The sequence below is a fragment of the Enterococcus raffinosus genome (genome assembly GCF_018917525.1).
Taxonomy (GTDB): domain Bacteria; phylum Bacillota; class Bacilli; order Lactobacillales; family Enterococcaceae; genus Enterococcus_A; species Enterococcus_A raffinosus_A.
Map to the genome: position 1 here is coordinate 57,672 of NZ_JAHLOS010000005.1, position 109,628 is coordinate 167,299.

The following is a 109,628-nucleotide window of genomic DNA, read 5'->3' on the forward strand; positions in this document are numbered from 1 at the left end:
CGATTGAGCTAGTTTCCTCTCGTAACTTGAAAAGAACTCCTCCATCACTTTTACTTGGATCATAGAACTGCAAACTACTATGCGGTCCATTAAAAAGGACTCTGTCACCTACATTAAAGCCTGCTAAATCGTCTCCAATCGCCAGAATTTTCCCAACTGAGCAATATCCTGGACGAACTGGATAAACTGCTCCCTTCTTCAGTCCAAAAACTCGTGACAATTCTGTTCCCGCACTAATCAACGAAACTTCACTTTCGATTAGGCATTCCTTCGCTGAAACAGCCTTCGGATCGACAGTTTCTTCAATTAAACGGACATCCTCCACTCCGTTAATCACAACATTCTTAGTTAAAATGATACTCACCCTTTCAAAGTTGACATGTTGATATACCATATAAAAAGCGTAACACGTTGTTAGAAGACAGTCAATCTGCTATGATAAGCTTAACAATGATATATCAACTTAATAAGTTGACTTATATCTGATACTAAAACGGATGTAGGTGGTTAGATGGAAAAGACACAACCCTTTAAATATGCCTTGATCAAAAATGACATTGTACAAGCCATCAAAACAAAACAACTGAATGCTGATGATAAGATTTTATCTGAGGCTAAATTGTGCAAAAAATACAATGTCAGCCGAATCACTGTAACTAGAGCGATCAATGAATTAGTCGCTGAAGATTATCTCTATCGTATCCAAGGTAAAGGGACCTTCGTCAAAGGAAAGCAGCTATCTGAAGGTGTATCTCAACTTTCAAGCTTTACAAAAAGAATGAAGGAAAAAAAGCTCAAGTTAGAAACTAGGGTACTAGAAACTGCAAGTGTTACTATGCCAGTGAAGATGGCGAGTTTTTTCAATCTGCCTTCAGATAAAAATGTGATTCTGTTGAAGCGATTGCGAATCGTTGATGGCGAATTATTGTGTCTGAGTATCGCCTATTTAATGCCTGAAATTTTTTATTGGACGACGCTTGAGGATATGGAACACGAATCCCTCTATGATCTATTAGAAAACAAATACGATTTCAAATTAGGTAATGCTACTCAAGAGTTTGAGGTTGGTTATTTGAATGAAAAGAATGCCAAGTTTCTAGAAATATCCAGCCAAGATCCGTGTCTTAAGCTGTCATTATACAGCACATTAAGTGACGGACGTCCCGCCCAATTTGAAGAAACCTATTACATCGGAAGCAAGTATGCCTATCAACTTCTACTACCAGCACCCCATTCATTTAATAACGTTATCAACATTGATGAGCTTTAAGTAAGAAAAAAGTGAACGCTCGTAGACTATCAAAGCGATAGGAATACAAGCGTTCACCTTTTCCCTGTTATGAAAATTTTAAAATAGTTTTGCAATCAGATAATCAAACAATATCTGGATAATCTGTTAGAAATGGTTTTCATGTTCAGTTAATTACTAATCTTCTTTACTGCGGCAATAATCAACATAACCAAACGCAAAGGCTTCGATCAATAGGAAAAAGGAAGAAGCGGTTTGAAGCCACCAATCGGTGGGGTTCGGACTACGGCTGCTAGAAGCATATAGCGAATAATCTGCTCTGCCAGACAAAAGATTATTTTGCATATTTGTGATGGAAACGATCGTAGAATGATAGGTAGAAAGGACATTCAGTACATTAAAAAGGTGCTGGTTTTCTCCTGATAGTGATAGGACAAAAATCAGGTCGTTTTCGGTAATGTTTTCCATGATTCGTTTGAACTCATTGGATTGTGAAGAGGCAGGAATCATTTGGGCCGGCTTGCCAATCAACAGCAAGAGTCGTTGTAGCTCAGCTGCTTGGTTTTGTTGCGTGACTCCTGTTCCCAGCAAGTAGACATTACGACTATTCTCCAAAGCCTGATAGATTTTTTCCCAGTTATTCTCTTCAAGATATCGGATTGTTCGTTGGGCATCTGAAAAAATTCTTCTTTTAAAGGCAGCATCTTTTCCAGTATCATTTGGATTGTTTTGCCATTTCAAAAAATTACGCAGCTCGCTAAATCCAGTAAAGCCCAGCTTTTGGGTAAAGCGAATCACGGAGGATTTTGATGAATGACAAACCTTCGCAAAATCATTGGTTCCCATCGTTGTGACTTCCTTGGGATGCGCATGGATGTATTTAACCATTTGGATATCCACTTCATTAAGTGTTTCATAATGTTGATTGACAATATCAGAAAAAAGCATCGCCAGCCCTCCTTTGCTATTATTTTACTCTACAAAAAATTCTAGGGATACTCAAACTGGAAAAAGCATTAATGAACGTCTCATTAATGCTTTCCTGCATAAAAATTAATTTAGCTTAGGCCACCATTTTCCATTGGCTTCGATCATTTCATCTAGGATCTGTTTAGCAACAGAAGCTGATGGAACGGTCTTGGAAAGCGTCATCGCCTGCCATAATTTTTGGTACGATCTTTCCTCAAAGGCATCTACCACTAATTTTTCGACCGCTACCTGCTGCTCGATCATTCCCTTTTGGAAATGCGGGATTTTCCCCATACATAGAGGCTCATAGCCACGTTTGCTGACAATACAAGGGACTTCAACCATCGCATCATCGTCTAAGTTAGCGATCGCCCCTTCATTTTTGACGATTAGAAGCATTCGTTCATAGGTATTGTAGGCCAATGCTCCCGCTAATTGTACGATGAATTCTGCATGCTCTCCCGCTTCGATCGTAGTATCCTCGGCAGTTTGAGCCGCGGCGATACGTTCACATTCTGCAAAAACATTTTTTTCCCGATTGTCCATTACCTCATTGGCTCGGGTGTAATTCGGATCGGCATGAGCCACAACATAATCTGGATATAGATAATATTTCAAATAGGTATTCGGAACCGTGCTTGGATCGACGGCATAAACATCCTTAACCTTTTGGAAAGTATCCATCCAGCTTGATTCTTCTAGCAAGGGATTTCCTTCATCTGTCGCAGCCGCGTAGCCAAATTTGGCCACATGCTCCTTCAATTTCGGCATTAGATCGTTGCCCTGCTTGTCGGTCATTTCCGTCCACCAGCCAAAATGATTCAAGCCGTAATAACGATCAACGATGTCACTTTCGCTGTCTAAGCCAACAATGTCCGCGATTGATTTTTTGATCGCCACTGGCATATCACAAATGTTAATGATCTTCGCGTTTGGACGCATTCTTCGCGTTGCTTCGGCTACGATTGCTGCTGGATTTGAATAATTCAGCATCCAAGCATCAGGCGAATATTTTTCCATATAATCAATCAATTCAACCACTCCAGGAATCGAGCGCATACCATACGCCATCCCACCTGGGCCACAGGTTTCTTGGCCAACGACCCCATATTTTAAGGGGATTTTTTCATCCTGCTCACGCATCTTCAAGCCACCGACTCGAATATGGGCCATCACAAAATCAATATCGCTAAAAGCTTCTTCCGGATCTGTGGTCGCCAAAAATTCAATTTCTGGCGCGCGCTCCTTCACGATCACTTCACAGGCTTTCGCAACAATATTTTGACGCTCCTCATCGTTATCGTAAAACTTTAACTTGCGTAAAGGAAATTTATCCTGATTTTCAATAAGCATCATAACGATTCCGGCGGTATACGTACTTCCTCCGCCTGCAATAACAACTGACTGTTTTTCCAACATCATTTTTCTCTTCCTTTCAAACTAAAAACTTTTAATTTTTATCCTTCGCTCATTCCCAGTTTTTCGCAAATATCATCCTTGAAGCTTTGAACACCCATCCCTATGATGACTTGGACATTTGTTCCATTTAAAACGACACCTTTTTGTTGAGAAATTTTTTCTAATTGAACAGAATCCACTAACTCTTCATCTTTCACGGTCACTCGCAATCTAGTGAAGCAGTTCGAGATGCTTTCGATATTTTCTTTCCCACCTAAACCAGCAACAACTAAATCAAAATCACTATTGCTATCATTAATCAGCTGCTCTCCAATGAGGCCGTTTGCTAAAACTACTTCTTCCGCAGAATCATCTTCTCGACCAGGTGTCTTGAGGTTCAATTTAGTGATCAAGAGAACGAAAACAAAATACCAGATGACTGACATGATGATACCGACAATAATCACTAAATAGAATTTCGTGACAGAAGGACTGAAGACTGAATTAGAGACAAACGTGTCGATTAATCCGTAGAGCATATAAGTTCTAGCGCCAATCCCCCAAAGGATCGTTTCAGAAACAGCCGTCAATAAGCTGTGTATCAGCCATAGCAATGGCGAAGCGAATAAGAAGGAAAAATCCAACGGTTCAGTAATTCCCGCCACCGCAGCGACAAACATTGAAGGTAAAATCATTCCCTTAACCTCTTCTTTTCGGTGCTTTTTTGCACAATGGATCAATGCTAAGGCAACAGCGATCGAGCCAAAAATTTTCACAAAACCAAACGTGGCGAAGCGTAAAGAAGGGTCCAAGCTGGTGATTGATCCAGCATTCGCCATTTCTGCATAGAAAATATTCGCCGCGCCATTATAAACCTGCCCACCGATTTCGGCAGTTCCGCCTAACGCAGTGAAGCAAAACGGCATCCACAGCAGATGATGTAAACCGGTCGGAATCAAGAAACGATTGCCGAACGCATAAATGAAGACTCCTAATAGTCCAGTGGTCAAAATAAATCCAGACAATGACGAGATCCAGCTATTTACCACCGGCCAAATATAGCTCATACCGATTGCTGTTACTAAAATGACTGGGATCAAAATCATGAAGGAAAAACGCGAACCGCCGTAAATACTTAAGAAATCAACAAATTCTTTATCAGAAAAACGATTATGGATAAATGCAACGAGGCAGCCCACCAGCATGCCCAAAAAGACATTCATATCCACGACTTGAAAGCCTAAAACCACTGCTTGACCTGTTCCAAACAGACCCATTTCTCCCGCCTCAGCTAATTGATCGGTCAATGTCAGCCAAGCATTATTGGCAGCCAAAAAGAATAAAAATGCGATCAATGAAATAAGAGCTGCCTCAACCTTTTTCTTTTTCGCTAAGGATGCTGTAATCCCTACACAGAAAATCAATGCCAAATTATTTAACATGCTGTCCATCATCGTTTTGATCAATCCGCCAAAAGTCTGGACGACACTCGGCATGAATTCTAATTGTAAAATAACAGAAACCGCTAAGAATAAACCCATTACCGCCATAAATTTGACTGGAACAATCACTGCTCGAGAAAAGTCCTGCATAGTCTGAGAAAATTTACTTTTCATCATCTCTCTCCATTCACTTTATTGAGTATACGTATCTCTTGTACTTAGATTAACAACTTTTGAAACCAGTTACAATATTTCGTCGGCTCTTTGGACCTAAGTCCACAGATAGAAACCAAAAAAACTAAATGGTTTTTTTAATAACATTTTTTAGACTATTTAAGAATCATCGTGACAGATTCTCCTGCTTTCAGCTTTTTCTGGTTTGATGGAATTTCTACGGATAGACCTTTCACATCTGTAACAATCACTATAACCGTACCCTCTAGCCCCGCTTGTTTAATCAAAGAAGGTTTAAATCTCAGCAGCTCCGTTCCTCGTGTTACCTTGTCACCTGCTTTTACCAAAACAGAAAACCCTTGATTTTTCAGCGCGACAGTATCAATCCCAACATGAATCAATAGCTCGCAACCATTTTTCAAGCGCAATCCTAGCGCGTGACGCATATTATCATTGGCACTGATAATCTCGCCATCAGCTGGAGTCATAATCCTATCCGAGTCTGGTTCAACAGCGAAGCCTTCCCCCATCATTCCGCTTGAAAATACGTCATCCCTCACCTTATTTAGCGCGACGAATTCCCCATCAATTGGTGCATAAAGCTTTAGTTTCTTCTTCCAAAACATCTTTTATTCCTCCCTTTACCTACAACAATAACTGTAAAGGGCGTACTCCCCTTCGTTCAATCCAAATTCATGATTATGGCCCTAAGTCCAAAGCTAGGAACGCTATTTACCAAAAAAACACGAAAGCTCTCTTTTTTGAGAAAGCTTTCGTGCTTTAGATTATTACAATCGATCTAACTTTTAATTCAAATCATCAAATTGATACAACGCGGTTGATAGGTAGCGTTCCCCATTATCTGGAACAATAGCTAAAACTTTTTTACCTGTTCCTAATTCCTTAGCTACTTCAAGAGCCGAATAGATAGCAGCACCTGCTGAGATACCAACTAGGATTCCCTCTTTTGCAGCTACTTCTCTTGCTGTTTCCAAAGCGGCATCACTAGAAACAGAAAGGACCTGATCATAAATTCCTGTGTCTAATATTTCTGGGATGAACCCTGCACCGATGCCTTGGATTTTATGTGGAGAATGTGCGCCGCCTTCTAAAACCGGCGATTCCTCAGGTTCAACCGCATAGATCTTCAATGATGGAAATGTTCGTTTTAATTCTTGTCCTGCCCCCGTGATGGTACCGCCTGTTCCGATCCCAGCAACAAAGGCATCAAGTCCTATGCTGCCAAAAATTTCTTGAATTTCCTTTGCCGTTTTTTCTCGATGAGCCGCTGAATTGGCGGGATTGTTGAATTGCAACGGTAAAAAAAAGCCATCCTGACTCGCTAACTCTTCTGCTTTGGCAATGGCTCCCTTCATCCCTTCAGCTCCTGGAGTTAAGATCAAGGTTGCGCCATACGCTTGAATCAGCTTTCGCCGTTCAATGCTCATTGTATCCGGCATAACAATAACGACCGGATAGCCCTTCGCAGCACCCACCATCGCTAAACCAACCCCGGTATTTCCACTGGTCGGTTCGACAATTGTGTCACCCGGCTTTAAATCACCTGCTTTTTCAGCCGCTTCAATCATGTTCAAGGCAATTCGATCCTTGACACTGCCCCCTGGATTAAAAAATTCAAGCTTCACATAGACCTCTGCACTATTTTCTGGTACTAGTCGGTTCAATTTCACAACCGGTGTCTCTCCAATTGTGTCTAAAATTGATGAGTAAATTTTTGTCATGTTGATTCCTCCTAATCATTCCGTTAAATTCTTTATTAATTGAATCAACTATACCTGTTTTCAGCTTTACTTTGCTAATTGCCATTTCTTATGGGTGGCGATTGGTTTTAGTTATAGCACGCAGAAAGCTATTCTAAACCAATTACTATTAAATAGAAAGAATTCTTCAGCTGTAAAATAGTTGATTTTTATTGTCTGATCTGTGATTAGGCCAAATACTCGTCCATAAAAGAAACACTTATTATCATCGACGTAAGAATGAACTGTTTAAAATCGCTAACCTCCTATTCATCTGAAACGACTATCTTGATTGGCGTACACTCCCCACCATTACAGCTGCTTTCAGAAACACTGCATGCAGCAACAGCTAGTAGTACATCCATTTCAGCTTCTAAAACAATCTTGTCTCCGGCTTTCGAGAGTGGTGGTTCAACAGATATTTTTCCGTTGGGTAAGATTTTGGTGTACATAAAGATATTGAATGGCGTAATTTCATTTTTTCTGAGGTTAAACTTCTCATTTAGTGAATCATTGATATTCGCTAAACAACTCGAATGTCCATCCCCATTATTGTAAAAAAATTCAAACATTTCTGGTCTGCAGCAGGGATGCAATAAATCGTGCTCCTTCACATCGTCCTCAATGATGGTGAACATCTTGTTGTATAAGTTTGTATACAATGAATCTCCGGTGCTTACTTTCAAGCTTTCATTGCAATCAATCGTTACACCAGCAGAAAGCTGCTCAGTAAACGTAGTTTGGTTTGTCGCAAAAAAATCAACCACTTGTTTCCCATGTAAATCAATGATTTCGATTTTCTCACCTTTTTCTACAGCAATAGTTAATCCACTTTTCGCTTCAACGATAAATTCTCTTTTCATTTAACTCCTCCTAGCTAAATCGATTAAAAAGTCGCTCTCTTCTATCAGTAAAGATTCTATTATCCAACTATACAATAAAATTCGTTAGCTCGTCGATTTGATCAAATGGACAAGTTTATCCGTCCCCTCCGCTTTATGAAAATTTCTTCATTATAAAACGATTGACCTCTGTCCAAAAGCCAACTACTCTAAAAGATAAGAGATGTTCCATAATTTTATAATTAGCCAAAGACTAGATCGAAGTTTAATCATTTAAATAGAAGAGGAGAAGAAAATGAAAACACCAGTGATTCTGATTGTTGAAGACGAAGAGAGTTTGATCAGCTTTATCGCTGATGAGCTAAGATATGAAAACTATGAGGTATTGATTGCTGAAGATGGACAAAAGGCATTAGAACTTTTTGGCACCAATGAAGAAAAGATTAGTCTGTTGCTGCTGGATTGGATGCTGCCAAAAGTTGATGGATTGACCGTTGCCCGTAAAATTCGCCGGCGGAGTCAAGTGCCGATCTTGATGATGACCGCCAAGGACCAAGTGGTCGACAAAGTGTCAGGCTTAGATGCTGGGGTGGACGACTATCTTACCAAACCTTTTGACATTGAAGAATTGTTAGCACGGATTCGCGTAATTCTTCGGCGAGAGGAACGAATACAATCATTGCAAAATGAACCGATTATCAACCAGTATCAGGATTTGATCATCGATGTGGTAAAAAGAACTGTCACACGAGATGGGCAAGATATAATCCTTACGCAAAAAGAATTCGACCTCCTTTATGAACTAATGAAAAAACCAGAGGAGGTTTTGACTCGAGATGAACTATTGAATGAGGTCTGGGGCTATGATTATATTGGTCAGACCAACACTGTGGATGTCTTTGTTCGAGCCTTGCGTATTAAATTGGATGACGCGCAGCATCCTCGTTTGATCCAGACGGTCCGAGGAGTCGGCTATGTCTTGAGGGCTGCCGATGAAAACTAAAAACGAGCAAGGGAAAACATTGCAGTATCAGCTTATCACCCGTTTCAGCGTTATTACGTTGGGACTGGTGCTACTAGTAAATATTCTGATTCTCAGTGTCACCGCCCTACAACTGTATGAATCTAGCAAGAGGGAAACTGAAGCCATTGAAGATGCCCTGTCTCAAGTAGAAACACAGACCAATCAGGAGTGGAAAAATACCCTGCATCTGTATATCGCCGCAGATGATCCAAGGTATTATATCCGCGTTTCTCTACAGAAAAATAATACGGTGTATTCAAGCGAAGCCTATCAGCTATATGACAACTTTCAGGCAATGAAACAGCTGCCCTTCTTATCAGATGTTTTATGGTATGGCGATGCGCCCTATTTCTTTAAACAATTCCATGTCAAAAATACTAGCGTGGCGGTGCTTACCAGCATGGAAGATAATTTTGAGATTTTGGCGACCTTGTTCCTATGGTCTCTGGGCATATCAACTTTGATCCTGCTGCTAGGAATCTTTTTCATCGCCAGATTTGCTAAAAAAATTAGTGCGCCATTGGTAAAAATGAATCATGAGGTCCAAAGCCTATCGCAACGACCGCAAGTAAATGAACGACTGTCAGAGCCCAACTCACCAAAAGAAGCGAACAAGCTTGCCGTATCCTTCAATCGACTTCTTCAACAGCAGGAGCAATTGATGCTGCGGGAACGTCAATTTATCTCGGATGCTTCCCATGAGTTGAAAACACCGTTGGCAGCGATTCGAGGACATGTCAATCTTATCAAACGTCGGAACAAAGAGCATCCCGAGGTAGTGGAAAAGTCACTGCCCTTCATTGATAAAGAATCACAACGAATGGAACTGCTCACCAATCAACTGTTGATTCTTGACCGCGAGAACCAGCAAGGGGAGTTGCAAAAGATTTTCTTGGCTCCACTTATCCATTCTACTCTTGAGGAGTATGCCTCACTGATGACCCAGAAGCTGAATCTTCAATTAGATGAAGAAGCGAACCTTATGGGGAATCCTGAGCAATTTTACCAGATCATTCGTAACTTGATTGAAAATGCTGTGAAGTATACACCAAATGATGGACAAATTACGATTTCCCTCACTACCAATGAAAAAAAGATCATTTTAAAGGTAGCAAATACAGGAGAAAACATTCCAGATAGTGAAAAGGAAAAGATTTTTGAACGCTTTTACCGCATCGACCGCTCCCGTTCCAGTAAAATTCCCGGAACCGGTATTGGCCTTGCCATCGTTAAGCAATTAACGGAGCTTTATCATGGTACTATTACTGTCACGGATCACCAACCGAGCGGTGTATGCTTTACTCTAGTCTTTCCTAACTAAGATGAAGACTTCTTCATGAAGACTTCATCTCATCTTATTTTTCTATCTCCTTCAGCCCGCTATACTATAGATATAGAAAGAAGAAACACGAAAGGAAGATGGAAATGAAAAACAAAGGATTACTTTTAGCGATTACTAGCGTGGCGTTACTACTTTTCGCCGGCTGCAGCGACAACACTGCTCAACTAGAGAGCGGCAATCAACAGAAGGAAAGCAGCCAGAGCATGAGCCAAGAAAAGAGTTCCGAACAATCAAGCAGCGTCACTGCCGCCAGCACAAAAAATAGTTCGGACACAGCAAACAAACAGATATCTCTACAAGAGGCAATCACTGTTTATAGAAAAGAAAAGCCAAATACGGATATCACTGGTATTGAAATTAAATCGCGGATGAACAAGCTTACCTATGAAATCGAAGGAATGGATGCTAACAAAGAGTACAAATACTACATCTCTGAAACTGGTGAAGTTCAAACTAAAGATGAAAAAACACTGGATGAGGATGATCGCGGTGAAGACGAACGCAACAAAGAAAAACTCAGCTTTGAGAACCTCCTTCCTTTAGATAAAATCAACGCCATCGCCAAAAAAGAGGTCGATGGCAACATCGTAGAATGGTCACTAGAAAGAGAACTTTCAAAAACCCTCTGGGAAGTGAAAGTCGAGAAGAATGGTAGACAAACAGACATCTCAATCGACGCTCAATCTGGAAATGTTTTAGAAATAGACGAAGATGATTAATACACAAGCGGATCTCCACGCATTGATGATGCAGAGATCCGCTTGTTTTATGATTAAATACTAGGATTTTATTAATGCTCTAAACTTGTCCTGCCTGCTTGATCTCCAGAAATTTGAAAAGCTTGGTCATCATCGTAATCAAAAAACGTATCACTCACCGTCAAATTGCTGATCGCAGCACTGATTTGCCCAATCAAGAAAAACTTGGTTAATCTCCTTTTTCCCTGCATCATTCAACTAAATTAAGAAGGAATTTTATCTCATAACTTAACAATCGTTCAGTCAGCTTCATTTTTTCTTTCCGAACGTAAAGTTTTTTCGTCTTTCGCTTATCAATAAGCTATGGATCGTTTTATAGTTAGTCTTAAAAAAGCTCCATTCCTAAATATGTAAACTCTTCATAACGCCCCAGTATTACTTGATAAACAACAATCATGTATTTTATTCTTGTCAATCACTTCTATTGTTGATAGAAATATGGCTCAAAACCTATCCTGCACTGGTTACCGCCAATTTTTAATACCTATAAAAGTCCAAATATCCCTTTTGCGATATTTTTATTGTTTAATCATGATAGAAAAACACTTGCAGTAAAGTTAAAAAACGAACTTTATCGCAAGTGTTGTATGGCTATATAAATAATCAGAAAAATGGCGTTTCTTCAGTAAGAGTAGCTATTTTCACACTACTGATCATGCTCCGCATGCCATTTATCAATCGCTTCTTTACGCTCCTTGAATCGCTTTTCATTTCCTTGTGTTGTTGGCAAATAGTATTGATGCCCTTCCAACGAAGCCGGCATCGTCTTCATCGAAGTTAATTTGTCTTCAGTATTATGAGCATACTGATAATTCTCCCCATAATGCAGCTCCTTCATCAGATTCGTGGGCGCGTTCCTGATAACCAAAGGAACTGGTTCGTTCATGGTTTCGTAGACATCTTTTTTTGCCAATTGATAAGCAGCATCTACTGCATTTGATTTAGGCGCCAACGATAAATAAATCACTGCTTGTGTCAAATGAACGTTACACTCTGGCAGGCCAATAAATTGGCAGGATTGAAAAACGGTATTCGCTAGCTCCAAGGCTCGAATATCGGCCAGACCAATATCTTCACTGGCAAATCGAACTAATCTTCTAGCGATGAACAATGGATCTTCGCCAGATTCTACCATCCGAGCCAGCCAATAGATCGCTGCATCCACATCACTGTTGCGCATAGATTTGTGTAACGCCGAAATTGTATTGTAGTGTTCTTCCCCTTTTTTGTCATAAAGAAAGGATTTTCGTTCGATCAAATCCAGCAGCTTCTCTTCCGTCAAAGTCACCGTATCGGCTTCTTTATCTCCGTTAAGAACAGCCATTTCCAGCGTATTTAGTGCTACTCTGGCATCGCCATTGGCATATTTTGCAATGGAATCTAACACTCGATCGTCTAGTTCAATTTTTAACTTGGGGAAGCCTCTTGGACTATCAATCGCCTGCTTTAGAAGCTGCAAAATATCCGTGCTCTCTAATTGGTTCAAAACAAATACCTTGCTCCGTGACAGTAAAGCCGAATTGATCTCAAAAGAGGGATTCTCTGTAGTCGCACCAATTAGAATGATACTGCCGTTTTCAACATAAGGTAAAAAAGCATCCTGCTGTGCCTTGTTAAATCGATGGATTTCATCCACAAAGACAATCGTTTTTGTCCCGAACGTTCGATTATGCTCCGCATCCTTCATCACTGTTTTTATTTCTTTAATCCCACTCGTTACCGCACTAAAATTGATAAATTCTGATTTCGTCTGATTGGCAATGATCCGCGCCAGTGTTGTTTTGCCAACTCCTGGTGGTCCCCAGAAAATCATTGACGAGACCCGATCATATTCGATGATTTCCCGCAACAGCTTCCCTTTGCCTAGCAAATGTGTTTGTCCCACAAATTCGTCTAGCGTTTCAGGACGAACTCGTGTTGCTAATGGTTCACTTTCTTCTCTAGATTTTTCAAAAATCGAGCCTTGTCTCATTCGAATCCCTCCTAAAACCAAAACGAACGTTTGTTCTATTTTAACATTTTTCGACACTCATTACAAAATTAAATTCTTGTAGCTAGATATCTCTATAAAGAAACTAAAACTAAGATAGTTTTGAGCGTCAGATTCGATGCTTCATTGAAAAAACCGCACAAATCTAATAAATGATTTGTACGGTTCATTTTTATTAAAAATCAATACGAATAAATCAGCTCCCTGAGCTTTTCTTGTGCCGCTTGGTCCTCTGAAATTTGGAAACTTCTATTTGGCGTATAGCTTCCTAAACTCCCATCATCGGCGTATTCTCCAAAACCTGTGTTGGTGCTCACCGGCTCCCCATTTCCTGTTTTTAATTCATAGACTACTCCATTATCGCCTAATAGATACTTACTAACAGGTTTACTATAGTCCATTTTCACCGAATAATTGGCCGCAAAAGAGCCTGCCATCAGTTCCTGTTTGCCAATGCTTCCATCTTTTGACGTATAAAAAACACACCCACCCAACGCATGGATTGGAAATGCATTTTCTCCAGGTACACCGTTATTTTGCACCTGCACCTGACCATCTGGCGTATTGGCGTACCAATCGCCTCGTCCTGCTGCACCATGATCAAAAAACCAATGACTCACCGCCATGTTCCCTATTGCGGCACGCCCACCTGCCCAGTCAAGAAAGGCCTGATTGATTTGACCCTTTTGTACATCGTTAAATTGAACTTTACGGCTAGATTCCGTCGTACTGCTAGATTCAGTTGTACTGCTGCTTTGTGACTCTGTCGATTTAGAAGACAGACTTGAAGAAGCTTCTGAATTTAAGGACACACTTCTTGACGGCTCAGCCTCCTTGCTTTCCGTTGAATTACAGCCTGTTAACAAAAATAGAATACCAAAACCTAAAATGAAATAACTGATTTTCTTCATCCTGTTCCTCCGAAAATACGCTGTTTTACTTTTTTTATTCAGTAATAAGCGTTTATTATAACCTCAATTTTAGCACTAAATAAACTTAAAATAATGAGAAAAAAGAGAGAACCCTTTTATAATTTAGCGGTACCAGCCTTTTTTAGCGAATTCGTTAACAAGCAGTTCCTTTTGAAATGATAGCGGTTGGCATTATGATAGATGGATACTAAGAAAGAAGGAATTGCTATGGCAGAAAGAATCTCTTTGGAACAATCAGCTTTAGAATTTAGTATCGCTAATGAAAAAGAACCTTATATTTATCAATTACCCGTAGATGAAGCACGCGCACTACTAGAGGAAGTACAGGGCTCTCCAGTAGATAAATTAGATGCCGACATTCAAGATCAAGAATGGGATCTTGGAAAATATGGAATAATCAACGTGCGGATCGTAAAACCAAAAGATCCCACAGACCATCTACCTGTCATTCTCTATATTCATGGTGCCGGTTGGGTGTTGGGCAGTGCGCAAACTCATGACAAATTGGTACGAGAGTTAGCCGTTCGAACCAATTCAGTTGTCTTTGTTCCAGAATATGATCGCTCCCCTGAAGCCAAATATCCAGTAGCAATCGAGCAAAGCTACGCGACGCTTCTAAAACTAGTTGATGATGCAAACGGAGAATATGACATTGATCGAATCACCGTCGCGGGAGACAGTGTCGGCGGAAATATGGCAACTGTTCTAACCATGCTGGCGAAGGATCGCCAAGGGCCAAGAATCAATCAGCAATTGCTTTATTATCCAGTCACGAATCACGCGTTTGATACAGCTTCTTATAATCAATTTGCGACAGATTATTTTTTAGCTAAAGAAGGAATGAAATGGTTTTGGGATAATTATTTACCAGAAGGACAAGATGCAACGATCAAAACGATCTCACCACTTCAGGCGTCTAAAGAAGATTTGACCGGACTTCCGGCGGCCATGATTCTCAATGGCGAAGCCGATGTACTGAGAGATGAAGGCGAAGAATATGCTCGGCAGTTGCGAGATGCCGGAGTGGATGTGACACAAATTCGTTTTCAAGGAATGATCCACGATTTCGTAATGGTTAATTCCATGGATCAAAGTAATGCAGCACGAGCAGCAATGGATGTTTCGACAGATTGGTTGAACAAACGAAATAACTAAATGTAACGCATAAAAAAGGATCGAGCAAATGTTGATTTTGCTTGATCCTTTTTTATTTTAATTCATTTTCGCTTTGTTCAACTTCATTTGATGACTCAGTTGAATGCTTTTGACATGAGCACCAATGAAACCTTCATTAATTACAGTTGCTTATTTCTTCATGCCTTTCTAGCCAATGCTAATCCGCCGATTATTCCAGCATTATCGCCTAATTTGGGCGTAACAATGTAGCTATCAATTGGTGGTATTTAAACATATCCATTTATAAGCTCAACGAATTTATCCTGAACTTTTTTCTTCATGTGTTCTTGTTTCATCACACCACCGCCAAAAATAATTCTATCTGGCAAAAGCATCAGTGTTGTATTGTATGCACATTGGGCAAGGTAAAAGGCTTCAATTTGCCAAAACGAATCGTCAGCCAGTAAATTCTGACCTTTTACACCCAACCGTTTTTCAATCGCCGGTCCCGATGCCATCCCTTCTAAACAATCTTGGTGGAAGGGACAGTTTCCTGAAAAATTGTCCTTCGGATGTCGCTTGATCAACATATGACCCATTTCCGGATGACTGAATCCCTCCACGAAAGTCCCATTGAGCAAGGCACCACCTCCGATACCTGTTCCCACAGTGAAATATGCCACACTTGCTAACCCTTTGCCAGAACCAGCAACATATTCACCATAGCAAGCCGCGTTGACATCTGTTGTCCATTCAATCGGAATATTGAAATATTGCTCTAGCGTTCCTACAAAATTGAAATTTTGCCAAGCAAGTTTTGGTGTTGATGTGATATGACCGAAACTCGTTGATTTGCATTGAATATCAATTGGACCAAAGCAGCCGACCCCGATGCCTGCCAATTGTTCCTTAAAAGGTTTAAAAAAATCAATGACCTGCTTCATTGTTTCAACTGGAGTCGTTGTGGGAAAACTGGCTCTTTCCAAAATCGTTAATTCCTCAGTACCGACTGCACAGACAAATTTAGTCCCTCCAGCTTCAATTGCCCCATATATCATCGTAGGTTCCTCCCTTCGAATATGTGTAAAACACTTCATTAACGCGGCAAGCGTTCTCGATCAGTGAAATGACGTTTAGTATTTCCTGAAGCTTCTGTTGAATACCAGTAAGCGACACTAGCAACATCGTCTTGCCGCTCAAATAAGCGAACATCATCGTTGCCGATTTGTTGTAAAGTGACCGATAAATCTTCGGTAAAACAGATGGGGTCTTGAAGATGCCAACGATAAAGACCATGTCGTGGCATTGCGTCGTCACCAAAGGCATGAACGGCATTCAATTTTCCCGTTTCAAAACGATCTCTTGTGGCATCTCTATTTGATTGGTAGGGATATCCTAAAAAGGCTGTTGAATAGTTTTTCGCATGTGGACGTCCGAACTCATCGTACTCATGAAAGGCCCATGCCCCGCCAAAATAATCTTCTGACCCTGTTGAGGTTACGGTCGGATACTCACTATCCCCATCAATGTAGAATTTAAACTCGCCTTCGCCCCACCAATAACGTTCTAAGCAGGTCAGCGCAAGATAAGTACCCACGTAATAGCCTTGACCCTTTAATCGATCAATTAACTTATAATCCTCCTGTAATTTGGTAATGCGTTCTCGACGCCAATTTGCGTGAAAATATAGGCTATTTTCTTCTAATTCGTCCACCAAAGCGTAATTTATCGTATAAAAGAATGAGGTCATATCCTTCGGGTGTAAATTCTCGATCGTAATTTTAGCAGCAGTTTGGAAAGGCATTTCGAAATAGGAATTAAAGCCCCCGGTAGGATTAACCACTATCGGCAACGAGTTAACATCGCAACGCTCTCCGAACCCGTTACAAAAGAAATCCCCTAAAGGACTTTCAACAGCGGGACTATCCGACCCATCCCAATAGATTCTTAAAATCAAATCACGTAAAACAAAACTGCCAAATTCTGTTCGATCACGAATCGTCATCCACATATGACGGATCATTCCCGTTCCAGTAATATCCGCAATCACAGTTTCTTCACCAGAAGACAGCGGAATTGCACCACGACCTTTGCGGCTTGGACCCAGGTCGCTTGGTAGCATCGCCGCTTTACCTTTCTCGCCCGTTGGATTTTCGGGAGTGATTGCTCGACTCTGAATTTTTTTAAATTGGGTAATATTTTTTAGTATACTCATCTTTTTCTCCTTTGAATGTGAATCGTTTTTCCCTTTTCTACGTGAATAATTTTTTTCGTATCACTTATTTTTAACGGTTTTTCTGACAAATTCGAAATACTCAACTCGGATTGCGTACATTCAATCGAAATGAAGGCTTGACCGAACTTCAAATTCTTCCAAGAAAACGTTAAATTATCAACAGGTTCAATCAGCAATACTCCTTTTTTGAATTTCAATCCGAAATATTGACTGATCATTAGGCTGACAAAAAGACCCGATGCCCAGCCGCATTTGCCGCAGCCAAAGTCTCGCACGACTTCTCCTTGTTGAGCCTCTAAGCGATACGGCCACCACCACCACGAACCGTCTAAATCTGCCAAACAAATTAGTTCTTCTAATCGGGTTACGAAGGCTTGAGGGTTGTGCAGGTCGCTCATTAAGACAGTGATAAAGCCAGGAAAAGTGGCGCCGGATTCTAATCCCCAAGTGATGCCTTTGATTTCCTCGCTATAGGTTGGATTGAAAGAACTAGCAGAAAAGGCCATTGTGTTCTGATATAAATGATCTTTATTATCTAAAAATTGATAAAATGGCATCAACGTAGTGTCTGATTCTTCTCCATCATGCATTAATAAATTGATTTTTCCATCCACAATTACATCACTTAAAAAGATTAACCCTTGCTCAAGAATCGGTTTTTGATAGTGCTTCACTGAATAGGTTATTTTCTCCTCATCACCGATTCCCTCCAAAAATTGCTCACCAAAAGGACCATCGATGGTCATTTGCTTACAAATTGATTCCTTTAGTTTACAGGCGATGTTTTTGTATCGCTCGCTAAGGCTCAGTTGTTCCAGTGCTTCAAAAATTTCAGCAAGTCCACTACAGGCCTTCCAAAGACAAAGATTGCTGCCAGTATGATACTTTCCAAGAGCAAAGGCGTCTGATAACCAAACAGATGGGAAAAGCATCGGTTCCTCTGACTGACGTTGAGCTAATATGTCCTCAATAATTTTTGAAGCATTCCGTAGAACCTGCGGATGCCGCTCAAAGAATTTTGTATCCCCTGTATGTTCAAAATAAAGACTAGCGAGTAACGCACTGGATAACGAATTACTCAGAGAATGATTGATACCTCCGGTAAATTTAGAACCAGGAAACTTAACGCCATATTGATCAAACCATAGAACCGTTTTTTGACATAACTCCGGTTCAAACATGGTGAATGGCAATGATGCGTAATACATATCCTTATTCCAAATTCGATTAGTAGCAGGATAGCTGCCCCAATTGCTGCCGACGATCTGTCCCTGTCGATTCATACCAAAACTAGAAAAGCTTTGATAAAGTGCACGACGATAGAGATGGATAACTCTATCGTCTGGCATTGACAGATGACCAAATAGCTGAGTAAAATAGTTCATTGTTTCCTTCAGCCATTTTTCGATATCAGATTCCTGAAAAGTCATTGCTTCTTCAAAAGCATTTGGGTCCACAAAAGCAATGGCGAAGCCTGCCACTTCCTGTTGTGCGATCGTTTCCTTATTTCCTTTTTGAGAAATCAACACATTTTGCTGATCCGAATACTTCTCTTGATATAAAGGCATATCTTTCACTGAAACTTGAAGGCTTTCGTGTGTTTCATTCACAATGTAAATCTGCTGAACAAGCATACTTAAACGCTTATTAGCCAGTATGGGAGCAAAGGATACTACAATGACCTTAAACGTCGAATAATGATGAACATATCTAGGCAAACAGTCTTGAAGCATATCGACTTCAATACGATGATCCGGTTCTGATAAATGGTAGACAATCCCATTTACTTCAACTTTTAAGGATAACGAATTGGTTTGAGAGAGCTGTTTATTGACCCAAACACCTGGTTTTTCCTCAGTTAACAAATTTTCTCGATAAAAGGTCAATGTTTGAATCGTCCCGCAAACATCAAGGTTTGCTAATGTCTTTTGATTACTTACATCAAAGGTCAATCCCTTTACATCAGGAATATTCCGATAGTAGCTGTATTCGTTTGAAGTAGTCACATTTCCGTCGTTTAACTCGGCATTAAAAAATGGGTGTTTGGGTGAATAAATTACTTCATTAATAGTCATCTTTCCTCTCCTTGATAAAAAAACTGCAGCTTAGTAGCTGCAGCTTCCTACTATGCGATTCCAAGTAATGACAATAAAATTCCCAAGACGACCATTCCGAAAATAATTTTGATGACGCCGACTTTTTTATCTAGTAATTTGAAACAGCCCAATGTTACCAATAACGGTACAATTCCTTTAAAAATACTATCAAGAATTTCTTGGACATTCATTAGTTCTTCACCCTTCATTGAAAAGCTCAAAACGGTATTGAATTTGACCATACTGATCGTCATTGCGCCTACCATGATCAGACCCAAGATACTAGCAGCTTTTGTCAGAATTTCAATTAACCCGTTCGCATACAGCTTTTCAATGTATTTAGAGCCTAATGAATAGCCTAAAACGCCGCCATAGTATCGCATCAAGTAATTAGGTACATTGAACATGACCAAAAAGATAATTGGTGCCAAAATATTTCCGGCATTGGCTAAGTTGATCGCTAGTCCCGCGGTAACGACACGCCAAACTCCCCAGAACAATGAATCGCCAATTCCAGCCAATGGTCCCATCAAACTCGTCTTGATCGCGTTGATACTTTCCACGTCAAAACCAGCTTTTTCAGAATTTTCCTTCTCCATCGATGCCGCAATCCCCATAACAAAGGACGCGCAAGGTATGGTCGTCGAAAAATACTGTGAATGACGTTCCAACGCCGCAGCTCGATCTTCTTCACTTTTGTAGAAATGATTAATGAAAGGCATCATAGAATAGGCGAAACCACCGCCGCCCATCGTCACCGGGTTCACCGAGGCGTACATGGTCATTGAGCGCCAAAACATCTTCCGAACCAATTTTTTCTCATCTTTAGAAATTCCATCAGCTAATTTCATTGAAAGAAATCCTCCTCTTCTTGGTCAATCGTTGCATTTACAGCAGTATCGCTTTGGACTGCATGAACAGACATATTTTTTAGTTGTAGATCTCTTTGGGCTATAACAATTGCAATAATCGTTCCAACTGCGGCAATTGCAATCAATGGTAACTCGAGATAAGCCATAACAACGGCCCCAAAGAAAAACCACACAGCAATATTTTTACTCCAAAGCATCCGTAACAGCATCGCCATCCCAACTGCCGGCAGCAGATTTCCAGCGACCGTTAATCCGTTCATGATGACCTCTGGAATATTATCCAAGACGCTTTTGACAACATCTGCTCCAAATAAAACGGCAAAGAATGGAATAAGGGCATAAAGCGCATAGTGGACAAACCACATAAAGAAGTGCAGATTAATGATTCCTTTTTGATCACCAGATTTAGCAAATTTGAAAAATTTAGCAGCCATCGGTCCACATACAAAAGAAAAAATCATATTCATTAACTGCAATCCTAATACTGCTAGTGGAAAGACGATGGGAATAACCGCATCCACGTTTCCTCCCATTTTGATTGCGAACGCTGTAGCCAGCCCAGCAGCTAAAGAAGGCTCTGCCGTACTAGAAATTCCGATATTGACCACACCCATAAAGATGGCTTCTAGTGACGCCCCGACAATCAACCCCGTCTGCAAATCCCCCATCAAAGCTCCCGCTAACGGAGCAACAACAATCGGACGACTCAGCATGGACATCCCGAACATCTCATGTCCAGCAACTCCAATAAAAACGGCCAAAGCGACTACAAATGCATCATACATAATTTTTCTCCTTCCTTTTTCTAAAAATCACTCAAAATAGAGGTAGCTGAACGTTTTTCCATTGCCGGTGTAGGCTGAAAAACAGTATCTGGATAAAGTTCAACTAATTCTTTTAAGTCTTGAATTTCTGACGTCGTTAACATCACTTCCTTCGATAAGGTTTTCTTATCTTCTGATGGCGGTGTCATTTTCCCAGCATTTCCCACGTTCATTAATTCGATTTCCGTTGGGAAAGCTTTCGCAACTTTTACGGCATCTTTGACATTAGGGACTAAAACCATCAAGCGCATGTCCTTCGCCCGCGGATCTTTTAACAAATGAATCGCGTCATCAACTGTTTTAATAATGACTTTGACATTCGATGGTGCAGCCATCTTCAACGTCATCTTTTGAATATCGTTAGTAGCCGCCTCATCGCTGGCTACTACTAACCCGGTTAAATTTAGACTCTTTGTCCAAGTCATTGCTACTTGTCCGTGAATTAATCGTTCATCAATTCGCACTGCTTTAATCATTTCTCTTCCTCCTAAAAAAAATCTTCCTCTTCATTTACTACATGTACCTCATCAAGAATGGTCATCTTTAATTCCTGTTGGCATTTAGTTACCAGTTCCTGAATATCCTCCTTTGTTAGTTCTTTGGTTGCCAATACTATTTCGAGCAAAATTGGCAGATTAAAGCCAGACAAAATAGTTACAGCAATCTCTTTCTCCAAAAAGGTTTTGGTAATCTTCTGATTGACACTTCCACCAAATAAATCGGTAAAAACAAAAATCTGATCTCGCTCATTCACCTGGTCTACAAATACATTCAACTCCTGTTCAAAATCACACTCATCAACATAAGCATTAATCACCGTTATTCCCTGAACCTGTCCCGTAAGCAACTGGATACTGCTAAGAAAGCCTGAAGCTAAGTGACCGTGGGTCGCTATTAGAATTTTCTTCATGCGGTTAATTCCTTTCTTTCTATTCACTTTTATATAAGCAAGTCTTATGCCAACTTTTATAAACGTTGGTTTAATCACTCTAATTCATACTAAATAAAAGTGTCTAACCTGAAAAAATCAGATTAGACACTTTTTTAGACATTTCATTTTTGAATATAGGGTCCTAATAATTCATAAAGTAGAGAAAGCTCATAGGCATTGACTTTAAAATTATATTTCATCTCCATTGATTGAAAAATACTTCTCGAAACATAATAAAATTCATCTTCATCTGGTTTCAAATCATAATTCGGTTCTTCAGATTTTTCTGTCCGAGCCAAGAATAAACGTTCCATCATCAATGCCGTATGCATATAGAGATTTAGTTTTACACGGCCATTTAGAGTGAAATGATAGTAATTTTCATATTTAGAAATGACTGTCTCCACTTCACTCATCACGATCGTTGGGTTCAAAAAGTTTAAACGGTCCGCAATTCCTTCCAACGAAAAGAATTTTACTAACTCCTGAATCAAGCGGTTAAATTCTGCCGGCTTCATTTCAGGACTCAAAATATGCTCCAAATTGGCTGCTCCATCACCATCTAAGATGTCATAAACATTAATATTAGGAATTGAAAAGGAACGTGGAAGATCCGAAGTCGTGATGACCAATTTTGTCTTGTCAAAATAAGTTTCATCATTTTGGTCGATTAATTCACGTAGCTCTCTGTAGTCCTTCGTGAAAACTTCGATGGATTCATCCGATAAATGATGACGAAAAACATCCTTCAGTTTGTCCGAAATCCCCAATCCCGACATACAGGAAATGATAATGTTGCTACTTTGAGAAAAGCCTTCAAAGTATTGAACATTGATTGAATACTTGTCTGCTGCATCCTCCGCAATCTGTTTAAATGGCGCATTCATCGTCATCTTCAGACCAATATCAAGCGCAATGGAAGTCGTCAAATTATTCAGAAGAAGTAACTCCCCTTTTAAATCGTTCTTGATCTGTGTGTAAATTTGATTTAAGGAGCCCATATCTACGATCAGTACCAGACTATCCGTATTCACTTGCCGTTTCACGAAATTCCTTGTCGATTCGACAATCTCTGACACATTACTTTCCACCGGCATATCCAAGGCTTCAAAAACATAATTGCCGCATAATTGATTCACTACTGCTTGAATACTGCTAGCTGTACTATCTCCGTGAGCAAGCAACAGGCCCTTCAGCTCGATAGACTCATTTACATAATCAGATAAAGTCACGACGATAAGCAGTCTTAGAAAGTTCTCGTCCTTTTCTGAGAGTGGTGGTAAATTCTCCAAGAACTGATTACATAAATAAGTCGTCCGAGGTAGATTTGCAGCTAATGTACGATTTATCCCAGTTAAGTCTGTCTTATAGCTTGGGGAAATGACATAGGATCTGCTGATAATTTCTGCAACAGGTCCACTCGTCGTTAATCCGTACGTTTTTCCTAAAACGGATACCCAAACCTTTCTAAACATCTGAATCATCAATCTTCTACTCATCGATAAAAAAGAATCCTTATCAATGTGATGCACCAAATGCTGTACCTCATTCTTAATCGAAGAAAAATTTTCATTGAAACTGCCTTCATTTATCAGCTGAGCAATTTTTTCCAAAATCGAATCATAATCAAACGGTTTGATTCGATCCGTTTTTATCTTTTGATTTTTCTTTATCAATAAACTAGCAATCGGCAAGCTTTCTACTTCGGATTCCAGCATATCTAACTGAATCAAGATCTCATTTTTCCCAATCGTCAATGGTTCTTCTTGTGTTCGACTGTACACATCCGCACAACTGATTTTAATGATATTCTTCAGCTTACCAATATTCCCACTAAAGGGATGAGATAACATTAAAGACAAGGCTTCTCTTGAAACAATAATATCTTTTTGTAAAATATCCGCTTCATTTTGAAAGAATAATTGAATCAGCTCTAATCGTTCTCGAATGGGGCGATCTTCAAAAGTTGGCAACATAACACTGATTTGAATACGTCGATCAAAGGTATCTAGTAGATAATCTTCACTCTTTTCCGTCGTGGCGAAGATAAAACGAACCTTAGCAGAATGCCAGTTTACATTTTCACCGACTGGACGATAGTTTCCAGTATCAATAAATAGAAAGAGCTTTTCTTGATTTTCTTTCGATAGGCGATGGACCTCATCAAGAAAAAGATAGCCGTTGTTGGCCGTTGCCAATAAACCATCGGTATCCTTTTCAGCCCCCGTAAAGGCCCCCTTCTTGTATCCAAACAGGGTCGCAGAAAGCAGCTCGGGGTTATCTGCATAATCGGCACAATTTAAAATGGCAAACGGTGCATCTTCTTCAATAATTTGCTCATGGATAGCGTATTCAAAAATTTTTGTAGCTAAAAAACTTTTCCCAACACCCGTGGCCCCATTTATTAATACACTAAGTCCGTTAGGCGGGTATTTGACAGCTGCAATACATTTTTGAATGACCTCTCTCAGACTTCCGTCATGACCAACCACAGAATGAAAGGCTTCATTTATTTGCTCCGTATTATCTACAACGGCATATTCATCCAAAGGCTTCCACAAAACAGGCTTTCCCGGCAATTTTTCGACCTTTTTATCTTCCACTAATCTCGTCAAATAATGACTGGCATTTTGACGAGAGATGCCTAGATTCTTCGAAATTGTCTCGGCAGTGACCGAAGATTTATTCCCGGCTAGTCGTATCAGCTCATCAAAAACTCGATCTTTAGCGCTCTTTTTCATTTTCTCCTCCAGTTTAATGTGTCTAAAAGCATAATAAACTATCAATTACAATGTGTCTATTCCATATTTGAATTCCCATTTTTACGTTAAAACACAAATAATCGAGGTTAAACTGGTACTGATTATAAAACTATAGTTAGATTACCCATCTCCCTCTCATACGATTAGCTTCTCTCACCTGCATCCAACCTACTTATATGAAAGAATAACTGCCGATTGTTTGTCTTTTTACAGTTACTTTCGAATATAAAAAAAAACCACCTTCAAATACTAGAAAATCTAATATTTGAAGGTGGTTTAGATCAATTGTCGTTGACTCTGTCTCATTAATAACAATAGCATACTCCAATGGACAAAGCTGGTTGATATCTCAACGCCTTTCACACCTAACAATTTTGTCACACTTATCTTTTCTTAAGTTCTATTCTATATAATTAAAAAAAACAAAAAAGAAGGAGACACCATGAAAAAATACATCGTTCCTTGTATATTTCTTTTTTTGAGTATTCTGTTATTTTCGATTTCTGCATTTGTTGGTTCTTATCTCGATTCAAGCGGTATGCTAGTTGAGCCAGCCTTCTTTTGTATTCCGTTGGGCTACCTAGCGTTAGGACTTGCCTTTTTCACGGCGTTATACAGCATCGTCAAACAAAGAATATTGAAGAAATACTCTGCTTGATTTGCACGTAAACCCTGTTAAAGAAAAGTTAGTTTTTTCAACAATGAACTTTCGAGTATTAAAAAAATGGTGATGTAGACATCGAGCGTCTGCATCGCCATCCATTACCAACAATTATTCCCAATCCCCAAAAGAAACTTCTTTTGGGGCTACTTTTTTTATTTTTTTCACCTGCTGGTCATATTGTTTTTTATAATATCGATAATCCTCTTCAATCGCTCTCAATGAGTCCCTCTGCTTGTTAGTCATAGCGTTTTTCTTTAACCCTTCTATTTGAAACGCTAACGTCAGTACATGAAGCTCTAAATCTTCAAATGTTGTATCCTCCACAATGAACCACTCCCTTGATTTGTTTGTAATTCACGACAACCTTTCGATTGAGTAGATCAATTTCATCCCGAGTAAGCCTCGTTTCTTGGCTAATATCGACTAAACAGCTGTGGGTGTATTTCTTCATCACTATTCCCGATAGATCAAGTTGGCCGTCATTAAATAAAAAATCAATCTTATCTCCTACGAAATACTGTAAATTATAGCTATTTTCGCGAAGCTCCATCACAGAACTCGGCATCGCATGACTACCATTATTCAATTATTTGCACTCTCCTTTGCTCCTTCTTTACCACATAAGAAGGCTCTACTTAGCTTATTTCACATGTAAAACAACCAACTACCTTGCGTTAATGTTGATTGTAATAAAGCTTACTTACTTTCTATTTTAGCTGACTATAGCCTATACACTCGGATATTCTTAATGAAAATTTAATATTTATATTTTATAAACGACTTTGGTCTTTTTATTAATTAGAGAACAAAAAAAGTACCCGAATGCCATTTTCTAATGGAAATCTAGGTACTTTACATTTGATTTTATCTATATTAATCGTGCCTTACTCAAAAGTTCAATCCAACATTTTCTTTCGAACTCATTTGTACACTCTTAAAAAAGCCCTGCTTTTTATGTTCTTTTATTTCTCTAACAAACTCTTCAGAAATTCTTCCCTTAGTAAAAGTAAATGCTCTTCAGAAAAATTCTGGGTCAGCTTATAACCAACAAAGTATGGGGAAACGATAAAGCGTGGGATCAGCTTTACGATGTATTTCCCTTCTTCCTCAAAGAAAAATAGATTATAGCTTTCGCAGCGTCCATGGTGATACGCATTCAAAACATAGTTAACGGTCTTTTGCACGTAATCTGCCAGACAGTGAGTTGGCTCTGGGGTTTGAGAATCAACAATAATATTTATTTCTAAAAATCCCATAACTGGCATGCTAGAAAAATTGATAACAACATTGTTCTCAGACAAAACAGTGATTCCCTCAAAATTCTCCGGTTCGATTTGGGCTTCCCCGTCAATTTCCTTTAATCCAACGATTTGCATATGAGGGTGCTTTAGACTACCACCCGATAACGGACCATGATTCTTATAAAAAAGCACTGATTTGAATTGTGGGTCTTTCTTGGTTTTTGCCCAGCAATCAATGGCGAAAGTAAATAAATTTCGATTTTCCTCGACTGTATAAGTTGAAATATCCTTGTTATGATCCGCATGTTCAATAATAATCGTTTGAAAGGTGTCCTGTAATGTCTGATATTTATTGAGCACCCAAAGCATATCTTCCTCTCTTTTCAAGATATTCTCTTCTTCTGCATATTCACAAAAAGGACACCCCGTCTTTTCTGAACCCAAATGTTGCGGCTTTCCATTGGCAGCCAACGGTAAAAAAATTAAGGCCGCTTCTTTCTTATGTTCCATAGCTCTGTAGCTCCTATCTGAAGTAAACGTGTTTTATTCTAGTAAATGAACGGACAGTATCTCCATTCAATCTCTAAACCATTTTATCCAATAATAGCATGCTTGGGAACTGGAGTTGTCAAGGAACTCTGTATTCAACAATTTTTCTTCAATATAGATTTGGAAACAGCCTTTTTACAAACTTGATTCAATGATAGACTGATTTTGTAGAGAAGTGACAGGATTTTAATATGAAGAAACGAGGAGTAGCATGATGGAAAAAATGATCCGAAAATGGGGAAAGCTCCAATGGTTAGGAATCATTGGGTTTCTAGCTGATATTTTTCACATGGAGCTTCTGCGCTTGTTTTATTTATTCTGGCTTTTCGCCTTACCGGTATTATTTTTAATGCTTTTAACGTTCTTCAGGAACCTCCCGTTCATTGTTCAAAATGCGAACCTGCTTTTAAGTATCCTGATTGTTCCACTCATCCATGGATTCAAGCTACCAGACAAAAATAGCTTCGACCCGCAATGTCCGTATTCCCTCCCTTTTGAAGGTACTTGGATTGTCGCAAATGGCGGTGTTGATAAAGCTACTTCTCATTCTTGGTCGATGCCTTCTCAGAGATATGCGTATGATTTTTTTATCACAGATCACACAGGAAAATCCTACACAGAAAATCGGAAAAATTTAGAAAATTATTATTGCTACAAAGCTAACGTATTGGCTCCGGCTGATGGAATTGTCATCAAAACGGCCAATGATTACGATAACACTCCCATTGGTGAAATCGGTGAGATTGCTTGTACTGCCCCTGATGTGCGAGGAAATTTCATTATTATCCAACACAGTGAGCATGAATACAGTGTGCTTTGCCATTTACTAAAAGGCAGTATCCGAGTCAAAACTGACGATAAGGTCCAACGTGGTGAACAAATCGCTCTATGCGGAAACAGCGGAAATACCAGCGAACCTCATATCCATTTTCAGGTCCAATCTGGTAAAAGTTTTACCTATTCTGCCGGATTACCAATTTCATTTATCGGTATAGCATGTGATGAAAAAAAGATAAGTGCTCCCTACTTTATTACTCGAGATAGTAAAGTTCGGAATATATCGTAGTTTTCTCTAAGATGACTTTAAAATCGAACATGTTTCTCATTTCTGTCTAACGCGTTTACTGACCTCATTTCCACAAGGGTTATTCTAAATTTATATAGTTCAATATTCTCCTGAATAGGATTTTAACTTGAAAGAGAAAAAGGGCTATCGAAAGTGCTAGAAGTCTCGATTTTTCTAGAATACTCAAGGGTTACTCCACGTTCAGACAATACGGCTCGCAGCTTCTTCAGATCTTTTAAAATCGTATTTTTACTGACAAACAGAAAGTCTTGGAAGTAATAGACAGATAGTTCCTCAAATTGTGCAAAAGTCAGTAAGAAAATCATTGCCTGCCGCTCTTCTTCAAGAAAAACAACTTCCTCCCGCTTTTGATTGAAAAAGAGATCGATCCAATTTCGCTTAATTATTTGGGGAATCTCAATTTCTGTCTCTGTTATTAAAATTTCAGTTTCAGATAAGTCGGACGCTACTTCATTTAGCTTTTCAATTGCCAAAAGCAAGTCCGTTTTCCTCATTTTTGTCATTTCTGTCATTTCTGTTGCTTGATCAAGCAAATATTTTTCTTTTGAATCTCCAATAAGATAACTTAACCGATAATCTATCATGTCCCTACCCCCACCTATACTATATATCCAGACCAAAGAAAGCGCTATGATTCTTCGGTACAACCTGTTTTCGCTTTTTCTCAAACAGTGTGCCGATGTTTTTAACATATAAAAAAAGAACACAATTTCACTATTTATTTTTTAAACTCGAAAGCACTTTGATACAGCCTCTATACTCGGCAACTTCAATCATACAGAATTAAAAAAACTAAGTGGACTTTTTATGTAATTGTTTCTTTCGTTATTTATTCTATCGTTTTATAAAAAAACTGCTTTAAAATAATTAAAAAAGACTTGTTGACCCATTTCGTTCATCTTACAAATCATTATAGCAACATTCCATTCTCCACTGACGATTGTTACTAAGCATGACTAAATCGAATCCTCAGAATTTTAAACCCTCGACATAATTACAACTATTTTTTGACTACTGCCATATCAGAACAAAACAATCCTTAATTATTGCTATTCGACAAAAAAAGGATCGAGCATCTAAAAATGCTCGACCCTTCCTTTTTAACTATTACATAATCGTTCCCATTGCTACGTTTTGATCTTCATCATTGATAATCGCCGCAGCAACAGCTGCTTCTAAACCTTTAGCGATTGTTTCAACGGATAAGCTCGGTGTTCCTACAGGTAAATCTATCACTTGCTCAGGCAAGTAAGGCACATGGATGAATCCGCCTTTGAGCTTCTTCCCTTCTTTGTCTGCTAAATACAGCAAACGATACATGATATCATTGCAGACGAATGTTCCAGCGGTGTAAGAAACGCTGGATGGAATTCCCGTTTCTTTTACTTTGCTGACCATCGCTTTGACTGGAAGTGTTGCAAAATAGGCTGTTTCACCATCTTCATAAATGACTTGGTTCAATGGCTGTTGTTCTTCATTATCTGGAATGCGAGCCTCCATCAAATTGATGGCAACTTTTTCAACGGAAATATCTGAGCGGCCGCCCGCTTGTCCGACGCAAATGACGATATCGGGATTTTGTTCCTCAATCGCTTTTGCCAGAACTTCGCCATCCTTTTTAAAGACTGTGGGAATTTCCAGCTTATGGATTTCAGCGCCTTCAATTGTATCAGGTAATAATTTTACTGCTTCGAACGCAGGATTAATTGCTGCGCCGCCAAAGGGATCAAAACCGGTAATTAAAACTTTCATTTACTTCACCATTCCTTTTTCTTCTATTTAAATAAAATCATATAGCAGATTTGGAAAACCAAAAAGATTACTGCTAAGACTGCTTGATTTTTGATCACGCCAAAACGATCCTTCATCTCCAGCATCGCCACTGGAACAATGTTGAAATTGGCAGCCATCGGTGTACACAAGGTTCCACAGTAGCCACAGGTCAATGCGACCATTCCGATTAAGACCGGATCAGCTCCATAAGCCAGAACAAACGGTGCTCCAATTCCGACAGTCATGACTGTGATTGCGGCAAAGGCATTTCCCATGATCATCGTAAACAGCATCATGCCGATCGCAAAGACGATAATTCCCAGATTGACATTTCCTTTTGGAATCACCTTCGCTACCAGATCAGAGATTACTTCTCCAACTCCAGCGGCCGTAAAAATCGCACCTAAACTAGCTAATAGCATCGGCAGCATACTCAACGGACCTACTGTCGACAACATGCGTTCCGCATCATCCAAGAATACTTTTGGTTTGTTTGAATGAGAATAAACCATTAAGACAACAATCGCAACTAATACACCCACGCCAACACCAACTAAGGCGCCTAATTGTGTGAATACCGCAAAAATAATTGCAAAAATCCCCATTGATAACGCTGGGATAAAAATTTTCATCCCAATCTTATCGGCCATTTTATTCGTAACAGCCTCAGTTGGTGCACTTTCTTTGCCTTTGCTGACCTTTTTGAAAATTGGCGGCAATGTCATAATAATAACGATCACACCATTAGCCATCGGTGGAATCCAGCGACCAAACATCATGACTACACCTAGTGCACACCAGAAAACCGCAGTACCGATCGGTGTTGGATTTGCTTTATCTCGGGCGTTTTTAATCCCGGTATAAACAGCAACTGCACCCATAATAATATAAATAATTTCAAGTAGCTTTTCAGATAATAAAACATCTTGACTTAGAAAAAATGACATATGTGTTCCTCCCTATTTATCGTTGCCGTAGTATTTTTTGTATAATTTTCGGTCTTTTAAGAAGTAGTATACGATCGCTACGATGACTGCAAATAACGCCACCGGAATCTCAACCTTCGCTAAATCAAGCAGACTCGTTTCATAACCTAGATCCTTCAATGTCGCTTGAACTAACAGCGCTCCTGGACCTCCTACAAATAATACTTGGAAGAAAAACCAGGCAATATTTTCCATCCCTGAGGACATTCCTTTTAATTCTTCAACATAATCTTCTTCGGGTTCTTTTCCTTTTGCTTCAATTGAACCAATCACCATTGGCATAATGATCGGACGGACAAAACCGGCTACCCCGCCAAAGCTGATATTGAAGGCCGCAAAGATTGAACGCATTACCCCGTACGCGCCAATGACCGCACCAGCGGAAGCATTTTTGATTTTTCCAATTAATTTTGCTGCTGATTCCTTTAAGCCATTTCGCTCCAAGGTTCCAGTAACCAGCATAATTAAGATGAAAATTGCCATCGAACGATTGGAAACAAAGCTTGTTCCCAATGTTGTCAGCAAGCCCTCAACACCTAAACCGCCAGTGATCGCTGTAACGATTGCCGCCACTAAAATGATCAAAATTGAATCTAATTTCAGTGCGAAACCAATAATAACAATCAAAATACCTATTAATTTAACTAATTCCATGTAAAAATTTTCCTCCCTTATTCATTTCAAAATGATGTAACCATTTGAAATGAATTTTCTTATGATCAGTGTTAGCATGCGGTTCTACTAACATATAAAAATGCGAAGTAGAACGCGCAACTGACATCCTTATGATGATGCAATAATCGGACGAAGCCGAGTGTAGCTAATATTTATTTCCTCTGGTGTAAACACCGTAGAGCTCTGGTAAAGCGATTTTGCCTCTAGCAATAAATCAATCGTTGCCAGATCGTGGACAACATGGGCCTCAGCGCACAATCTTAAGTATTCTCCTTGAGCCGTTTCGTCTGCCACTTCACTTGTGTAGGCGACTGATGTCAACCATGGAAAGCGAATCGACGGATAGCGATGTGTTGTATCTGCCGCAAAGCCGATCCAATAATTGATCATTTCCTTATAATACTCTGCTGGAAATAGCTTAGGCAGCCATTTATGGGCATAGGTTTCAAATTGCTGCGCCCACTCTTCATTCCACTTTTTCATTTCTGGTACAGAGCCAATCGCCTCTGCAATCACATCTTCGATTTTTTTATTCAAGACGATGTTCGAACGATATTCTTCATTTGTAGGGAACCAAAAATAGCCATACAATAATGAACGTGGAAGCCAAAAGCCTTTATATGAAGGCGATGTATAACCAGAAAACGGCTGCTCCCATTCATGAGTAGGAACACCATGATTATCCACCATAACATCTGGGACAAATCGCTCATACAGTCGCGTCATTCCTAGCGCTTCGGTATGCTGTGTTTCCAGATTGAAGTATTCATAATAGAACTCTTTTCCTACTCCGTTAAAACGAGCAACATGGAGCTTCCACTCAGGTGTCTTTTTTTGCAGCTCATAATGAATCGCTGCGCCATCGACATTTTCCAAAGGAACGATCACCAAATTCAGGTGCTCTGCAACATCCTGATACTTCGGATCGGTTAGCAATTCCTTCAATAGTAGAAAAGCTCCGTTCGTACCTGACACTTCATTCGCGTGATGCCGCGCATTGATTATTTCTGATGGATAATTGGTCAAACGCTTGGTTCTCGATAAATAACCAGAATCGGCAGCTTTTGGCAATAATTCGATCGCATATATTTCTCGTCCTAAATAGGATGTCGCGATCTTGTAGACTGAAATCTGCGGCACACGTTTTAACTGCTGAATAATAGATAGATATTCCTCATATCCAATGACTTCCTCAGGATGCAAATCAATCTGATCAATCGTTAAGTCCTTAACTGCCTCTGGCGCCTTTTGAGGGACGTCAACTATAAAACGCTGCCCCTCAGCTTGAAAGATTAATTGTTTGTACAAACGAAAATCATAATCTTGACCAACTAATCCTTTACCTAAGAGACTTGCGTAGGCTTCTACAACCTCCGCCTGTACACCCTCAATCTGAATTGTTGCAGCTAAGCCCTGTGATCCATAATGAATGGACTGAAGATAACAATTGATTTCCCTGCGTTCAGGTGGATAGACGGCTTGTTTGCCCTTCACCACAATTTGAGGATCTTTGTTTACTTGTTCAAGAAGTGTGACTTTAAATTGAGGTTTTCCTTCTTTTTTCTGAACAATCGGTAAAATCAACCCCGGCTCTTCAAACATCTCACCATGAACGTCCAAGCCATAATTTTTGAAATAATCTGCTCCTGCAAAATAGAGGTCTTCATGCAACGCGTCCAAACTAGACAAAAGATCATTCCGACTTGTCAAACGTTCATCTGGTTCACTTGCAGTAATCTCTAATTGCAGCTGCGCGAAAAATGGCTGCTGTGCCTTAGTTGGCTTGCCATTCGTCCGCTCTTCAATCCATGAACGGCAACTTGGCAGCACCTCTTCCTGATAGAGTGTCCAAATTTTTTCAATATCTGTTGGGAATCGCTCCTCTAAAACAGGCACGTCATTAATCTTCACTTTCAGTCTTCCGGTTGGCGGATGAACCTTTCCCATCCCTGGATAAGCAGTTAGATACGGTCTTTCAGAATAACTGGCTTGATAAGCCCAGCGTTTCTCTTCCGTCTCTGTTTTCACTATCAGTTCATAGGTCAGCTCTTCTGAGCCGGAATAAGTAGCAAACGCTATCTGATCAGCCGACAGGTTGAAGGCCTTCATCAGATTATCTTGAATCGGATAAAGCTCTTGCAGATAACGAATCGGCAAATCATTCCATTTTTCCGGATCACGACCGTCTACATTATTATAGGTCGGTGTCGCACCAGATTCCTCTGTCCATTCCGTTACTCCCTCTGGCAAAAAGGGCTTAAAAGCTATTGTAACATTCTCAATTTTCTGACTTTTCAGCTTAGGTATAATGATGTCATTGATCCAGGAATACCCTTGCTTATGAGCACAAACCAGTTCAATCTTCCCATCTGCCTGACGAGCGGTCAGTTCCTTGTGAATCCTTTGTTGAAGCGCCTCGCGTACTTGCCAATCCTCACTGAGCACACCTGTAATTTCTACACGATCACCTGCATGAATTTTAGGATAAACAGAAGCTATTTTTTCTAAAAACTCATCAACCTCCCAAGTTAAATCGAAGGCCTTCTCGTAGGCTTCAATCATAGAACGATGATTGACAAAGGTTGAATCAGGAAATGCCACCTCAATCTCTTCCTGTCGTTGTGTAATTTCAGGTGACGCATACACCAGCTTCTCCTCAGCTGGCAAGCTTGCGGCATAAGCCAATTGACCATCGAGGTTTTTCATTGAAAAGCTCTCTACCAACTTTTGAAGATAGCTGCTCCAAGTCTCAAAAGCGGAAAGCTTTGGAAACTGTTCACACAAAATCGCCGAAAATTCCTCCAGCTCTGCTCCAGTTCCTTCTATAATAATTTGTTCGCCCTGTTTAAAAATTCGACAATTTTCTGCTTCTCGGAATAAAATTGCTGGACCACTCTCATAACTCTGGCTAAGCAGCCAATCCGTTATTGCTGTGGTCTCCATGCCAAAACGAAAAGCAATATTGCTGGCCGCAGCCATCATTGAAGCACTGCACTTTTCGGGTACAATCATCTTAACTGCTAGTTTATCTGGTAAAAAATCATGGTTTCGATCTTCTAAAAGCGGACCAGTACTAAATAATTTCTCTAACCCAGTCACTTCTCGCCATTCATAATCAATGACCCCCTCAGCATATTGATTTGTCGCTTGATAATCCTCTGGCGGTCTTTCATGCTTCTGCTTTTGTACAAGCTGTTTCATTAACTCTTGTTCAGTTGGCGTAGCCTCACCCATAGTCGTACTAGCAATTGGAAAAGTTGAATGTTCGCACATAAATCCTGAAATCAAAGCTGCTTGAATGGTCTGGCGTTGTTCAAGAAAAGCTAATTGTCCTTCTACTTTTAGCACATCATTTCCTCCCTACTGCTGTTTTTTAAACAATGTCCCAATCTCACGTCCAGCTAAAATATCATATAAGACATGTGGATCTCTGCCATTTGCTAGAACCATCGAGATATTTGCCGTTAAAGCCCCAGTTGCTGTTTTCAGCTTACTGCGAATCCCGCCGCGGCTTAATTTTCCTAAGCTAGGATCAGAGGCTTCAAATAAGCGTTGATCAATTTTACTTAAATGACGAATCATTTGTGCTTCTTCGTTGACTGACGGATTTTCCGAATACAGGCCGTTCACATCGGTCAGCATGATTAATAAATCAGCATCAACTGCCTCAGCGATCAATAAAGAGAGCTCATCATTGTCTTCAAATTTTGTTCTATGCTCCCCTTCATCCACCGTCACCGCGTCATTTTCATTCACAATTGGTAAAATTCGACGGTCCAAAAGCTCTTGAATCGTTTTGTCGAAAGCCCGCCGATTTTCAGGGACTGTTAAAATATCTCTACTCAATAACAGCTGTCCGATATTCTGATCGCGCTTCTTGAACTCAGCTTCGTATAAGCCGGTTAGAATGCCTTGTCCAACAGCCGCAGCTGCGTATTTGGATACCTCACCTAGTTGGACTGTTCCAGCACCAACAGCCCCTGAAGATACTAAAATAATTTTCTTCCCTGATCTCATTAATTGGGCCAATACGCTGGCTAATTTTGAGATAGCTGATTCAATTATTCCCGTTTCCGGCGATACTAATAAACTTGTTCCAACCTTTATAACTATGATATCTGCCTTTTTTATTTCTTCTCTCATCAAATACACCTTAACTATAAAAAACAGACGATTAAACTATATAAAACAGCAATCGACCATTACAATTCTTTTATTTTGTGCTAATCATATCACAAAGATATCTACATGAAAATATTTTATTTTTAATCGCCCACTTTTATCTCATTCATTTTGGGTTTATAAAAGCGTTTTTCTCTTTGTTTTTAATTGTTTGGAATATCCGCTTACAAAACAGACGTTATATTATAAGCGTGATATAAAATATTTTTTAGAGAAATAGAGCAATTAAATATCATCACAATTCATAATAAATAATCAAATAAAGTGAAATGTTCGAATTTTCCATTTGAAATAATCAAACGTCCAAGATTATTTTCATGTTTTAAAAAAATAACCTCACTAAATTTCTTGAAGGAAAAGATGAAACTTCTTTTAAGGCATCTAAGAAAACTATAAAAAAATAATGGACCAACGAAAAAATTGCTAAGCAAAAATTTCGTTGATCCATTCGATTCATTTATCTTTCAAAAAAAATCTACTCTGTATCGTCTTACATCAAGCTTTGATACAACTCAATAATCTCAGAAACACTAGCATCGCGAGGATTCCCTGGGGTACAGACATCCTTGAAGGCATCTTCCGCAATTTTAGGAAGATCCTCCGATTTCACACCTAATTCAGAAATAGTCGCTGGAATCCCGACATCCTTACTTAACTGATCGATCGCCTCACAAGCCGCGGTTCTAACTTCTTCTATACTCATTGTCTCAATTGCTTCTATTTGTAATACTTCGGCGATTTCCCGGTATTTTTCTCCAGTGAAATCCTTATTGAATTTCATTACTGTCGGTAATAGCGCGGCACAGGCTACGCCATGAGGAATATTATACCAAGCACTCAACGGGTGAGCCATTCCATGAACCAGTCCTAAACCAACATTTGAAAAGCCCATCCCAGCAATGTATTGACCTAACGCCATTTCTTCGCGGGCTAATTGTTTTTCATTCACTGAGTCTCTCAATGAACGACCGATGATCTCGATTGCTTTTAGATGTAGCATATCGGTTAATTCCCATGCACCTTTAGTAATAAAGCCTTCAATGGCATGAGTCATGGCGTCCATCCCCGTCGAAGCAGCTAGCTTTTTCGGCATGCCCATCATCATGTCACTATCAACGAAAGCGACGATTGGAATATCGTTCGGATCCACACAGACAAACTTGCGATGATTCTTTTCATCGGTAATAACATAGTTGATCGTTACTTCTGCGGCAGTCCCTGAAGTTGTAGGTACGGCTAGAATTGGCAATGAAGGATTTTTTGTCGCTGCGGTTCCTTCTAAGCTTAATACATCGGAAAATTCTGGGTTAGTCATAATGATCCCAATCGCTTTGGCCGTATCGATCGGTGAGCCACCACCGATTGCGATAATCGCATCCGCCTTTGAAGCTTCAACGAAGGCTACGCCATCCTTCACGTTTTGAACTGTTGGATTAGGAACGATCCCATCATAAATGTCATAAAAAACATTTGCTTGGTCCAGCAATTCAGTTACTTTGGTTGCCACTTTAAAGTCAATTAATCCTTTGTCTGTAACCACAACGACTTTTTTAAAGCCGCGCTTTTCAATTGCAGGAACGATGTTTTCAATCGCACCTTTGCCAAAATAAGATGTTTCATTCAAGATCATTCTATTTACTGTCATTTGTTTTCCTCCATCTAATGTGTTTATTTTCACAATATTATTTAACAAATTGGAGGGTTGCCCCTCCGATTCATTTAGCTATTTAGATACCCTTCTCTAGGTGTTACACCAAAGCTGTCGGCTAATAAACGTAAGTTTTCATCGCTAATAGTTTGCTTGACGCCGCCTTGAGCGCACACATAAGTGTAAACTTCTGCCGCCTTTTCAGCCGTTTCAATCAGACCAAATACCTCATCCATATCTTTTCCTGCACCATAGATCCCGTGCTGCGGCCATAAAACTAAGCGCGTTTCCTTCATTTTTGCGGCTGTCGCCTCACCTATTTCGGTTGTTCCAGGAACAATCCACGGAAGAATGGAGACGCCCTCTGGAAAGACCACTAAGCATTCCGTACACATTTGCCACAAGGTACGAGTAAAGACTTTTTCATCTAAATCGTGGGTAAAGCTCATCGCCAATAAATGTGTCGCATGGTTATGCATAATGATGCGATTTTCAGGATCAACCTCTAGTCGTGCCATATGACTCATGAAGTGACTCGGCAGTTCGCTAGTAGGAACCGCGCCATTTTCCAATCCCCATAGCAGCTGTAAGGTTTTTCCATCTTCTTTTACGCGGATAACTCCTAAATTTTCCGCTGGATTCGCTTGAACATTTTTAAAGTACTTGCCAGAGCCGGTCACGATAAAATATTTCCCTGCTAATGAAGCAGCATCAAAGATCATCGGAATTTCCCGAATGACTTCAGTCGGGTCTAAAAACGGTAATACTTCATTTTCCTCCAACAAATAGCTGATATTTCCGCCATTGCGTTCATCCCAGCCTAGTCGGTATAAATTAGTCGTTACCTCGATCATTTCTTCTACATAGTTTGCGTTTAATATATTGTTCTTTTTCAACACGTTTTCCCTACTTTCTTAAGCTTAAAACATCTTTTTCATAGTGCTTAACCTCTGTTAACCAATCCAGACCAACCGGTACATTGTTGATTTCGCAGAAGTAATTCCAAACATCCGCAAATGGAAAGTCCTTCAATTCCTCGATCATTGCTAGGCGAGTCGTGTAATCGCCAGACAATTCGATTTCCTTAAGCGTATCAGTTGGTTCAAGCATCGCCTTCAACAGTGCTTTTTGTGTATTGCGAGTACCAATCACCCACGCGGCTACACGATTGATCGTCGCGTCAAAGAAGTCTAAGCCAATGTGTGTTTTCTTAAGCAGATCGTTGCGAACCAATTCACGTCCAATTTCCTGTAATTCATCGTCCATGATTACCACATGATCACTATCCCAACGAACTGGACGGCTAACATGGAGTAAAATCCCATCACTGAACAAGCCTAATGAGGATAATTTATTTGAAATGACCTCTGTAGGATGAAAATGACCTGCGTCTAAACAAATCAACTTATCGCGAGTCAAGCCATAACCCATATAGAACTCATGGGAACCAACAGTATACGCCTCGGCACCAAGTCCAAAGAGCTTACTTTCCACTGCATCTAAGGTGTGGCCAGGATCAAGCTTCTCAGAAAAAATCTCATCCAATGCTGTCATCAAGCGTTCTCTCGGTGTATAGCGATCGATCGGATTGTCTTTGTAGCCATCTGGTACCCAGAAATTATTGACACATACCTGACCAGTTTCTTTCCCGAAATATTCAGCGATCTTACGAGAACGCTTGCCATGTTCGATCCAAAATTCGCGAACCTCAGAATCCGGCGAAGCCAAGGTAAAACCGTCTTTAAACATGGGATGTGAGAAAAAGGTCGGATTAAAATCTAAGCCCAAGCCTTGATTTTTGGCCCAATCAACCCATTTTTCAAAATGCTTCGGCTCAAGTTCATTTAGATCGACTTTTTCATCTGTATCCAAGTAAATCGCATGCAGATTCAATTTATGCTTACCAGGAATTAAGGAATAAGCTTTTTCCAAGTCTGAGCGTAATTCTTCCGGCGTGCGAGCGCCCCCTGGATAATTTCCTGTAACTGAGATTCCGCCAGAAAGCTCATCATCACTCAAAAAGCCTTTAACATCATCTCCCTGCCAAACATGCATCGAGATCTTTACTTCGGCTAATTGCTTTAATACCGCATCTGTATCAACATTCATTTTTTCATAGGCCGCCTTAGCAGCTTGATATTTTTGAGTTACTTCACTCATTTTCCTTGCTCCTTTTTTCGATAAATTTTTTATACTTTTCTAATACTTCGTGATCACAGGCTTGTGGTAAATGCTTGCTAAATGTGAAGGAATCCAAAATACATTGGCGTCCAGTTTCAATCGACTCAAATTCTTTTGTAGCAACCATTTGCATCAGAATATTTCCGATTGCTGTCGCCTCTCCCGGTCCTGCACTGATTTCAATTTGCGCGACATCAGCGGTAAGCTGGTTAAGAAACTTATTGTTAGAACCACCGCCAACGATGTGCAGTTTACTAAGCTTGTCATTGGTTCCGGTCATTTTTTCCAGCTTCTCTAATTCACTGGCATAACAAAGGGCTAAATTGTCATAAATACAGCGGGCAATCGCGCCTGGTGTTTCAGGTATCGTCTGCCCGGTTTTTTTACAATAATCTTGAATAGCGGAAATCATGTTTTTTGGATTTAAAAAGCTCTCATGATTCACATCAATGAATTGTTGAAAAGGGGCTTCCTTTGCGGCCAGTTCTGCTAGATCAGGAAAACTATATTGATAGTCTTGCATTCGAGCGACTTCTTGAATCAACCACATTCCCATAATATTTTTTAAAAAGCGAATCGTGTTATGGGCGCCCCATTCATTCGTGTAATTTTCATTAAAGGCTTCTCGACTAACATTTGCTACCTTCGTTTCGACTCCTAAAAGTGACCAAGTCCCACTTGATATATAGCCCCAATCCCGGCCCTGTCCCGGTGTTCCGAGAATCGCCGAGGCGGTGTCATGACTAGCCACTGAAACAAAGGTCGCCTCAGGCAAATCAAAATCAGGAAATTTCTCCTTCACCAGCGAACCTAGAATGGTTCCAGCATCTACTAACGGCGGCAGCTGATCTTTACGAATTCCGACTAAATCTAACAACTCTTCATCCCAAGTATCATTGGCAGGATTTAGCAGCTGCATGGTCGAAGCATTCGTCTTTTCCGTTACGGCCTGATTGGTAAAGACATACCCAAGGTAATCTGGAATCAATAATAATTTATCGGTTTTCTCTAGCAGTTCTCTTTGTTCAACCAACAGCTGGAAAATTGTATTAAAGGATTGGATTTGTATCCCGGTCTTCTCATACAACGTTTCCAAGCTCATAAGTTTTTGAAACTTCTCGACTGCGTTTTTCGTTCGGCTATCTCGGTAGGCGATCGGATCACCTAAAAGAGTGCCATCCTTGTCCACAAGACAATAATCAACCGCCCAAGTATCAATACCGACGTAGCAATGTTCAATGCCGCTTTGCTTTACTTTTTCTAAGCCAACGACAATCTCCTGAATCAAATAGTTGATATCCCAACGCTGAAAACCATCCAATAGCCGAAAACCATTTTTAAAACGATGAACTTCGGTCAAGGTCAGCTGCCCATCAATCAGTTCACTTTTCATCAAGCGACCGCTAGAGGCACCAATATCAATAGCAATATATATTTTCATTACCTGCTCCTTTCACTTTATTGATAGAATATTAAAAATTGAGATTTGATGACTCAATCTCGTATACTCAACTTATGATGTTATTCTACAACCATATGTAAGCTTTTACATTACACGATTTTGATGTATAATTGCATTATCTTGGTGAAAGGAAGCTCACAATGACTTATTGGGAAAAAGCCAACCATTCATGGACCGCTGATTCAACTAGATTTATTCTTACTCCAAAGCAAAAAAGCCGCGATTTATTTTATTACATTCAAGAAATCGGCTACTTTAAGGCAAACAAGCCGTATTTTACCGAACGAGAGAATCTTCCCTCCTATTTGATGAAATTCACCTTGTCTGGTACTGGGGAGCTGCATTACAAAGACGAGGTCTATACTCTAAAAGCGGGGGATATTTTTTTCATTGATTGTAAGAGCTACCAGTATTATAAAACCATCAGCAGCGAACCCTGGGAGATGGATTGGGTTCACTTTTCTGGTGGAAACACTGAAAACTTCTATCACGAATTCATCAAAAATGGCTCGAATGTTCTACATACGAACTCAGAAAACGCGCGAAATAACCAGATTCACTTACTCATGGAGAAATTATTACAGCTGCAAAAGGAACCAAATGCCAAAACAGACTTTGAATCCTCTGTCCTAGTGCATGAATTATTAAATGAGCTGATTCTGCAAAAATACCAAATGGACTTTGCGGACAGCGAAATTCCTGAATACATTCTGAATGTGAAAAGCTATATCGACGAGAATTACCGTCAGGGCGTTACCCTAGAGGAGTTAGAAAAACATTTCCATCTAAATAAATATCAAATCGTCAAAGACTTTTCGAAATTCATGGGGCAGCCTCCAGTGGATTATCAAATAAGCTGCAAAATTTCCTATGCGAAAGATTTGCTTCGGTATTCCAATCTTTCAATTAAGGAGATCTCATTAGAAGCAGGTCTGGACAATTTTGCTTACTTTAGCCGCCTCTTTAAAAAAAAGACCGGGATTTCTCCTAGTGAATACCGCAGAACAGATCGAGTGATTAAAGAATAAGTTGACAATCAGCTAAAAAGCCCGATCATTCATCCAATGATCGGGCTTTTAACGAATAGAACTATCTTAAAACTCTAGTTCAACATCTTCAATTCCATAGTTCTGCGGTTGATACTCTCCATAATAAGCGGCCAACGGAGACTTGTTTAAATAATTATTCAATGTACTGCCAACAATGATCTCCAGCTCAATCGTTTCAGCACGTGATTGCTTATCCAAAGGGTATTCTCCTGTGAGAGGATTTCCTAATATTTCATGACCATTGATCTTCACCGTTAAGCTGCCTTCCGCATTTTTAATACAAACTTTTTTAGGTGTTTTATCCTCTAATCTAAAATCAGTACGATAAATCCCCACTCCTGAGAGAGGCTCAAAATCTGAAAGCTCATTCCAATAGCTTAATTCGAGTAATTGTCTTTGCTTAGTATTCTTTTTAATTGCTAGTGAATCAATCGAATCCATTTCCCAACTTTCTACAGTCAGTGCCCAAAGCTGGTTCTTAAGTGATAACCTTTGATTTGCATTTTCCTCCAACCCTTCCGTCGTTCCCTTTTCCAGAAGCTCAAACACCCGACATTCTTTCGCCAGCAGTCGGTCATTTCTTACAGCACCTAGTTCACCCGTCCATAAAAACCATTCACGAAGTCGATAGGTTTTAAAAAGCTGTGAAAGTGAGAGACTTTCCTCGCCTTGATTGTAGCAAACCACTAATTTATGCTCTTCACCTGATCGTTGATACGTCAATAAATTACCTGATTCATTCGAGCACTCAGATATCCCAAGAACATCCACTAGCTCTTTTAAATCTTTTGAATCTTGATAAATAACTGCAAGTCCGCGATTTTGCCAATCGGCGATTGCTTCTTTTACTTCTTTTGTTAAATTCTCTCCCTTGGGAATAAGCAAGCTACGATATTCGGCCCCTTTTGTGAACAGCTGATTATTCTCAATTGTTACGGATTCTGAGAACAAGCCCTCAGTCATCACTTGGTACCGGTAGCCTAATCGCGTTAATTGTTTTCCAACCTTGACTTGCTTGTTTTCACTGGCGTTATGTCCTGACTGATAGACTAAAACATCCAAGCAATTTTTTCCGTACCGCAAGAGTTCGTGCAAGCGACCTAAATACGTTGTATAAGAGTATAGCTGATTCCAAACAGGCTGACGTGGCCCCCATGGTTCAGCGAATCCTCGTCCGCCAAGCATCGGATTGAAGGCAGAAAACCCTGGCCACCGCGCTCCTGGTGCGTACTTGAAGGGAAAACCATGCCAATAGGTTTGATTGACTCCAGCCATGTAATTTTTATGAAGCGTTTCAAATAACTGTGATAAGGTCGTTGCATAGCCTTGAAAAAGATAAGCTCCCGCTTCATCGGATAGAATACTGTTACCGCCAAAATCGCGTCCGGCAGCTAATAGTCGAAAAGCATCATTGCCATCCTCACCAAAGCCCAACGATTCTCCCTCTACGATATCTAATTTTGCAGCGGCAGCGGCAGAATCGATCGCCCAGCCATAAGGCTGCGCGCGATAGTTCAAGCCTAATGAATTTGCCCACTCCTTCAATGGAGCTAAATGATACTCCTGATAAAGCTGATTCAGCACGTTAAAATAGTCATGTCGGAGTTCTCGAACCTTCTCTTCCTTTTCCTGTTCCACCTGAAAACTAGAGCTTTCAACCCCTAACCCTTTATCCTGATTGATTCCTAAAACAAAGGACAGGAATGGACGAATATCATACCCAACTCGTTTTTTAAATTCCTGCAAAAGATTCGTAGTCCAATGCCCTACTGATTGCAACTCCAATGAATCTTCAAAAAAGCAATCACCAACATCTTTCAATAGTGCCAAAAACTCCGAATCAAAAAAGAAATTTTTCTCCCAGAGTGATTGGATCAATGCCGCCCCCTTTGGAGAAAAGTGATCCACTACGTATGCATATGGGTCCATTACATCTGGTCGATTGGCACTTCCCATCGAAAACATATTAACTCGTTGACCAGTTCCTCTTTCATAAATCGCAATAATCAGACTCTCTGGATGCAGCGAAGTGACTGCTTCTGTTAGTTTCCCATCTTTTACCTTTGAGGTGATTTCCACTAACGAATCAAATTGAATTTCATCACTGATTACCGTATAGGCTTTCTCCCACGGCACAGCTGGCGGCATCTCTACCTCCTTATGTGCGACATGGGCAGCAAGATAAACAGCAATTAAATTATTCTTTATCTCATCACCGTTGATTTTCTTAGACGTTGTCAGATAGTGAGGAGGACATAGCTCCTCGATCATCGCTCCTTCAGCGATACTATCTGAAAAAGAACACGTCCCATATACTAACTCCTTGGCCGTGCCAAAATCATTTGGATCAGCTTCGTTTGTTGATGCAGGCCAGTGGGGACCGACTGTCAAATCAACCGATAAACCATATTTTTTTGCAGATTTCATTGCCTGCTTCACAGAAATACGCCAATTTTCACTCGTAAAGCCATACTTCTCAGGCGTTAAAACTTGTGCATCCTCTTCGGAGATCGCGTCATAGACATCAGAAATTTCAACTCCGCCAAAACCTGCTTCAGCAATCTCCTTCAGCTCTTGATCTAATTCCTCTAGATGATGCGCCACGTACCCGCCTGGCCACCAGTATCTTAATCTTGGTCGACTTTCCTTTGCCGGCTGCTTAAATTTTTCTCTCATTGACTTCATTCCTTCACACCTTCTTTTCCTCTAAAAAACGCATACTTTTCTTTTGAAAATTCGAGACAATCGCTCCAACTGCTACTATTAAAGAAATGACACAACCAATCAGCATCGCTCCAGAGGCAGTTGAACCAATCAACATTTGATTTAAGAAGTTGATGATGGCTGGGCTTAAAAAACCTCCGATAGAATTTGCGGTAGACAAGACCGCCATTCCCATTGGTATCAATATCGGATGAACTAAGATAGTTATTAAAAAAGGTGCCTGTGAGAAAAACAATGCCTGACCAGCACCTGACAGAAAACTACCAATGATTGCCAATGGTAAATTTCCCGCAAATGCTAAAATAAGTAACGAGACACCTTCAATTACAAAGGCAAACGCGATCATATGTGACTTCACTAGTTTAGAAATCTTGCCGACACAAAGCCCGGTAACTAATCCGCCTAACTGCGCCAACATCGTCACCATTCCTGAAATATCACTTCCACCTAAATTATTCTCACTAATCAAAAGAGAAATATTGTTATTAAAGGCATTATTGACTACCATGAAGCAAAAACCCATCAACGCCACAATCAGAACTCGTTTATTCACACTTTCTCTCAGCGAATGCTTTTCATGTTGTTCTTGCTTTTCTTCATTGCTGGTTTTTGGCAGACAAACCCAGGCAATAACAAAAACCAGTGCTGCAAAAACGTAAGTTAAATACGACTGGTACCAAACTCTAGCTCCTAAATTCCCGGATACGAACATCAAGAACATCGTTCCTATACTGACAAAGGAAACCTGTTTCCCCATTGCTCCTTGACGCTCCTCCACGGGGAAATAATCAGCGATCAATCCCGGAATTACATTCGTGATAAATCCGACGCTTACCCCAATTAATCCTGAGCAAATAATTAGAGTAATCAGTTGATGATGAAAAAAATACGGAATTAGTCCAAAAATACAGGTAGCGGCCGCACCGATTAAAGCAATCGTGCGTTTAGAAATCGAAAGAGCAATCCTCCCTACCGCAAATGCCGCCACGATTCCTGTTAAATTGGCGACAGATAAGATCATTTGAATTTGACTGATTCCGTTATTTGGGAACGCTCCAACAATTGCACCTAAAACTGGGGACATCAGCAAAGTAGCCATTGAAAGCATACTTAAAGAAAAAATCCCTACTTTAATTCTTAAACTCGTTTGCATTTTAAACTCTCCTTTATGTGGTATTTGAACTTGTAAGGTAATCTTAAATGCTAAAGAAAACGGATACAATGCGTGAAACGAGCTATTAACTGTGATAATATGACCTAAAGGAGCGATCTATATGAAAAACGAGCCGTATTTTCGTCACGTCGAACACATTCCGAGAATTGATCAAACGAAGAATTCCTTAAGTCCCTATGTTATTGTTGACCCAGCATTTGATCCCTATCGTGAACTTCATGACAAAAAAGAAATAAGCCTACCGCTAAAAAATATTCTTTCAAACCTTGACCTAGATGACCAATTACACTTTGCCATTGTCTCCCATTACTTGGATCTTCCGTCCAATTTGCATTATCACGATTATATTGAGATTGTCTATTTACCTGAGGGCAAACTACTGAATGTAGTTAATCACACCCCATTCATTATGGAATCCGGTAGTCTTTTTTTGATCAATCAAGAAATCCCTCATCTAGTTGCTTGTTTACCTAATGAAAAGTTGAAGCCGATGGTGGTAAATCTGTTGATTCATCCCCAAATTTTTGATGCCTTCCAAGAGACAACGCGGCAGCCAGCTACGTTGACTAGTCAGCTGTTCAACTTTGGTGATTACCTTATTTATCATCGCTCGGATTTAGAGAATGTTCATTACTATTTACAACGGTTGATCACCGAATATTATCAAGCGAACTATACTTTTTCTTATACTGTGTTAGGGTATCTGATGATTTTTTTAGAAGAACTAGTTAAATTACAGCATCCGTTGAATAAAACGACAGATAGACTTACTCAAGACGTTCTTGACAGAATTAAAAAGGACCCCGCAACTGTTTCGCTAGAACTTTTAACAAAAGAACTTTCTTATAGTAAAGGGTATCTTTCACGACACATAAAAAAACAAACGGGCAAAACTATTTCGCAGCTTATTACCGATGAAAAATTAATACTTGCGGAAAAATATCTCTCAGAAACCTCAAAAACCATCTCTGAGATTTCAGAGATGGTGAATTATCAAAGTGAAAGCCATTTTTACCGCCTGTTTAAAAAAAGATTCCAGCTGACACCTAAACAATATCGGCTTTTGATAAAACAACTTTTCACAATTTTTATTTAAGAAGGGGCTAGAGCTGTTTAATTGAGCTTAAACCCTTTAAATCGATTTTACTTGCGATACCCAGTGCTCCATCGTCTTTCTGTTAGAGCTTGTTAATTCTCTTCCTTGAACCCATTTTGCCTGTTCATTGGTAGCTTCTTTCAGGGCTTGATCACTAGATCCAAATCCACTGCCGCCTGACGTGCAGAAGGGAATGATTGTTTTCCCCTTCCAATCATACTGCCGGAAAAAAGCTTCTACGATTTTAGGCGCCTTGCCCCACCAGATGGGATAACCAACAAAGATTACTTCATAATTGGCTAGATCGAGTGAATTTTCAACAAGTTCTAGCTTATTCGTAGAGCCAGTCATCTCCAGGCTGCTGCGACTATTGGGATTATTCCAATCTAAATCAGCGCTAGTATACGGTTGCTTCGGTTCAATCTCAAGGATATCCGCACCAAGAATTCCAGCCAGCTGAGTGGCTGTCCGTCGCGTTTTTCCACTTGCTGAAAAGAAGGTAACTAACTGTTTTTGTGTCATTTCTCGTTCGCTCCTTTGGTTTAGACTTTATTCGAATTACAATTTTCCGCCAAATACTGGGAAGAAGCCGTGTTCTCCGTAATCATCGATTTTTTCAATGGTCTTCAGCATTTCCATATCTGCATCGCTGATTTCAAAGTTCAACTCTGCATTGTTTTTCATATGATCCGGATTGCTTGTTTTCGGGATCACGACAATTCCTAATTGCAAATCGTATTTCAGGCTAAGCTGTGCCACGCTGACATCGTACTTCGCGGCGATAGCTTTTACGTCTTCGCGATTTAAAACTGCTCCGTGACCAATAGGCGAATAGGCCTCAACTTGGATGCCATTTGTCTGACAAAACTCGATTAGTTCTAGCGGTGTATTTCCAATATGACACAACACTTGATTCACCATTGGCTTGATCTCCGTATTTTCCAACAGATTTTCTAAATCCTCTTGTAAAAAATTAGAAACACCAATGGCTTTTACCTTGCCAGCTTTGTAGGCAGCTTCTAACGCTTTCCATGCTTGAATATTTCCTTCAAAGTAGCGATCCTCTGACTGATTCACTTCCTTCCATGGTTGCGGGCTGTGAATAATCATTAGATCGAAATAATCTAAGCCGGCTTTACGAAGAGAGTCATCAATAGAGGCAGCCGCACCTTCGTAAGTCTTTTCCTCAGCCGCAACCTTGGTTGTGATAAAAAGCTCCTGACGGTCGACTCCACTTTTTCTAACTCCTTCACCAACACCCTTTTCATTCCCATAAGCTTGCGCAGTATCAATATGACGATAGCCTAAAGCAATCGCATCAATCACCGCTTGTTCTGTCTGCTCATCATTCAGTAACCAAGTTCCTAAACCTAAAGCTGGGATTTTTACCCCGTTGTTTAATTCAAACTCATTCGTGTAAGTCATCTAAAAACCTCCAAAATATAGTATCATTTTCATTGCTTACTCTTATCATAACCCTAAAGTCAGCTTTAGGTTCAAGCCCTTATATAAAAAAATTTCAAAACAAAAAAGCTATAGGATAAAGCTCCGGAATCCTTTAACAGCTTGAATAAGCGCGCCAGAATCTTTTAAAAGTTTTTATTGATATCTTTAAAGAGAGTATTTTGTTGCCTTCGGATCAGACTTTTAAAAAACTATACAACGAAGGGAGCTCTCAATTAAGACAGCTCCCTTTGATTTCTTCTATCTATTAAACAACTTTATTGAACGCCTCCACTAAGAAGACTCTTCAGAAATAGTTTCTTGTCTTTTTCGTTCCGCAATTTTTTTCTGCAGCTCTATATCATAATTCCGTGCCTGAGGAATTAAAACATTTACCACGCCGCAAACCAAGGTGCCGATGCCTGCAATCATAAACATTTTTTCAACTCCGATATTATCCGCGATCGGTCCAGCAAAAATCAAGCCCACAGGACCTGTGATACTCATCAATGAATTAATGACACCTAAGACTCGGCCTAAATATTTAGGTTCGTAGCTTTGCTGAATCATGGCCATTAATAAGGTATTGAAATAGGGTGTCGCGAAGCCTGCAATGGCATTTAAAGCTACGAACACCATAAAGCCTTTTTGTGTTCCTGGCAATAATCCACTTAATCCGATGGTTACCCCAATAACCAAATAAGAAAAAAGAATCGGCAGCATGCGATTTTTCCATTTACCAAACAGGCCAATCACTGCGCCGCCAGCCAACATCCCAGTCGCCTAAATCACTTCGATCAAACCTGCTTGCCCCACCGTCCCCTTAAAATAGTCCATCGTCATTAAAGGATATAGACTAGCTGCTGGCATAAAGATCAGCATGAACACCGAGCCAATAAGCGTAATATACCAAAGACCTTTATTTTCAATCAGCCTCTGCAGGCCAAACTTTGAATCCGCTAAAATATGAATCCTTTCCCCTTCGGAAACAACATGAGGAATCGTTACAAAAAGCAGCAGCCCAACACCAAGAATAGCACCAAGTACGTCAAACAGAATCAGCCAATTCATCGGAATAATCGAGAAAAGAAAAGCGCCCATTGCTGGGGCAATAATATAGTTGGCCGATTGAACCATTCCAAGCTGGCCATTCACTTTAGTCAGTTCCTCTTCCGGCACCATCGTCGGCAGAATTGACTGAATGATCGGCATTTGGAACGTTTGAGCGACCGCCCGAACAAACAGCGATACAAAGACAAGCCATAATGGAAATTCAGGGGAAATCGTCCCCGTAATCGAAAGGATCAGCGCAAAGAGCGCGACAACAATATCAGTAATAATTAACAGAAATTTTTTATTGCGTCGGTCCACAACTGGTCCAACAAACGGACTCAGCACGACCATCGGTATCATCCCTAACAATGTAGCAAAGCTTAAAACCGTTGCGGAACCAGTTATCTTGGTCAAATACCAAATGATAGAATACTGAACGATCATACTGGTTATTCCAGATAAAAACTGTCCAGCAAGAAAAAAATACAAGTTTCTCCGCCATTTAGTCGGCAACGATGAATCTATTTTATTATTCATCTATCAAACACTCCTATTAGATAAAAGCAAGGAAACAATCAACAAAAACAAAACGATTGAATGGAAAGCTGCTGTTCTATTGGATAATGCCCAAACAGCTCCAACTTAAAGATTATCTTTGATGATAGCCTAATATAGTAGGTGACACAAGTTGCAAGGCTGACCAAAATGGCACCACGGGAATGGTTGAAGAAAAGTCGGTTTCTAAGCGTAAACAAAACAATCGCTAAACATGCGGTGTTCAGCGATTGTTATCTTAGTAAATTTTTATCCAATGAATGATTGATGTCTTTGAATCTCTGCTTTGCGTCTAGTTTGAAACCATCACAAACATTTAAAGTAAACCTCATATATCCATCTATTTGAAGTTAACCTTTAAATAGTTTGATCACTTTTCTTTGCTGATTCTCTATGTCTTGACTGTGCTCCTCTATCTGCCACTCCTCTTCCATAAGTACCAGTTCGTAGGGAACATTTTTAGGAAGGATTATTTCCCCTAGGACTTCTGAGCCGCGCTGAGTCCATTGGAGCTGGATCATGCCAGTTTACTTCTGAAAAACTCGGATCTTCCAATAGAGCAAATTATTCAACAAGTCGGCTACAAGAATATGAGCTTCTTCTACAAAATGTTTCATGATCGATACCATGTCTCTCCAAATAGCTACCGCCATTCTAATAGTTGAATTTCTTATCCACTATCGATTCTGTAAAAACAATAGCACCTAGTCTGTCATTAAAGACAAACCAAGTGCTATTTTGTTCTTTTATAAGTGAGTAGTTATTGGCGATTAACCACACTTTCAACTTTTCCGCAAAAATTGTACCCCACTTAAACCCATCAAAAGCACACCACAAATAATAACCAACCACTGAATTCTCACCGCATCCGCCAGCGGTCCAAAAATAGCTGTCCCTAACGGCATAAAGCCGCTGTAAATCGTTCCTAAAAGTCCGAAGATCCGTCCCTGTTTTTCAGCAGGCACGTGCTCTTGCAGAATCGTGGTGGTTGAAGATTGCACGACTGGAATAAAAAAGCTCATGAAGAACATACAAAGTGCGAACAGCCAAAAATTATACATAAAACCAAGTGCTAGTGAAATCACTCCGAAGCCCAGCAAGCCGAAAATGAGAGTCATCATTCGATCCTTAAATCCTCCCCAAATACCTAATAAGATACCGCCTAACACCATCCCTGCAAAACCTGTCATTTCATTAACAGTTAGATACATATAGCTGTCTCCGAAAGTTCGCTCAATCAACAGTACCGTTAAAAAACTGGACGGTACACTCAAAAAGATAAACGAACCATAAGTTAAAAGTAGACGCTTCACCTTCTGATCTTTCACGGCGTAGGAAATGCCTGCCTTCATATCTGTAAAAAATGAAGTGGATTGCTTCTGCTGCGCACCTTTCTGTTTGGTGATGGTTATAAAGCAAAGGATGATATTACCGATAATTGCCGTTCCTACATCTAATAACAGAATCCAATAAAACGAACCCACCGCTAAAATGGCGCCCGCCACTGCTGGTGAAGCGAACTGTACGATAGACATCATACTGCCATTGATTCCGTTGTAACGGATCAGCTGGTCTTCCAGAACGATTTGTGGAATAACCGCACTCACGGCTGGCGTCTGAATCCCTGATCCGAATGACCGCAGTGCAGACACCACTAGAAGCAACGGCAGGATACTCGCTGTTTCTCTAAAAAATACCACAATCGCTAAAAGTAATGTCACGGCAGCAATGCTCAAGTCTGCAAATATAATCAGCCGTTTTCTCGGATAGCGATCCGCCCATACTCCGCCAAAAAGGGAAATAACTGTCTGCGGAACCGTCGAACTCAACGTCAGCAGCGTCAGCCATAAGCCAGAGGATGTCTCTAATGCGACTTGCCAAATGATGGCCATTTGAACAATCGATGACCCGAACAAGGTGATGGCTTGGCTAGTGATAAACAGGATCGTTTTTCGACGCCATACCTGCTCTTTTTGTATTTCATTTGTTTCCATACTATCCCCCACTTTCTTGTCACCAGAGTAGTCTACTAGGAAAAAAGCAGGTGGTGGTATGGTGGAGGGTTAATTTTCGCTCAAAGCCTAAAAAAGCTCAATCCTGATTAAAAGGATCGAGCTACAAAAGAGCTATTTAAAAATCTGCACAAAAGCCACATTAGCATTTCTTTTTCTCGCCACATGCTCTTGAGGATGTTATTCACGTTCATTAATTTTTTATTGCTCTTCAATCGGTTGATATGAAGCATCAAGTATGCTACCTCTTCATTTAAAATACATCTAAACTATCCTGCGTTCAGTTAAAATCTGTTATTTAAATGATTTATCAGAATGCTTAATCGGGTTACGTATTTCAGTGCATTAACCTTCTCACTTTGCCTTTTTATTACGGCGCCTGTTCCGAATCATTCACTATCTTTAAATTTCAACCTTCTCTATTGTTTGAGGTTCATTTCGGTAACGATACCTGATATGTCGATTTCATAAATCGCCCTTCTCATACAGATTACCATGATTTCATTACGCTTCTTTTCAAGATAATCTATATTTATTTTTGATGTGAAACCCCTCTCAAAAAGTACGATTACCGATAACTATGAATCAAATCTTATTATTACACGTTTTGACACACGAGAATCGCATGATTACTGACACCTGTACAAGAACGGCTCTTAAACATGAAATCCATCAGCTCTACCCATGCAGCATATTTTTCATCATTCATGTGATTGATATCCGTTGGGTTCAGTGTAAAATCAACGCCAACATTATCAAGCACCTGTAATCCGCAATCAGAAGCTTCTTGTTCTAATTCCTCTGGTGATGTATAAAAAAAGACCTCAGAAAATAAATCATCTCTGCCTTGTCTTAACACCAAATCCCCCGTTTGCTTATTGGGATATTGTTCTTTCAACTGATCATCCAGACAAGCTCGTAAATACGCTCCTGCCTTATTAATATAGGCAAAAAGAAGGATTCCTTTCCTTTTACAGATTCGTTTGGTTTCAAGCAATACTTTTCTCCGTTCTTCAACCGGCAGATGGTATAGCGGCCCAAAAACTAGTACCAAATCATAGGAGTGGGCGTCGATCTTTGTTAGATTGGTCGCATCTCCAACTTCGGCACTTAAATTAGAAAGCGCCTGTTCCTTTATTTTTGTTTCAAAGCATTGGATATGTTTAGGGACTAGATCGATACCATGATACGTCTTACATTTATTTGATAGATAACTACCGTAATAGCCGGTCCCACAGCCAAGCTCGATGACTTTCTGCTCTAAATCCGTATACTTGTCCAACACTTTTTTAGTATATGCAAATTCAATCCGTTCCGACCGAGATCCATATGCTCGTTGATCTTCATCAAAATATTGATAATTTTCCAAAATCGATTCTTTTGACATGAAATATCCCTCCTATCACATTTCTTTTGTACAATTATTTCTTATTACTATTCACGACGATGGACACCAGATTTAGGTAGACGTAAAAAGCAATCATATATTTTTTTAAAATAGCATGCTCGATTAAGAAAAACAACTCACAAAGAATACTTTTGTCATTTAGCGAAGCAGAACTTTCGAGCTTAATAAAAAACTCAGCCATTCTTTTTCAATGACTGAGTTCAACCGTTTTAATGATCGGAATAGTTCGTCTTTATCTCTATCGCCCCTATTTTCTGGCGCCGCAACCCCTTCACTTTCTGTTCTTTTTTCCAGTAGCGAAGCAGATAAATCGCCAATAAGATAATCCAAGAAAATCCTTCCGAGAGCGCGATGATCTTGGTTGCGAATACGTGAACGAATAGATAGGAAGCCGCGATTCTGACAATTAAGGAAGTTATTCCTGCTACACTTGAAAAGACCATATCTCCGCAGCCCTCCACGTAGCCTCGAATCACCATGGAAAAGCCATAAATGAGGTAAAAAGGCGCTAACGTTCGGAAAAAGGTTTTTCCAATCGCCACAGATTCAGCTGAAAGCCCGAATAATGCTAATAGATTCTCACCAAGAAAAAAGATAAAAATCGAGATACAAAGCGAGATCACAGCAATCATTACAAGACCAATTTTCAAGGTCTTTTTGGCTCTTTCTTCATTTTCAGCTCCGATATTTTGAGCCACTACAGTAGCGACACCAGAACCAAAATTTACGATTGGTAAAAAAATAACGGAATCGACCCGATACGCCGTCGTAATTGCCGCAATCGTCTGTTCACCAAAACCGTTCATAAATTTTTGAAGGATGATGTTCCCGATTGAACTGATACTGGCCTGAATCGTTGGCGGCACACCAAATCGTGCTCCTGTTTGCATGTTTAATTTCTCAAATATTTTTTTATCTATTCTGTATTTCAAATAGGGATAGGTCCTCTCAGTATAACCGATGATATAAAGCGTCATCGCGATTTGCGAAATAACCGTAGCGACAGCCGCACCCGCAGCGCCTTGACGAAGCACTGCAACGAAGAGAATGTCTAAAATCACATTAGCAATTGAGGAGATGATGATCGAGACAAATGGTGCTTTACTGTCTCCTGCTCCTCTTAACACACCCGTGTACACATTATAGATCGCCAAAAATGGGACACCCATTAACATAATTTTCAGGTATTGACTGGCTATCATCCTTAATCTCTCAGGGGTATCCAAGACTTCAACAATCGGAGTCGTAAAAGCGATCCCTAATAATGAAACAATCAAGAAGAACGCTCCCAAAATGACCATGAATGAAAATAACGTTTCCCGCATTTTCCAAAACTCTCTTTTGCCATGATTTTGAGCAGATAAAACAGAAAGCCCTGACGTAAATCCAATAATCGCGGTAATACACAAATTATAAATCGCCGTCGTAGCCCCGATCGACGCAAGCGGCAGCTCTCCTTCCACATTTCCAACAATAAATGCATCCACCCAATTAAACAGTTGTTGAAACAATCCACTAAGAACCAATGGTATTGTAAATAACAATAGAACCTTTACGATACTTCCCCGCGTCATATCCTTTCCCATACAAAAACCTCCTTTAGAAACAATCAATTATTCTGATTTTAAAAAAAGGCGTCTAGAGTTACGCATATGCAGGAATCTCCTCCGTACATAAGGGGTAACGTCTAAACGCCTTGTTCATTCAACTAATTGATCCAATTAAAAACTATTCTTTTTCACTAAAATATCAGAAGAAAAATGGAAAGTCAATGGGCGAATATCTTTATAAAACTCAAAAATAGCGCCTTTACATCATCTTGTCTTACATTTCCCGTAATCATCTTTTAACTTATTGAAACGCTTATTCAGTTACTCCGATTCTGCCTTCCATTTTTCCAGCGTATCGATGTCTATGCCGCTTATCTCTGAGATTTCTTTCAATGAAAGGGAGGTTTTCATTAAGTTTAGAATCAGCATTCGTTTTTCTTCCCGATTCCTTTTTCGCTCTTCTTGTCTCCCCATTTCCATACCTTTTTTCATACCCTTTTCCATGCCTTCATCCCTAGCATACTCTAATTCGGCTTCTGCTATTGCTCGGGCTTTATCGATTTTCATGATCATTTCCTTTTCCTCCTCTTCCAATGTTAAGAAGTCTGTTTTCTTTTTCGCTTCTTTAATATAGTCAGGGGCGTCAGCCTTCACTTCTCCTGTTTTGAAATAGTAATACCAATGGTAGACAGCGTGTTGGGAATCGATTAGGTCATTCTTCAGACTAAGAAAGCAAAGAACCAACAGCTCTTTTCCCTCTTTATTTAGAAATGGGCGATTGGTCTCGGTATTCATCAAATGGAATAATTGCAGGGCATTCTCTGTGTCATCGAACAAATGAAAATTCACAATATTAATGCCATAAGCTGGGCGCAGACTTGAAAAATTACTTTTCTTCACCTCATTTTTCGCGATATTGCCAAATGGAGAGCGATAAGCTTCCCCGAGATAGAAAAGACTTCTTTCATGGAAATACTTTTGCGACTGAACCTGACATTCGATCGTCGTATAACTTTCATCTTCAGCGACTGCCAGGATGTCAACCTCGGTAAGCTTTACCTCCATCTTTTCCCGTTCCTCATAGGATTTCTTGTAGCTGTCAATGTGATAGGTCTGTTTTGGTATCAGTCTCTCGAATTCTAAGCCTAATAAATCTTTAACAAACGCTTTTAGAATGTGCTGGGAATCCTCAGAAGTTAGCAACTTTTTGAATAATAGATCGTTGGTGGGTAAGTATACTTGCATCTCTTTTCCTGCCTTTCAGACAGCAGGTTTTCTCGCCTACATTATAGCATGGCAAAATAGCTGCTATCAAAACTCTTTATTATAAAATACGCAAAAAAAGAGAAAGCACTCGCTTCGAATCAATGATCTCCTTTTCAGCAAAACTCTTCTTTATAAGCCCAACAGAGAACGATTTCAAATCGCAATTTGACGCTTCTAAATATTTCAAAATGAAAAAAAACACTCCCAAAGATTCGAAAGTGTTTCCGTGGCAAGCTATTAAATACTACTCCGACACAACAACCATCGATTTAATCGTTTTACGCGCCTGCATGTCTTGATAGGCTTGGTTAATATCATCTAGATTATATGTTTCAGTAAAGACCCGTCCCGGATTAATGTCTCCGTCTAGGACTGCCTTCAGAAGGAGTTGTTTGTCATAGGTTGTGACTGAGGCAGAGCCGCCGGCAACAGAAATGTTTTGGGCGAAGGTTGAGCCTAGTGGTCGATTATTGTAATGGGGCACACCGACATAGCCAACGCGACCACCATTATGCAGAACACCTAGGGCTTGTTCAATCGCCGCTTCTGTTCCTACGCACTCAAGCGCAGCATCTGCGCCACCGCCTAGAATCTCGCGAACTTTGGCAATCCCTTCTTCTCCACGCTCTGCTACAACAGCAGTTGCTCCTGACTGAAGTGCCATCTTCTGACGATCTTCGTGTCGGCTCATTAGCACGATTTGAGAAGCCCCGCGCATTTTGGCAGCGATGACTGCACATTGACCAACCGCGCCATCACCGATTACTACCACTTTATCCCCCTTTTCGACATGGGCGCAGCGCGCTGCATGGTAGCCTGTTGGCATCACGTCTGCTAGAGTCAAAAGCGATTTAATCATGCCTTCTGTATAATCTGATGGTTGTCCAGGAATCTTTATCAATGCCCAATTGCCATAATGGAAGCGAATATATTCTGACTGGAAGCCGTTAGACCAATTGGTAGCGCCTTGATGACGATCACAAGTCCCATCAAAGCCCGCGCGACAAGCATCACATTCACCACAGCCATGTGTAAATGGCACGATCACAAAATCCCCCGGCTTAACCGTAGTGATTGCAGAACCGATTTCTTCGACGATCCCTAGAGCTTCGTGCCCATCGTTGACAGAATGAGCTTCTTTATTATCCCCATGAGCGTAAGACCAAAGATCTGAACCACAAACACAGGCTCGAACAACTTTGATGATTACATCGTCATCGGCTTGTAGAGTTGGTTTAGCTACTTCCTCAACAGTTACCAACCCCGCTTTTTCAAAAATTGCAGATTTCATAATTAAATACCAGGAACGACCGAATAATTTTTCGGCGTTCTTTCCTTTCTTAACTTTTTTTATTTATTGACGTTCTATAACAGAACAGACCATAAAACTAAACGTGATAACTCAATAATACTGCGCCACTTTCAAACTGCTCAACGTTTTTGATTGTTAAATCAATCACCTTATGCTCCTTGGGCAAGCCGTCAAAGACCGTTGGAAAGCCGTTTCGACCATCAATTCCAGCGCCGATTAAAAGACTGATTTCGTCCAAAAGTCCCGCTTCTAAAAATGTCGTATTGATTGCAGGTCCTCCGACAACAGCCATCCGCTGTACATAGAATTCCTTTGCGAGTATTTCGGTCGCTCGTTGAAGGTCGATCTCTTCTTTTCCGCAGGCGATCCAAGAAATATTTCTGGCATCAAGATAGGCAAGATATTCGGTAGCGACCTGCTCACTTGTAATGATTAGATACGGCTTCTCCATCTCAGCTGAGTCTGGCCATAAAAGTACGCCATGGGTATCGACGATTATTTCATAGCCTGTGCTGTTGCTCTTTTTAGAAAACTTTTCCATTCCCAGTGCTCTGTATTTCTTTGCTTCAAATTTTCCTGGAAGAGCAATTTCTAGTTCAGCTGTTACTCTGCCGCTCAAAGTTGTAGGTGTTCCTAAAGCCTTCAAAGTAGCTTTGTAATCCTCCACCCCTTTTAATTGTCCAGTCATCTCGCAATCAATTCTTCCGTCAATAGAAGTCATCATGTGACAGACGATAAATGGTTTCTTCATCTGATATCCCCCCTTTTTTGATCTCTTTATTATTCATGTAAACAGTCGTGAGCGTTCCATTACGAAGGCCCTGAAATCATAATAAACCTAAAGTCAACTTTAGGAGCAAGAGATAAAATGAAAAAATTTTTTAAATCCTGCTCAATTGCTACATATGGCAAAATAGAAGAGCTCTCTGAAGAATCATGCCACAAGCTTAAAACAGAGCGTTCATTCACTAAATCTTTTGGTGATAATCTACCTTACAAAAATGTTCGTCTAAGATCAGACCTTAGTCTGGTTATTTAATGTCGTCTTTTTTATATTCTTTTGTAGAAAGGGCTGATTCATTTGAAGCAACTAATTGGTTTTTTATTTACGATTGCTTTGTTGCTTGGTGGCTATTATTTTTGGTATCACCAAAACTATTCAACACAAGAGTATTACACAAGAATTACAACAGGTGGAAAAAGAATCAACGTAGCTATTAAAAGTGGCAAAGAGTCTTATCCCCGTTATCGCTATCATTTAAGTGCTTACAATCAAAAGAACGAAAAGAAGGAAGTCGTTTTTGATTCAGTAGATAGTACTCCATTAAAGAAAAACGCGTACCTTGTTCTTCACGTGAACAAAAAGAAAGGAGTTATCGGATGGGAAGAAGTGAAATCCAGTAAAGTCCCTTCTAACGTTAGAAGCTCCTTAAATCAGGATGCTTTAAAGTAGTTGCGCTCTACTTCTTTCAACTATAGAAAATTGTTTTGTGTAACAAAAAAAAGAACTCAACACTTTGAAATTGTTCAAACAATTTCGAATGTTGAGTTCCTTTTTTAACAATATCTTGAATCTCAGCTTTGTGGCTGAATCTACTTGTTTAGCTAATAAGAAAAATAAAAGATCACTCGAAAATGAGTGATCTAGCCCTTTTTACGATGCACATTTATCCAATACTGCTTCCCCTTCAGCGGATAAGAAGAAAAATCTGAAAGGATTTCTCAAGGTGCCGTTACCTTTAAAAATACTTCCTTGAATAAATCCGCTTTCCTTCAAGCCCTCAATACTCTCTTCAAAATCCGTCTCAGATGCTTCAAAAAATTGATGTGTTAAATTGTTGAAATTCTTTTTAGCAATCTCGTTTAAAATATCATACTCTAGTTCATTCATTTCCATCGTACTCTTCCCCTCTTAAAACCTATATTTATATTAAAACAAATTATTTGAGTGTTTTTTCACAATTGTATTAAATTTAATCATATTCTAATAATACAGTTATTTTAAATAGCCCATTTTCATTAAACATAAATATTAATTTGATAACAAAAGCTATATAAACAGCTTTCATTCGATAAATTTATCAAATTTTCCAATAAATCATTTTTATAACTATCGTTTTTTAAATAACGATCAGAATTATTGTGGATAGAAATATAAAGCCCACCATTCAGTTATATTTAGTTCTATTTATTTTCTATAGAGAAACCCTTTATATAAGTATGGTAGAACTATTTTAAAAACAAATTTTACTAAGAAAATCGGACAATAATATGGTGAGGAATCTCACATAGCAACGGTTGAATACTAAATAAAGTCCGATCATCAACCTGAGATGATCGGACGTCTTTTTATAGCCTATTATTTGTACCTATTGTTTTCTAGCGGAAACAAAACTATTTTACTTCTACTTCAAAATTCAATACCCCACGAGCCAACACATGCCCGAACATATTGAAGCCTAAAAAGGCAGGCGTAGAATCTTCGGGAATAGCCACTTCCTCTATATCTAATGCCCAAACGGTTAAGAAGTAGTGATGGACGCCATGTCCTTTTGGAGGTGCAGCACCGATATATTTTTTAGTACGCGCGTCGTTGGGAAGTTGAATAGCTCCTGATGGCAATTTGGAATTATCTTTGTTTCCAGCGTCCTGAGGCAATTCATTCACTGCTGCAGGAATATTCGCTACTGCCCAGTGCCAAAAGCCAGAACCAGTTGGTGCATCTGGGTCGTACAAAGTAACGACAAAACTCTTTGTTTCACTTGGTGCGCCAGTCCAGCTAACCTCTGGAGAAATATCTTCTCCACCTTCAATGCCAAAATCACCAGACATAAATTTCACATCTGACAGTCTGCCCTCAACAATATCTTTGCTTGTTACGTCAAAAGACGGTACCTCTTGTAAGCCTAAAAATGGGTTGTTCATCGTACATCCTCCTAGTAATTTTTTTTAACGACATCAGACTAAACCCAGACAATTAAAAAGTAAATTAGGGAATTTTTTTATACCATTACTATTTCGCAAAAGATAAGAAAGAAATCTTCCATCTATTTTCTAAAACTATTTGCTTTTTTTGTTACAGCAAATTGGACGTATAAAAAAATTCCCTAATTTACATGTGTTTCTTTTGGGACTATAGTGCACGAGTAAGCTAATTTATTACCTTTACGATTGTCTCAGGTAATCCTAATAAACAACTTGCAAAAAAAATTTAGGAGCGATTTATTATGAATATGAATGGTGCAGATTTAATCGTAGATACACTTATTAAAAATGGTGTGAAATATGTTTTTCAATTACCTGGTGGTAAATTAGGACCTTTATTGATGGCCTTGAAGAAACGCGAAGAGGAAATCGAAGTTGTTACAGTCAGACACGAACAAAATGCTGGTTTTATGGCTCAAGGAATTGGTCGTGTCACAGGCAAACCCGGTGTTGTCATGACCACCTCTGGTCCTGGCGCGTTAAATTTGGTGACTGCACTGGCTACAGCAACCTCAGACGGCGATCCTGTTTTAGCCATTGCTGGTCAAGTCCCACAGGCTAAGCTATTGACGCCCTACCCTCAAAATCCAAATATTTCTGGAGTAATAAATGATGCGACAATCACTAAATATGCCAAAGAAATTGAACATACTGATGCCTTAGCTGATGAAGTAGCCAATGCCTATGTAGCAAGTGTTAATGGAAATCCTGGTGCTGTATTTATGGATATTCCCGGCAACATTTTACTTGCTGAAACTGCTAAAACGGGATTGGAATTTTCATCCTTGGTTGACCAATTAGAGAATACCGTCAGTGATGACGCAACTATAACTGCCGCTGCTGATAAGATCAAAGCAGCGAAACGTCCCGTTATTATCATTGGTGCTCGTGCTGATGACGAGGCTGCCGCAAAAGAAATCCAAGCCTTTATCAAAAAGACCGGAATTCCAGTAGTTGAAACCTTCCAAGCAACAGGCTTGCTAACGCGTGAATTTAAACAGAACTATGTCGGACGGGTTGGTTTATTCAATAATCTTCCTGGTGATGAATTGGTTTATAACAGTGATTTAGTGATTACTTTAGGTTTGAACTTAGTGGAATACTGGGCTTCAGTTTGGAATGCGGATAACAAAACAATTATCGATATTGACACCGTTGTTGACTACTTGGATGAAACCTACATCCCTGATACATTGGTTTTAGGCAACATTGCAAAAAATTTGAAAAATATTACCGCTGCGATGGCTGAGCAGGATATTGCGAACGATTGGAAAGCAGTCATTCGGACCCTTCAGGAAAAATTAATGACCAAAAAACAAGTTCCTGCAGAAACGGCCGTTGATGCGCTACATCCTTTGGAAATTGTTAATTCTTTACAAAAAACAATCGACGCACATCCTGACACCACTGTAGTAATGGATGGCGGCAGTCATGAAGTTTGGATGGGCTCTTACCTTAATGTATATCAACCAAAACATTTCTTAATGTCTGATGGTGAACAAACCTTAGGTGTCGGTCTTCCGTGGGCGATTTCTGCTGCTTTGCTTCGCCCTGACGAAAAGATTTTATCTTCAGGTGGTGACGGCAGCTTCATGTTCTCTTCTCAGGAATTGGCAACAGTTGCCCACTATCATTTGAATATTGTCCAAGTTATCTGGGTAGATAAGGAATACAACATGGTTGAATTTCAACAGGAACTTGATTATGACGGACAAGAAGAAGGCGTCGACATTGACTACATCGGCTATAAAGAAATGGCCGAAAGCTACGGCATCAAAGCGACTCGCGTTCGTTCAAAAGAAGCACTGGATGCAGCCCTGATGGAAGCTTATGCTTCAACGGAACCTATGGTGATTGAAATGATTGAAGATAACCGTGAAAATATCCATTTGCGTGACAAAGCAGAATTAAAAAAGTATTAAAATGAATTGTCCCTTTATCTCATGAGATTTGTAAAGCTGGGGTTTTACTATAAACCACTAAAAAATCCAGTATTTCGTAGCTCCTAAAATCTATGGAGAAAACGAATTACTGGATTTTTTTATCTTTTTTTTAATCCTCTAGAAGATTCGTGAATATAACAAAGAATAATTGTAATCATTTGGTTGGCTTTTTTCTTAATTTTAGATAAAAATCTGGGTATTCTTTTCGGCTCTATGTTATTTCGTGAGAGTGTTTTCTCCCACAGAATCGCATTCCTCCACTAAAGATTTTTATATTTTAGTTGCAATCAAATTTTTGGTGTGTAAATCTCGTGGAAATAGGCGTATGTTGTTGGTGTAGATATCTCAACAAAGAATCATTCTAAATGAAAGGGGGAAACCATTTGCACGAGTATGGCATCACGAATAAAAAACTGTTTACGCTGTCACGGAAAACAGTCGAAAAACGAATTCGTAAGTTTTATCATGAGACAAAAGATGGCACGGCCACCATCGAAATGTTGATTGCATTACAAGTCCGAGCAGAACTCTGCGAATCAGAATTCAAAAGTGTTCTGAGAGGATTAGCGAACTACATTTTCCTAAAAACTCGCTCGACTGCCGCGATGCGTCGCTATTATATTTATTTTACTGATTATTTCGGAAAGAAAGAATGGCAATTATTATCTGCAAAATTATTCCCAGCGCAAACCTTTGGCGCTGAAGAAACTGAGCAATCATCGAATCAAATTACCGAAGAACCGTTAATAGGATTCGCAGAATCATGAAGGTGATTCTCAGTCCAAGTGAAGAAAAAATGAAAAACGAAAGAAAGGAAACCAAAAATGAAAACGATTACTTTAGATGCGGAATTTGCCGACGGCATTGGCAAATCCCATCATTTCAAATTTAAACATTTTGATCCCACCAAAACGGCGGATCAAGTCAAAAAAGCATTAACCAAATTAACCAAGATCGGTCTGTTTGAAAAAGACGGGGTCGCTCTATTCAAAGAAGTCTTGCGGGCAAAAATGATCGTAAAAGAAGTCCGTACGATCTTTGATGATAAAGAAGAAAGCGAAAAACCAGCCAATGATCCAATGAGTGTCATGATGGAGGAAACTAATACTCAGCCAGTAATGACAGCGACTCCTGTGAAAGAGGATCCACAGCCGAGGTCTGTCAAAAATACAGGAGAAATCCGCTTTCCAGAGGATTTCACCATTACCGAAGAGCAGCCAAAACCGGGCTGGTTGATCAAAACAATCCAGCTGCCAGTGGGTGTGAACCCGCAGGATATCAGTGAAAATCAAGCCATGATGATGATCATGTCTTGTCTACCAGCCGGTGTCACCGTGGAGGATCTTGCAGTAGACGAGCAAGCAACGCCAGTGAAGCTGATTATTACGGCGAAATACGAGGAGGAAGCGGAAGAATCAATAGCCTCCGCAAACAAGGAATCTCCGCCGGAAAAACCTAAGAAGAAACGAAAACGACTGCTCAATCGTATGCGCAAACGAGAATAAGCAGCCGAGTTCCACCTCATCAAAAAAATCCAACGTTGGGATGAGACGGAGTAGTTCGTGATTAAAAAATTGAGCCTAAATTTTAAGCCCGCAAAAGCTGCGGGCTATTTGTCCTGTCTAAAGTCAAAGTAATGACGGTAGGTATAATTAGCCTACTCTTTAAAGATTTCAGAGATACTGTCTTTCCAAATGAACGATAACATTTTCTGACGACTAGCTTTTTAAACGCTTAAAGCACTTTTTTGTTTACCTTCCCTGTCTGATCAATTGTATTAATGGATTCAAGAAAGTTAAGGCATAAAACATTGAGAGAAAGATTCCATAAAGAAGTGTAAATAGAAAGCCATCTCGCCGATTTTTACTAATGCTAAAATGATCCACCAGCTTTTTCACAAACGTTCTTGAATGCAGCAAGTCCCATGTATTGAAGCGAATGTAACGCCCTAAATAAATTCCAAAGCTCAATAATAGGAAGATCAGCCACGTTAGTATCCAAAATAATGGCGTGTTAATCTGATTAATATTGGGCGGGTCAATATAGATGATTACTAAGAATTGAAGCAATAGAATATTCAGTGCTGTATTTAGCACGCCCGAGATGGCTAAGCTTAGTACAGAAATAATGTCATACCAAATCGGCACTTCCACTTTGTCCACTTCTCGATGGGTCAAATTCAATTCTGTGATCAAATAGCCAGAATTCGGCAGAAATAAGAACCAGGCGATCAAACCGATAACTAGTACGGCTAAAGAAATACTGGTAACCAGATTACTCTGAAGAACGGCCCCTAGCCAAGAAATAAACAGTTGAATGAGAATCGTACCCACCAAAATGACCACTGGAATAAGCGAAAGCTTGAAATTATGGACCATTGGTTTAAACAGTTTTGTGTGAAACAAGCGTGGGCGAATCACGATCGTCCCAATCGCAAATAAATTGAATAAAATGGTAACTACTAGTATTACGGACAAAATATCACTCCACATTTTTCTTTTTACTTCTGTAATAATCAAGACTAAAATTTTTGAGTAGTAGCTCTAAAATACGTTGGCATTGAAATACAAACAACCTCGTAAATTCAAGTACAAATATCATATCATAGAGTATCGTCATGGTACTAATTTTTCAATTCGTATAGTTGTTCAAAAAAATCTTCTCTTCCCCTGTAAAAATACGTTCATTCAAGTATGTTGATAGTGTAAATCGACTAGGCAAGCTATTGGGAAACGCTTCTTTCCAATAGCTTGCCTAGTCCAAGGGCTTATTTATTATTTCATTTTAACCACAGCGAGTTCGGTCCTTTTTTGATAAGACAGGATATACTAGACTACAAACCGTACGCCGCATCAAACATACCCGTAGTCTCCCCCTTACTTCAACACATCATTCAATGCTTCACTCATCGTTGGATGGGTGTAGATTTGATCTCTCAGCATAGTATAAGGCAAGTTGCCCTTCATCGCCAAAGTGATTAAGTTAATTACCTCATGTGATTCTTCTGCATAAATGGACGCACCAAGGATTCGGTCGGTGTTGGGATCAACCAGCACCTTGAACATTCCTTTTGGATCTTCTAAGACATTGGCCTTTGGAACTGCTGCCGACATGAATTGAAACAGCTTGTATTCGATTCCTTTAGCTTGTGCAGTTTTTTCTGTTAAACCAACATTTGATAACGGCGGAGTAATAAAAACACTGTATGGGACCAATGTTCGATCCTTCAGTGAACGATTCTTGTCACCATCTAATTGATCCAAAATAATTCGGTAATCATCCAATGAAACATAGGTAAACTGAGGGCCGCCTTTCACATCACCAATCGCCCAAACATTTGGAGCGTCTGTGCGTAAATAGTCATCAACGACTACTTCACTGCGATCGGTGACTTTTACATCTGTATTCTCCAAACCTAAACCAGCAATATTCGGTTTACGTCCAGTTGCGGCTAAAATATTCGCAGCTTTAACTGTTTGTACTCTGCCATTTTCAGTGAAGCTTACTTCTGCATAATCCGCCTGATCCTTCACCTCATTGACTGACACACCTAAATGAAAGTCAATTCCTTGTGCAGTCAGGTCGTTAAAGATCAACTCGGAGATATCATCGTCTTCACGAGGCAAGAATTTTTCTTTCGCATCTAATACAATCACTTTTGAGCCATAATTCGCAAACATCGAAGCAAATTCCAATCCGATATAGCCTGCCCCGATGATTACGAGTGTGTCTGGCAATTTTTCCAAATCCATCGCTTGCGTGGAATCAATCATATAGGCGCTGTCAGCAAGCCCCTTAATCGGTAAAATAATCGGCGTAGCCCCCGTATTAATGAAGATTCGTTCCCCTTCAACTTGTTGCGTTTTGCCATCATTTTCCACTTCCAATACATGATTCGATACAAAACGGGCTGTTCCATCCATTACCGTTCCTGTTGGTTCATCCGCGATCATATGATAATTCTTGTTTCTTAATTTTCCGGTTAGCGTCTCCTTGATGGCGACACCTTTGGTAAACGCGGTCCCCTTTTCTCCATTTAGAATCATGGATTTTGATGGAATACAGCCGATATTAATGCAGGTTCCGCCATACATTCGAGTAGATTTTTCGATCACTAAGACGCTCTCGCCTCGACTAGCCAAGGTTTTGGCTAATGTTTTTCCGCCTTTTCCAAAACCGACGATGATATTTTTATATTGTTCCATCTTCATTCCTCCAAAAAACTTCTGCAGTTTACAACTGAAGCATACTACGTAACATTTTTTAAGTGAAATAACTTGCATAACAATACTATCAAATGAATGATCAGTGAGGATTTCAAACGACTGATTCTCGACAACTGTTGTTAATAAAAAGCCGAACTGAAGGATTTTTACAGCTTATTTACGGTCAAATAAGTAATTTTCTCTTCTAAAAATTTATCGGTATTTTCTAACCTTTTTATTTCATTTTGAATTGTTTTTCGATAGTCAATTAAATAATTTACTCGTTCCTGCATGCTCGTATTTCGAATACCAACTAAGCTTTTGACGGGAATACCAATTTCACGAATTAGAATAATCACTTTGATCCAATCCAAATCATCTTCGGTATAACGACGATAACCATGATCATCTCGCGATATAGGACCGATGATGTCATTTTTTTCATAATAGCGTAAAGCGGCTTTTGAAATACCTGTCCGTTGTGCGGCTTGTTCTGCTGAATAATCGTGCGGTTTCATGAAAATTCCCCTTGCTATAAAGTTTGCTTTATAGTTTACAATCATTTAAACCTAAAAACAAGGAGACTTTCAAATGACAAATAAAAAAATTGCATTAATCATTGGTGGAAACTCAGGTGTGGGTAAAAAAACTGCTCAAGATCTAGCTCAAGAAAACTATCGAATTATGATCGTTGCTCGTAACCGAGAAAAAGGTGAGCAAGTCGTACAGCAATTGCAGCAAACTACGCGAAATTCGGACATTTCTTTTATTCAAGCTGACTTAAGCACCAAAGAAGCCGTTACAAAATTAAGCAGGGTGCTTAGTGAAAACGTAGATCACGTAGACGTACTTGTCAGTTCAATCGGGATTATGCAGCCAACACAGCAATTAACAAAAGATGGATATGATCAAAATTTTGTCTTAAACTATTTAACGCATTTTTGGCTGATAAATGCGCTGCTGCCGCTTGTAAAAAAAGCCGATCAGGGTCGAATTCTCATGGTAGGTGCTCTACCAGTCATCGTTCGCCGTTTGAAAATAAATCCACCTCAGCCTGTTCCCAGTGCAGAAAATTACAGTGGGATGCAAGTTACTGGAGATGCTTTAGGCGGAAGAATTCTACTGACACAGAAATTAGCCCACTTATTAAAAGATACCAATGTTACAGTAAATATTTTTCATCCAGGAAATATTCCTGATTCTAGCTATGGTACAGAAAGTAGCGGTCTTTTACTAAAAATAATCGGTCCTTTATTTGCCCGTCTATCAAAAAAAAATCCACCGATTGGTGCTATGCTGGCAACAGATGTATCATTAACTAATACAAGCGGTCAGTTCTTTAATGAATCGGGAAAGGTTGTGCCCCTTCCTGCCCAATTTTCAGCACAAATGGCTGATCAATGGTGGACTATTAGCGATCAATTGTAGTTTGATCGTAAGAGTAACTCCGCATCTTGAAAAAAGAAAGGATCACACGAATGGCTCAATTTCAATTATTTGATATTCCCAAAAACCAAACAGAATTCTCTACAAAGGAAGTCATGGCGATTACAGGCTTTACCAAAGAAGCCTTACGCTATTATGAAAAACTGGATATTCTAGGTTCCATTAAACGCGATACCAATAATTACCGACGATACTCTGCCAATAATCTCCAACGGATGCAAATAATTAGGATCTTTCAGTACACTGGAATGGAATTAACGCTACTGAAGGATTTTTCGGATCATGATCCAATCGATAAACATCTAAAAGTTTATCAAGACTATCAAGTTTCTCTACAAGAGCATATACAACAGCTACTTGAAATTTCTGAATTCATTGATAAAAAAATTGAGTATCTCAATGAACGAAAATCTTCGAATAAAAATTAAACAAACTGGTTGCTATGTGGTCAAGCCCATAGTTTATGATGTGAGTAAATTTGAAAGAAGGTTTTTTAATGAAAACAATAGCTATTCATCAATTTGGTTCAGCCCAAGAATTACAAGAAACAGAACTAACTCAATTACCATTACAGAAAAACGAGATTTTGATCACCAATCATGCTTTTAGTATTAATCCTATGGATATCGCCGGTCGTTTAGGGATGCTGGATAAACCCTTTAACGAACTTTGGTCTTTTCCGATAGTTCTCGGCTGGGATTTTGCTGGGGTGGTAACACAAGTGGGCAGCGACGTGACTGGTTATCAAGTAGGCGATCCTGTTTTTGGTAATGCTCCCACCGTGCGACCAGGAAATAACGGAACTTACAGCGAATCAATCATTACCACACCAGAATTGATTGCTCCAATTCCTGCTGGATTATCCTTTGATAAAGCGGCCGCTTTACCAATTGCTGGGTTGACCGCTTATTGTGCCATCGTGAAGAATCTGAGCCTACAGGAAAACCAAAAAATATTGATCCAAGGAGGCGCTGGCGGCGTTGGTCTGATCGCTGTACAAATTGCCAAAGCTTTAGGAGCCTATGTAGCCGCCACTGCAAGTCCATCGAATCATGCTTTGCTGAAGGAAATGGGGGTCGATGAACTGATCGACTACAATCAAGTTTCTCCAGGAGATGTTTTGCAGGATTATGATGCCGTTTTTGATACGGCGGGAGATATTGACTCTGGTTTAAAAGTTTTGAAAGCTGATGGAAAACTAGTAACAGTTGCCGCTCAGCCTACTCCTGAACAGCAGCAGGATCAACAAAAGCAAGTCAGTTTTCAATTTACAAATGGAACATCAGAGGACTTAACAGCCCTTGCCAACCTCACACTTGAAGGAAAAATCAACTTGCAGCTAACAATCATGCCGCTCTCAGTTGAGAATGTTCAAAAGGCCCATGAAATGATCGAAGGACGCCATACTAGAGGTAAAATCGTCATTCATGTGAAGGATTAGGAAAACGTATTAGCTGGAAGAGCATCTCTACCCAGTATTCTATTTAGTGATACTTCGTTTTTAAAAGATATTCCTTCAGAAAATAAAGACACACAAACGTGTACATAACCCAAATATGTACACGTTTTTTGTGCCATCTGTGATGTATACAAAGGTACAATAAAGAAAAAAAGACCCTTCTTTTTATCAAGAAAGGGCCTCTATTGACTTCAATTTTTCATTACCACATTTTCTTTAGCAAATAACCCGCTGTTCCAAACAAACTAATACCAAAAATTACCCACAAAAAACTACTTTTCGAATCATTGGTTTTTGGATATTGCTTCTGAGCGTTGCTACTTGGGGTAGTCTTTGTTAAAACGTTACTAGTTGTGCTACTTGAATCACTTGATTGCGATTTTTTCGTCGTACTAGTCGTTCCTGACGTAGAATCTTCGGAACTTTTGACTGATGTACTTGGTTTTGTTTGAAAGATTTCACCTCAAATAGCTTGTCTTATTAGTGATTAAATCAATTTTGTCGTTTTGAAATCCGTTGGGTACTTAAATTCAACTGGTTCGTCTTTCGTTAACAATTCTTCAGTCAATCTCAGTTCAAAAATCTCTTGTGTTTCGTAGGGATTGAAGTAATAAGTACCGTTCGATACATCAAACACAGCTCGGTATTGCGTATAGTCGATCGAGCCATCGTTTTTAATGTTCACACCCTTTGGAATCGTGACATTATCCAAGATTTTAAACATCGCATTCAAAGAATCATCGGCGGTTTCCCCTGATTCAATTAAAGCTCGCAAGTAGACGGTCCTCACAAATCGCTCTGGTGACGTATACCCGCCAGGAAGCCCGTACGTGCCGGAACCTTGACCGAAAGGCTTGATTTCATACTCATTGATTTTTTTATTTGAAAAGTTGTTGGGCTGAATACTCAAATAATTATTCAAATTTTTCAAATGCCAACCGAACTCTGGACTATTTGTCATGACGCCAACTGGATTATCTTTTATTACCAATTCGCCGCTATCTGATTCAAGCACCACAGTTTCTCCAGTTTTATCAGTTACGATGTAATGAAGCGGCGGTACAAAACCTAAAATCGGTACTTCTCTTTCAACAATCTGGACTTCGGTGATTCGCTTCCGCAATTCAGAAATGCTTTCGATTTCACCTAATAGCCAGATAATAAATTCATGAGGAGCCAAATTGACAGACGCTTCTTTTTCTTCAGAGCTGTATTTGGCTTCATTTAAAAAGTAAAGCTCTGCAATTGCAAGCCCCTTTTCATTGATCCCATCTGCTAGAAAATACTCCCCTAGATTTCGACCCGTCCCAAGAAAGCCGTACTTTGTTTGTTGCGAGCCATTAAATTGTTTTTTCCATACATAATTTCTGGGAATCACGACTGGTCTTCCCTCTAATTGAAAGCCGAAATCCATGGTTCTTGCCAAAAAATGCTGCTGCGCTTGATTTGTCAACGTTAAACTAGTACACATAATCGATTACTCCCTCAAAAATAAGTGACCTATACTCTTTTATAACAGGTTATTTAAAACGGTCCTTGACTGAAGAGGACATATCCTTAAACTGTTTTCCAACAGCCTTGCCCTTTTCTGCGTACTCTTCTCCGATGCTTTTCCCTTCTTCACTATATTTTTCGCCTAATTTGGCTCCTTGTTCCTTAGTTTGTTCAAAGCTTTCTTTTAATTTGTTAATTTCATCTTTAAATGACATACTACTCTCTCCTATTCTTCGTTAATTAATTTTTTCCAATCAATGATCAAATACTGACCGTCCGCATCTTTTGGTAAAATCTCTGTTAATAAGTGAGCTTCTAATTGTTTCAGATATGCTTTCTGAGCATCTCTATGGATTTTCTTCACGACCTCTGCTTTTTCGGCGACTAAATCTTGGTCAATAAACATCGCATCGATGGGCTCCAGATTGATATGGGAAAGAAATGGCGTTTCCCCTTCAACAGCTAAGAAAATATCGAGAAAATTGATCTCTTCTTTGGGCTTTTTCAATTTGTACCCGCCTTGCTTCGACGCATAAGATTCAATTAAATCCGCGTGCTTCAATTTCGTCGCGATCTTCTGTAAGTAAGTATGTGAGACATTCATTCGCTTACTGATTTCATTCGATTTTAGCGAGTCATTTTCCGGTAATTCTGCTAACATAACTAAAATTCCAATAGCTTGGACGTAGGACGATGATAATTTCAAGTACTCACCTCTTTCTACAGACATTATATATCCATGGATATTTTTTGTCTACAGTTAAGCTGGAGATTTTTCACCATCTGAAAACAACGGTGACATGGATAACGAAGTGTTTAATAAGAGGGATTTCGTATTATGTTCCCGTAGTGAGCTCTGTTTTTAACAACCGCTGAACTCTGGCTAATTCTTCTGGAGATAAACGCTGATAAGAGATTTCATCTTGCATGAATCCTTCTCCTTTTGCTTGATCTGATTCAATCGTACTAAAGGCGCTGCGGTATTTTCTCGCTACTATCTCTAAATCACTAAAAGGGATATCCGTTTTGATCGTACTGCCAAGACTCGTTAATATTTCTTGATAACGGCTGATCCCTTTGATACTGAGTGCTTGCTTCATAATTCCAGCGATGACTTGACGTTGTCTTGCCTGTCGACCATAGTCTCCTTCAGGATCATCATAGCGCATGCGAACATATTTTAACGCATTGCTTCCGTCTAATCGCTGAGAGCCCTTTGGAAATTCTGTTTCTTCATAGGTAAAGGCAAAAGGATTAGAAACCTCAATATCTCCAACTGCATCAACAAGGGATTCAATCCCCTTCATATTGATCGACATGTAGTAATTAATTGGAATATCCACTAATTTTTCTACCGTAGCGATCGTCATCGCTGTACCTCCGAACGCATACGCATGATTGATTTTATCCATTGTATTATGTCCAACGATTTCAGCGTAAGTATCACGAGGCAAACTGACCAATACAGTTTTTTCTTTTTCAGGGTTGACTGTAGCCACCACGATCGTATCAGAACGCCCTTGTTCTGAGCGCCCCAAGCTGCCGGTATCCACTCCGAGTAATAATACACTGAAAGGTTCCTGCTGTTTTAAGTCTACGGTCTTTAATTTTTGTGTTCTAGCCAGAGGCTCATAGGCTTCTTCAGTAGTTTCTTTTACATCGTAGAGAACTTTTGCCGCAATTGCAGTGAGCAACAGAATCAATACTAGTAACGTAGACACTAGAATCGTTAGGACTTTTTTCATTCGGAGTACTCTATGTGGCCCATTTCTTTTTCGCTTATTTCCCATTCTTGCGCTCCATTACTTTTTCAGATTCTTCAGCCTTCATCGCTTTATCACTAAAAGTCTGTGCGAGGATAGTCACAATACGTTTACTTGCCTGACCATCGCCGTAAGGATTCGCCGCTTGAGCCATCGCTTGATAAGCCGCTTGATCCTCCAGCAATCTTTTGACCTCTTGATAAACAGTCTCTTTTCTAGTCCCCACTAGTTTTAACGTTCCTGCTTTTATTCCTTCAGGTCGTTCTGTCGTATCACGCAGCACCAGCACAGGCACCCCAAGTGAAGGTGCCTCTTCTTGTACACCTCCAGAATCGGTTAAAATCAATGTACTGCGTTGCGAAAAATTATGAAAATCAAAAATATCTAATGGCTCGATCAGCTGAATATTTTTAATTTTACCCAACACATGTTCAGCAAGCTGACGAACTGCCGGATTTTTGTGCATGGGAAAAATAATCTCGATATCTTTTTTCTCTTCTGCTAATTGAGCCAATGCTTGAAAAACTTCCGTCATCGGCTTGCCTAAATTTTCTCTACGATGCATTGTGACTAATAAGCGGCGTTTGCCGTTATCAATAAGATTAGGATGAGAATAGTCTTTACGAACGGTGTACCTCATCGCATCGATGGCGGTATTTCCTGTAATAAAAATCTGTTCTTTAGAACAATTTTCCTTCATTAAATTAGCAGCACTATCTGCAGTTGGCGCAAAACACAGGTCAGATAATGAATCAACAAGCTGACGATTGATTTCTTCTGGAAATGGGGAATACTTTTTCCAGGTTCGCAGTCCCGCCTCGACATGACCTATAGTAATCTGCTGGTAATAAGCGGATAACGCCGCTGCCAATGTGGTTGTAGTATCTCCGTGAACTAAGACCACGTCTGGAGCTTCCGCCTCCAAGATAGGGGTCAAACCTTCAATAATTCTCACCGTCACATCGCTCAAACTCTGTTTTTCCTTCATGATTTTCAAATCATAATCTGGCATAATTTGAAAGAAGTCCAAGACCTGATCCAACATATCTCTATGCTGTCCAGAGACAACAACACTAGATTGAAAGCGCGAATCCTTCTCCAAATGCTTAATCACAGGCGCCATCTTTATAGCCTCCGGTCGAGTACCAAAGATCGACATTACTTTTATCGGCATATGTATCTCCCTTTATTTAATAATTTGTCTCATACAACAAAGAATCTTGAAGGAGAGTGTCATCAGCTCCTTCAAGATTCTCTAGATTTTAAACATAAAACAAGCGGATTGAAGATCTAAATAATAAAAAGATTGATTGTTCTCGCCAAATATTGATCAATGAAAAAATCTATTATTGTAGATTCCATGTTTTAAGGGCTTTGTCAGCTGGAGCATAGGCCAATTTTGTTGGTTTTTCTCCTGGTTCGATCAAATAAAACAATTTGCCCTTCGAAGTTTTTTCAGGCCCTAAGACTCCTCCAAAAGCTTCCATTTCCTCAGTTACGTTGTATGTTTTATCTTTTTTGTTCTTTTTATCTTTTTTATCTGTCACCAATTGAAAATCAATCGCCCCTACCCCTTTGTCTTGAGTACCGATATTTTTGCATTCAACTGTAAAGGTAACGAGCTGCTTTGGCTTATCTGCTTGATCGACAGACTCACTGGTGGTTACGTCAGTGATTTTCATTTCGACCCCATCCGCTGTAAAAGGTGTGTCTAATCCGTCTTTCATGGTAACTTCGGATACTTTAGCAGAAGTATCCTTACTGCCGTCAGTTTCTTTATTACTCGACGTATCACATCCCGTTAAGAAAAAACAAACTGCAACAATACTTAATAATATTTTTTTCATTCAAAATCTCCGTTCGTTAGTTAACTTGAACTGTTTTTCTATCTAATTCCTTACCATCTGGACCATAAGCTACTAGGTAAGCAGTATCGCCCTTTTTAATTGCGTTGCCTACATAATAGTTGAAGGTACCATTTTTGAAGGTTCCGCCAATTGAAATCAAACCACCATTTACATAAAGACGAGCTTGCTTCACATCTCCTACGTAGATACCTGTAATTTCAACTGCACCAACAGTATACGCATTTGGAGAAATGCTGCCTTTATATGAAGAGCTGGTAAAGTTGACCTTCACATTTTCCTGAAGCAATACATCGTTTGCCCCATAGGCATTCATTGTGACAACATCGCCTTCTTTAATGCTATTACCCACGTAATAAGTGAATTGACCATTCTTGAAGGTTCCGCCCCACGAAATAACATTTCCATTTACAGATAGACGAGCTTTACGCACGTCTCCAGTATAGGTTCCGGTAATTTCTCCGTTACCAACTGTATATTGACTAGGTGTAATCGTTCCTACTTGAGCAGGTGTTTGCTTCACAGTTACTCGATTGTTTTGAGTCAATACCGCATTGTTTTGGTCATATCCGTTGATCAAGACATTGTCACCGGCTTTGATTCTAGATGGTCCTACCCAATAAGTGAAGCGGCCATTACTGAAGGTTCCACCTAATGAAAGAACTGTTCCGTTAACAATTACTTTCGCTTTTTTCACATCGCCACTGTAACTACCAGTGATGTATTCATCGCCAACTGTATAGCTGTCCGCTACCATTGTGCCAGATGTGTTTGATTCTACTTGTACATTTTTAGTGTCAAGCTCTTTATCGTCTGAAGTAAGAGCAACTAAACGGACATTTGAACCTTTTGAAATAACATTTTGGCCCACATAATAAGTGAAGCTTCCGTTTTTAAAGGTTCCGCCTTGTGAAATTAATTTGTCATTCACATACAATTTCGCTTTCTTCACATCGCCAGTGTACGTTCCGGTAATTTCAACAGCGCCAACGGTAAATTTATTAGGTGTAATTGTTCCTTTTGCTTCTGGAGCAGCTAGGATGTTTACTTTGTTATTTTGAGTTAACACATCGCCGTCGACATCATACCCATTAACAAAAACACTATCGCCTTTTTGAATGGCATTTTTACCGACCCAATAGCTGAACTCTCCATCCTTGAAGGTTCCACCTAAAGAAAGAACTTTTCCGTTAACGATTACTTTGGCTTTCTTCACGTCACCACTATAGGTTCCGCGAATATATTCATCGCCAACTGTATAATCGTAAGCAGAAAGTGTGCCGCTGTAATTAGACAATACTTTTACTGCTTTTTCATCTAATTTCTTTTTATCTTTGTCATAAGCCATTAACACGACTTTAGAATTTTTCTTAATCAAGCCAGTGCTTACTTCATAAGCGAATTTTCCATCCTTAAATGTTCCACCTGTAGACACTAAATGACCATCAACGTAAAATTCTAAATATGAAACGTTTCCTTCATACGTTCCTGTGATTAATCCATTGCCGACTGTATAGTCACTTGGAGTAATCCCATGAACGGTTGCTTTTACTTCAACTTCGATATCCTTGGTAGTAATGCCTTTATGGCTATCTTCCACCGAATAAGTGATGAAATATTTGCCAGGTACGTTTGTATTGACGGTATTTGACTTAATAATGATTTTTGATGTCAAATCGCCATCTTCTTCATCGTGGGCAGTAATTCCTGCTAATGGATTAAAGGGCTCACCCTGTTCGATTACTTTGTTTTCAGCATTAATTACTGGTAATGTGTTTTGAGCCACGGTTACTTCGATTGTCTTAGTAGCTGACAAACCATGACTATCGACAATTTTGTAGGTTACAGGATAGACACCAGGAACATTCGGTTTCACCTGATTATCTGTAATAACGATGTTTTTAGTGATATCGCCGTCTTCCTTGTCAATTGCGGAAACGCCCTTCATTGCAAATGACCCAGTAAAGTCGTCACCTAAAACAATTTTGCGATTTTCAGCTGTTAATACAGGTTTTTCAGTTCCATAAGCTGGGTCAAGCTTCGCATACTCTAAGTAACCGCTTGACTCTTTACCACCACCGACTGTCCAATCAATAACATTGTTATCCTGTGTTAAAGCGGTATTGAAATGATATTTCCCGTCTAATGAACTTGGCACACGAATTTCTGTATCCGTTACAAATCCACCTAAATCAATACTTACTGAAGTGTAAACATGTGGGAAAAGACCAATAACTGTTGTAATACTTGGATTTTGAATAATCAGTGAACAGTTATCTGGATCAACCTTGATGTCTGTTGATTTATACGTATAAGATTTGATTGGAATACCAACATTGTAAGCCTTCATTTCACCAGATAAATAGTTAATAAAGCGCGGGTCTTCTAGCAATGGCTTAAATTCATTTGGTAATTTCACTTGATAATACGTTTTGTCTGCAATCCCCAAGTTCGCTACTTGTGTAATATTTAGATCAACGGTTAAAATACCTTCTGTTTTTTGGTTGTTGATCACTAATTCTTTATCCGTCGATGTTTTTAAACCAATTTTCCCCCAAGCAATCAAGCCCAAATCCATCGGTCTGATCGACGTAGTCTTTGATTCCTGTTCTTCGTTATCTTTAGAAGTATCCTCCTTTTCTGTAGTTGGAACTTCTGAGGTAGGTACTTCTTTTGATTCGGTTGTTTCCTGTACAGGTTCAGCACTCGACTCAGGAAGAGCCTCCGATAAGCTGTCAGTTGTTAACCCCTTTGTCTCTGGCGCTACCTCCTCAGTTCCTGCAGTTTTTTCTTCTGCCAATGCTGTGGCTGGTAGTAATCCTGAGTTTAGCAACATTAAACTGCTAGCCCCAATTGTTAATAATTTCTTTTTCTTCACTAATTTTACCCCTTTCTTTTTTTTATCATTGATTTAAAACACCGCTTATCCATCGATCACCCCCTAATATTTGTAATATTTATAGTTTCCAGCACTCACAGATTTAGCTCCGTTATAAACAAAGCCGATTAAACGGGCGTTTGATCGTTTAAGCAAGGTTTTGCACTTTACTAAATTATTTCGTTTCGTGCGATTTTCTCGGACTACTAAAATGACGCCATCGACTTTTGAAGAGAAAATCTGAGCATCTGTAACTACTAATAATGGTGGTGAATCAACAATGATATAGTCATACTGTTCTTCAAGCTGCCGAAAAATTTCATTTAAGCGATTAGAATTTAACAGTTCGGATGGATTAGGCGGGATCGGACCCGCTGGTAAAAAATCCAAGTTTTTTACTTGTGTACTTTGAATCGCTTCACTTGGCTCACTCCGTAGATTACTCAGCAAGGTGCTTAGACCTGCTGCTCGATTCGAATAAGTACTGAAAAATTTACCTGCTGTTGCGCGACGTAAATCTCCGTCAATCAGTAATATCTTTTTATTTGCTTCAGCCATAACGACTGCCAGGTTCGCAGCAACCGTAGTTTTCCCTTCCTCTTGTTCCGTAGAGGTGACCAAAAGCAGCTTTAACGGCTGACCTGAGGAGGCGGCAAACTGAATACTCGTTCGAACATTGCGATACTGTTCAGTGATAGGTGAAAATCGATTCTCAATCGAAATTAAGCGTGTTTCTCTTTCCTTCATGTAGTAACGCTCCTAAAATTAGACTCTTTTTCTTTGTCTTCTGGATACATGTAAAGATTCCTCCGACAAGTTTCTCTTCAAAAGATCCTTATCCTTGGCGGACATTTTCATATCCACACTCGTTGTATAAGGAATGATTCCTAATGCATTGGTTTCAAAAATCTCATAAACGGCTTGCTCCGATTTAATCGTCTGATCCACACTTGCTCGCAGCAGAACGAATAGAAAGCCAACGAGTCCGCCGATAAATACGCTAAGAACTAAATTCAATTTATGATTAGGCGATATCGGAGAACGGCTAGCTGTCGCCTCTGAAGTAATTGAGATTTCTCCAGGAATTTGGCTTTCTGCTAAGGCCTCTTGAAAAATCTGCGAAGTAGTGTTTGCCAAATGAGCCGACAATCTTGGCCGGTCACTTACAGCTCGGATCGAAAAAAAAAGCGACTCCTGCTGTTGTTCTAGTGTAATGGCCTCCCTTAATTCACTCATTGTCATCTGCTGATTCTCTTCAGACCTTAGCTTTTCCTGTACCTGACCTAAGACTAAATCACTTAATACCAATTCCTTGTAGGTTTTCACCAATTGTAGATTGGCCGTAATTTCATTCGAAAGGTTCTCTTCACTTGTTTTCGTCGCAGCAATCATTTGCGTTTGCGAACTATATTGCGGTGTGATCCAAAAAAAAGAAATATACCCGCCCAGTAGCAATCCGACGAGACTAAAAAGAATAATAGTTGGTAGCTTTTCTTTTATCGTTCGTGCAAAAAAAGAAAAATTTAAATTCTCATCCATAGTGGTTTGTTGCCTCCGATAGTTAATGTGTTAAGCTAATAAGCCCCGTCACGGGTAATGATTACCAGCAAAGTTTTTAACATAATTTGTACGTCTAAAAGAAAACTGCCTTTTGTCAAATAGCTCAGATCTAACTGAATCATTTCTTCAAAATGGAGTCTGTTGCGCCCACTCACCTGCCAAAGGCCTGTACATCCAGGCTTCACCCGTAATCTAAGACGATGATAATCTGAGTATTGCTCCACCTCTCGCGGCAATGCGGGTCTTGGTCCTACAATGGACATTTCTCCTTTTAAGACATTGACGAGCTGTGGAAATTCATCAATACTAAATTTCCGCAAAAATTGACCCACTTTTGTCACACGTGGATCGCATTTCATTTTGAACATCGCACCTTTGATCTCATTTTTCTCTATCAATTCTGCTAGTTCGTTTTCAGCTCCTACATGCATCGTTCGAAACTTATACAACAGAAAATAGTCTCCGTTTAAACCGACGCGTGTCTGACTAAAAAAAACTGGACCTTTAGGATCTTCTAATTTTATAAGCAATGCGACAAAAGCAAAGGGAATCGCGAGCACAAGTAACCCTACAGCACTCACGACTATATCGACTACTCGTTTTGTCCTCCCTGCAAAAAAACTGGAGGTTGTTAAATTATTCTGTTCTGTTAATTCGACAATATTAACGGACGAGTTATTTCCATAGACATTATTCATCATTTCACTTCCAAAAAATCGAAAAAATCCGATGTATTTTTCTTCATTACTTCATCTGTTTTTTTAGAATAATTACAACTAACAAATTAATAATAGAACAGAAGAGACAACTTGAACCATCAAAGATGTGACGGTTTTTTTAGTTTTTCGCCTTAAAATCATATTATTTTTAATAAAAAAGATGAAATACGATTTATTCCCTTCTGTTTTTGTCTATTTACTGACTTTTTTTGCTACTTTTAAAGAAAAATATTCTCAGGTACGTTTAGAATTTGATGAGCATCACTTTTTTTCAGCTTAGCTTCTGTTTGTATCAATTGATAAAACTCATCTGACATTTGATACCCTCTTCCCCAAGCTGTGTCGATCGGGTTGAAATCCACTCCGCTCTTTCCGACTTTTTCCTTGATATTACGAACACAGCTAGATAATGCGGACATTTTCGAATCCGAAGCACTTTCTTCATTCCAAATTTTTTGGCACATTTCTTGACGTGAAAGATACCGACCTCTATTTTCGTATAAGCACATCAGCATCCGGCTTTCGCGTTTAGAAAAACCGAAATTATAAAAATGATAATTAATTTCCGGTGTTTTCTTTTTGCTATAGACAAAGCTGCTTTCTTTCCATATTTCTGAACTTTTTGGGCGAATCGCCTGACAAAGCTCCCGAATTTCTTCTAGAGATGCATCACTTTTTATACGCTGATCGATAACATATTCAGTCTGCTCTTCTTCAAAGCCTTTGGTAAATTCACTTTCATATTTTCTAACGATAGCAGGGACATAATCACGAATATTGGAGATTAAATCGACAATCTCCTGATAGGAAATCGTTTCGCTTAATATAACTGCGTCAAAGCAAGACAGCAGATGACTCATCTCTTGATCCATTGAATGACAGGCATCTAATAAGCATGTACTACAAAAGACTTCATTATTCATTTGTTGCAGCTTGCTTTGAAAGCTTGTTTCAGCCAAAATATTTTTTGTTAAAATTAATAGTTTCATTTTCAGTCTCCTTTTCTCCGTTCATTTTCAACGAAATGGTTGATACATTTAACAAATTCATCATAATAGCGTTCCTGTGAATGCCTCGTCCTTTCCTTTAGTGCTTCTTCCCTCATTTGCTGTCGAAGGGCCTCATCATGGATTAATCGATCTAGTCCAGCCGCAAAATTTTCTACAAATTGTGCGTCATAATCGATCAGAAACGAACCCGCTTCGCTGATATATTCTGGAATCCCACCGATTCTAGTCGCAATCACAGGGATTCCCATTGCCTGGGCTTCAACTGCCGAAAGACAACAAGTCTCATGAAAGATAGATGGAACAGCACAAATGTCTGCTGCCTTCAAATATCGAGGAATCTGCTGTTTTTCAATGTATCCTGTAAATTTCACTTCAATTGGCAGATGTTTTGCTTGTGCCATCACTTTTTTGAAATAGCTGTCCTTTTCAGCAGAACTGTATGTAGTTCCTCCTAATACCAAAACCTTTACGTTTTCCAATGAATCAAGCCGACTAAGCGCTTCAAACAAAAGATGAATACCTTTGGTTTCCGTTATTCGGCCTGAAAAAACAATGACACAATCTGTTTGGCTGTAGTTTAGCTGTAGGCGAATGTGTTGTTTTTCTTCTTCTGTTGCTGGTTGATACTTCTTCAGGGCAATTCCATTGTTTACACGGTAGAGTAACGGCCAGTCCTTCGTATAGTCGATTTGGCGAACCTGATTATTAAGGAAATGGCAGACCGATAAGACACCATCCAGCTCTTGAAGAATTTCTGCTCCTTTAAACGTTTGGGGATTTAAGTAATCATTGTGTAAATAAACGGCAAGCTTGCCTAAATAAAAGGAACGGATAGCAGGAATTCGTTCAGGACAATTCAGATCTATCAAACAATCTACCGTATTCTCCTGTAAATACTGATTGGCTGCTTTTATTAATTCTGGATAAGGAATGAGATTTTTTCTTTTTCCCGTTAGAAGTTGCTTCAGCTTGTTCTGGCATTTTTGAAGCAGCCACCAAAAAGGACGTTCATTCGTTTTGACAGAAATTACTTGTGTATACTTATGTGTTTGATTGAAAGTGAAAATAGCGGGATCAGCCTCAGACAGCACAACCAGTTCTAATTGTTGTTGCTGTTCATTTTCTTCAATCAAAGAATCTAAAAGCGTTTCGATTGCCCCGCCCTTTACTGCAGGTATCGGCAATTTTCCATAAGTCAATAACAAGACACGAGGCTTCCTCATTTAAATTTCTCCTGTACTAATAAGTAAATAAAATAGATATTCTCAAAAATATAACGCTTGTAAAGTCGCTGCGGTTCCTTCATAAACCGATGCAGCCATTCCAGTCCATTACGTTGCATCCAAACCGGTGCCCGGGATATCTCACCAGCTAACACATCAAAGCTTCCGCCAACCCCCATAATTAGATTGGCATTCAATTCATTTTTGTATTTACTGACGAACTCTTCCTTATAAGGAGAGGTCATTCCGATGAATAAGAGTTGCGGTTGACAAGCAGCAATCTTATCAACGACTGACTGCTCATCTTTAAAATAGCCATGCTGTGCACCAACAATTTGTAATTTCGGATATTGCTGTTTTAATACCTCTAGTAAGCGGTTAAGGATCACTTCCTTCGTGCCTAGGAAAAAAACAGTCAGCCCCATTTCTTCCGCTTGCTTGAGAAGCTCCAGCATTGTGTCAATCCCAGTAACACGTTCAATGTTTTTCTTTTTTAACCACCGACAGGCTCGGACAACCGAGTAGCCGTCTGCACTTACCATATCAGCCTGTTGAATGATCTTTTTTATTTGGGCATTTCGATGACTCAATACCACCTTGTTGGAATTGACGCCAACATGCTCGATTACTTCATCGCGCTGAATGCGTGCGATCATTTCATCCACCGTCTCCTTCAAGTTTCCCTCATCAATCAACAGATCAAACAGTTCAATTTTATTCATTGCGCTCCCCTCTTCTTCCTCACTAGATTATTTTGAATTAAATCAATGAAAATGATGCCTGCAATCATTAACATTTGACTGATAAAGCATAGGGCTTTTGATAAAAATAGCCCCTCATTAAGGATCATTTGTAAAACTAACAACCCAAACTGAAGCAGCATTTGTCTCGTTGCTAAAGTACTTGCCATCAGCCGATCCGTTTCCTTTTTTCGTAAATAGAAAATGATAAAAAAACCCATTCCAGAAGCGATCGAAGCGCCATTGATTCCTATCAGCGGTATAAGAAGAATACTTCCGAAAAGACTGACTGCCGCTCCTGCTAAAGAGGTCGTTAAGACGCCTTTTGTTTTCTTCACTACAATATAGGTCGTGCCTAGAAAACCAGAAATACAGGAGAAAAAATTACTTATTAGCAATAAAGGAATATAGGCTTTAGCAAAATAAAATTCCTTTGATAACAGCAAGGAGGCCAACGGATCTAAAAATAATAAGATCAAACCGGAAAAAACTAAAAGCAGCGTGCAATAATGATTGAAGACTTTTTGATAAAAAATTCTTGCATCTTTTTTTTGATAGTGTTCAACGGCTGATAGCTGCCAAGCCTGCAGAAATATTGAACCAATCACCGATAAAAGACTGGGGATCTTACTTGCAGCTGCATACATTCCGTTACTTGCCACCCCTAAAAAGAAGGTCATAATAAAACGACTAGAGGTTGTCAGAATCCACCACATTGCCGAATTAGGAATCAACGGCAAGCTATAGATAATCAGCTGCTTTCCTCGTTGAATATTCCAACCTTCCCTGCTTTTAAATAAATCTTTCCAAGAAATATTGAGAAACAAAAACACTAAAGAAATCGCGTTAGCCAGTACAAGTGACCAAAAGTAGGCATCCAGCTTATTAGGTAAACGGCGAAAGAAAACGATGCCTAAAATCAACGTTAATAGCGAAAGTAAAATACCGTTTGATGCATAAATCTTTAACTTCCCGATCGCTTTTATGTACTGCATAAAAATAAGTTGAATGGACTGAATCGTTAGTAAAAGAAAACTAAACACACCAATCGAGGAAGAAACTTCCAACCGTGGACCGAAAAAATAGAAAAGAAACGCAAAGACACCAGTTCCTATCAGTCCCAAAAAATTAATTCTGATAGCTGTACGCAACCAGCTGACCTTTTCCGAAGTATCTTTACTATCTAAAACAAAACGCAAAACGCCTTCGGAAACACTCAAACTAACAACCGGAAGCAAAAGATTGACTGAGTTGATCAGTAAGTCGGCTGTTCCATACTCACTTTTGCTCAAATAATAGGTATAAAATCCCACCAAAAAAAAGGTAATGAGCTTGCTGCCAAAACTACCAATAGCGAAAACAATGGAATCATTGAATAATTTTTTATACTGATTCATACATTTACCAAATGTTGCTGAAGAGTGTCGATAATCTCGTAATTAATTGCAAACGCACGCCGCATTTCTTCTTTACGTTGTCTCATTTTGATAAGCTCCTGATCATTATTCGCTAGTTTTTCATTGATTTTCTTCAATAGCAGCTCTCTTTTCTTACTCAAGTCATTAATCGCCAGCACATCTTCTTCAATCCCGAGATTTTTGAACATTTCAACAACCTTTTGCTGCCAAGACAAACCGATGATAGGTACAAATTGAGAGACCGCCACGATCATCGAATGCATTCTAGTTCCAATGACCAAGTTCAATGACTGGTAAAGCGTTAATAAGTCCTCCTTCTCTTTTACAAAGACCACATTTACCTGAGGATCTTTAAGAAAATCGTCATAGAGCATTTCAATCGTTTCATAATCCTGCACCTCGGAAGAAAAGAGAATGATCTCCTTATTAGCAGCAGCCAAATCATGGATCAGATGCTTCATTTCTTTTAAATAATTGAGATAGGCTTTTCGCGAACAGCCAGTAATTCGATAATCGATCACACAAACACCGATTCGTTGCTGGACTTTTTTTTGTGCTTTTAATTGCTCGAAAGGCTGTATTTCCGGTAAAAGAAAGACCGGATCGACCGATGCATAGGCTGCCGGATGCCCTGTATTTTTCAAGTATTCCAAGGAGCGTTTATCACGAAAGCTGACAAAATCACATTTTTTTAATGTAGCAATCGCTGCATCTTGTTGTTTCTTTGTACAAAATGGGCCGATCCCAATGGAACAGACAAAAATGGGCAGCTGATGCTGATTAGCCAAGGAAACTACTTGATCAAAGCGTTGAGCAGATAACGTTGCCGGAGACAGATCAAAAATCGCATTGCCTCCTCCAATCATTAAGAAGTCCGATTGCTGTAACGCTGCTTCAAAGCGTTTGATATCTTCTAGGTCGTACATTCTTCGTCGGGATCGTATCCACTTTCCTTTACTGACTACGTTTTTTATTAAAGGAAGCTGACGAAAATATTTAAAATAAATATCGTGAGGTTTAGATCGCCGAACAAGATTTTTATTTATCCTGACCTGCGATTCTTCAATTAATTTGTAACTATACTTCTTTGTTTCAATTCCAGTTAACAGCTGTTCTGATAAGGTTTCTGCGATCAAACGATCACCGATATTCGAGCTGTCAATAAAACTAACTAGTGTTGCTTTCACTCATATTCCTCTACTTTCAAGTTTTATAATTCATAGAAATCAACTATGCCAATGTTCTCTGTCTCAATAAGAAGCTGAGCCGCTTCCGGAGATCTCAGGTATTTTCTTTCATATAAATAAGTCCAAGAAAAACTACACGATGTACTGATCATAAAACTCGCAAACCAAGCTCCCAGTAATAGCTTAGAAAATCTCGGTGTCCTCACGGTCTCGGTCGTTTCCGCCGAAAGCAAAAACACGTCCCGTGGCAATTGGCTCTTTTTTACTATTTGTGGAAATTTTTCACTTAGGCTCATGGCAATTTTTTTACTTTGCTCCGGGCTTTTTGTGGTAATAGCGACCGTAAAGATTTGCGAATTAATGCTGTTAGAAACCGTTAAGCTATCTAATAATTGTTGTTTACTTTGCTGTGGATAGTCCTCCTGAATCGCTTGTAAAAGAGAATCACTTTTTATCATTTCTTTGTATGTCTCAATCAGCTTGATATTGCTGGAAATTACTTGATTTTCGACCTCCAGCTTATCCTCACCTTCATCTTCTTTAGTGGTCTCTGTCACAGGTAACAGAAAGGACACTTGATTCGTGTACTGAAATCCCTTCATAAATACGAAGCCTGCACAGCCTATTCCCATGAAACAAAGTGTCAGAATCACGATCATTCTTTTTCGTAGCCAGAGGACATGCATGAAATCGTTGAATGAATACATGAATAGCTCCTTCCCTTAATCAGCTAATGAGTCATACACACATTTCCAAGTCTCAAAATAGGCTTCCAAGGAATAGTGTTGATGAATCGTCTGTTTAGCATTAATAGAAAATCGTTTACGCTTTTCCAAATTAGAGAAAAAGCTGATAATTGCTTGTTCCATTTGATCGATGTCCCCAGGTGTGACAAGAAAACCGTTCTCTTGATGGTTTATCACCTGTCCGATCCCTCCAACATTTGTGGCCAGATTGGGAATGCCGCACCCCATCGTTTCTAAAATTGCCATCGGAATGCCTTCATGATAAGACGGCAAAAGATGTAAGCCGCAATCCTTCAATAGCTCCTCCTGATTCGTGGTCCAACCGTGTAATTCGACATTTTCACAGTTCAGCCGCTTCATTCGATCGATAATCTTCGAAGTCGTTTCATCCGTATCTCCGTACAGATGAAATCGGAGCTCCGGCATTTTTCTCTGAACTCGCTTGGCAAGCAACAAAATGTCCTGACTCCCTTTTCGTTCACAGATACGTCCAAAGGTGAGTACATTTGTGGAGCTGGCTTGATAGCTGTTTTCCGGAGGAACAAAAACAGCGTTATTTACGACGATTACTTTCGTTTTCGTCAGCGTCTGATAGTATTCCTTCCAGTCATCACCTAAGGCAACTACAAGATCGACACGGTCTAGTACCTTACGAATGTAACGTTGCTCAAATTTATTTGCCTCTTTATAGAACGTTTCAAAATTTGGTGCATGCATATGAAAAATGATTTTTGTTTCTTTTTTTATTGCTTTTATTAATAAAGCTTTTCGATAAAAGCTAACATCTTGAGACACATGGAAATGAACAATCGCTATTTCACGAATATGTGTAGCCTTAAAGAGTTGGCAAAAGGCACGAAAAGCGTAGAACAGCTTTCCCTTTTCATTCCACGAAAAAAAATAACGAATCTGGCTTTTCTGATTATTGGGATAATAATCAATAAAATTCTTGATTACAGTTGAAATCCCACCTTTTCCAGTACTTTTCGGTCCCACCATAATTATTCTTTTCATAGTTGCTCCTCTTTGATTACTTGGATGAACATGCAGGTAAAACCAAACACTGTCGCTGATAACGCTGAAAAAAGAACGTGTCCAACCAAAAAACTGTATACGATCGTAAAAATAAGTAAGAAAATACAAAATTTATTAAATCCTTGATAAGCCGCTACCCTTAGAAAATGAGTCATCACAGCTATCAAGACGATCGTTCCGATAATTCCATAAGAAAAAAACATATCGAAAAAATCCATTTCGATTAATCCGCCCTTTCGGCCATACCAATCCCATCGGTTCTCGAAGCCCGAACCAAACCAAAACACATATTGATTCTTGGGTAGCTGTGAAAAATTCGCGACAGCATCCTTCAGATAGACATTCCTAGAGCTCAACAGCAGCCGCGGCCAATCATCTTGATAAAGCGTGCGGAAATAAGTAAAGCGTGCTATTACACTAGATAAAGAATTTAATAGAAATTCTCTTCCCTTCATCACAAGAAAAAAGAGCAAACCAATCAAAAATTCAAAAATAAAGAATTGCTCATACAATGTTTGACTGCGATATCGAAACAAAAAATATCCAACCAAAAAAATCGAATAGAGAACTCCTGTCATCAATCCAGATTTTGTTCCGAGAATTAAAAGACAATACATATTTAAGAAATACAGCCCAACTAAAAATCCTGCCGGAATGATTCGCCGTTTCTGTTGAATAAGAAACCAACCAACAAAAAAAAGCATGATTAAAAAAGCATAAGCAATATCATTTGTAGCAAAGTAGAAGCCTTTAAAGCCTGCTGCATCATCGTACGTATTATTTCCTAGTCCAAGTACATAGGGAATGATTAGTCCCCCGATTAGAAAAACATCTAAAATAATCGTTAATCTAGCTAACTTCTCAATAGATAAAAACTTTCCGAACTGCTTCGCGAAAAAAGGAATCAGCAAACATAAATAAAACCGAATGACGTATGACAATTCCTCTACCAATAAATTGAAGCCTGTATTGAAGAAAAAGGCCTGGATGATACATATAATGGTTAGAGAAAAAAGAGTTATCAAAAGCAGCACATAATCGTCTGTTTGCTTTATTCCTTTGGTTAACACGCCGTAGAAAATATATGCTATAAAAAAAATTCGATAGACGGTTCCTAGTGGGATCGTATTTCCATAGGATATGAAGACACCGTTGAAAATATCCACTAAAGGAAAAATCATGATTAGTAATAAAAAAAAATGAATCTTCATGCGATCACTCAATAAATCACTCCTTTGTCAGAATTTAAAATAATGATTTAGCATAAAAATTAAATATAATTAATATTAATCTAGACTATATTTATCTAAACGTCTTTTTTTGTTAATTTTAAGTCAAAATTTGATTGGTAGACTTTTGTCCGAGGGTATAAAATAATAATTGCAAATTAATAAAACGAAATATTAACATTACAAAAGTCTATTTGTTTATCAATCACGATATTTCTTTTTGATTGTTTAACTATTTTTTATAAATTGTTAGAAGAAGGTGTCTATATAAAGATGTTTCTAATCCATCAAATCGCTGATCTTTTTGACAAGGAAACGTTCATAAAGATAGAAATAATTTGCTTATTGAAGGAAAGTAAAACATGGCTATCCATCGATGAATTGTCCTCACAATTAGAGATCAATCAACGTACCATATTGAAATACCTTACATTTATTGAAGAGGACATTGACTCCTTTACTTCCAATAAAGAAATCGTATTGAAAATTCATAATAAAAAAGGCTATTTTTTATACTATGATTTTGAACCGGCCTTAGAGGATTTAATTTTTCGAATGATTGAACAGACAATCAATTATCAGCTGATCATGAAAATTTTTTTTTCAAAAACGCCATCTATCATTCAGTTTTCACATCAGTATTATGTAAGTGAGTCGTCCTTATGGCGTATGATCAATAAATTCCGGAAAAATTTGGTCCCAAAAGGAATTTCCATTGAACGTCGTTCTTTAGAACTGATTGGAAATGAAATTCATATTCGTAATCTAAGTTTTTCCTTACTGCTATCTTCATACAGCAGAGGCGGCTGGCACTATGGAAGCACAACTAAGTTAGTTACCGAAAAAATTATCGATTACGTAATTAACTTTTTTCACTTATGTTTATCGGATTTTGAATATAAGAAGCTTTTCTGTATGATTGCGGTGTGTATTGAGCGGGCCAAAAAAGATAAGCATGTTCACTTAACAAAGGAATTATGGGAAAACATCGAAAAAAATGAACTGTTTGATCGTTTTTTCGATGAAATGAGAGATGTCTTGCCTAAGGAACTCCACCGACAGGATGAAATAGGATTTTTATTTTTATACGTTTTTACAATTGATGAAGTATTTAACAATACATATATAAGAAAAGAATTTATCGAATTCCACTATGAGCGAAATACGCAATTATTTCAGTCTGTTGAAGCATTCAAAAGCCTCTGGTTCGACCAACAAAAATTTTTTATTTCCAAAGATGATCTCAAAACGGTTGAAAAAAGTCTCTATAGCACACATTTGTATTGTCAATTATTTCAAAATAAACAATCCTCTGAATGCGATTCGCAGGATTCCTGTTTGTACAATAACGAAACCGTTTCTCCTAATCTAAAGGAACGAGCACGTGAGTTGATTGGTTTATTACAAAAAAAGACAAATTTTCCACTGTTTAGAGAAACGGACTATTTATTGTCTATTTATCCATTATTATTTGAAACGATCACTCCTATTCAAAAGGTAGAGGAGCCTTTACAAATTTTCTTAGCAACAGATTTAACAAATTTAGAAGAACAGCATCTGATAAAGATGATCAAAAGTGAATATCTTGGAAGATTTAAAATGGAGATTTATACCCACCATGATTGTCTACGCAAAAAAAATTCCCTTGATCTATTACTTTCAACAAGAAAAACCATTTTAGTAGATCAGCCCTCTCTTCCGAATATTGTCATTCCAAGAAAACCAACAAAACTTGATTTTTATACATTGGACACAAAATTAAATGAACTATTCACGGTCAAAAATCAGCAAAAAAGGCTTGTATCTTTTTGATGATACAAGCCTTTTAAACTATTTAAAAAAAGAAAAATGCTTTACTTTTTGATAATCTGGGCGCGTGACAGGATCTCCATTTAGTAAATCCTTAGTCATTTGTTCCATCTCTTTTACCCGATCTATTCCAAAATTTTTCTCAATTTCTTGATAAGCTTCCTTTAAATAGAACCCACGCTGCTGCATACTATGAGCATCCGAGGCGACCATAAAAGCTAACCGATTTGTCAACATTGTCTTGGCTGCTTTTTGAACCTTTGGACCAAAGAAACCGACAATACTTGGCGCGGTCACTTGGGTCAAAGCCCCCATTTCTAGATAGGGCAATAATCGGTTCGGTTCTTTTGAAAAAACAGCATTACGCTCAGGATGTACGATTACAGGTGTGTGCCCTCGATCAATTAGCTGAAAAAAAAGGGCATCTGTATACGCAGGAACTTCAATAGTAGGAAACTCAATTAATAAATATTGATCATCTAAATCTGTAAATAGTAGCCTTCGTTGTTGAATCTCCTTTAACAAATCACCAGTCAAACGAATCTCTTGTCCTTCAAAAAGTGTCAAATCAATCCCTCTCTGATTTATTTCTCTCTGTAAACTCTTAACAGCTGAAATTACCTTAGAAGCAGGATTGGTATAATGACCATTGTTATGATGAGGCGTACATAAAATGTGCGTGATTCCCTGGTTAACAGCAGCATGTGCCATAGCGATGCTCTCCTCAAGATTTTCTGGCCCATCATCTACTCCTGGAAGAATATGACAATGTAAATCGATCATGCCGACCACTCCAAACTGCTTTTGTTCGATTTTATCAAAAGCCCTAAACAATGACCCATCAAAAATCGTTCATTTTTTGACAATCAGTGATTTCGATAATCACAAAAGTTAGCCAACCATCCCATCTGAATGAAATTCAACGATTGAAACTAGTAACACGCTAATAACAAACCTGGTTAAACATAAAAAGCCTCTAGGTAGTCTAGTCTACCCAGAGGCTTTCAATATTTTTATCCCTCTTTAATTACTTATTCTACTATTTTCTTTTTCCAAAAAGTCTTTAAACCAGTAAAAACTCTTCTTAGGAACGCGCTTCATATCGCGAAGCTCATGATTTCCACGATTTACATACACCATACCGTACCGTTTCTCCATATCGCCCTTCGAACTTGGTAAATCAATCAACCCCCAGCCAAGATATCCTAATACTTCACATCCATCAATGGTCATGGCATCTTTCATGGCTTTAATATGTTGCTCATGGTAAAAAATCCGATAATCATCCTCGATCTGATTTTTTCCATCCCACTCTTCTTTTGTACCAATCCCATTTTCGACTGGGAAAATCGGGATATTGTACTTTTGATACATCTTATTGATAATATCTCTAAATCCCAGAGGATCAATTCCAAGTCCCCATTGATTTTTTGAAACAAATGGATTGTCAACCTCACCGAATGTTAAGTAGTAATTTGGTGCACTATCTGATGGAATATTTTTATGACTGATCGATCCGGTGCAATAATAGCTAAATGCCAGATAATCACTCGTAACTTTTTCGATCTCCAAAAGCTCTTCTTCTGTTATCACTAGATTTAGCCGGTTCTCTTGAAAGCGTCGAACTTGTTTAGAATAACCGCGTCCGCAAAATGCATTCAATAGATTTTGATTAATGAACTCATCCCATTCTCTTGCTACTTGGATATCTTTGGGATCATTTGTTGCAGGATACATGTCAGAATAGGCCAACATTCCGCCAATTTCGCCATCCGTCGTGGTATGAATATAATTAGCGATCTTCGCATGAGCTACCATGATATTATGTGCAATTTGATGAATATTTTCTGCTGTGTCTGCTGTTTTGAGCGTTCCGCCATAAAGTAGTGCTAACGGTGTCGAATACAAGTTTTGCTCATTAAACGTGACCCAGTACTTTACTTTATCCTTATACCTGTCTACTACCCTCTTCCCGTACTCCACGAAAGCGTCGACTACATGTTTACTCATGAATCCTTCATAATTTTCAGCTAAATTTAGCGGCATATCAAAATGATATAAACACAGCATAGGCTCTATATTTCGTGCCAGCATTGCATCAATGTAGCAATCATAAAACTGTAAGCCATCTTCATTGAACGTACCATCTCCCATCGGATTGATTCTCGACCAAGAGGTTTGAAAACGATAAAAATTCATTCCCATCTCTTGCAACAAATCAAGATCCTCTTCATATCTATGATAGCGATCAATTCCATGTTTCCAGTCTGAAGTATGTTCAGTCGCTTCACGAACATCGTAAACAGAAGGTCCTTTTCCGCCTTCATTCCACGCACCTTCTGTTTGCATGCTTGATGAAGAATCGCCCCAAAAAAATTTTTTCTTTCCCATTCTCTCATTCCAATCATTTTTTCTTGTTCTTCCTTGTTCCTTTTCCAAATCGCAATGATTAACCTGCTAGTGACTCAGCACTTGCTCGGGCAACTCGTTCACTGATTTTCAAGAATGGCAAGTAGAAAAAGACTAAGGCAACAATGATAATTGCCTGAACAATGATTGCTCGCCAGTCACCTGCAGTGGCCAAGAAACCACTGAGAAATGGTGGAGTAGTCCATGGAATCGTTACAACACACGGATTGACCAACCCCATAGATGTCGCTAAGTAACCAATGACTGTACCAACAATTGGAGATAAAACAAATGGAATGATCATTGGCAGATTGAACACAATCGGTAGGCCAAAGATCACAGGTTCATTAATGTTAAAGATATTTGGTCCCAAAGCCAATTTGGACAAATCCCTATATGCACGATAGCGACTAAAAAGTAGGATCGCAATCACCAAAGCAATGGTTGAACCAGTTCCACCCATTAGGGCACCATAAACCTGATGAAAGGCTGAATTAATAATGTGAGGAGCATGCTGTCCTGCTGCTACAGCGTCCATATTTTCGTTCATATTTACCATCAATAGTGGATCTAAGATCGGTCCGGTAACTACCGATTGATGAATTCCAAAAGAAAAGAGCAAGTTTCCAAGACAAACTAAAAGTAAATAACCAAATAGGGAGGTTCCTACACCACGCAATGGCTCTTGAATGAACCGCTCAATGATCGCCATAAAATCATTTCCAGTTAATTGAATCAGAAATGAGGCAAAACCAAATAATGAAACAACAATAACTAAAGGTATCATTGTATTAAATGATTTTCCTACTGCTGGTGGAACACTATCTCCCAAATTAATTTTCAACCTTTTTGATCGCGTTAATCGAATATACAGCTCTGTTGCGAGAAGGCCGGTAATGATTGCCGCAAATACACCCTTTGAACCAATATTTCCATAGCTGATTACGCCGTTGATTCTTACAGCCTGCTCTGCATCAATTGGTGTCGTTTCAATAATCATCGGAAGCAACGTCAGAAACGCTGGGACTACCGCGATGACTACACCGATTGGATTATCGTATTCTCTATTTTTAGCCAAGAAATAACCAATTGCGATGACAAGAATGATACCCGTAATATTTAATGTTGAGTTAGTAATAATATTTCCCCAATTTTGCCAAGTTGCCATTGTCTCTGCGCTAATAAAGCTTTTGAACCAGCCTGTAGAATCCAACACAACTGAATTAATTAGAATAGCAATTCCCGCTAAAATGAATAGCGGCATGATCGTTGCAAATGAATCACGCAATGTTCTCAAATAAATCTGATCTCCGATTTTCTGAGCTGTCAGAACAAATTTCCCCATCAAAGCTTCTCTTTTTTGCTTTTTATCCTCATTCATTATTTGTGCCTCCAATTTTTTACAGCCACGCGTTAGCTTTAAAAATATACTACCATTTAAAAGCGCTTTTGTAAACACTTATTTATATTTGTATACACTAATTTTCCATCGATAAAAAAAGCTTTTACTTGAAGATTCAAGAAAAAGCTTTAATACTTAATTAATATCAGCAACGATTTTTCCAGATGTGTACGGATACCTTGTCTTGGATAAATCAAACGGCGTACCATCATCAAAAAATACTACTTGATTCGTCTCTAAAATAGGATCGCCTACTTCAATGCCGAACTCTTCACTATCCAGTTCATTCGCCTTAGAAGCAATAATCACTCGTTGCGCAGCACTGATTACATATCCTAACTCTTCTCGTATATAGTTATAGATAGAGCCCATTAAAATGTTCTCATCCAAATCTTTTATATATTTCAAAGGCATGATCGATGTTTCAATACTTCTTGCTTCTTCCTTTACATATCTGACACGCTTAATATCATAGACCGGATCAGTGCGCTTAATTTTCAAGGTCTCAAACTCGTAATCAGTCGGGAATCGCACTTCGAAACGGAGGATTTTACTTGTTACCTCTACCCCTTCTTGAATAGATGTACCGAATACACTATTCATTTGTGTGACATCCTTGTTGTTCTTTTTGATATTGGTTCTAACATAAGTACCAGACCCACGTCTTGTATACAACAAGCCTTCATCAATTAACAATTGAATAGCTTTTCTCACTGTTACTCGACTCGTATTGTAGGTTCTTGCTAGAGTTTCTTGATCCGGTAACAGTTCTCCTTCCTTGAACTCGCCTTCTACGATTTTTTTTTTAAAGCAATCGCGATTTCTTTATACTTAGGCATGTCTATCGCCTCCCATAATTTGTATATACTTATATCCTAATAGATTAGACTAGATTTGTAAACACTATATACATATACAAGTAGATTAATCGCTGATTTTTTTTGATTAAAGACAAAAAAAGTCTCAGCATCACTTTTTGGATGCTAAGACTTTTTCGTACGAGTATTCAAATCGTTGACTATTGTTTACAAATTACTCTGTCTTGCAAAGTACATCGCAATGAGAGAGATCCGTGAAAGCCGAACCACTCATCCAATCAATTTTTTTCCTTTACTTTCTCAACCTTCAGCTAAATTCCGTCATAAATTGATACACCGCACCGATGAGATTAGCATCCGCTAAATATTTGCAGCTCATTATTTCTGCAGTCTGATCCTGCGCTCTTTTAGTTTCCAGCAATGCACCAATTTCATTTCGAAGACGTTCCACAACACCTGGTCTTCTTGAAATTCCTCCGCCGATCAATAACCGATCGACATCCAAACTGACCAGTACATTATAAGCTCCGATCGCTAGGTTCGCATAAAACTGATCGACATATTTTTTAGCTAATCCCTCTTGAACTGCATCAAATACATGGACCGCATCGTAGCTCTTTCCATCTGCTTTTTCGATCGAATATTTTTTTGCCAAATTAACAGGGCTGACTAACTCACTGAATGTTTGGTGTTTTTCATTTAAGATCATATAACCAAATTCACCGCCAAATAAATGCGGTCCTGCATATAGTTTTCTATCTAAAACAATAGCTCCACCTACGCCTGAACCAATGATAAGAAAAGCACTGTTGGCTACCTCGGCCGCATTGCCCTTCCACACTTCGGCCAGTGCCGCACAATTAGCATCATTTTGAATCGAGACGGGCAAGCCGAAAAGCTGCTTCAGCTCTTTTTTGATTTCAAAACGATGAATATACTCAATCGCACTCAATCCATAAATGATTCCCGCTTGTGTATCAACTGAACCAGGAGAACTGATCGCGACTCCTGAAAATTCAAGTGTCGAGCTTTTCAACTCCGCAATGAACTGCTGCTTCATCGCTTCCCAAGAATTCGGTGTAGGCAAACTTTTTTTCGCGTCTAACTGCTCGCCATCCCAGGTGGCATACTTGATTGTCGAGCCACCAATATCAATAACAAAAAGATTCATTCTCATCTGCTCCTTTTAAAAAAAGTATGAGCTCACTGCTCATACTTTTCAAAAATTGATTAAATCATATCCGGTTGTTTATCCAATGCTCGCAGGAACGGTAACCAAATCATTCCAACAATCAGGAAGTCAATCACCTGCAGCAAGCCGCCTAGCCAAGAGTTGGTTGCTAGTACACCGCTGGCAATAATCGGAACAGTCCATGGCACGGATACCCCGGTTGGCGCAGGAACGATTCCGGCTGCCATCACTAAATAATTTAACGTAGTCACAACGATTGGTGCGATAACCCATGGAATGAGGATCGTCGCATTTAACACGATCGGCAGACCAAAGATGACCGGCTCATTTACGTTGAAGATTCCAGGTCCTAATGCCAAACGACCGATGTCCTTATACTGTTTCTTCTTCATCAGAAACGCCAAGATGATGACTACTGCCAACGTCATTCCTGATCCGCCTAAACCAACAGTGAACGTTTCCATAAATGGTTTCGTAACAATATGCGGTAACGTATCGCCGGCCTTGTATGCTTCTAGGTTATCAAGCATTAAGGTATTCCAAATCGGGTCCATTACTGAATTGACAATAATCTGTCCATGTAAACCAAAGAACCATAAAAATTGAATGAAGAAAATGGATACAAGTGTTGCTGGCAAGCTACTACCCAATCCAGTCAACGGCTTTTGAATCACATCATAAATGACATCATGCAGATTGGCATTAAATACGCCTACCATGACGGCATTAATCACTAAAAAGACCGTTAATGTCAGAATTGCGGGAATCATAGCCGCAAAGGATTTAGTTACTGCAGGGGGAACGCCATCTGGCATTCTGATCTGCCAACCACGTTTTGTGACTCGGCAATAAATCTCAGCCGCTACGAAAGCCGCAATCATTCCTAAAAACATCCCTTTTGCCCCAAGTCTATCGAGACTCAGTACACCGCTAACAGTTTCTCCAGATTCAGTACTCATAAAGAAAGGAGTCAAGATCAAGAAGCTTGAAAAAGCCACCGCTCCGCCAAAAATACCTTCCACATCATAGGATTTAGATAAATAATAGCCGATACCGAATGTAACAAAAACCGTCATGATGCTCATTGTCGCGTTCTGTCCATTTCCAAATAAATTAGACAGCACTCCTTTTGTATCATCACTGAAAAACGGTAAATTGTTAATAACTACAATAATGGAACCAAACATCGTCAATGGAAACGCCAACATAAAAGAGTCGCGCAAAACCATTAAGTACCGATTGTCGCCTAACCAGTTTGCTAAAGGCATGATTTTTTCACTTAGTTTATCCATAAAACCATTCATTCTTCGTCACCTCTTATTTTTTAGTAATCGATTACATTCCTATAATACCATCATCTTCGTTATAAGTCTACATATTTATATTAAAAAGTATAGATTAATATTAGGAATAATCAGTACTACTTATGTAAGTTGTGGAATCCATATTATTGGAAAACTTGTTCTGCCAAAGCAGCTTCAAAAAACGAAACTTCAGCACAAAAAAACGCTACAAACAAGCAAATTAACCTGTTCATAACGCTTTTTATTTTGACGACTACTTTGTTAAAACCATTTCCGCTTTAAAATGATCATGGTGATGAATGGTGGTAGAATACTCAAAAGCAGCACCATTTGACAAATATCCGACTTGTTCAGCCACACCTACAGGTTCGTTAACCTGCATGTGCAATTCCTCAGCCTCGTCTTCTGTTGCCCCTCTGACTTTGATAATCCGGTGAGCGCTTTGAATGACGAGCCCTAGCTCATTTTCTATATAATCATAGATCGAATGCTTTACATGTGTGAGCTTCAAATTCATGATCAGATTAATCGGCATATAGGTGACTTCAATAGCATAAGGAACCTTATCCACATAGCGTACCCGATGAATGAAATAAACGAAATCATCCTCTGAGATATTTAGCTTTTCTTGAATCTTTTCATCTGGTTGAACGACTGAAAAGTTTAGGACCTTACTTGTTACTTCATTTTGCGGATACTCTGCCGTTTTTCCGCGGAACTGATTAGTAATCGAGATCCGTTTTAACTCCGTATTGGATAAATCCTTAATAAACGTTCCAGATCCGCGCCTTTTAATAATCAAGCCCTCTGCTACAAGAATATCTAGTGCTTGTTTTACGGTCATCTTACTGGCATCGTATTCAACCCCTAGCTCTTTTTCTGAAGGCAGCTTCTCATTCGCCTTAAATGTTCCATCGATGATTTTATTTTTTAGATCATTTGAAATATGGATATACTTTTTCATTTAATGACCTCCTCTTGATTTCTCTACTATTATAGCCCAGCACCTCCAACTTGGTCTATACTAATTAGAAAGAATAGTATGAAACTTAATTTATATAGATTCATACTTTTACACGAAAAAAAGGTACAAATCTTAGTGATTCGTACCTCTTCCTGTTTTAATCCATTCGTTTGTAGAGATCAACGATTTCCTTAGCTAAATCAGTAAATGCAATCGAGGTCATCAAATGATCTTGACTGTGAACAGCTAAGAGTGAAATTTCCATATTGTTCCCTTGCGCTTCCTGCGTTAGCAATCCTGTTTGTGCGTGATGAGCTTCTACCAAAGCATTTTCCGCCGCCGAAATTTTCGCTTCAGACTCAACGAAATCCGCTCGCTTAGCCGCTTGAATCGCTTCAACCGCATCGCTTTTCGCATTACCAGAATGAATGATCAATCCCATAATCGCTTCTAAATTTTGTTGTTCCATTGTATAGCCTCCCTATTGATTCATCAATCTTTTGGCTTCCTGCAAGACCTTTTGACCATTCATCATCCCATAATCAGCCATATTAATGACTGCTACCGGAATACCTTTATCAGCAAGCTTATCCTCATATTGCTTTTGCATGAAACGAACTTGTGGGCCTAATAATAAAACGTCTACATTTTTCTCTGCCAAAGTATTATTGGCCTCTGTCGACGAAACCGCGAAGATATCCGCATCAAAATTCTCCTCTTTCGCAGCGGCCTCCATCTTCGTCACTAACAAACTCGTACTCATTCCTGCTGAACAAACTAGCATAATTGTTTTCATCTGTCTTGATCCTCCTATTTATTTAATTTAGCAATTAATCGATCTGCTATTTCTACTTTATTTGCGGCGGCAACTTCTTTTATCCAATAGCCCGATTTTTTGATAGTTTTCTTTTGTGTGCGAATATCCGTAGAGATAAACCCATAGCGATTACGATACGCATTTTTCCAAGACCAGCAATCAATCGGTGTCCATAGATGATAGCCAAAGCAATTAGAGCCTTCTTCCATTCCCTTATGCAGCCAATACAGGTGTTCTTGAATGAACTGAATGCGGTAATCATCCTCGATCATTCCTTGTTCGTTCAAGTAACGTTCCTCCCGTGAAACGCCCATCCCATTTTCTGACACAAACCATTCGATATTATTGTAATTGTCACGAATATTAATGGCAATATCATAGACCGCTTTCGGATAAATTTCCCATCCTTTGTCTACATTCATCCGTCTGCCCGGCATTTGATACTCTTCAAAATATTTTTCAGGCAGCCAATCTACCGCCAAACTATCTGGTGAAACCTCGGGTGCTTTTACACGATGTGGATGATAAAAATTCACACCTAAATAGTCGATCGTGTTGTCCTTAATCAGTTGGAGTTCCTCGTCGCTAGTCTCCCAAAGGACACCATCCTCCGCTAATCTTTCGGTCAAGCCTGCTGGAAATTCGCCTAAGGTTGAAGCATTCATATACAATTGATTCAACCATAAATCAGCAAATTCGGCCGCTGCCAAATCTGATTCCTTCTGACTGGCAGGATAAGCAGGGGTTAAATTTAAAATGATTCCGATTCGACCTGCTGGATTTGGATTGACTTTTTTAAAGCAAGCAATCGCCTTGGCTGAAGCTAATTGAATGTTATAAGCCACCTGCACCGCCTTCTTCCCATCCACAAGGTTCGGATAATGGAATTGATGCAGGTATTCTCCTTCAACCACCACCATCGGCTCGTTAAACGTAAACCAATCCGTGACACGATCTCCAAACAGCTTGAAGCACTGTTCGGCGAACTTAACGAACAACTCTACGACATGCTTAGATTCCCACCCGCCATATTTGTGATAAAGCGCCACCGGCAAATCAAAGTGATGCAAATTAATGACTGGTTTAATGCCATTTTTGATGAATTCATCAATGACGTCATTATAGAAGCGAACATTATCTTCATTCAACGTAGCGGTTTCAAAATCGTCAATCAGCCGCGTCCATTGAATCGATGTACGTACCGAGTTCAATCCGATCTCCTTCATTAAACGGATGTCTTTCTTGAAATCGTTGTAGAAATTTGACGCCACATTTGGTCCTATTTGATCGTAAAAGGCTTCTGGCTCAATATCGTACCAATAATCAAACATGTTGGCGTGCTCTTTATTGAACCGTCCTTCTGATTGAGGCCCTGAAGTTGCGGCACCCCACCAAAAATTACTTGGAAATTTAATTTGCATCGTTTATTCTCCTCCTGAAATTTTCTTTGCTAATACCAATCCGCCAATAATACCTGCGCGATTATTCAGTTTACTAGAAACAATGAAATGCTCGATAGATTTAACGGACAGCTACCATTTTCACCATTGATTTCGGTTACATTCTATTCATCAGCATTTCTACTAACTTTTTGTTCCGCCTGATTCAATCACCACCAGCATCTCAACTCCTCCAATTCATTTATATTATATATACTATATTTTTAAATGTCTATACTTTTGTATAAAAAAGTCAGATGTTTATTTTTTTACGGAATATTGAGCTGATTTGATCTCGCTTATTGCTTTTCTCTCCAAACCTAGTACACTAACTATAAGCATAAAAACACATGGCGGTTGGTAGTCCGCCGCATGAAAATGTCAGTAACCTGCCCTCCCGGGTTGTCCATTGCTTGAAATCATTTCAAGAGGGAGGTGTCATCATGAAGTTGACAATTTACTTCGATGGCAGTTTTTGGTGTGGCTTGATAGAGGTTGAGCACGAGGATCATTACCAAGCAATCCGGTATGTTTTTGGCCCCGAGCCAAAGGATGCGGATGTCTGGGAATTTGTCACCAAACGTTTGCCACAGCTGTTGGAGCAGACAGGCACTGTCGCCAGTCAGAAAAAAGCAGCGGAAAAGAAACTCAGCCCCAAACGGATGCAGCGGCTGATCAATCGTGAAAAACGGCAGCCAGTCGTTTCAACCAAAGCTCAGATTGCGATGAATGAGATTCGTGAGCAGGCAAAGGCGGAAAATAAATCGCAAAAGCGACGAAAAAAAGCCGAGTATGCCGACAAACGATTTCAACAGAAGCAAGCCAAAAAACGCGAAAAGCACAAAGGTCATTAACAAGAAACAGCCCAAATCTAGCTAGATTTGGGCTGTTTCTGCGTATTCGATTTATTGATTTGCTGGCAATGATTGCATCAAAGCAAAGAAATGTTCCGCATCGCCAGTACTGAAATAGTTATACCAAGCATCCAGTGTAGCTGCTTCAAAGACCCCTAACTGCTCGATGATTTGTTTTGCCCACAGCAAACCGCCAGTTGAACTAGCAGTAATCAGATTATCACCTACCACAGAGGGCTCATCTCGATAGTAGTCCTGTCCTTTATAACTAGGCGCCACCATTTCAAGAAAGCCTGGGCCATTACTCGTATGAGGCCGCTCATCTAATAATCCAAAATTTGCAAGTGCAGCCGTTGCCCCACAGATTGCCCCCACCATAGCACCGATTGAAAGAAACTCGCTGGCTTTTTCGAGGATTGGGTAATGTTTTTGATCGTTCCATGTATTCGAACCAGGTAGTAACAAGACATTTGCTTCTGCTACCTCGATGTCAGCAATCACACAATCAGGTACGACCGTCATCCCACCCATTGTCGTGATGGGTTCTTTAGAATAACTGACTGTTTTTACCGCGATATCTGGTGCTCCTTCATTAAAAAACCGACACGAGTTCAGCTCTGCTGTCACGTGTCCTAATTCCCAGTCAGCTAACGTATCCATCACATAAACATAAATTGTACTCATAAATTTCCGCCTCCAATAACTTTCTATAAACCTAGTATACCTGGCAATCGTTGACAACAGTATGGCAACAATCTAAACTGATAGTAAGAAAATTTTGAAAAGAGGAAAAATCCATGAAGATGGATAGATTGCTGAGCATTACGATGCTGCTGCTAGATAAGAAACGGATTGGCGCTAAAGAGCTGGCAGAAAAATTCGAAGTATCCCCGCGAACGATTTACCGCGACATCGACATCCTTAACTTGGCAGGGATTCCTATCCGGTCAACATCAGGAGTTGGCGGCGGCTTTGAGATTATGGAAAACTATAAGATGGATAAAAAAGTCTTCTCCTCTGCCGATCTCTCCACCATTTTGACAAGTCTTTCTGGTTTCTCCAACATGATGCAGGGAAAAGAACTAGCCAGCGCTCTGGCAAAGGTCAAAAGCTTTATTCCCGCGGATCGAGCAAAGGATATTGAAACAAAGATCAATCAATTCAACGTTGACTTAAGTCCATGGATAGGGAATCGGAATCTACAGCACTACATCGAAACGATTAAATCTGCCTTGCAGGAAAACCTGTTACTCGTCTTTAGCTATTCAGATCAGCATGGCAGAAGCTCTCGGCGGATAATCGAGCCTTACCAGCTTATTTTGAAAAATAGTCAGTGGTATTTGCAGGGGTATTGCCTGACTAAAGAAGATTTTCGTCTGTTCAAGGTTAATCGCATGACCAAATTGCAAATGAAAGAGGAACATTTTGTCCCGCGAGAGCATCAAAAACCGCAGTTGGATTTTACAGAATATTTGGATGCCATGCAAACCACTATCAAACTTCGCATTCATCGCTCGGTTATGGATATGGTGCTGGATTATTGTACATTTGAAAATTTTTCACCTGATGGCGATAGTCATTACATCGTTGACTTTCCTTTTATCGAAAATGATTACTACTATAATATCCTTTTCAGTTTTGGGAAGAACTGCGAATGCCTTGAGCCGCCGCAAGTCCGCGCAGAAATGAAACGCAAAATCAAAGAAATCGCTGATTTATATGATTAAAAAAGAGGAGGACACCAGATTCTTAATGAATCTGGTGTCCTCCTCTTAAAAATCAAGAAGCGCGGATTGGTGAAACCTTGGAGTCCCCTTCTTTATGAAGCTCTGATGGCTCAATCGAATACTGTACCTTGATACGATCACTAACAAAATAATTATCAACCCCTTGAAGCAGCTGCCAGTTTACACTGACACAGCCCGGTCTGCGATACTTTTCATCGCTTTGATAATTTTCGTACAGGACAAACCAAGGAACTAGGGAGGTTCCCTTGCCATTTTCATCCATATAGCGTTCATCTGTGTCAAACCGGACAATATCTCCCGAATCATCAAAGGTAAATCGCCCTTTGACACTGACACCCTTCCAGCTGATCGTCCCTTCAACCCTTCGCTGATCAATCGTTTTCCATGTTATGTACTCTTGCAAAAATAAACTCGGCATAAAAACCGCATCCGCCAGCGCTGTAATCAGCTGGCTTTGATCCATCTCGGGCCCCGTGGAATGAAACAATTGAAAATGTTTCGCTAGCACACCGATCATTGACCCCTTGCCATCTTGAACACTATCTCTCACTTGAACCGGCAAGCCAAACATGCGCACCTTCAAAAAGGCATAGCGATCGGGTCGCCCGACAAAGTTCACCTGACAAAAATCAATCGGAATCGGATTTTTTCCCGCCTCCATCCGAAACTTTGTATTCTCAAATCGAATATACATGTTACGCATCATGGGTTGATTGACATAGCCGTTCTTCTTTAAATATTTCTTTAACGGTTGCGGCAAATCTGCAATCGCCTCTTCTGTAATGAGCCCTGACTGCGAAGAATTATTCTCCTCTTGTTGAAAAGAAGACGCGACATCCGCTACATATTTCTTCCAAGCCGGACCACCTGGGATAATCAGATAGATAATGACTAGCACTAAAACAATAATAAATCCCCATACAAGCATCATGGTCATTCTTCCTTTCATAAATAGTTTGTTCCTACTTCTCACTATACATGAAATTACGGCAACCGCCATCCGCCCAAAGGCTTAAAAAAGTGGATAATTTCACCGGCTCCGCCGATCTAGCTTTTCAAATCTATACCATCCAACCAAACCTCGTACTGCTTAATTTGGATGAAAAAAAGATTACTCACAAACTCAAAAAACAGACGAGCCCAAATCAGGTTCATCTGCTTAACAATGGTGTTTATTTTTTACAAAAGGCGATGATTTTCTCCATCATCTTTTTATAGGCATCTTGATTCAAGGTCTCTTCTCCACCTAAAATTAGTGTACTTGTTTGAACTGCCCCTCCAATCGAATGCCCAACTCCCGGAAAAACCAGGACTTCAGTGGTTAAGCCGGAGCGCTGCCTTTGCAATTCTTCAACCATTTGATTCGAGGGCCAAAGCTGATCGTCGTCACCTGCAATCAACAATAACTCCCCTTGAAATTTTTCTATTTTGATTCGAGCGGCTTCACGATTTTCATTCAATGCAATGCATAGCTCATAAATATTGCGAAAAGAAACTGGTTTTTTTCGGAAGGTTCGGGCCAAATAATGCATAAGTGGGCGAATAGTCGCCAAACGTATCTTTTTTCTTACCGTTACTAAAGAAAGATAAGGAACTTCTTGACCATTTTTTGTCCACGAGGAGGTTTCGACAGCCATTGAGCCTAACCCATAAAAAACATGACTGCTAGGAACGATTCCAATAAGTTTATCAATGCTTTGATTATATTCACTGCCCAACAACAGCGACAGCTCTGCGCCCTTTGACTCTCCTAAAACAATTAGTTTCGCTGAGTTTTCAAAATGTTCCTTTACATAATCCAGTGCATCTTCAAATAGTTCGATCGGTACCTGTTTCAACTCACTTGGCAAATTGGGCTTGCCAAAAAAGAATAGCGCCAGTACTTCAAACCCTGCTTTTGCCAGCTCTTCAGCCTTTTGATAATTGCAGCCGCCCTCTGACCCGCCAAAAACGATTGCGGCACCTAATGAATCAGCATCGCCGTCTTTTAAATAGAAACCCTGTAACCGTCCTTGATCGACTTTCTCAACTACTATCTTTTTTATCTCCAATGGTTTCCTCCCCCTGCATCTCTTCTACTCCATTAATTTTATCATTTAACCACAGACATCTGTAGTTAGTCAGAAAAAACAAGCCTGCTAATGATCCTATCGCTACGATAAAACTTTTATTTATTTCGGTAACCTGATAAAATAATCGATGAAGTGAACGACTGTTATTCCATTCAAACGAATAGGAGCTTTTAACTATGGAAGAAAAAGAATTAAATGTGGTACTCACACAAAAATACATGGAGCTAAATAGTTTATTTATGCAATTTTTCCGTGAGAACTCCCGTGGACCTTTCAAATTTGAAAATAGAAATCGTGGGCAGGGACAAATTTTAAGTATCATTCGCCAGCACGGGACGATTTCTCAAAAGGATTTGGTTAGCCGCCTAGATATGCGTCCGCAATCGGCCTCTGAAATGATCCGGAAGCTAGAAAAAAAAGAATATATCACTCGAGAAAAATCTGAGGAAGACAAGCGTGTAATGAATATTCACCTAACGACCCGTGGAAAAATCGCTGCTCAACAAAGCGATGATTTCCAACCTGTCGTTTTGGACGTGTTGACAACAGAGGAAAAGGAACAGTTTGACCATATCATGTCGAAGCTGATCAATGAAATCGAACCGCAGGTCAAGCATAAACCGCGAAATCGCTGGGGACGACCATAAAAAAGCCTTAAGAGAAGTAAGACTCTCTTAAGGCTTCTAGTTTATATGCATGGATTATTTTTTTCGTTCCTTAATTTTCTTGGTTAGAAAACCGATAACGAACACCGATAAAATTTTGAAGAGCAATGAACGAACTGCGCTCTCTTTTTTTGGTGCGTTCTTTTTATTTGATTTGTGATATCGGGAATGATTTTTGGGACGATCCCAAGTATTTTTAAATACGTTTACCATCGAAATTTTTCCTCCTTATAATTTCATCTATTGCGTTCACCACATTAGCCAAGCTTTCGAGTTGAGGAGATTTTTGCTGAAGAAGCTTCTTCTTCGTCAGTGAAAGCAGTCAGCTCTTCGTATTCTTCATAGTATTTTTTCAATGATGAGGTGAATTCTGGGCTCCAAGGCTTTACATGTCCTGAATAATGAATGATCATAGGATCTCTGCGCGTCTCGAAATATTCTTTTTCACCTTCAGGATCTGGATGTTCTACCTCACGCTTCATGATATAGCTCTGTGCATTCCATTTTGGGTGAAGTTGCAGCCATTGATCATGTAGAATCGCATTCAAGGCATCTTGGTCGTGAAATTTCAGTTTCTCAGGATTGTCATGAATGAAGCGCAACACTCGCTTAGTCACATTCTCCGCAAGCCATTTTTTCATATTGATCAGCATGAAACCAGAATTAAAGTATTTGGTCGAGTCACAGGCGATCTCCATTTTTTCTAAACGTTGATGAAACCCTGCGTCTTCTACTGCAGCTAATGTATAATCAGATAAATCAATCTCCCAAAGTTCAGAAATGTCTCCTAATGCGATCATATCGCAATCTAAATAGAGAATTCTTTCAAGGTCTTGATCGTTGAATAATTCGGGAATCGCAATCCGATAATACGCGGTTTCTGGAATTCGATCACTTTCTACCGCATCTGAAAAATATTTCTTGTCTATTGTTAAAAAGTGCAACATTGCATCATATTCTTTAAGCGTCTCGCGCATCAAGCGTTTATTAGCAATACTGATTTCATCGTCAATCACATAAAAATCAAAGATCTTAGTTGAACGATCGGTATTTTCTAAAACCGAAACGAAGAGTGCAGATACGTGTTCCGCAAAGGCATCGTTGCAGCTTGATACGATTGTTATTTTATTATTTTTCATTTTACATTCACCGTCTTCATAAAAATACTTTTGTTCAAATAATCCATGTACATGTCTTGATAAGGATGATCCTCCAAGGTGTTCCAAGGCTTATCATGCCCCGTGAAATGAACCACCGCTGGATTTTTTCGTCCTGCTTCATAGGCCTTCTTGTATTCCTGCGTCGGTGCGGGATGCTTATCAAAAATCAATGAAGTCTGCATATTCCAACGAGGATGGAATGGCTGCCAATTCTCATACAGAACAGCATTCAAAGCATCTTGGTCATGGTAAATGATTTTATCACCATGATTTTTCAAATAATCAATGGTCTTTTCAGTAATATGCTGTTGATTCCATTGATCAACATCAATCATCATCACGCCTGAATTGAAATAATAATCCTCTGAGTCGATACCTAAACGTTCCAAGGCTTTCGTTTGTCCGGGATCAATGATCGCCCCGATTGTCTTTCCTTCTAAACTTTGTTCATAAAGCTTTTGTATATCATCAAGTACGAAGGTGTCTGAATCAATATATACAATTTTCCGATATTTTTTTTCTGCCAGAATCTTCGGCATTGAAATTCTGAAATAAGCGGTCGTCGTAATATGGTCGCTTACCAGAAAATCTTCGTAGACTTCTTCATCTACTTTTACAAATTGAATAACAGCTATATCAGAAAACTTGTGCACTGTTTGAATCAATTTTTCTTTGCTAGAAACAGATAAATCATCATCAATAACAAAGAAACGAATGGGTGTTTTTCTTGAAGTATTTTCAAGTAAAGTTGAAATCATTACACTCAGATAAGGAGCATAATTTTCATCAGCAGCTGTGACCACGGGAATTTCCTCGATTTTCGAGAACATAAATTCTTCACTCCTATCCAATATTTTGTCCTAATTAATAACGTTGTTTACAAAATCTAGCTTAGCCCCCTTGAAACGATTAAGCAAAATTTATGCTTTGATACCCCTCTCATTTATTCAAAAAATCGTTGGAAAACCCAAGCATTTTGCTTATTTTTGTCAATTATTAATTTTTTCTAAATTTTTTATTTTGGTTATTGTTTTTATAAACCGATTAAGAAATCGTGAGCGTTTAATTGTTCATTTTCTGAAAATTAGTCTACTCTTAAATTAAATTATTCAAAAAAAGGATGGATATTAGATGAAATTGGTAGCAGTAGATCTTGATGGCACCTTACTTAATAAAGAAGGACAAGTCCCTGAAGAAAATGCTTGGGCACTAAAGGAATTTGATCAGCAAGGAGGAACAGTCGCCTTGGCAACCGGTCGATCGATTCAGTCCGCTAAAGAGGTATTCGCACAATTGAATCTAAGCGGCTATACTCTAGCCTCCAATGGCGCTTATGTCGCACGGATCGAAAATGGTGAAATCAAAGAGGTGTTGAAAAGCTATACAATTATTCCAGAAACGGTTAAAACGGCCCTCTCTCTTGCTATGAAAACGGGTGTGACCGTCGTTGCCAGCCGTGCAACACAAGATGATCGCATTTCCTTTGCACAGGACAAGAATGAAGTCAACAGCCCGTATTATGCTCAATTTAACTTGAAGGAATCGAAAGCGGAAGATTTATGGGAACAGATCGATAAAGAAACAATCAGCTATTTTAAATTGGCCTTCACAGATAGTGATACGAGTAAATTAGTCAAATTACGCTCACAATTAGAAAAGAAACAGATTAATAGCTCTTACTCTGATAAGTATTGGTTAGAAGTGATGGCAGATGGGGTCAACAAAGGCGCGGCCTTGAAATTTTTAACTAGTTATTTATCTTTAGAGCTTTCAGAGGTGATAGCTTTTGGCGATCAGGAAAATGATCTAGAGATGCTGAAAATCAGCGGAAATAGCATTGCGATGGAAAACGCGGCTCCTGCTGTAAAAGAAATCGCGGATAAGTTGACAAAGTCGAATCAAGATTCCGGCGTTGCCTTTGTTTTGAAGGAATATCTTGCATAGAAAAGCTCGTTCGTGATGCCGAACATAATTAAAATATGCATACGAAAGAAGGAGCTATGACAAAAGTCTGGTTCTTTCTCAAGTTTGGTTATACAGGCCCTTCAAAGAAGATCGCTCAAGGAGAAATCTTCTTGGGTTGCCGAAAAAGCCAACAGACATTTTTGGGATAGATTGACTAATCCAGAACGACCATATACAATTCGTTTTATAAGCTTAAATTTGTTGTTATTACCTTCGACGAATCCAGAGCTTATACTATGGGATATCGCGTTTTTTATCGGGGCGATATCCCTTTTTATGCTCTGACAAAAAGAATCAA

The 109,628-nt window shown here is 39.4% G+C and carries 104 protein-coding genes and 2 pseudogenes (1 of these 106 only partly in view); 23 read left to right on the forward strand and 83 right to left on the reverse strand.

Going from position 1 to position 109,628, the window contains the following annotated elements; all coding sequences use genetic code 11:
• Nucleotides 1–364 carry the 5' portion of a zinc-dependent alcohol dehydrogenase gene (locus KQI58_RS05370; protein WP_244299405.1) on the reverse strand. The gene continues 680 nt to the left of window position 1, outside the view, so the window shows 364 of its 1,044 coding nt (coding positions 1–364); the start codon lies at nucleotides 362–364; its stop codon lies beyond the left edge, outside the window.
• Nucleotides 365–511: 147 nt separating this feature from the next.
• On the opposite strand from KQI58_RS05370, the gene KQI58_RS05375 reads away from it, so the two are divergent.
• Nucleotides 512–1,270, forward strand: a complete 759-nt coding sequence (locus KQI58_RS05375) for a GntR family transcriptional regulator (RefSeq protein WP_216407136.1) — start codon at nucleotides 512–514, stop codon at nucleotides 1,268–1,270.
• 156 nt (nucleotides 1,271–1,426) lie between these two features.
• Here KQI58_RS05375 and KQI58_RS05380 read toward each other — a convergent pair whose 3' ends face one another.
• From KQI58_RS05380 to KQI58_RS05405, 6 genes are all read right to left on the reverse strand, one after another.
• Nucleotides 1,427–2,197, reverse strand: a complete 771-nt coding sequence (locus KQI58_RS05380) for a MurR/RpiR family transcriptional regulator (protein WP_216407138.1) — start codon at nucleotides 2,195–2,197, stop codon at nucleotides 1,427–1,429.
• Nucleotides 2,198–2,302: 105 nt separating this feature from the next.
• Nucleotides 2,303–3,640: a 6-phospho-alpha-glucosidase gene (locus KQI58_RS05385; protein WP_216407140.1), complete on the reverse strand. Its 1,338-nt coding sequence runs from the start codon at nucleotides 3,638–3,640 to the stop codon at nucleotides 2,303–2,305.
• Nucleotides 3,641–3,675: 35 nt separating this feature from the next.
• The gene (locus KQI58_RS05390) at nucleotides 3,676–5,232 is read right to left on the reverse strand and encodes a PTS transporter subunit EIIC (RefSeq protein ID WP_216407142.1); all 1,557 of its coding nucleotides are present in this window, start codon (nucleotides 5,230–5,232) and stop codon (nucleotides 3,676–3,678) included.
• A 155-nt stretch (nucleotides 5,233–5,387) separates the two neighbouring features.
• Nucleotides 5,388–5,858: a PTS sugar transporter subunit IIA gene (locus KQI58_RS05395; RefSeq protein WP_216407144.1), complete on the reverse strand. Its 471-nt coding sequence runs from the start codon at nucleotides 5,856–5,858 to the stop codon at nucleotides 5,388–5,390.
• Nucleotides 5,859–6,038: 180 nt separating this feature from the next.
• Entirely contained in the window at nucleotides 6,039–6,974 is a 936-nt protein-coding gene (gene cysK, locus KQI58_RS05400) for a cysteine synthase A (RefSeq protein WP_216407145.1), read from the reverse strand.
• 284 nt (nucleotides 6,975–7,258) lie between these two features.
• The gene (locus tag KQI58_RS05405; protein ID WP_216407147.1) at nucleotides 7,259–7,855 is read right to left on the reverse strand and encodes a DUF1989 domain-containing protein; all 597 of its coding nucleotides are present in this window, start codon (nucleotides 7,853–7,855) and stop codon (nucleotides 7,259–7,261) included.
• Between the two features lie 274 nt (nucleotides 7,856–8,129).
• On the opposite strand from KQI58_RS05405, the gene KQI58_RS05410 reads away from it, so the two are divergent.
• The 3 genes from KQI58_RS05410 (at nucleotide 8,130) to KQI58_RS05420 (ending at nucleotide 10,919) form a co-directional block, all read left to right on the forward strand.
• The gene (locus KQI58_RS05410; RefSeq protein ID WP_216407148.1) at nucleotides 8,130–8,837 is read left to right on the forward strand and encodes a response regulator transcription factor; all 708 of its coding nucleotides are present in this window, start codon (nucleotides 8,130–8,132) and stop codon (nucleotides 8,835–8,837) included.
• On the forward strand, nucleotides 8,827–10,179 hold the full coding sequence (locus KQI58_RS05415) for a sensor histidine kinase (protein WP_216407150.1): 1,353 nt from the start codon (nucleotides 8,827–8,829) through the stop codon (nucleotides 10,177–10,179). Before KQI58_RS05410 ends, KQI58_RS05415 begins: the two co-directional genes overlap by 11 nt.
• Before the next feature lie 104 nt (nucleotides 10,180–10,283).
• Complete coding sequence (locus KQI58_RS05420; protein WP_216407152.1) at nucleotides 10,284–10,919, forward strand: PepSY domain-containing protein; 636 nt, start codon at nucleotides 10,284–10,286, stop codon at nucleotides 10,917–10,919.
• A gap of 685 nt (nucleotides 10,920–11,604) precedes the next feature.
• Here KQI58_RS05420 and KQI58_RS05425 read toward each other — a convergent pair.
• Together KQI58_RS05425 and KQI58_RS05430 are read right to left on the reverse strand one after the other, a co-directional pair.
• Nucleotides 11,605–12,930, reverse strand: a complete 1,326-nt coding sequence (locus KQI58_RS05425; protein WP_216407154.1) for a replication-associated recombination protein A — start codon at nucleotides 12,928–12,930, stop codon at nucleotides 11,605–11,607.
• Between the two features lie 200 nt (nucleotides 12,931–13,130).
• Nucleotides 13,131–13,859 (reverse strand): lipoprotein, encoded by a 729-nt coding sequence (locus tag KQI58_RS05430; RefSeq protein ID WP_216407156.1) that lies wholly within the window; start codon nucleotides 13,857–13,859, stop codon nucleotides 13,131–13,133.
• A gap of 228 nt (nucleotides 13,860–14,087) precedes the next feature.
• Between KQI58_RS05430 and KQI58_RS05435 the strand changes: the two genes are divergently transcribed.
• Nucleotides 14,088–15,035: an alpha/beta hydrolase gene (locus KQI58_RS05435; protein WP_216407158.1), complete on the forward strand. Its 948-nt coding sequence runs from the start codon at nucleotides 14,088–14,090 to the stop codon at nucleotides 15,033–15,035.
• A gap of 158 nt (nucleotides 15,036–15,193) precedes the next feature.
• On the opposite strand, the pseudogene KQI58_RS05440 reads toward KQI58_RS05435, so the two are convergent.
• The 8 genes and pseudogenes from KQI58_RS05440 to KQI58_RS05475 form a co-directional block, all read right to left on the reverse strand.
• A pseudogene (locus KQI58_RS05440) lies at nucleotides 15,194–16,054 on the reverse strand (ROK family protein).
• A 38-nt stretch (nucleotides 16,055–16,092) separates the two neighbouring features.
• Nucleotides 16,093–17,211, reverse strand: coding sequence for a glycoside hydrolase family 172 protein (locus KQI58_RS05445; protein WP_216407160.1), 1,119 nt, complete (start codon nucleotides 17,209–17,211; stop codon nucleotides 16,093–16,095).
• On the reverse strand, nucleotides 17,208–19,307 hold the full coding sequence (locus KQI58_RS05450) for a glycoside hydrolase (RefSeq protein ID WP_216407162.1): 2,100 nt from the start codon (nucleotides 19,305–19,307) through the stop codon (nucleotides 17,208–17,210). Before KQI58_RS05450 ends, KQI58_RS05445 begins: the two co-directional genes overlap by 4 nt.
• A 50-nt stretch (nucleotides 19,308–19,357) precedes the next feature.
• Nucleotides 19,358–20,179, reverse strand: coding sequence for a PTS system mannose/fructose/sorbose family transporter subunit IID (locus KQI58_RS05455; protein ID WP_216407164.1), 822 nt, complete (start codon nucleotides 20,177–20,179; stop codon nucleotides 19,358–19,360).
• Entirely contained in the window at nucleotides 20,176–20,985 is an 810-nt protein-coding gene (locus KQI58_RS05460) for a PTS mannose/fructose/sorbose/N-acetylgalactosamine transporter subunit IIC (protein WP_216407166.1), read from the reverse strand. The genes KQI58_RS05455 and KQI58_RS05460 overlap by 4 nt, the downstream gene beginning before the upstream one ends.
• 20 nt (nucleotides 20,986–21,005) lie before the next feature.
• Nucleotides 21,006–21,500, reverse strand: coding sequence for a PTS sugar transporter subunit IIB (locus KQI58_RS05465; RefSeq protein WP_048719579.1), 495 nt, complete (start codon nucleotides 21,498–21,500; stop codon nucleotides 21,006–21,008).
• Nucleotides 21,501–21,511: 11 nt separating this feature from the next.
• A complete protein-coding gene (locus KQI58_RS05470) occupies nucleotides 21,512–21,934 on the reverse strand; it encodes a PTS sugar transporter subunit IIA (protein WP_253295795.1) in 423 nt (140 codons plus the stop codon).
• A gap of 143 nt (nucleotides 21,935–22,077) precedes the next feature.
• Nucleotides 22,078–24,696, reverse strand: a complete 2,619-nt coding sequence (locus tag KQI58_RS05475; protein WP_216407170.1) for a sigma 54-interacting transcriptional regulator — start codon at nucleotides 24,694–24,696, stop codon at nucleotides 22,078–22,080.
• Nucleotides 24,697–25,159: 463 nt separating this feature from the next.
• Between KQI58_RS05475 and KQI58_RS05480 the strand changes: the two genes are divergently transcribed.
• The gene (locus KQI58_RS05480) at nucleotides 25,160–25,375 is read left to right on the forward strand and encodes a DUF3955 domain-containing protein (protein WP_216407172.1); all 216 of its coding nucleotides are present in this window, start codon (nucleotides 25,160–25,162) and stop codon (nucleotides 25,373–25,375) included.
• Between the two features lie 114 nt (nucleotides 25,376–25,489).
• Here the strand turns inward: KQI58_RS05480 and KQI58_RS05485 are convergent, their stop codons facing one another.
• The 3 genes from KQI58_RS05485 to KQI58_RS05495 all read right to left on the reverse strand — a co-directional run bounded on the left by KQI58_RS05485 (nucleotide 25,490) and on the right by KQI58_RS05495 (nucleotide 27,132).
• A complete protein-coding gene (locus KQI58_RS05485; protein ID WP_216407174.1) occupies nucleotides 25,490–25,705 on the reverse strand; it encodes a hypothetical protein in 216 nt (71 codons plus the stop codon).
• On the reverse strand, nucleotides 25,686–25,967 hold the full coding sequence (locus KQI58_RS05490; protein ID WP_216407176.1) for a YkvS family protein: 282 nt from the start codon (nucleotides 25,965–25,967) through the stop codon (nucleotides 25,686–25,688). Before KQI58_RS05490 ends, KQI58_RS05485 begins: the two co-directional genes overlap by 20 nt.
• A 376-nt stretch (nucleotides 25,968–26,343) precedes the next feature.
• Nucleotides 26,344–27,132, reverse strand: a complete 789-nt coding sequence (locus KQI58_RS05495) for a DUF4931 domain-containing protein (protein WP_216407178.1) — start codon at nucleotides 27,130–27,132, stop codon at nucleotides 26,344–26,346.
• Between the two features lie 253 nt (nucleotides 27,133–27,385).
• Here KQI58_RS05495 and KQI58_RS05500 point away from each other — a divergent pair, with 253 nt between their 5' ends.
• Complete coding sequence (locus tag KQI58_RS05500; RefSeq protein WP_216407180.1) at nucleotides 27,386–28,237, forward strand: M23 family metallopeptidase; 852 nt, start codon at nucleotides 27,386–27,388, stop codon at nucleotides 28,235–28,237.
• Between the two features lie 122 nt (nucleotides 28,238–28,359).
• Here the strand turns inward: KQI58_RS05500 and KQI58_RS05505 are convergent, their stop codons facing one another.
• The 10 genes from KQI58_RS05505 to rhaB all read right to left on the reverse strand — a co-directional run bounded on the left by KQI58_RS05505 (nucleotide 28,360) and on the right by rhaB (nucleotide 41,144).
• Nucleotides 28,360–28,842 (reverse strand): hypothetical protein, encoded by a 483-nt coding sequence (locus KQI58_RS05505; protein ID WP_253295796.1) that lies wholly within the window; start codon nucleotides 28,840–28,842, stop codon nucleotides 28,360–28,362.
• Nucleotides 28,843–29,365: 523 nt separating this feature from the next.
• Nucleotides 29,366–30,010 (reverse strand): pyroglutamyl-peptidase I, encoded by a 645-nt coding sequence (pcp, locus tag KQI58_RS05510; RefSeq protein ID WP_216407182.1) that lies wholly within the window; start codon nucleotides 30,008–30,010, stop codon nucleotides 29,366–29,368.
• Nucleotides 30,011–30,033: 23 nt separating this feature from the next.
• The gene (locus KQI58_RS05515) at nucleotides 30,034–30,978 is read right to left on the reverse strand and encodes a DUF979 domain-containing protein (RefSeq protein WP_216407184.1); all 945 of its coding nucleotides are present in this window, start codon (nucleotides 30,976–30,978) and stop codon (nucleotides 30,034–30,036) included.
• A gap of 12 nt (nucleotides 30,979–30,990) precedes the next feature.
• Nucleotides 30,991–31,671 carry a 5-oxoproline transporter, DUF969 family subunit gene (locus KQI58_RS05520; protein WP_137439081.1) on the reverse strand — a complete coding sequence of 227 codons (681 nt, stop codon included), beginning with the start codon at nucleotides 31,669–31,671 and terminating at the stop codon, nucleotides 30,991–30,993.
• Between the two features lie 129 nt (nucleotides 31,672–31,800).
• Complete coding sequence (locus tag KQI58_RS05525; protein ID WP_216407186.1) at nucleotides 31,801–35,040, reverse strand: M14 family metallopeptidase; 3,240 nt, start codon at nucleotides 35,038–35,040, stop codon at nucleotides 31,801–31,803.
• Nucleotides 35,041–35,052: 12 nt separating this feature from the next.
• A complete protein-coding gene (gene proB, locus KQI58_RS05530) occupies nucleotides 35,053–35,835 on the reverse strand; it encodes a glutamate 5-kinase (RefSeq protein WP_216407188.1) in 783 nt (260 codons plus the stop codon).
• A 529-nt stretch (nucleotides 35,836–36,364) separates the two neighbouring features.
• Complete coding sequence (gene fucO, locus KQI58_RS05535; RefSeq protein WP_216407190.1) at nucleotides 36,365–37,519, reverse strand: lactaldehyde reductase; 1,155 nt, start codon at nucleotides 37,517–37,519, stop codon at nucleotides 36,365–36,367.
• Between the two features lie 74 nt (nucleotides 37,520–37,593).
• The gene (gene rhaD / locus KQI58_RS05540) at nucleotides 37,594–38,418 is read right to left on the reverse strand and encodes a rhamnulose-1-phosphate aldolase (protein ID WP_216407192.1); all 825 of its coding nucleotides are present in this window, start codon (nucleotides 38,416–38,418) and stop codon (nucleotides 37,594–37,596) included.
• Between the two features lie 10 nt (nucleotides 38,419–38,428).
• Nucleotides 38,429–39,682 carry an L-rhamnose isomerase gene (gene rhaA / locus KQI58_RS05545; protein WP_216407194.1) on the reverse strand — a complete coding sequence of 418 codons (1,254 nt, stop codon included), beginning with the start codon at nucleotides 39,680–39,682 and terminating at the stop codon, nucleotides 38,429–38,431.
• Nucleotides 39,675–41,144, reverse strand: coding sequence for a rhamnulokinase (rhaB, locus tag KQI58_RS05550; RefSeq protein WP_216407196.1), 1,470 nt, complete (start codon nucleotides 41,142–41,144; stop codon nucleotides 39,675–39,677). Before rhaB ends, rhaA begins: the two co-directional genes overlap by 8 nt.
• Before the next feature lie 161 nt (nucleotides 41,145–41,305).
• Between rhaB and KQI58_RS05555 the strand changes: the two genes are divergently transcribed.
• Nucleotides 41,306–42,193 carry an AraC family transcriptional regulator gene (locus tag KQI58_RS05555; protein ID WP_216407199.1) on the forward strand — a complete coding sequence of 296 codons (888 nt, stop codon included), beginning with the start codon at nucleotides 41,306–41,308 and terminating at the stop codon, nucleotides 42,191–42,193.
• Between the two features lie 66 nt (nucleotides 42,194–42,259).
• On the opposite strand, the gene KQI58_RS05560 is transcribed toward KQI58_RS05555, so the two are convergent.
• Complete coding sequence (locus KQI58_RS05560) at nucleotides 42,260–44,890, reverse strand: glycosyl hydrolase (protein ID WP_216407201.1); 2,631 nt, start codon at nucleotides 44,888–44,890, stop codon at nucleotides 42,260–42,262.
• Between the two features lie 13 nt (nucleotides 44,891–44,903).
• Nucleotides 44,904–46,091: an MFS transporter gene (locus KQI58_RS05565; protein WP_216407203.1), complete on the reverse strand. Its 1,188-nt coding sequence runs from the start codon at nucleotides 46,089–46,091 to the stop codon at nucleotides 44,904–44,906.
• Nucleotides 46,092–46,212: 121 nt separating this feature from the next.
• Between KQI58_RS05565 and KQI58_RS05570 the strand changes: the two genes are divergently transcribed.
• Entirely contained in the window at nucleotides 46,213–47,208 is a 996-nt protein-coding gene (locus KQI58_RS05570; protein WP_216407205.1) for a helix-turn-helix transcriptional regulator, read from the forward strand.
• Between the two features lie 36 nt (nucleotides 47,209–47,244).
• On the opposite strand, the gene KQI58_RS05575 is transcribed toward KQI58_RS05570, so the two are convergent.
• The 4 genes and pseudogenes from KQI58_RS05575 to KQI58_RS05590 form a co-directional block, all read right to left on the reverse strand.
• A complete protein-coding gene (locus KQI58_RS05575) occupies nucleotides 47,245–47,730 on the reverse strand; it encodes a flavodoxin (protein WP_216407206.1) in 486 nt (161 codons plus the stop codon).
• Nucleotides 47,731–47,766: 36 nt separating this feature from the next.
• Nucleotides 47,767–48,633 carry an aldo/keto reductase gene (locus KQI58_RS05580; RefSeq protein ID WP_216407208.1) on the reverse strand — a complete coding sequence of 289 codons (867 nt, stop codon included), beginning with the start codon at nucleotides 48,631–48,633 and terminating at the stop codon, nucleotides 47,767–47,769.
• Nucleotides 48,634–48,945: 312 nt separating this feature from the next.
• Nucleotides 48,946–50,241, reverse strand: a pseudogene (locus tag KQI58_RS05585) (MFS transporter).
• A gap of 368 nt (nucleotides 50,242–50,609) precedes the next feature.
• Complete coding sequence (locus KQI58_RS05590) at nucleotides 50,610–50,780, reverse strand: hypothetical protein (protein WP_216407210.1); 171 nt, start codon at nucleotides 50,778–50,780, stop codon at nucleotides 50,610–50,612.
• Here KQI58_RS05590 and KQI58_RS05595 point away from each other — a divergent pair.
• A complete protein-coding gene (locus KQI58_RS05595; RefSeq protein WP_253295797.1) occupies nucleotides 50,766–50,924 on the forward strand; it encodes a helix-turn-helix domain-containing protein in 159 nt (52 codons plus the stop codon). The two genes, KQI58_RS05590 and KQI58_RS05595, sit on opposite strands and share 15 nt — an antisense overlap.
• A 117-nt stretch (nucleotides 50,925–51,041) precedes the next feature.
• Here the strand turns inward: KQI58_RS05595 and KQI58_RS05600 are convergent, their stop codons facing one another.
• The 6 genes from KQI58_RS05600 to KQI58_RS05625 all read right to left on the reverse strand — a co-directional run bounded on the left by KQI58_RS05600 (nucleotide 51,042) and on the right by KQI58_RS05625 (nucleotide 58,558).
• The gene (locus KQI58_RS05600) at nucleotides 51,042–52,253 is read right to left on the reverse strand and encodes an MFS transporter (protein ID WP_216407212.1); all 1,212 of its coding nucleotides are present in this window, start codon (nucleotides 52,251–52,253) and stop codon (nucleotides 51,042–51,044) included.
• A 616-nt stretch (nucleotides 52,254–52,869) separates the two neighbouring features.
• Nucleotides 52,870–53,658 (reverse strand): class I SAM-dependent methyltransferase, encoded by a 789-nt coding sequence (locus KQI58_RS05605; RefSeq protein ID WP_216407215.1) that lies wholly within the window; start codon nucleotides 53,656–53,658, stop codon nucleotides 52,870–52,872.
• Nucleotides 53,659–53,888: 230 nt separating this feature from the next.
• Entirely contained in the window at nucleotides 53,889–55,265 is a 1,377-nt protein-coding gene (locus tag KQI58_RS05610) for an MATE family efflux transporter (RefSeq protein WP_253295798.1), read from the reverse strand.
• 285 nt (nucleotides 55,266–55,550) lie between these two features.
• Nucleotides 55,551–56,474 carry an Rpn family recombination-promoting nuclease/putative transposase gene (locus KQI58_RS05615; protein WP_216407217.1) on the reverse strand — a complete coding sequence of 308 codons (924 nt, stop codon included), beginning with the start codon at nucleotides 56,472–56,474 and terminating at the stop codon, nucleotides 55,551–55,553.
• A gap of 265 nt (nucleotides 56,475–56,739) precedes the next feature.
• The gene (locus KQI58_RS05620) at nucleotides 56,740–57,786 is read right to left on the reverse strand and encodes a zinc-binding dehydrogenase (RefSeq protein WP_216407219.1); all 1,047 of its coding nucleotides are present in this window, start codon (nucleotides 57,784–57,786) and stop codon (nucleotides 56,740–56,742) included.
• Nucleotides 57,787–57,883: 97 nt separating this feature from the next.
• Nucleotides 57,884–58,558, reverse strand: coding sequence for a dihydrofolate reductase family protein (locus KQI58_RS05625; RefSeq protein WP_216407220.1), 675 nt, complete (start codon nucleotides 58,556–58,558; stop codon nucleotides 57,884–57,886).
• A gap of 117 nt (nucleotides 58,559–58,675) precedes the next feature.
• Between KQI58_RS05625 and KQI58_RS05630 the strand changes: the two genes are divergently transcribed.
• Nucleotides 58,676–58,846 carry a hypothetical protein gene (locus tag KQI58_RS05630; protein ID WP_216407222.1) on the forward strand — a complete coding sequence of 57 codons (171 nt, stop codon included), beginning with the start codon at nucleotides 58,676–58,678 and terminating at the stop codon, nucleotides 58,844–58,846.
• Between the two features lie 42 nt (nucleotides 58,847–58,888).
• Nucleotides 58,889–59,260 carry a YxeA family protein gene (locus tag KQI58_RS05635; protein ID WP_216407224.1) on the forward strand — a complete coding sequence of 124 codons (372 nt, stop codon included), beginning with the start codon at nucleotides 58,889–58,891 and terminating at the stop codon, nucleotides 59,258–59,260.
• A gap of 201 nt (nucleotides 59,261–59,461) precedes the next feature.
• On the opposite strand, the gene KQI58_RS05640 is transcribed toward KQI58_RS05635, so the two are convergent.
• Nucleotides 59,462–59,704, reverse strand: coding sequence for a hypothetical protein (locus tag KQI58_RS05640; RefSeq protein WP_216407226.1), 243 nt, complete (start codon nucleotides 59,702–59,704; stop codon nucleotides 59,462–59,464).
• A 497-nt stretch (nucleotides 59,705–60,201) separates the two neighbouring features.
• Entirely contained in the window at nucleotides 60,202–60,732 is a 531-nt protein-coding gene (locus KQI58_RS05645; protein ID WP_216407228.1) for a YbhB/YbcL family Raf kinase inhibitor-like protein, read from the reverse strand.
• A 302-nt stretch (nucleotides 60,733–61,034) separates the two neighbouring features.
• On the opposite strand from KQI58_RS05645, the gene alsS reads away from it, so the two are divergent.
• From alsS to KQI58_RS05660, 3 genes are all read left to right on the forward strand, one after another.
• Nucleotides 61,035–62,714 (forward strand): acetolactate synthase AlsS, encoded by a 1,680-nt coding sequence (alsS, locus tag KQI58_RS05650; protein ID WP_216407230.1) that lies wholly within the window; start codon nucleotides 61,035–61,037, stop codon nucleotides 62,712–62,714.
• A 404-nt stretch (nucleotides 62,715–63,118) separates the two neighbouring features.
• The gene (locus tag KQI58_RS05655) at nucleotides 63,119–63,502 is read left to right on the forward strand and encodes a hypothetical protein (protein WP_216407232.1); all 384 of its coding nucleotides are present in this window, start codon (nucleotides 63,119–63,121) and stop codon (nucleotides 63,500–63,502) included.
• Nucleotides 63,503–63,559: 57 nt separating this feature from the next.
• Entirely contained in the window at nucleotides 63,560–64,240 is a 681-nt protein-coding gene (locus KQI58_RS05660) for a hypothetical protein (protein ID WP_216407234.1), read from the forward strand.
• A gap of 246 nt (nucleotides 64,241–64,486) precedes the next feature.
• Here KQI58_RS05660 and KQI58_RS05665 read toward each other — a convergent pair whose 3' ends face one another.
• The 3 genes from KQI58_RS05665 to KQI58_RS05675 all read right to left on the reverse strand — a co-directional run bounded on the left by KQI58_RS05665 (nucleotide 64,487) and on the right by KQI58_RS05675 (nucleotide 67,458).
• Entirely contained in the window at nucleotides 64,487–65,212 is a 726-nt protein-coding gene (locus KQI58_RS05665; protein ID WP_216407236.1) for a DUF1361 domain-containing protein, read from the reverse strand.
• Between the two features lie 399 nt (nucleotides 65,213–65,611).
• Entirely contained in the window at nucleotides 65,612–66,940 is a 1,329-nt protein-coding gene (locus KQI58_RS05670; RefSeq protein ID WP_216407238.1) for an FAD-containing oxidoreductase, read from the reverse strand.
• A 167-nt stretch (nucleotides 66,941–67,107) separates the two neighbouring features.
• The gene (locus tag KQI58_RS05675) at nucleotides 67,108–67,458 is read right to left on the reverse strand and encodes a MerR family transcriptional regulator (protein WP_216407239.1); all 351 of its coding nucleotides are present in this window, start codon (nucleotides 67,456–67,458) and stop codon (nucleotides 67,108–67,110) included.
• A gap of 73 nt (nucleotides 67,459–67,531) precedes the next feature.
• Between KQI58_RS05675 and KQI58_RS05680 the strand changes: the two genes are divergently transcribed.
• The 3 genes from KQI58_RS05680 (at nucleotide 67,532) to KQI58_RS05690 (ending at nucleotide 69,827) form a co-directional block, all read left to right on the forward strand.
• A complete protein-coding gene (locus KQI58_RS05680; protein ID WP_216407242.1) occupies nucleotides 67,532–68,368 on the forward strand; it encodes an SDR family NAD(P)-dependent oxidoreductase in 837 nt (278 codons plus the stop codon).
• 50 nt (nucleotides 68,369–68,418) lie between these two features.
• Nucleotides 68,419–68,814, forward strand: coding sequence for a MerR family transcriptional regulator (locus KQI58_RS05685; RefSeq protein WP_216407244.1), 396 nt, complete (start codon nucleotides 68,419–68,421; stop codon nucleotides 68,812–68,814).
• Between the two features lie 68 nt (nucleotides 68,815–68,882).
• The gene (locus KQI58_RS05690) at nucleotides 68,883–69,827 is read left to right on the forward strand and encodes an NADP-dependent oxidoreductase (RefSeq protein ID WP_216407246.1); all 945 of its coding nucleotides are present in this window, start codon (nucleotides 68,883–68,885) and stop codon (nucleotides 69,825–69,827) included.
• Between the two features lie 220 nt (nucleotides 69,828–70,047).
• Here the strand turns inward: KQI58_RS05690 and KQI58_RS23115 are convergent, their stop codons facing one another.
• The 19 genes from KQI58_RS23115 to KQI58_RS05785 all read right to left on the reverse strand — a co-directional run bounded on the left by KQI58_RS23115 (nucleotide 70,048) and on the right by KQI58_RS05785 (nucleotide 88,706).
• Nucleotides 70,048–70,302 (reverse strand): LPXTG cell wall anchor domain-containing protein, encoded by a 255-nt coding sequence (locus KQI58_RS23115; RefSeq protein ID WP_367397917.1) that lies wholly within the window; start codon nucleotides 70,300–70,302, stop codon nucleotides 70,048–70,050.
• 30 nt (nucleotides 70,303–70,332) lie between these two features.
• Nucleotides 70,333–71,316 carry a choloylglycine hydrolase family protein gene (locus KQI58_RS05700; RefSeq protein ID WP_216407248.1) on the reverse strand — a complete coding sequence of 328 codons (984 nt, stop codon included), beginning with the start codon at nucleotides 71,314–71,316 and terminating at the stop codon, nucleotides 70,333–70,335.
• A 49-nt stretch (nucleotides 71,317–71,365) separates the two neighbouring features.
• Entirely contained in the window at nucleotides 71,366–71,554 is a 189-nt protein-coding gene (locus tag KQI58_RS05705; protein WP_127979868.1) for a hypothetical protein, read from the reverse strand.
• Nucleotides 71,555–71,565: 11 nt separating this feature from the next.
• Nucleotides 71,566–72,045, reverse strand: coding sequence for an Rrf2 family transcriptional regulator (locus tag KQI58_RS05710; RefSeq protein WP_253295799.1), 480 nt, complete (start codon nucleotides 72,043–72,045; stop codon nucleotides 71,566–71,568).
• A 130-nt stretch (nucleotides 72,046–72,175) separates the two neighbouring features.
• Nucleotides 72,176–73,129, reverse strand: a complete 954-nt coding sequence (locus tag KQI58_RS05715; RefSeq protein ID WP_216407252.1) for an LCP family glycopolymer transferase — start codon at nucleotides 73,127–73,129, stop codon at nucleotides 72,176–72,178.
• Nucleotides 73,119–74,276: a non-hydrolyzing UDP-N-acetylglucosamine 2-epimerase gene (wecB, locus tag KQI58_RS05720; protein WP_216407254.1), complete on the reverse strand. Its 1,158-nt coding sequence runs from the start codon at nucleotides 74,274–74,276 to the stop codon at nucleotides 73,119–73,121. The genes KQI58_RS05715 and wecB overlap by 11 nt, the downstream gene beginning before the upstream one ends.
• 172 nt (nucleotides 74,277–74,448) lie before the next feature.
• Entirely contained in the window at nucleotides 74,449–74,949 is a 501-nt protein-coding gene (locus KQI58_RS05725; RefSeq protein WP_216407256.1) for a DUF4352 domain-containing protein, read from the reverse strand.
• Between the two features lie 16 nt (nucleotides 74,950–74,965).
• Nucleotides 74,966–77,845 (reverse strand): immunoglobulin-like domain-containing protein, encoded by a 2,880-nt coding sequence (locus KQI58_RS05730; RefSeq protein WP_216407258.1) that lies wholly within the window; start codon nucleotides 77,843–77,845, stop codon nucleotides 74,966–74,968.
• A gap of 63 nt (nucleotides 77,846–77,908) precedes the next feature.
• A complete protein-coding gene (locus KQI58_RS05735; RefSeq protein ID WP_216407260.1) occupies nucleotides 77,909–78,592 on the reverse strand; it encodes a CpsD/CapB family tyrosine-protein kinase in 684 nt (227 codons plus the stop codon).
• Between the two features lie 18 nt (nucleotides 78,593–78,610).
• Nucleotides 78,611–79,384 carry a YveK family protein gene (locus tag KQI58_RS05740; protein WP_216407262.1) on the reverse strand — a complete coding sequence of 258 codons (774 nt, stop codon included), beginning with the start codon at nucleotides 79,382–79,384 and terminating at the stop codon, nucleotides 78,611–78,613.
• Nucleotides 79,385–79,419: 35 nt separating this feature from the next.
• Nucleotides 79,420–80,106 (reverse strand): sugar transferase, encoded by a 687-nt coding sequence (locus KQI58_RS05745; protein ID WP_216407264.1) that lies wholly within the window; start codon nucleotides 80,104–80,106, stop codon nucleotides 79,420–79,422.
• Nucleotides 80,107–80,342: 236 nt separating this feature from the next.
• Nucleotides 80,343–81,113 carry a helix-turn-helix domain-containing protein gene (locus KQI58_RS05750; RefSeq protein WP_216407266.1) on the reverse strand — a complete coding sequence of 257 codons (771 nt, stop codon included), beginning with the start codon at nucleotides 81,111–81,113 and terminating at the stop codon, nucleotides 80,343–80,345.
• 2 nt (nucleotides 81,114–81,115) lie between these two features.
• The gene (locus tag KQI58_RS05755) at nucleotides 81,116–82,357 is read right to left on the reverse strand and encodes a glycosyltransferase family 4 protein (protein ID WP_216407268.1); all 1,242 of its coding nucleotides are present in this window, start codon (nucleotides 82,355–82,357) and stop codon (nucleotides 81,116–81,118) included.
• Complete coding sequence (locus tag KQI58_RS05760) at nucleotides 82,354–83,079, reverse strand: WecB/TagA/CpsF family glycosyltransferase (protein ID WP_216407270.1); 726 nt, start codon at nucleotides 83,077–83,079, stop codon at nucleotides 82,354–82,356. Before KQI58_RS05760 ends, KQI58_RS05755 begins: the two co-directional genes overlap by 4 nt.
• Nucleotides 83,076–84,494, reverse strand: a complete 1,419-nt coding sequence (locus tag KQI58_RS05765; RefSeq protein ID WP_216407272.1) for an oligosaccharide flippase family protein — start codon at nucleotides 84,492–84,494, stop codon at nucleotides 83,076–83,078. Before KQI58_RS05765 ends, KQI58_RS05760 begins: the two co-directional genes overlap by 4 nt.
• Nucleotides 84,491–85,702, reverse strand: a complete 1,212-nt coding sequence (locus tag KQI58_RS05770) for a polysaccharide pyruvyl transferase family protein (RefSeq protein ID WP_216407274.1) — start codon at nucleotides 85,700–85,702, stop codon at nucleotides 84,491–84,493. Before KQI58_RS05770 ends, KQI58_RS05765 begins: the two co-directional genes overlap by 4 nt.
• A gap of 23 nt (nucleotides 85,703–85,725) precedes the next feature.
• On the reverse strand, nucleotides 85,726–86,409 hold the full coding sequence (locus tag KQI58_RS05775) for a YveK family protein (RefSeq protein ID WP_216407277.1): 684 nt from the start codon (nucleotides 86,407–86,409) through the stop codon (nucleotides 85,726–85,728).
• A 15-nt stretch (nucleotides 86,410–86,424) separates the two neighbouring features.
• On the reverse strand, nucleotides 86,425–87,462 hold the full coding sequence (locus tag KQI58_RS05780) for a glycosyltransferase family 4 protein (RefSeq protein WP_216407278.1): 1,038 nt from the start codon (nucleotides 87,460–87,462) through the stop codon (nucleotides 86,425–86,427).
• A complete protein-coding gene (locus KQI58_RS05785; protein ID WP_216407280.1) occupies nucleotides 87,459–88,706 on the reverse strand; it encodes an O-antigen ligase family protein in 1,248 nt (415 codons plus the stop codon). The genes KQI58_RS05780 and KQI58_RS05785 overlap by 4 nt, the downstream gene beginning before the upstream one ends.
• Before the next feature lie 279 nt (nucleotides 88,707–88,985).
• Between KQI58_RS05785 and KQI58_RS05790 the strand changes: the two genes are divergently transcribed.
• Nucleotides 88,986–90,524 (forward strand): helix-turn-helix domain-containing protein, encoded by a 1,539-nt coding sequence (locus KQI58_RS05790; RefSeq protein ID WP_216407283.1) that lies wholly within the window; start codon nucleotides 88,986–88,988, stop codon nucleotides 90,522–90,524.
• A gap of 18 nt (nucleotides 90,525–90,542) precedes the next feature.
• Here the strand turns inward: KQI58_RS05790 and KQI58_RS05795 are convergent, their stop codons facing one another.
• From KQI58_RS05795 to KQI58_RS05840, 10 genes are all read right to left on the reverse strand, one after another.
• Nucleotides 90,543–91,304, reverse strand: coding sequence for a tyrosine-protein phosphatase (locus KQI58_RS05795; RefSeq protein ID WP_216407285.1), 762 nt, complete (start codon nucleotides 91,302–91,304; stop codon nucleotides 90,543–90,545).
• A 240-nt stretch (nucleotides 91,305–91,544) separates the two neighbouring features.
• Complete coding sequence (locus KQI58_RS05800; protein ID WP_216407287.1) at nucleotides 91,545–92,912, reverse strand: glycoside hydrolase family 1 protein; 1,368 nt, start codon at nucleotides 92,910–92,912, stop codon at nucleotides 91,545–91,547.
• 58 nt (nucleotides 92,913–92,970) lie between these two features.
• Nucleotides 92,971–94,311, reverse strand: a complete 1,341-nt coding sequence (locus KQI58_RS05805; protein ID WP_216407289.1) for a PTS sugar transporter subunit IIC — start codon at nucleotides 94,309–94,311, stop codon at nucleotides 92,971–92,973.
• A gap of 156 nt (nucleotides 94,312–94,467) precedes the next feature.
• Nucleotides 94,468–95,130, reverse strand: coding sequence for a GntR family transcriptional regulator (locus KQI58_RS05810; RefSeq protein WP_367397918.1), 663 nt, complete (start codon nucleotides 95,128–95,130; stop codon nucleotides 94,468–94,470).
• 327 nt (nucleotides 95,131–95,457) lie between these two features.
• The gene (locus KQI58_RS05815) at nucleotides 95,458–96,321 is read right to left on the reverse strand and encodes an ROK family protein (RefSeq protein ID WP_216407291.1); all 864 of its coding nucleotides are present in this window, start codon (nucleotides 96,319–96,321) and stop codon (nucleotides 95,458–95,460) included.
• 59 nt (nucleotides 96,322–96,380) lie between these two features.
• The gene (gene celB, locus KQI58_RS05820) at nucleotides 96,381–97,646 is read right to left on the reverse strand and encodes a PTS cellobiose transporter subunit IIC (RefSeq protein WP_216407293.1); all 1,266 of its coding nucleotides are present in this window, start codon (nucleotides 97,644–97,646) and stop codon (nucleotides 96,381–96,383) included.
• A 253-nt stretch (nucleotides 97,647–97,899) separates the two neighbouring features.
• On the reverse strand, nucleotides 97,900–98,610 hold the full coding sequence (locus KQI58_RS05825) for a GntR family transcriptional regulator (protein ID WP_216407295.1): 711 nt from the start codon (nucleotides 98,608–98,610) through the stop codon (nucleotides 97,900–97,902).
• A 157-nt stretch (nucleotides 98,611–98,767) separates the two neighbouring features.
• Nucleotides 98,768–99,079 carry a PTS lactose/cellobiose transporter subunit IIA gene (locus KQI58_RS05830; RefSeq protein ID WP_216407297.1) on the reverse strand — a complete coding sequence of 104 codons (312 nt, stop codon included), beginning with the start codon at nucleotides 99,077–99,079 and terminating at the stop codon, nucleotides 98,768–98,770.
• Between the two features lie 12 nt (nucleotides 99,080–99,091).
• Nucleotides 99,092–99,406: a PTS sugar transporter subunit IIB gene (locus tag KQI58_RS05835; RefSeq protein WP_216407299.1), complete on the reverse strand. Its 315-nt coding sequence runs from the start codon at nucleotides 99,404–99,406 to the stop codon at nucleotides 99,092–99,094.
• A gap of 14 nt (nucleotides 99,407–99,420) precedes the next feature.
• Nucleotides 99,421–100,848: a glycoside hydrolase family 1 protein gene (locus KQI58_RS05840; protein WP_216407301.1), complete on the reverse strand. Its 1,428-nt coding sequence runs from the start codon at nucleotides 100,846–100,848 to the stop codon at nucleotides 99,421–99,423.
• A gap of 461 nt (nucleotides 100,849–101,309) precedes the next feature.
• On the opposite strand from KQI58_RS05840, the gene KQI58_RS05845 reads away from it, so the two are divergent.
• Nucleotides 101,310–101,720 carry a YjdF family protein gene (locus KQI58_RS05845; protein WP_216407303.1) on the forward strand — a complete coding sequence of 137 codons (411 nt, stop codon included), beginning with the start codon at nucleotides 101,310–101,312 and terminating at the stop codon, nucleotides 101,718–101,720.
• A gap of 51 nt (nucleotides 101,721–101,771) precedes the next feature.
• Here KQI58_RS05845 and KQI58_RS05850 read toward each other — a convergent pair whose 3' ends face one another.
• Entirely contained in the window at nucleotides 101,772–102,404 is a 633-nt protein-coding gene (locus KQI58_RS05850; RefSeq protein ID WP_216407305.1) for a type 1 glutamine amidotransferase family protein, read from the reverse strand.
• Between the two features lie 113 nt (nucleotides 102,405–102,517).
• On the opposite strand from KQI58_RS05850, the gene KQI58_RS05855 reads away from it, so the two are divergent.
• Nucleotides 102,518–103,447: a helix-turn-helix transcriptional regulator gene (locus tag KQI58_RS05855; protein ID WP_216407307.1), complete on the forward strand. Its 930-nt coding sequence runs from the start codon at nucleotides 102,518–102,520 to the stop codon at nucleotides 103,445–103,447.
• A 52-nt stretch (nucleotides 103,448–103,499) separates the two neighbouring features.
• Here KQI58_RS05855 and KQI58_RS05860 read toward each other — a convergent pair whose 3' ends face one another.
• Together KQI58_RS05860 and KQI58_RS05865 are read right to left on the reverse strand one after the other, a co-directional pair.
• Nucleotides 103,500–104,399 (reverse strand): DUF6544 family protein, encoded by a 900-nt coding sequence (locus tag KQI58_RS05860; RefSeq protein WP_253295800.1) that lies wholly within the window; start codon nucleotides 104,397–104,399, stop codon nucleotides 103,500–103,502.
• A gap of 241 nt (nucleotides 104,400–104,640) precedes the next feature.
• A complete protein-coding gene (locus tag KQI58_RS05865; protein ID WP_216407312.1) occupies nucleotides 104,641–105,519 on the reverse strand; it encodes an acyl-CoA thioester hydrolase/BAAT C-terminal domain-containing protein in 879 nt (292 codons plus the stop codon).
• A gap of 197 nt (nucleotides 105,520–105,716) precedes the next feature.
• Here KQI58_RS05865 and KQI58_RS05870 point away from each other — a divergent pair, with 197 nt between their 5' ends.
• On the forward strand, nucleotides 105,717–106,187 hold the full coding sequence (locus KQI58_RS05870; protein ID WP_216407314.1) for a MarR family winged helix-turn-helix transcriptional regulator: 471 nt from the start codon (nucleotides 105,717–105,719) through the stop codon (nucleotides 106,185–106,187).
• A 54-nt stretch (nucleotides 106,188–106,241) separates the two neighbouring features.
• On the opposite strand, the gene KQI58_RS05875 is transcribed toward KQI58_RS05870, so the two are convergent.
• From KQI58_RS05875 to KQI58_RS05885, 3 genes are read right to left on the reverse strand one after another with little or no spacing between them, the layout of a single operon-like run.
• The gene (locus KQI58_RS05875) at nucleotides 106,242–106,418 is read right to left on the reverse strand and encodes a hypothetical protein (protein ID WP_216407316.1); all 177 of its coding nucleotides are present in this window, start codon (nucleotides 106,416–106,418) and stop codon (nucleotides 106,242–106,244) included.
• Between the two features lie 44 nt (nucleotides 106,419–106,462).
• Complete coding sequence (locus KQI58_RS05880; RefSeq protein ID WP_216407318.1) at nucleotides 106,463–107,344, reverse strand: glycosyltransferase family 8 protein; 882 nt, start codon at nucleotides 107,342–107,344, stop codon at nucleotides 106,463–106,465.
• Nucleotides 107,341–108,195 (reverse strand): glycosyltransferase family 8 protein, encoded by an 855-nt coding sequence (locus KQI58_RS05885; protein ID WP_216407319.1) that lies wholly within the window; start codon nucleotides 108,193–108,195, stop codon nucleotides 107,341–107,343. Before KQI58_RS05885 ends, KQI58_RS05880 begins: the two co-directional genes overlap by 4 nt.
• A gap of 301 nt (nucleotides 108,196–108,496) precedes the next feature.
• Here KQI58_RS05885 and KQI58_RS05890 point away from each other — a divergent pair, with 301 nt between their 5' ends.
• Nucleotides 108,497–109,309: an HAD family hydrolase gene (locus tag KQI58_RS05890; RefSeq protein ID WP_216407321.1), complete on the forward strand. Its 813-nt coding sequence runs from the start codon at nucleotides 108,497–108,499 to the stop codon at nucleotides 109,307–109,309.
• Nucleotides 109,310–109,410: 101 nt separating this feature from the next.
• Here KQI58_RS05890 and KQI58_RS23120 read toward each other — a convergent pair.
• A partial coding sequence (locus KQI58_RS23120; RefSeq protein ID WP_216407323.1) for a transposase occupies nucleotides 109,411–109,628 on the reverse strand: 218 nt, incomplete at its 5' end.

Coding starts and splice junctions, on each gene's coding strand:
- KQI58_RS05705 (WP_127979868.1), bottom strand. CDS start 71,554: ATGTCATTTAAAGATGAAATTAACAAATTAAAAGAAAGCTTTGAACAA.
- KQI58_RS05610 (WP_253295798.1), bottom strand. CDS start 55,265: ATGGGAAAGGATATGACGCGGGGAAGTATCGTAAAGGTTCTATTGTTA.
- KQI58_RS05755 (WP_216407268.1), bottom strand. CDS start 82,357: ATGAGGAAGCCTCGTGTCTTGTTATTGACTTATGGAAAATTGCCGATA.
- rhaA (WP_216407194.1), bottom strand. CDS start 39,682: ATGAGTGAAGTAACTCAAAAATATCAAGCTGCTAAGGCGGCCTATGAA.
- KQI58_RS05675 (WP_216407239.1), bottom strand. CDS start 67,458: ATGAAACCGCACGATTATTCAGCAGAACAAGCCGCACAACGGACAGGT.
- proB (WP_216407188.1), bottom strand. CDS start 35,835: ATGAGAGAAGAAATAAAAAAGGCAGATATCATAGTTATAAAGGTTGGA.
- celB (WP_216407293.1), bottom strand. CDS start 97,646: ATGAATGGTTTTATGGATAAACTAAGTGAAAAAATCATGCCTTTAGCA.
- KQI58_RS05745 (WP_216407264.1), bottom strand. CDS start 80,106: ATGATGAATAATGTCTATGGAAATAACTCGTCCGTTAATATTGTCGAA.
- alsS (WP_216407230.1), top strand. CDS start 61,035: ATGAATATGAATGGTGCAGATTTAATCGTAGATACACTTATTAAAAAT.
- KQI58_RS05630 (WP_216407222.1), top strand. CDS start 58,676: ATGAAAAAATTTTTTAAATCCTGCTCAATTGCTACATATGGCAAAATA.
- KQI58_RS05625 (WP_216407220.1), bottom strand. CDS start 58,558: ATGAAGAAACCATTTATCGTCTGTCACATGATGACTTCTATTGACGGA.
- KQI58_RS05715 (WP_216407252.1), bottom strand. CDS start 73,129: ATGGGAAATAAGCGAAAAAGAAATGGGCCACATAGAGTACTCCGAATG.
- KQI58_RS05435 (WP_216407158.1), top strand. CDS start 14,088: ATGGCAGAAAGAATCTCTTTGGAACAATCAGCTTTAGAATTTAGTATC.
- KQI58_RS05835 (WP_216407299.1), bottom strand. CDS start 99,406: ATGAAAACAATTATGCTAGTTTGTTCAGCAGGAATGAGTACGAGTTTG.
- KQI58_RS05555 (WP_216407199.1), top strand. CDS start 41,306: ATGACTTATTGGGAAAAAGCCAACCATTCATGGACCGCTGATTCAACT.
- KQI58_RS05430 (WP_216407156.1), bottom strand. CDS start 13,859: ATGAAGAAAATCAGTTATTTCATTTTAGGTTTTGGTATTCTATTTTTG.
- KQI58_RS05520 (WP_137439081.1), bottom strand. CDS start 31,671: ATGGAATTAGTTAAATTAATAGGTATTTTGATTGTTATTATTGGTTTC.
- KQI58_RS05805 (WP_216407289.1), bottom strand. CDS start 94,311: ATGAATGAGGATAAAAAGCAAAAAAGAGAAGCTTTGATGGGGAAATTT.
- KQI58_RS05815 (WP_216407291.1), bottom strand. CDS start 96,321: ATGAATCTTTTTGTTATTGATATTGGTGGCTCGACAATCAAGTATGCC.
- KQI58_RS05775 (WP_216407277.1), bottom strand. CDS start 86,409: ATGTATTCATTCAACGATTTCATGCATGTCCTCTGGCTACGAAAAAGA.
- KQI58_RS05480 (WP_216407172.1), top strand. CDS start 25,160: ATGAAAAAATACATCGTTCCTTGTATATTTCTTTTTTTGAGTATTCTG.
- KQI58_RS05385 (WP_216407140.1), bottom strand. CDS start 3,640: ATGATGTTGGAAAAACAGTCAGTTGTTATTGCAGGCGGAGGAAGTACG.
- KQI58_RS05660 (WP_216407234.1), top strand. CDS start 63,560: ATGAAAACGATTACTTTAGATGCGGAATTTGCCGACGGCATTGGCAAA.
- KQI58_RS05405 (WP_216407147.1), bottom strand. CDS start 7,855: ATGAAAAGAGAATTTATCGTTGAAGCGAAAAGTGGATTAACTATTGCT.
- KQI58_RS05415 (WP_216407150.1), top strand. CDS start 8,827: ATGAAAACTAAAAACGAGCAAGGGAAAACATTGCAGTATCAGCTTATC.
- KQI58_RS05425 (WP_216407154.1), bottom strand. CDS start 12,930: ATGAGACAAGGCTCGATTTTTGAAAAATCTAGAGAAGAAAGTGAACCA.
- KQI58_RS05725 (WP_216407256.1), bottom strand. CDS start 74,949: ATGAAAAAAATATTATTAAGTATTGTTGCAGTTTGTTTTTTCTTAACG.
- KQI58_RS05470 (WP_253295795.1), bottom strand. CDS start 21,934: ATGAAGAAAATTCTAATAGCGACCCACGGTCACTTAGCTTCAGGCTTT.
- KQI58_RS05765 (WP_216407272.1), bottom strand. CDS start 84,494: ATGAATCAGTATAAAAAATTATTCAATGATTCCATTGTTTTCGCTATT.
- KQI58_RS05605 (WP_216407215.1), bottom strand. CDS start 53,658: ATGTCAAAAGAATCGATTTTGGAAAATTATCAATATTTTGATGAAGAT.
- KQI58_RS05475 (WP_216407170.1), bottom strand. CDS start 24,696: ATGAAAAAGAGCGCTAAAGATCGAGTTTTTGATGAGCTGATACGACTA.
- KQI58_RS05390 (WP_216407142.1), bottom strand. CDS start 5,232: ATGAAAAGTAAATTTTCTCAGACTATGCAGGACTTTTCTCGAGCAGTG.
- KQI58_RS05685 (WP_216407244.1), top strand. CDS start 68,419: ATGGCTCAATTTCAATTATTTGATATTCCCAAAAACCAAACAGAATTC.
- KQI58_RS05670 (WP_216407238.1), bottom strand. CDS start 66,940: ATGGAACAATATAAAAATATCATCGTCGGTTTTGGAAAAGGCGGAAAA.
- KQI58_RS05885 (WP_216407319.1), bottom strand. CDS start 108,195: ATGTTCTCGAAAATCGAGGAAATTCCCGTGGTCACAGCTGCTGATGAA.
- KQI58_RS05600 (WP_216407212.1), bottom strand. CDS start 52,253: ATGGAAACAAATGAAATACAAAAAGAGCAGGTATGGCGTCGAAAAACG.
- KQI58_RS05680 (WP_216407242.1), top strand. CDS start 67,532: ATGACAAATAAAAAAATTGCATTAATCATTGGTGGAAACTCAGGTGTG.
- KQI58_RS05840 (WP_216407301.1), bottom strand. CDS start 100,848: ATGCAAATTAAATTTCCAAGTAATTTTTGGTGGGGTGCCGCAACTTCA.
- KQI58_RS05500 (WP_216407180.1), top strand. CDS start 27,386: ATGGAAAAAATGATCCGAAAATGGGGAAAGCTCCAATGGTTAGGAATC.
- KQI58_RS05590 (WP_216407210.1), bottom strand. CDS start 50,780: ATGATCCAGCTCCAATGGACTCAGCGCGGCTCAGAAGTCCTAGGGGAA.
- KQI58_RS05395 (WP_216407144.1), bottom strand. CDS start 5,858: ATGTTTTGGAAGAAGAAACTAAAGCTTTATGCACCAATTGATGGGGAA.
- KQI58_RS05460 (WP_216407166.1), bottom strand. CDS start 20,985: ATGTATGATGCATTTGTAGTCGCTTTGGCCGTTTTTATTGGAGTTGCT.
- KQI58_RS05615 (WP_216407217.1), bottom strand. CDS start 56,474: ATGCAAGTATACTTACCCACCAACGATCTATTATTCAAAAAGTTGCTA.
- KQI58_RS05495 (WP_216407178.1), bottom strand. CDS start 27,132: ATGGAACATAAGAAAGAAGCGGCCTTAATTTTTTTACCGTTGGCTGCC.
- KQI58_RS05445 (WP_216407160.1), bottom strand. CDS start 17,211: ATGAGTATACTAAAAAATATTACCCAATTTAAAAAAATTCAGAGTCGA.
- fucO (WP_216407190.1), bottom strand. CDS start 37,519: ATGACAGTAAATAGAATGATCTTGAATGAAACATCTTATTTTGGCAAA.
- KQI58_RS05740 (WP_216407262.1), bottom strand. CDS start 79,384: ATGGATGAGAATTTAAATTTTTCTTTTTTTGCACGAACGATAAAAGAA.
- KQI58_RS05640 (WP_216407226.1), bottom strand. CDS start 59,704: ATGGAAATGAATGAACTAGAGTATGATATTTTAAACGAGATTGCTAAA.
- KQI58_RS05750 (WP_216407266.1), bottom strand. CDS start 81,113: ATGAAACTATTAATTTTAACAAAAAATATTTTGGCTGAAACAAGCTTT.
- KQI58_RS05700 (WP_216407248.1), bottom strand. CDS start 71,316: ATGTGTACTAGTTTAACGTTGACAAATCAAGCGCAGCAGCATTTTTTG.
- KQI58_RS05790 (WP_216407283.1), top strand. CDS start 88,986: ATGTTTCTAATCCATCAAATCGCTGATCTTTTTGACAAGGAAACGTTC.
- KQI58_RS05890 (WP_216407321.1), top strand. CDS start 108,497: ATGAAATTGGTAGCAGTAGATCTTGATGGCACCTTACTTAATAAAGAA.
- KQI58_RS05830 (WP_216407297.1), bottom strand. CDS start 99,079: ATGGAACAACAAAATTTAGAAGCGATTATGGGATTGATCATTCATTCT.
- KQI58_RS05620 (WP_216407219.1), bottom strand. CDS start 57,786: ATGAAATCTGCAATTTTTGAAAAAGCGGGGTTGGTAACTGTTGAGGAA.
- cysK (WP_216407145.1), bottom strand. CDS start 6,974: ATGACAAAAATTTACTCATCAATTTTAGACACAATTGGAGAGACACCG.
- KQI58_RS05465 (WP_048719579.1), bottom strand. CDS start 21,500: ATGATTAAAGCAGTGCGAATTGATGAACGATTAATTCACGGACAAGTA.
- KQI58_RS05795 (WP_216407285.1), bottom strand. CDS start 91,304: ATGATCGATTTACATTGTCATATTCTTCCAGGAGTAGATGATGGGCCA.
- pcp (WP_216407182.1), bottom strand. CDS start 30,010: ATGAAAGTTTTAATTACCGGTTTTGATCCCTTTGGCGGCGCAGCAATT.
- KQI58_RS05645 (WP_216407228.1), bottom strand. CDS start 60,732: ATGAACAACCCATTTTTAGGCTTACAAGAGGTACCGTCTTTTGACGTA.
- KQI58_RS05825 (WP_216407295.1), bottom strand. CDS start 98,610: ATGAAAAAGTATATCCATATTTCAAATGATCTAAAAAATAAAATCATC.
- KQI58_RS05850 (WP_216407305.1), bottom strand. CDS start 102,404: ATGAGTACAATTTATGTTTATGTGATGGATACGTTAGCTGACTGGGAA.
- KQI58_RS05450 (WP_216407162.1), bottom strand. CDS start 19,307: ATGACTATTAATGAAGTAATTTATTCACCCAAACACCCATTTTTTAAT.
- KQI58_RS05375 (WP_216407136.1), top strand. CDS start 512: ATGGAAAAGACACAACCCTTTAAATATGCCTTGATCAAAAATGACATT.
- KQI58_RS05880 (WP_216407318.1), bottom strand. CDS start 107,344: ATGAAAAATAATAAAATAACAATCGTATCAAGCTGCAACGATGCCTTT.
- KQI58_RS05570 (WP_216407205.1), top strand. CDS start 46,213: ATGAAAAACGAGCCGTATTTTCGTCACGTCGAACACATTCCGAGAATT.
- KQI58_RS05690 (WP_216407246.1), top strand. CDS start 68,883: ATGAAAACAATAGCTATTCATCAATTTGGTTCAGCCCAAGAATTACAA.
- KQI58_RS05580 (WP_216407208.1), bottom strand. CDS start 48,633: ATGACTTACACGAATGAGTTTGAATTAAACAACGGGGTAAAAATCCCA.
- KQI58_RS05515 (WP_216407184.1), bottom strand. CDS start 30,978: ATGTCATTTTTTCTAAGTCAAGATGTTTTATTATCTGAAAAGCTACTT.
- KQI58_RS05860 (WP_253295800.1), bottom strand. CDS start 104,399: ATGATGCTTGTATGGGGATTTATTATTGTTTTAGTGCTAGTCATTATC.
- KQI58_RS05505 (WP_253295796.1), bottom strand. CDS start 28,842: ATGATAGATTATCGGTTAAGTTATCTTATTGGAGATTCAAAAGAAAAA.
- KQI58_RS05875 (WP_216407316.1), bottom strand. CDS start 106,418: ATGGTAAACGTATTTAAAAATACTTGGGATCGTCCCAAAAATCATTCC.
- KQI58_RS05565 (WP_216407203.1), bottom strand. CDS start 46,091: ATGCAAACGAGTTTAAGAATTAAAGTAGGGATTTTTTCTTTAAGTATG.
- KQI58_RS05560 (WP_216407201.1), bottom strand. CDS start 44,890: ATGAGAGAAAAATTTAAGCAGCCGGCAAAGGAAAGTCGACCAAGATTA.
- KQI58_RS05800 (WP_216407287.1), bottom strand. CDS start 92,912: ATGGGAAAGAAAAAATTTTTTTGGGGCGATTCTTCATCAAGCATGCAA.
- KQI58_RS05735 (WP_216407260.1), bottom strand. CDS start 78,592: ATGAAGGAAAGAGAAACACGCTTAATTTCGATTGAGAATCGATTTTCA.
- KQI58_RS05420 (WP_216407152.1), top strand. CDS start 10,284: ATGAAAAACAAAGGATTACTTTTAGCGATTACTAGCGTGGCGTTACTA.
- KQI58_RS05380 (WP_216407138.1), bottom strand. CDS start 2,197: ATGCTTTTTTCTGATATTGTCAATCAACATTATGAAACACTTAATGAA.
- KQI58_RS05845 (WP_216407303.1), top strand. CDS start 101,310: ATGAAGTTGACAATTTACTTCGATGGCAGTTTTTGGTGTGGCTTGATA.
- KQI58_RS05410 (WP_216407148.1), top strand. CDS start 8,130: ATGAAAACACCAGTGATTCTGATTGTTGAAGACGAAGAGAGTTTGATC.
- KQI58_RS05855 (WP_216407307.1), top strand. CDS start 102,518: ATGAAGATGGATAGATTGCTGAGCATTACGATGCTGCTGCTAGATAAG.
- KQI58_RS05780 (WP_216407278.1), bottom strand. CDS start 87,462: ATGAAAAGAATAATTATGGTGGGACCGAAAAGTACTGGAAAAGGTGGG.
- wecB (WP_216407254.1), bottom strand. CDS start 74,276: ATGCCGATAAAAGTAATGTCGATCTTTGGTACTCGACCGGAGGCTATA.
- KQI58_RS05575 (WP_216407206.1), bottom strand. CDS start 47,730: ATGACACAAAAACAGTTAGTTACCTTCTTTTCAGCAAGTGGAAAAACG.
- KQI58_RS05760 (WP_216407270.1), bottom strand. CDS start 83,079: ATGAATAAAATTGAACTGTTTGATCTGTTGATTGATGAGGGAAACTTG.
- KQI58_RS05455 (WP_216407164.1), bottom strand. CDS start 20,179: ATGAAATTAGCTGATGGAATTTCTAAAGATGAGAAAAAATTGGTTCGG.
- KQI58_RS05870 (WP_216407314.1), top strand. CDS start 105,717: ATGGAAGAAAAAGAATTAAATGTGGTACTCACACAAAAATACATGGAG.
- rhaB (WP_216407196.1), bottom strand. CDS start 41,144: ATGAAAATATATATTGCTATTGATATTGGTGCCTCTAGCGGTCGCTTG.